This is a genomic window from Actinomadura nitritigenes, assembly GCF_017573545.1.
Classification (GTDB): domain Bacteria; phylum Actinomycetota; class Actinomycetes; order Streptosporangiales; family Streptosporangiaceae; genus Spirillospora; species Spirillospora nitritigenes.
This window is the reverse complement of record NZ_JAGEOK010000008.1, coordinates 112512-223190: the sequence shown is the minus strand read 5'-3', so window position 1 is coordinate 223190 and position 110679 is coordinate 112512. Positions and strand designations below refer to the sequence as shown.

The window sequence follows — 110679 nt, the reverse complement described above, 5'->3', positions numbered from 1 at the left end:
CGCGATCGACGTGGACGGCCGCTGCCGCACGTCCGTCCCGCACATCTACGCGATCGGCGACGTCACCGCCAAGCTGATGCTCGCGCACGCCGCCGAGGCCATGGGCGTCGTCGCCGCCGAGACCATCGCGGACGCCGAGACGATGGAGCTCGACTACGTGATGATCCCGCGCGCCACCTACTGCCAGCCGCAGGTCGCCTCGTTCGGCTGGACGGAGGCGCAGGCGCGGGAGCAGGGCTTCGACGTCAAGGTCGCCAAGTTCCCCTTCAGCGCCAACGGCAAGGCGCTCGGCCTCGGCGAGGGCGACGGCTTCGTCAAGCTGGTCAGCGACGCCAAGTACGGCGAGATCCTCGGCGCCCACATGGTCGGCCCGGAGGTGACGGAACTGCTGCCCGAGCTGACCCTCGCGCAGAAGTGGGACCTCACCGCCTACGAGGTCGCCCGCAACGTGCACGCGCACCCGTCGCTGGGCGAGGCCATCCAGGAGGCCGTCCACGGCCTCGCCGGCCACATGATCAACCTCTGATCCGCTCCGGCGTGCCCGCCCGCCGCGGACGGGCACGCCGCGCCGCGTCCCGCCGCCCGGTCACCGCAGCACGGACCGGGCGAGCCGGGCGCTCCCCTCCCTGACGCGCTCCTCGCCCAGTTGCGGCAGGAGCGCCGCCACGTGCTCGGCGGACAGCGCCGCGAGCACGGCGTGCGCGGCGTACTCGGGGTCCGGCGCGCCGTGCGCGAGGACCGCGATGTGGCGGTGCCAGAACCGGTACGCGCCGATCCGGTATCGCGCGCCCGGTGACGCGGTCTCCGACATCCGCACGAGAGCCAGGTGCTCCAGCAGGTAGTCGAGGTACGCCCCGGTGAACGCGACCAGGCGCTCCTCCTCCCCCGCCCCCGGCCCGAGCGGCGGCGGCCCGTGCAGGATCGCCTCCTGCAGCACGCGTTCCCGCGCGTCCAGGAGCGCGGCGGCCAGCCCCGCCTTGTCGCCGAAGCGCCGGAACAGCGTCCCCTTGCCGACGCCGGCCTCCGCCGCCACCTGGTCCATCGACACCGCCTCCACGCCCCGCTCGGCGAACAGCCGGCCGGCCGCCTCCAGCACGGCGGCGCGGTTGCGCGCGGCGTCCGCGCGCTCCTTGGGCGGCGGGGTGCGAAGCAGTTCCAGGGGCGTCGCAGAATCGGACTGCGGGCCGGTGTCGTCGCGAGCCATAACCGGACTATAGTCCGTCTCACCCGGAGGCGTCGCCATGACCGCCCCCCTCTGTCGTCACGAGCGCGTCACCTAGAGTGATGACCATGGGGGGAACCGAAGAGGACCGGCTGATCGAGACCGCGACGCGGATCTTCGCGGAACTCGGGTACGACGGGACGTCGCTGCAGCTGATCGCCGACGCGGCGGGCGTCGACCTCGACGCCGTCCACCGCGTGGCCGCGACCAAGGCCGACCTGTACCGCGCCGTGATGCGCGACGCCGACGAGGCCGAGGAGAGGGCGCTGCGCGAGGCGCTGGCCGGCTTCACCGCCGACCGGCGCGGCATCTTGCTGCTCGCGGACGCCTACCTGGACTTCTACGTCTCCCACCCGCAGGTCCTGGCGCTCTGGCAGCACCGGTGGATGGGCGACGCCGCCGACCTGCCCGACCTCGAGGAGATCTACACCCAGCCCCTGTCCCGCGACATCGCCGACACGGTGCGCGGCCTCGTCCCGCCCGACGTCGACCCGGACTACCTCATCTGGAGCGTGGTCTGGTGCGTCTACGGCTTCCTCACGGGCGGCGTCGTCCGCACCGGTCAGGACGAGCGGCCCCTCCGTCACACGCCGAGCAGCGCCCCCCGCCCCCATGACGACGTGGAGGGGTTCCGGGCCTTCCTGCACACCATGCTCGACCACATGGTCACCCCGCTCCCCCGGCCGCCGTCCTGACGCCGTCGCCCCCCGCCGGGCCCCCGCCGGGCCGCCGCCAAGGCGCCGCCGAGGCCCCGCCGAGGCGCCGCAACGAATCGCCGTCCACAGGCAGGAACACGCAACGAATCCGCAGGTCAGCGCAAGGACGGCGGATTGGAATGCGGCGCGTTCGTTTCTAGGCTTTCGCTCAGTCGAGTCGTTTTGGCAGCCTCAGGAGACGAGCATGACCGTGATGCCGGCAACGGAGCCGAGCACCCCGCAGCGGACCGCGCTGCGGCGGCACTACCTGATGTGCCGGCCCGAGCACTTCGCCGTGACCTACGCCATCAACCCGTGGATGGACCCGGCCGCCGGCGCGGACGCGGGGCGGGCCGTCGAGCAGTGGGAGGCGCTGCGCGCCGCCTACGTGTCGCTCGGCCACGAGGTCAGCCTCATCGACCCGATCGAGGGCCTCCCGGACATGGTCTTCGCCGCGAACGGCGCCCTCGTCGTCGGCGGGCGGGCCTACGGCGCGAGGTTCACCTTCCCCGAGCGGGCCGCCGAGGGCCCCGCCTACGCCGACTGGCTCCGCAAGAACGGCTTCCCGGACGTCCTCCTGCCGGAGCACACCAACGAGGGCGAGGGCGACTTCCTCACCCTGGACCACGTCATCCTCGCCGGGACGGGCTTCCGCACCGACATCGCCGCCCACCAGGAGGCGCAGGAGTTCCTCGGCCGCCCGGTGGTGACGCTGCGGCTGATCGACCCGCGCTTCTACCACCTGGACACCGCGCTGTTCCCGCTCGGCGGCGGGAACGTCGCCTACTTCCCGGGCGCCTTCTCGCCCGGCAGCCGCGCGGTGCTCGAACGGCTCTTCCCCGAAGCCGTCATCGCGGACGAGGCGGACGCGGCCGTCCTCGGCCTCAACGCGGTGTGCGACGGCCGCAACGTCGTCGTCAACGCCGAGGCCACCGGCCTGATCGGGACGCTGCGCGAGCACGGCTACGAGCCCGTGCCGGTGGATCTGTCGGAGCTCCGCAAGGCCGGCGGCGGCCCCAAGTGCTGCACGCTGGAGCTGCGTCCCTGATCGCCCGCCCGGCGGCGGCCCCCGCCGCCGGGCCCCGCCCTGTCCCGCGTGCGAGCCGGCGGCCGGTCAGGAGGCGTCCCCCTCCATCTGGCTGAAGTCGACGTCCCAGAGGACGACGTCGGCTCCGGCGAGTGCGGCGAGCTCCTCGATGCCCTCGGGGGCGCGCACCTGGACGGCCACCCAGGGCTGGTCCTCGCCGCAGCCGGCGACGAGGAGTTCGAGGGAGGAGTACATGGGCAGGACGCTGCGGCCGTCCTCGAACCGGCTCAGCGCGAATTCGGCCACGCCGTCGCCCTGCTGGAAGCGGCGGGAGGGGACGTAGACGACCTGTGTCCAGGCGGCCGTGCCGCCGTCCTGCCCGTCCGCCACCCGGTGCCCCTCGTGCAGTTGTCGGTTGAAAGCAGATCAACTCTACACATCGCCGTCCACCGAGCGTCAATACATATCTGACCGCGTTGATGACACATTACGGCCAGCCGGGGAATGGCTTTTCCGGCGCCTTTACCGGTTCTCGGAGAGGGCGAGGTGGCAGCGGGTGAGGTGGCGTGTCCGCAGCACGCCGGCGACGCCGATCGTCCAGATGAGGACCTGGACGGTCCAGGCGGCGCGGAAGGCGGACGGGGTGAAGTCCTTGCCGGGCGACAGGGCGTCCAGCACGAACCCGATCAGCAGGATGGTGACGAGGGCGGCGACGAAGCCGCCGACGTTGACGATGCCGGTGGCGGTGCCCTGCCGGGCGGGCGGGTTGAAGGTGCGCGCGTAGTCGAAGCCGATCATGGCGCCGGGCCCGCCGAGCGCGACGCAGACCACCAGCAGGACCAGCAGCCAGGTCGGCGCCGGCGGCGGCCAGGCGAGGACGGCGGCCCAGGCGGCGGCGTTGATCCCGACGATGCCGAGGACGAGCCGGGAGCGGCGCAGCGGGTAGCGGGCGACGAGCCGCCCGACGAACGGCCCGGAGACCACGTTGGCCAGCACGAACAGGGTGAGCAGGGTCGACGCGGCGGAGGGGCGCATCCCCTGGCCCGACACCAGGTACGGGAAGCCCCACATGAGCGCGAAGGTGTTGGACGAGAACTGGGTGACGAAGTGCGTCCAGAGGCCGAGGCGGGTGCCGGGGTGCCGGAAGGCGGCGCGGAGGTCGCGGCCGACCTGGCGCAGCGGCGGGGACGCGGTGCGGACGGCGCCGGGCGCCGAGTCGCGCAGGACGGCGACGGACAGCACGCCGACGAGGACGCCGAGGGCGGCGGCGGAGCCGAACGCGGCCGTCCAGCCGGGGCCGTGCAGCAGCGCGACGAGCGGGACGGCGCTGAGCACCTGGCCGAGCTGACCGAGCAGGCCGGTGAGCTGGGTGACGACGGGCGCCTGCCGGCCGGGGAACCAGGTCGCGACGATGGACAGCACGCTGATGAAGGTCATCGCGTCGCCCGCGCCGACCATGACGCGGGCGGCGACGGCGGTGCCGACGGAGGTGGAGACGGCCATCAGGGCCTGCCCGGCGGCCATCAGCAGCGCGCCGCCGGCGATCATCCAGCGGGGGCCGACGCGGTCCAGCAGCAGCCCGACGGGGATCTGGAGGCCCGCGTAGACCAGGAGCTGGAGGACGGTGAAGGAGGCGGTGAGCCGGCGGACGCGCCGAAGCGGTGGACCGCGTCGATGCCGGCGACGCCGAAGGACGTCCGGTGCAGGACCGCCACCACGTAGGCGAGGACGCCCACGCCCCACAGCGCCCAGGCGAGGGGCGGCGCGCTCCGCTTCTCCAGGGGTTCCAGGGGGTTTTCTACACGTTGAGCGGTCTGCACGTATCGCTACTTTAGGTCACGTTCTCTGGTGATCCGGACCCGGATCGGGTCGCGCGGGCGCCGCCCCCGATGGCCTACGGTCGGCGTGGTGACCCCTGACGAGGAACGGTGGCGGGCCGAGCGCGCGCTCCTGAACGCCGGCCGCGACCGCCTCGGTCGGCTCGCGAGCGACCTCTACCCCGGCGTCCCGCGCGTCGCGGGAACCCGGTTGATGTGCCGGGAGGGATGGATCCCGGACGCCCCGGTGCCGCTGGAGGACGTCCGGCTGGAATGGGATCCGGCGCCCGGCCCGCCCGCCGTCGCCGCGCCGTCCGACGGGCTCCCGGACGGGTACCGCACCTACGCCGGCGCCATGGCCGCGCTCGCGCCGCCGAGGATCTTCGACGACCGGCCGAGCTACCGCCTGCTCGACGCCGCCCCGCCCGTGCTGCGGTTCGGCCCCGGCCGGTACTTCGACGGCGTGAACGTCGGCGAGGCCGCTGCGCACGAGCTGGCCGCCGGCCGCGACGGCCTGCGCCGCCGCGTCGGCGACCCGTGCGACCTGCGCCGCCGGACGGCGCTGTGCGCGATCACGACGCTGACCGTCACGGTGTCCGGCGCGTACGTGCTGCACTGGCGGGACCCGGTGAAGGTCGCGCACGCCGGCGGCCTCCACCAGGTGATGCCGGTCGGCGTCTTCCAGCCGCTGGCGGACGAGCGCGACGACCTCGACCTGTGGCGCTGCATGGTCCGCGAATACGCCGAGGAACTGCTCGGAATGGACGAGGACTACGGCGACCGTTTCGTCCAGGAGGAATGGCCGTTCCACCGGGCGCTGACGCGGGCGCGGAAGGAGCGCCGCGTCCGCGCCCATTTCCTCGGCCTCGGCGTCGACCCGCTGACGTTCGCGCTCGACATCCTGACCGCCGTCGTGATGGACGACGCGGCGTTCGCGGACCTGTTCGGCGGGCTCGTCGCCGTCAACGACGAGGGCCGCGTGTCCATGGCGGACCTCGACGGGCCGGTCCCGGAGCCGATGCAGCCGGCCGGCGCGGCCGCGCTCGCGCTGGCGCGGCGGCACCGCGCCGCCCTCGGCATCGGCGCCTGAGCGTCAGCCCTCGCCGAGGGCCTGCCGGCTGAGCGCCCGCAGCTCGTCCAGCGCGTCGTCGAGATGGTCGATGAGCTCCGACGGGTCCGGCACCAGGTCGCGGCAGGCGACGATACCGACGTCCACCTTGCCGTCGTAGGAGAAGACCGTGATGTTCATGCCGCCGCTGACGTCCGTGACCACGGAGATCGGGTAGTAGCCGAGCACCCGCGCGCCGCACAGGTACAGCGGGAACTGCGGCCCCGGCACGTTCGACACCACGAGGTTCACCGGGCGCAGCGACACCGCCGACGCCGCCTGCAGCGAGAACCGGGTGACGGCCCCCGCGACCGGCGCGGGCAGGAGCCCGCTCATCTCCCGCACCCAGCCGCCCGACGACGCGGTGAACCGCCGCTTGACCAGGTCCATGTCGCGCCGGACGGCGGCGTACCGCTCGGCCGGGTCGGGGATGTGGGTGGCCAGCGGCGTACTCATGATCGACACCTGGTTGCCGCCGGGACCGCCCCCGCCCGCGAGCCGCAGCGACACCGGCACGCCCGCGACCAGCGGGCCGTCCGGCAGGTCGCCGCGCTTGTCCAGCCACTGCCGCAGCGCGGTCGCGCACAGCGCCATGACCACGTCGTTGACGCTGCCGCCGAGCCCCCGCCGGATCTCCTTGACGTCCGCGAGCGGCAGCTCGCCGCAGGCGACGGCGCGGCGGCGGCCCACCGGCCGGTTGAACGGGGTGGGCGGCGCGGCGACCCGCGGCACCGGGGGCGCCTCCGGACGCCCCAGCACGCCCTGCGCCAGCGACGACACGAACGCGACGCCGGGGACGGACGCGAGGCCGGGGATCTCGTCCAGGTACGGGGCGCTGCGCGCGAGCGACAGCGCCGACCGCACGGGATGCGCCGCCATCCGCAGCAGGCCCGTCCCGACCATGGCGGCCGGGCTCGGTGCGCGCGCGGGAGCGGCGTCGTCGGGCGGCAGCTCGCGGGGCTCGGGCGACAGGTCGAGCAGCGCGGCGAGCGTCTCGGCCGCCAGCACGCCGTCGATCGCGGCGTGGTGCACCTTCACGTACACGGCGACGCGGCCGCCGCGCAGCCCCTGGATCAGCGCGATCTCCCACAGCGGGCGGGACCGGTCGAGCGGCTGCTCGTGCAGCATCGCGACCGCGTCGGCGAGCTGCCGGTCGTCACCGGGCGCGGGCAGCCCGATCTCGACGATGTGCTTCTCCGGCGCGAAGTCCGGGTCGTCCTCCCAGTACGGGAAGTCCAGGCCGAGCGGCACCCGGACGAGCCGCCGCCGCAGCGGCGCCGCCAGGTGGGCGCGGTCGCGCACCAGGCCGGCCACCTGCGCGACGGTGAGCCGCCCGCCCGGGCACGACGCGGGATCGAGCACCCCGAGTCCCGCGATGTGGGCGTGCACGTTGCCCATCTCGGCGTTCAGGAATGTGGCGTCCACGCTGGTCAGCTGGGTCATCCGATCGCCCCGTCCGCTCGTCCGGCACTTGCCTGCCCTCCCAGGTTTCGGCGGCGGACGCGGAACGTCAACGCTCCACGGCGGGAAGTAACGCCGACTTAACGGGACGTTTCACCCGGTTCATCTGCCGATTAGGGCAACAGGAAACCTTTTCCCGATCGGCCGTCCCGGTGTGGCCAGGAAACGGCACAGGACTGATCAAGAAACGGTTCGGCCTCCTGCCCGGTGATCATCGCACTAGGCTGATGCGCCATGACGGCACGCCCCCTCACCGAGATCGTCGAAGCCGGCTGGGCGCAGGCCCTCGCCCCCGTCGCCGGGACGATCGCCGCCGCCGGCGACTGGCTGCGCGCCGAGGTCGCCGCCGGACGCCGCTACCTGCCCGCCGGGAACCTCATCCTGCGCGCCTTCAACCAGCCGTTCGACGACGTCCGGGTGCTGATCGTCGGCCAGGACCCCTACCCCACGCCCGGCCACCCCGTCGGCCTCAGCTTCTCCGTCGCCCCCGACGTCCGGCCGCTGCCCGCGAGCCTCGTCAACATCTTCCGCGAGTACTGCGACGACCTCGGCCACCCCGAGCCGTCCAACGGCGACCTCACGCCCTGGGCCGAGCGCGGCGTCCTGCTGCTGAACAGGGCCCTCACCGTCATGCCGCGCAAGCCCGGCTCGCATCGCGACAAGGGCTGGGAGCAGGTCACCGAGCAGGCCATCCGCGCCCTCGCCGCCCGCGACCGGCCGCTCGTCGCCATCCTGTGGGGCCGCGACGCCCGCAACCTCAAGCCGATGCTCGGCAACGTCCCCTGCATCGAGTCGCCGCACCCGAGCCCCTACTCCGCCAACAGCGGCTTCTTCGGCTCCCGTCCCTTCTCCCGCGCCAACCAGCTCCTCGAACAGCAGGGCACCCAGCCCATCGACTGGAAACTCCCGTAAGAGCCGGCTGAACACGCACCCGGAAGACCGGCCCCGGCCACCATCACGGGCAGGCACGCGGAGCGAGCGCCAGCGAGCGCAGCGGGCATGCCCGGCGGTCGGCAGGCTGTTTCACGCGGAGCTCCAGCGGAGCGTGAAACAGCCTGCCGACCGTGACGGGGGTTCCAGGGGGTCGACCCTGCGTCAAGACAGCCGGCGCAGGAGGGTGGCGAACTCGCCGGTGCCCTCGTGGGGCGCGTCGGGGGGCAGGGGGGTCAGGCGGCGCTCGCCGTGGCTCCAGTAGACGCCGGGGGCGCAGGGGTCGTCGGCGGCCGCGTGCATCTCGCGGACGACGTCGGCGAAGACGGGGAGCACCTCGCGGACGGCCGTGGACGTGATCGGGTACAGCAGCAGCGTGCTGTGGCACGGGACGCCGACCAGCGCGCCGTGCTCGTTCGGCACCGGGAGGAACTGGTCGACCTCGCTGAGCAGCGCCGACACGTACCGGCTGCCCGGTTTCGCGACCACCCGGACGTTGCGTCCGGGCAGGAGGGGCTGGTCGTGCACCGACACGTCCGACAGCTCGCGGTCATGGGTGTTCGTCATCACGTAGCCGAGCTTGTGCAGGCCCAGCAGGCCGGCCCGCGCCTTCGTCAGCGGGCCGCCGTAGCGCGGATGCTCGATCATCACCATCGCGTCGAAGTGGTCGCCGGCCGGGACGACGACGAGGCCCTCCCGGTCGCGCGGAGCGAGCTTCGGCACGATCCGCAGCCGCAGCAGCTCGCGGACGTCGCCGAACAGCTCCATCTCGCCGACGGCGAGGAACGCGCGGTCGCCGACCTCGCGGACCCACTCGTCCACCACCTGCGGCCACGACGAGCGCGGCTCGCGGGCGCAGCGCTCCAGCACCGTCCAGCTGGAGGCGCGCGCCTCGGACCGGCCGAGCGGCAGCACCACCTCGGACGTTCCGGAGTCGAACCAGGCGCTGGGCGCCAGCGCCGGGAGCACGTCGCGGATGAGCGCGTGCACGTCCGCCGCCGCGTCCAACGGTTCCATGCTCATCCCCCTTCACCATCGGCGGATCACGTGACACCCCCCACCTTCTCAGAGTTCCGGCCGCTTGTGGGATCCATCGCGATCCCGGCGCCGCACTCGCTGATCATGGCGTCGCTCAAGTACGGTGCTGACATGTCCGAACGCGTGTACCCGCCAGTGATCAAGACGGCTCTTGGCGTGTTCAAGGCCCTGAACATCAAGTTCCGTCTGGAGGGGACCGAACACATTCCCGCCACCGGCGGTGCCGTGCTCGTCAGCAACCACGTCAGCTACCTCGACTTCATCTTCGCGGGGCTGGCCGCGCACCCGGCCGGTCGGCTGGTGCGGTTCATGGCGAAGAAGGAGATCTTCGACAACCGGATCGGCGGGCCGCTGATGCGCGGGATGAAGCACATCCCGGTCGACCGGGAGGCGGGCGCCTCCTCGTACGCGGCGGCGCTGAAGGCGCTGCGCGGCGGCGAGATCGTCGGGGTGTTCGCGGAGGCGACGATCAGCCGGTCGTTCACCGTGAAGGAGATCAAGAGCGGCGCGGTGCGGATGGCGGTGGCGTCCAAGACCCCGCTGATCCCGGTCGCGCTCTGGGGCCCGCAGCGGCTGTGGACGAAGGGCCGCAAGCGGCGGCTGCTGCAGCGCAACGTGCCGGTGACGATCCTCGTCGGCGAGCCCCTGTACCCCAAGCGCGGCGACGACTACGACCAGGTCACCGAGGATCTGCGGGCCCGCATGTCCGAGCTGCTGGAGAAGGCGCAGCGCGAGTACCCCGACGTCCCGAAGGCGGGCGAGAAGTGGTGGCAGCCCGCCTACCTCGGCGGCACGGCGCCGACGCCGGAGGAGGCCGAGAAGCTCGACTTCCAGGAGGCGGAGGCCCGCCGGGCCGCCCGGCAGGAGCGCGAGGGCGGCGCCGCCTGAGCCGCGCCGGTGTCCCTAATTCGGTGGACGCGCCCGCCCGCGACGCCTGATGATCAGTGACATGACCATGTCGCGGGAGAGCGCGCAGGACGTCCTGCATCTCGTCGGACCCGGGGAGAACGCGAGCGATCCCGGGCCCGACGCGACGCTGCCCGTGGTCTTCAACCTCAGCGACAACAACTCCCCCGCCGACGTGATGGACGTGCTGTCGCTGCGCCCGTTCGCGTCCGGCGAGCAGCCCTGGTCGCGGTCGACGCGGCTGGACCACGTCCGCCCGGAGGCGCCGCTGCGCCCGGACGGGGCGCGGCTCGTGCGGGTGGCCCGCGAGAAGGGCAAGGAGTCGGTGCTGGCCGAGGGCGACGGCTGGACGCTGCTGACGAACCGGTGGAAGAACGGCAGCGCGTACCTCGCGGTGTCGGCGGTGTCGGACGCGCTGGCCAAGTCGGTCCTGGACGCGTCGGTGAAGGACGCGACGGACCCGCCGAAGACCGACGAGACCAGCGTCGAGATGGGCTTCTGGCACATGGGGATGCACGGGCCGTCCCGCGACGAGCGGGCGATCTCCGCCGACGCGTGGGAGGACATCCGCGGCAACTACACCGGTGCGGTCGCCGGCGCGCTCGACCGGGTGATGAAGCTGACGCGCGACGAGGTGGCGGGCCGGCTCCTGCTGCTGCACGGCCCGCCCGGCACCGGCAAGACGACCGCGCTGCGCGCGCTCGCGCGGGCGTGGGGCAAGTGGTGCCAGGCGGACTGCGTGCTCGACCCGGAGGCGCTGTTCGGCACGCCGAGCTACCTCATGGAGGTGGCGGTGGGCGACGACGAGGACGAGAACCGCCGCTGGCGGCTGCTCATCCTGGAGGACTGCGACGAGCTGATCCGCGGCGAGGCGAAGCAGTCGACGGGCCAGGGCCTGTCGCGGCTGCTGAACCTCACCGACGGGATGCTCGGGCAGGGCCGGGACGTGCTGGTGGCGATCACCACCAACGAGGACCTGGCGATGCTTCATCCGGCGGTGGTGCGGCCGGGTCGCTGCCTCGCGCAGATCGAGGTGGGCCGGCTGTCCCGCGAGGAGTCGGTGGCGTGGCTGGACGGCTCGGACGCCGCGTCCGAGATCGGCCCGGACGGTGCCACCCTCGCCGAGCTGGCCGCGCTCCGCAAGGGCGAGCACCGTCCCGAGACCCACGCCGCCCCCTCCACCGCGACGGGCTTCTACCTGTAGCCCTCCGTCCGGTCAGGTGGCCTTGGCGAGGGCCTGCTCGATGTCGTCCCAGAGGTCGTCGGGGTCTTCGAGGCCGACGGCCAGGCGGACGGTGCCCTCGCCGATGCCGGCGGCGGCGAGGGACGCGGCGTCCATCTGGCGGTGCGACGTGCTCGCGGGGTGCATGACGAGCGTGCCGGTGTCGCCGAGCGACGGGCTGAGCGACACCAGCCGCACCGACTCGCTGAACACCCGTCCGGCCTCGCGCCCCCCGGCCAGCTCGAACGACAGGACGCCGCCGGCGCCGTCCGGCAGCAGCCGACGCGCGATCTCGTGCTGCGGGTGGTCGATGAGCCCCGGGTAGTGGACGCGGTCGACGGACGCGTGCCCGGCGAGGCGGCGGGCGAGGTCGAGGGCGTTCGCGCTGTGCCGGGCGACGCGCATCGGCGCGGTCGCGAGCCCGCGCAGGGTCAGCCAGGCGGCGAACGGGTCGGCGGTGGAGCCGAGCTCGACGGCGTGGTCCCAGACGCGGCGGTGCAGGTCCGGGTCGGCGAACACGGCGGCGCCGCCCATGACGTCGCCGTGCCCGCTGAGGAACTTGGTGACGGAGTGGACGACGATGTCCGCGCCATGCTCCAGCGGCCTGCACAGCAGCGGCGCGAACGTGTTGTCCACCACGGTGAGCACGCCCGTCCCCCGGACGGCTTCGGTGAACGCGGGGATGTCTGTGACGTGGGTGGTCGGGTTCGCGACCGTCTCCAGGTAGAGCAGGCGCGTGTTCGGGCGCAGCGCGGCCCGGACCTCGCCGGGGTCGTCGCCGGGGATGTGGGTCAGCTCGACGCCCCACCGTTCGGCGAGGTCGTGCAGCAGCGCGTACGTGCCGCCGTACAGCGACGACTGCGCGATGACGTGGTCGCCGGACTTCAGCAGCGCCATCAGGACCCCGTTGACCGCGCCCATCCCGGCGGCGGTGGCGAGGGCCCCGGCGCCGCCCTCGATCTCGGCGAGGGCCTCTTCCAGGGAGCGGACGGTCGGGTTGCTCATCCGCCCGTACAGGAACGCCTGCCCCGGGCCGTGGAAGGCGGCGGCGAGGTCGTCGGCGGCGTCGAAGGCGAACAGGTGGCCCTGGTAGATCGGCTGGCCGAGCGGGCGGCTGCCGGACGGCGTGATCACGGGCGGGTGGACGGCTCGGGTCTGCGGATGGTGTCCGGTCATGTTCCCAGCCTGCGGTGCGGCGGCGGCGAGCGGCAGAGCCAATCGCGGGCAGTGGCCTGGAGCCGTCCCCGGGGCGCGGGATCCGATCGGGTTCGGAGCCGGTCCGCGCGGCGGAGGCTCCGGCCAGTGGCCCGGACCACGCCCCCGGCTTCCGCTCCGCGGCGCCGGACCACCGGCCCGGCCGGGGCCGCCGCCGTCCCGCCGCCCGGCACGGTTCCCGTCCGCCTGCTCACCCACCCCGCGAGGGCGAGCCGGCGGCCGGGGCGTCCCGGGCGGGCGACGGTCGGCGTCCCGCGGCCGGAGACCCGAGCATGTCCCGAGGGGGACGGTCCGCGCCATCCGGGAGATCACGGCCATATGGACGGATATTTCGGTGTTCGTCCCGTACGGACTACGGGGTCGCGTGCGCGAACAGGTGCCGGTACACCCGGCGCAGGCCGAGGAGATCACTGACCGGCTCGTCGAACGTCAGCCGCAGGTCGAACGTCCCGCCCGCGTCCGGCGACGGGGCGGAGCAGCGCAGCCACATCCCGTACCGGTCCAGCCCGAGCGGCCGGACCTCCGGCAGCCCCTCCGGAGCGCCGGACGGCGACGCCGACATCGGCAGCAGACCCTTCAGCTCGTCGCGGTGGCAGGAGTCCAGGTGCGCCAGGATGCCCGCGCCGATCGCCACGAACGGGTCCGGCGCGGCGGCCGCGTACTCCTCGGGTTCGAGGGTCGCGCCGCCCCAGGCGTCCTCGATCTCGACCTGCGCGACGTCCATCGTGAGCACCGTCCACTCCCCGTCGCGCGGCGGCTCCTCCGCGGCCAGGTCGAGCAGTTCGGGACGCGGGTGCGGGCGCGACAGCCGCAGCGCGGCGGCCCGCAGCCCGGCCGGCGGCAGCTCCGTCAGCCATCCGTGCAGCCACGCCCGGCCGCGCACCCGGTCGGCGAGCGGCACCGGCGCGACGTCGCAGATCCGCAGGGTGGCGGGCAGGTCCTCCTCCCCGTCCAGCGCCTTGACCAGCGCCGAGTCCTTCGGCAGGAGCAGCAGCGGCCGCCCGTCGAGGTCCGTCGCGTACGCGGGGACGGGCGTGTGCGGGACGCCCTGCGCCGCGAGGACGCCGTCCCCCATGCCGTAGGCGAGCGTCCGCGCCCGTTCCGCCGCCGCGGGCCCGCCCACCCGCGTCCCCGCCGTCTCCGCTCGCCCCACCGTGACCTCCTTGACGTACCAGGTTAGGCTTGCCTAACTAAGGCTTACCTAATCACTGAGGAGCGCGATGAACAACCCCCGTCCCAAGGTCCGCCTCTCCCGGGCCCTCGGCCTCCCCCTGACCCCGAAGTCCGTGAAGTACTTCGAGGCCCGCCCCTACCCGCCCGGCGTGCACGGCCGCGCCCGCAAGCAGGAGACCGACTACAAGGTGCGGCTCCGCGAGAAGCAGCGGCTGCGCGCGCAGTACAACATCCGCGAGGCCCAGCTCAGCAACGCCTTCGCCAAGGCCGCCAAGGCCGGCGGCAAGACCGGCGAGGCCCTCCTCGTCGACCTCGAACGCCGGCTGGACGCGCTCGTCCTGCGTGCCGGCCTCGCCCGCACCATCTACCAGGCCCGCCAGTTCGTCGTGCACCGCCACATCCTGGTGAACGGCCGCCGCGTCGACCGCCCGTCCTTCCGCCTCCGCCCCGGCGACGTCATCACCGTCGCCGAACGCAGCCGCGGCATGGACGCCTTCCAGGTCGCCGCCGCCGGCGGCCACACCGACTCCGTCCCGCCCTACCTCGACGTCCGCCACGACGCCCTCGCCGCCCGGCTCACCCGCCTCCCCGAACGCCACGAGATCCCCGTCATCTGCGACGAACAACTCGTCGTCGAGCACTACTCGCGGTGATTCCCGGGGGGCGACCCCCCGGAGCCCCCCGTCACGACGCAGTCGATCCTCACGCCACGGCTCGGGTTCGTCGTGACCGTGCGGCGTGCGGCTCGTGGCGCTGCGGTCGCCTGCGTCGACGGGCATGCCCGCTGCGCTCGCCGGCGCTCGCTCCGCGTGCCTGCCCGTGGGGTGGCCGGGCTTCAACCCGCCGGAGCTGGGCTTCGACCCGCCGGGCCGGGGTTCAACCCGCCGGAGTTAGGGTTCGGCCCGCCGGGCCGGGGGTTCAACCCGCCGGGGCCGGGCTTCAAGCCACCCCGGCGGGGGTTCAACCCGCCAGGGCCGGGGTTCAAGCCGCCCGGGGCCGGGCTTCAACCCGCCGGAGCTGGGCTTCGACCTGCCGGGGACGGGGGTTCGGGTTAGCGGAGGTCGCCGAGTTCCTTGCGGGCGGTGGTGCGGAGGGTGCGGAGGGCCGAGCCGAGGTCGCGGCGCTGCTCGTCGGTGAGGGGGCCGGCGAAGTGCTCGCGGAGCGTCTCGGCGTGCACCCGCATCGCCTCGTCGAGCTTGGCGCGGCCCGCGTCGGTGAGCTCGACGAGGTGGCGGCGGCGGTCGCCCGCGTGCGGCCGGCGGCGGACGAGCCCTGCCTCCTGCATCCGGTCGACCAGCCGGGTCATGCCGCCGCTGGTGAGGATCAGCTCCCCGGCCAGCCCGCCCATGTCGGGGCAGTCCGCGCCCGCGGACGACAGCCGGAGCAGCACCTCGAACACCGCGTGCCGGATGCCGCAGCGCCGTTCCAGCTCGCGGCCCGCGATGCGCTCCAGCAGGGCCGCGGCGCCGAGCAGCGCGCCGAACTCGTGGATCACCTCGTCCGGCACACGGGTGCCGCCGTCTGAGACCGTACGCTCCGTCACCATCGACATTCTGCCCGCCCCCTCCGACACACTCCCCCGCACAACGCGCCGCGCCCCGCACGGCTTCCACCGTGCGGGGCGCGGAACGCGGCGTGCGTCAGTTCTTGGGCTTGCCGCTCCCGGTCGTGCTCGGGGACGGCGACGCGGCGCTCCCCGGGACCAGGCCGCCGCCCCCCGCGTTCTGGTTGCTGTCGTTCACGCCGGACGGGTACTGCTTGGTGACCTTCCACTTGCCGTCCACCTTCGCCAGCGCGAGGCGCAGCAGCGTGGCCGGCTGGCTCACCTTGCCGTCCTTGGTCTGCAGGCCGATGTCGACCATGACGACCACGGTGGCGAACTTGCCGTTGACGCTGCCGACGAACACGTCGGTGCTCTTGGACGACATCCCGACCTGGGAGTCGCTCCTGAACGCCGCGGTCAGGCCCGGCAGCGTGGACTGCTTGAACTGGTCGAGCAGGTCGCCGGCCATCAGCTTCTCGGCCTTCGCCGCCTGCGACTGGTAGTTGGACGCGTTGTAGTTGAACGCCACGTCCCCGTACTGCAGGGCCACCTTGGAGACCTCGCCGCGGGCGTCCTTGTCCGACGCCAGGCCGCTCGCCCTCGTCCACTGCCAGATCGCGAGGCTCGCCAGCACCGCCACCACGACGACCACCGCGATGACGCGGACCGGCGAGGAGGAGTCGGCGCGCTCCTTCGGCAGGCGGGTCGGGGTGTAGGAGAACGGGCCGACCTTGCGCGGCGGGCGCGCCGCCACCGCGTCCGCCCGCTCCTCGGGCTCCTCCTCCGGAGGTTCGAGCCGCTCCGGACGGGGCTTCGCCGCGGCGGGAGACGCCTTGGCGGCCGGTTTCGCCGGTTTCGCCGCCGGCCGGGCCGCCTTCGCGGGGCGGGCCGGGCGCTCGTCCTCGTCGTCCTCGGCCTCGATCGCCTCCAGGACGTCCTCGAGGTCGTCATCGTCGTCGATGACCTCGATGACCCGGACCCGCCGCTTGCGCTTCGGCCGCGCGGCGGCGGGCCGCTCGGCGGCCTCCTCCGCGCCGTCCTCCGCGCCGTCCTCCTGCTCCGACGCCCCGGCCTTCGCGGCCTCCGCGCCCTCGACCGCCTCGTCCTGCTCGGACGCGACCGCCTCGACCTCGTCGGCCTCGCCGTCCGGGTGGCTCTCCCGGGCGGCGTCCGCGGCTTCCTTGGTGGTCTTGGCTGTCACTTCGGTACTCCTACGGGGATTGGGGTCAGTCCTTGTGCCGGCGGCGAAGCCGGGACAGGCGGGACACCACGGGCACCGAGCCCATCATGACCCTGATCAGCACCATCAATGCCAGAACCGGGGGAATGTAGATTAGCCAAGCCGGTGGCCCACCAGAAGAGTCCTTGCCGTTGTTCGCGGCGTTCCGGGCCTTCAGCGGCTTGTCGAGCGCGGGATCGTGGGTGGGGATCACGTCGCCCGGGTTCTTCGCCCGGTAGGTGTTCTGCTTGACGTCCAGGTCCGGCGTCCGGCCCCCGGCGCAGGTCGGCACGGTGGCCAGCTGCGGCTGCGGCAGCGGGTACTTGTACTCCAGCGCCGCCTGGTGCTTCAGCGTGATCTCGAAGATGACGTTCAGCACGGGCTTGCCCTGGTCCAGCCCGATCACGTTGTCGAGGACGGTCTTGAGCTGCGGCGCGACCGCGAGGGTCGTCTTCAGGTCCGACAGGTAGTTCGGGTTGTAGGCGGAGATGCCCCAGGTGCCGAGCATGTCGACCGTGCAGTCGAAGTTCGGGCCGGTCTCGTCCAGCAGCTGGTTCACGGTGGACAGCAGGCCGGGGCCGCGGTCGCGCAGCTCCGCGAGCTGGCCGCGCATCTGCGCGAGCGCCGAGGTCAGGGCGGCGACGTTGTCGATGCCCGCCCCGAGCGCCCCCCGGTTCCGGTTCAGCACGCTGGTGATCTTGCCGAGGTCCCGGGTCAGCCCGTCCAGCAGCTCGGTGTTCTGCGCGAACGTCTGGGTGAGCTGGTCGCCGCCGTTGACGATCTGGCGGATCGAGTCCTCGCGGCCCGCCAACCCCTCCGACAGCTCGTGGGTGAGCACCTTCGCGTCGTCGGGGTTGATGGCGTTCAGGGACTTGATGACCGCGCCGAACAGGTCGCTGTACTTCGGCGGGACCTTCGTCTGCGACACCGGGATGACGGTGCCGGGCCTCATCGGCGGCGCGCCCGCCTGCCCGGGGGCGGGGGTCAGCTCGACCACCGGCTCGCCGACCGCGGACTTGCGGGCCGCCGCCGCGGTGACGCCGCGCGGGATCTTCACCCCGCGCTCCATGTCGAGCCGGACGACGACCTTGTTCCCCTGCAGCTTCACCGAGTCGATCTTGCCGACCCGCAGGCCGAGGTAGTCGACCTCGAAGTTCGGGTGCAGGCCCGGCGACGACTCGAACTCGGCCGTGATGTGGTACGGCCGCTCGATGAAGTCGAAGTGCACCACGTTCCGGAACGCCCACACGATCATGATCACGGCGAGTGCGCCGAACACCGCCAGGTTGATCGTCACTCGCCTGGTCATTGCCGCCCCTGCAGGATCTTGTCGAGGTCGGGGAACGCGGTCCGGAACTGCTTCGGCAGCTCGGTGCCCCCAGCGCCGCCGCTGCCGCCGCCCGCCGCCTTGCCCTTCTTCTTCGCGGGCTTGTCGCCGCCGAGCACCGGCGTCCCGTCCGGCCACAGGATGTTCAGCAGCGGATACAGCAGCAGCTGCCCGTCGTAGCTGGCCTTCGGGAGCTTGTCGGTGAAGGTCACCAGCCCGTTGACCAGGTTCGTCAGCCGGGTGCGGTTGTTGCCGAGCTGCGCGAGGACGGGGTCGAGGTCGTCCAGCAGCTTGCGGAACCGGGCGACCCGCCCTTCGAGCACCTTGTCGTTCAGCTGCCGGGCCGCCTCGGTCAGCTTGGAGACCGTGCCGAGGATCTTCTGCTTGTCCTGGTCCAGCAGCCGGGTGGTGCGCTCGATCTGGACGGGCGCCTCGTTCAGCGCGTCGTCCCCGGCGGCCAGCGACCGCCCCAGCTTGGCGAGGTGGTCGACCGACTCGCCGAGCTGCTCGCGCTGGTCCGCGACCAGCTTCAGCAGGCTCGTCGCCTTGGCGATCGAGGTGTTGAGCCGCGTGCCGTTGCCGTCCAGCGCGGTGGCGCCGGCGTTGACGACCGTCGCCACGTCGTTGCCGGCCAGCGCCTGCACCAGCGGGCCCGCCTGCCCGACGACCTGCTCGAACGCCGGCTGCACGCTGGTCTGCGTGATCGCCGCGTGGTTCGCCAGGAACGGGCCGCGGTCCATGCTGGCGCCCGGCGGCATCTGCAGGTCCACGAAGTTCTCACCGAGCAGCGACGTCACCTTGATCTCGGCGCGGGTGCCCTGCGGGATCCTGATCCCGTCCTTGATGGACAGCGTCGCCTTGGCGCGGTAGCCGTCCAGCTCCACCTTGGTGACGCTGCCGATCGTGATGTCGGACATCTTCACGCTGTGCCCGGCGACCAGCCCCTGCACGTCGTTGAACTCGGCGGTCAGGGTGAGGTGCCCCTTCGGCGCCCCGACCGTCTTGTAGTTGCAGCCCGAGAGCGCGAGGACCGTGGCGAGGACGAGCAAGACGACCTTCCTGCCCATCAGTTGCCTCCGTTCTGCCAGGGACAGTTGGAGTTGGGCGCGGGCAGCGGGCAGGCGACCTCGTCGGAGTCCATCAGGCCCTTCAACCACGTCCGCACGAACGCGTCGGTGGCGAACCGGATGTGCAGCGACTTGTCCTTCTTGCCGTAGCCGCCGATGAGGGCGGCGCTGACGCTCGGCAGCACGTTCAGCAGCTGCGCGATCTGCTTGGCGTTGCCCTTCAGCACCAGCGCCACCCGGGTGAGGACGGCGAGGTCGTAGGGCAGCTGCCCCTTGTACCTCTTGAGGAGCTTGTCGCCGTTCTTGGACAGGTCCAGCACGGCGCCGATCAGCTCCTGCAGGTCGCCCCGCTCGGAGGCGAGCACCTGCGTCGCCTGCCCGAAGTCCTGGATCATGGTGCCGAGCACCTGCTCGCGGCCCCGCACCACCCCGGCCATCCTGCTGAGGTTCTGCGCGACCTCGATCAGGTCCTTGTCCTGCCCGGCGACGTTCTCCACCAGCCGGGCGCTCTGCTCCAGCGTGGCGTTGAACTCCTTGCCGTTGCCGTTGACCGAGTCGGCGGCCTTGCCGAGCGCGGTCTGCATCTTGGTCGGGTCGAGCGCGTTCGCCAGGTTGGTGAAGGAGTTCAGCGCGTCGTCCACCTCGACCGGCACGGTCGTCCGCTCGATCGGGATGACGTTGGAGGTCTCCTTCGGCTCGCCCGGCCGCCACGCCGGGTGCAGCACCAGGTTCCGCTCGCCGACCAGGTTCAGCGGGACGATCGAGGCCTGCACGCCCTGCGGCAGCGGGACGTCCCGGCCGATGTGGAACGTCACCTTGATCTTGTCGTCCAGCTGCTTCACCGTGTCGACCCGCCCGACGTCGACGCCCATCACCAGGACCTTCGACTGCGGGTAGAACGAGCGCGCCTTCGGCACGTAGACGGTCATCGTCCGCTCCCCGCCGGACGAGCCGACCGAGCAGCCGCCGAGCGCGGCGGCGAGCGCCAGCGCGAGCGCCGCGGCGACGGCCCGCGCCGGCCGGGCCCGTCCGCCCGGCCTCGCCCGCGAGGGGACGCCCCGCGCCTCCCCGGCCGGCTTCGTCGGAATGAGGCGGCCCATCAGTTGCCTCCCTGCCCGGCTGGGGAACGCCGCGTGGAGATCGGTCCCGGCGGCTGGATCGGACCGAGCCCGGTGAGCACGCCCTCGATCCAGGGCCCGTTCCCCTTCAGGTTCGCGACCTGCTGGAACGTCGGGCCGAGCAGCGAGAAGTCGGTGTTCAGCGCGTCCATGTTCGGCGCCAGCCGGGTGGTCAGCAGGTGCAGGTTGTCCAGCAGCGCGTCCAGCTTCTTCTGGTTCCTGGAGATGACGTTGTCGAGGGTGCGGACCGTCCGGCTGCCCTGCCCGATCGTCGCGGCGAGCTCGTTGCGCCGGTTCACCAGCGACTGCAGCAGCACCTGGCTGGAGTCGATGATCTCCCGGAGCTTGTCGTCCTTGCTCGCCAGCGTGCCGGTGATGGTCTTGCTGGCCTCGATCAGGTTCTGGATCTGCGGGTAGGAGTCGTTGAGCGTGCGCGACAGGTCCTGGATGTTCTCCAGGACCCGGTGCAGCTTCGCGGCGCCCGGCGACCTGATCGCCGCGACCTCCGACAGCAGCTTCGTCATGCTCTTCTCGTCGAGCTTCCCGACGATGTTCTGGGTGTTCTCCAGCGCCTGCGGCACGGTGAACGGGACCCCGGTGTGCTCCAGCGGGATCCGCCGCCGGGACTCCGGCAGGCTCGCCAGGTACGGCCTGGCGACCGGGCCGGACAGCTTCAGGTAGCGGCCGCCGAGCAGCGTCGTCGTCTCGATCTCCGCGCGGGTGTCGCGGCCGAGGTCGATGCCGGCGTTGACGTGCCAGGTGATGAGGACCCGGCCGTGCGCGAAGTCCGCCTCCACCCCGGTGACCCGGCCGGACTTCACGCCGGCGACGCGCACGTCGTCGCCCTTCTTGATGCCGGCCTGGTCGGAGAAGTAGCCGCTCATCGTGTAGCCCTGGTCGAACAGGTGGAGCTGGCCGATCGCGAACGCGAAGATCAGCGCGGCGGCGAGCACCGCGAGCGTCACGATCGCGACGAGCCGCTGGTTGACGTCCCGCAGGGACTTGAGCGCCATCAGCCGCCACTCCCCGTCAGCATCGCCTTCAGCTTGGTCAGGTCCTGCTTGGACGGCTGCTTCGTGCCGGGCGCCTTCGGCAGCTGCATCGGGAAGGGGCACGGCCCCTGCACGACGTTCAGGCACAGCGCGTTGGTGCGCAGGAAGTGCCCGCCGTTGGCGGAGGCGAACAGCTCGCGGAGGGTCAGCGGAAGCTGCTGCACCATCTTCTCCAGCTGGTCGACGTTCAGCCGGAACGTGTCGCTGAACTTGCCGAGGTTGTCGATGATGCGGGCGAGCTGCGCGTCGTTGCCGCCGAGCACCGCGTTCAGGTTGGTGGTGACGCCCGAGATCTGCACGACCGCGTTCTCCAGCAGCTTGCGGTTGTCGGCGAACACGCCGGTCAGCGACGCCAGGTTGTCGACGCTCGCCGCGATCTGGGTGTCCCGCTTGGCGATCGCGTCGCTGACCGTCTCGTAGTTGTCGATCATCCCCTTGATCGTGTCGCGGCGGGCCTCGAAGGTCTGCAGCAGCGCGTCGAGGTTGTCGGTCAGCAGCGCGATGTTCTGCTCGTTGCCGTCCAGCGCCTGCGAGAACGAGAAGAGGATCTTGTTGAGCTGGTTCGGGTCCAGGCTCTGGGTGAGCGGGCCGAGGTTGTTGAGGATCTCGCCGAGGTCCACCACCGACCGGGTGTGCGGTACCCGGGCGCCGTTGCCGAGCTTCGCGGGGCTGGTGCCCGGCTCCAGGTAGATGACCCGCTGGCCCATCACGTTGCGCCAGCGGACGGCGGCGGTGGAGTCGGCGGGCAGCCGGACGTCCTTGTCGACCGCCATCCCGACCACGGCCTTGCCGCGCACCACCTTGATGCTCTTCACCTGGCCGACCGGCGTCCCCGCCACCTTCACCTCGTCGCCGGTGAGCAGGCCCGTGACGTCGTCGAACGTCGCGGTCAGCTTGTAGCGGGAGCTGAAGCTGGTGCCGAGGATCTGCTGCCCGATGTAGAAGGTCAGCAGGAGGGTCACCACGAGGAACACCAGGAACTTCAGGATCGTGGTGTACTCCGGCCCGCGCGCGGCCTTGCCGCGTACCGGGCTCATGGCCGCCCTCCCGCCGTGGTCGCCGTCCCGCCCTTGGGCTGGAACGGGTCGGTGGTGCACACGTCGATGAAGACCTGGCACAGGTCGAGGCTGAGCGCCTCCTTGGCCTGCGCGATCGTGGTGCCCGACGGCCCCGGGATCCGGATGATGCGCGCCAGCAGGGCGAAGAAGCCGTTGAGGCTGTCCATCAGCACCGGCAGCTTGTCGTTCTCGGAGCGCACCGTCGCGGCGACCCCGCCGACGTTGTCGATGATCTTGCCGAGGTTGGCGCCGTGCCCGCGCATCGTCGTGCCGACGGTGTCGCCGAGCCGCCCCGCCTGGGTCAGCAGCTGGTCGATCTTGTCGGGCTTCGCGTTGATCACCTGCGACAGCGTGTTGAAGTCGCCGGTGAAGCGGATGACGTTGTCGCCGTGCGCGGCGAGCGTGCCCGACAGCCCGTTGATGTCGTTCAGCAGCGCCCGGATGTACGCGCGGTCCGCGTAGGTGGCGTCCACCACCGTCGACCCGTTCTGGATCAGCCGCCGCGCCGCCGGCCCCTCACCGGACAGCCCGGCGCCGAGGGTGTGGAGGATCGTCTCCACCTCGTCCGGGTTGATCGCCTTGGTGAGGTTGTAGGCGGGCCACGCCGTCTGCGACAGGTCCTGCGGGTCGGAGGTCTTCACGACCCTCCCGCCGTCCTTGAGGAACGGGCCGGACAGCTCGTGCGCGCCGGGGTCCAGCACCAGGTCCTTCGGCCCGAACACCGAGACCGGCTCGATCGTCGCGGTGGCCGTGTCGGGGACCCGGATCCCCTTGTCGACGCGGATCTTCACGGTCACCCGGCCGTCGCGGTCGAGCTTGATCTTGTCGACGGCGCCGACCGCGATGCCGCGGATCTTCACGTCCGACTTGCCGGGGTCGAGGCCCTGGCCGGCGGTGCCGAACGTCGCGTCGTAGTAGGTGGAGCCCGCGTACGACGGGGTCGTGGAGATCCCGACGGCGACCGCGGCGACCGCGATCACGCCGGCGCCGACCAGGCCGAAGATGGTCCGGGACCGGGAGGAGAGGCTCTCGTCGCTCATCCGGTCAGCCTCACCGTGCTGCCGTGGCCCCAGAAGATGTACGACAGGAGCAGGTTCATCAGGATCATCAGGATGGTGGACTCCCGGATCGCGCGGCCCGCGGCGACGCCGACGCCGACCGGGCCGCCCGCGGCGTAGTAGCCGCGGTAGCAGTGGATGAACATCACGATGAACGCGAAGACGGCGACCTTGATGACGCTGTAGAACACGTCGATCGGCGGCAGGTACAGGTGGAAGTAGTAGTCGTAGATGCCGGGCGACAGGCCGAAGTACTGGATCGTGATGAACCGGGTGGCGAAGAACGCCATGAACAGCGACACCAGGTAGAGCGGGACCAGGGCGATGACGCCGGCCGCGACCCTGGTGCACACCAGGTAGGCCAGCGAGTTGATGCCCATGACCTCGAGCGCGTCGATCTCCTCGGAGATGCGCATCGCGCCGATCTCCGCGGTGAAGCCGGTGCCGACCTGCGCGACCAGCGCCACGCCCGCGATGATCGGGGTGACCTCGCGGACGTTGGAGTAGCTGGCGACGAGCCCGGTGAACGCCTCCGCGCCGATGCGCTCGAGTCCGGGGTAGCCCTGCAGGCCGACCATCGCGCCGGTGGCCAGCGACATCGTCGCGATGACGAAGATCATGCCGCCGCCGATCACCAGCGCGCCGACGCCGACGGTGATGTCGCTGACCTGCTTGGCCAGCGTCTTGCCGTACTTGCGCCGGATGATGATGTCGAAGAGGAGGTGGTACAGCACCCGGCCGAGGAAGATCGGCAGGTTGGCCGAGGCCGACAGCCCGGCGGTGCGGCCCTTGACGGCCCGGCCCAGCTTGCGTACGGGGGAAATGGCGACCATCAGAACCTCGGGGGGAACAGGACCTGGTAGATCATGGTGAGGATGTAGTTGGTGGCGAACACCACGATCGAGGTGACCACCACCGCCTTGTTCACCGCCCGGCCGACGCCGACCGGTCCGAGATCGCAGTTCATGCCCATGTAGCAGGCGACCGCGGCGGCGATGAACCCGAAGATCCACGCCTTGAACAGGGTGATCACCAGGTCCGAGAACTGCAGCAGGGTCGTCGCGCCGTCGAAGAACGCGCCCGGGCTGACGCCCTGCTGGATGACGTTGAAGTAGTAGCCGCCGAGCACGCCCGCCAGGATCACGACGGAGCAGAGCAGGCCGGACACCATGCTCGCCGCCCACAGCCGGGGGGTGACCAGGCGGTGGATCGGGTTGATGCCCATGACTTCCATGGCCGCGAGTTCGTCGCGGATGTTGCGGGCGCCCATGTCCGCGGTGATGGCCGAGCCGCCGACCCCGGAGACCAGCAGCGCGGCGGCCAGCGGGGCCACCTGCTGGATCATCGCGGCGGTCAGCAGCGCGCCGGTGCCCGACTGGGCGCCGAGCTGCCGGGCGATGTCGCCGACCTGCAACGAGATGGTGGCGCCGAGCGGCACCGCGATCAGCATCACCGGCACGCTGGTCACCCGGGCGAGGAACCAGCACTGCTCGACGAACTCGCCCCACCACTGCCGCAGGTCCCAGGTGCGGCGCAGCCCCTCCAGGAGGGTCACGCACAGCAGCCCGGTCTCGTCGAGCGCGCGCTCGACCCGTCTGCGTGCCAGGTCCGGGGCCTTCGTCAGGCTCAGGGCCATCAGCCGGTGCCCTCCCCCGCGGGGGGTGCGTGAAGGGTCATCCCAGCCTCCTTCGTTCTCGGACGTCGGCGCTCATCCGATACTCCGGTTCCCTGCCCTGCCACGGGGGCGCCGCTGTCCTACGGGTGTTCCGCGCCACCTGTGGTCTCGGTCGAGACCGGTACCACTCACGGGACCACCAGGGTCACACGGACACTCTGGTCCCGCTTGTGATCTGGAGCACTCTATTGGAAGAAGTTCTAAGAAGCGAGTACTTACATCATGATTTGTCCGAAGCTACGATCTCGGGCGTGCGTATCGAGGCGCGGCGAGGCGCGGAACAAGCCCGGGAGGACGGCGTGGACCCGCTGGTCACCGGCATCAGGGACCGCTGGTCGGGGCAGGGCATGGCCGGCGGGCCGTGGCCGTTCATGGCGATCAGCTCGGTCGAACGGCTCCACCAGATGCTCAAGAAGGCGCTGGACACCGAGCTCAAACGGTTCGGGCTGAGCCGCACCGGCTACTTCCTGCTGACCACGCTGGCGCTCATCGGGCACGGCAACGCCCGGCTCAGCACCCTCGGCCGGATCCTGATGATGCATCCGACGACCGTGAAGCTGACCGTGGACCAACTGGAGGCCGCCGGGCTCGTCGAGCGCGCCCGGCACCCCCGCGACCGGCGCGCCACCCTCGTGCAGATCACCGCCGCGGGACGCGAGCGGGTCAACGCCGCGAACCTCGCGCTGGAGGACCCGGAGGGCGCGCTCGCGCCGTTCGACGGGATGCACCGCGACCTGTTCGAGGCGCTCCAGCCGGCCCGGCTCGCGGCCGGCGACCTGGAGCTCTGACCGGGCGGAGCCGGCCGGGAGGCGCGGTGAACCGGCTGTGACATCGCCTGCGTACATCGTCATCGACAACACAAGACCCGGGCGATAAGGCAGTCTTCTCCTATGCCACAGAGTCACGGCACGCGCAGACGCACCGGTTCCGCCTCCGACCGCACCCGCTCCGAGCAGCGGGGCGGCGGTCGGCGGCGGGCCCGGGAGCGGGGCGCCGGCGGTCGCCGGGAGGCCCGGGTCCCCGCGCCCCGGCCGTCCCCCGAGTCGCTCGACACGCTCGCCCCGCCGGACGCGTCCGGCCCGTACGGACCGTCCGGGGAGGACGCGCGGGCGCTGCCCGCGCGCTCCGGCCCCGGAAAGCGGCGGCGGGCCTGGAAGCTGCTCACGCACAACGTCACCATCACCGTCGCGGGCATCGCGGTGCTCGCCGGGGCCGTGGCGTTCGTCGACTGGGACAAGGTCCTCGGCGGGGCCGAGCCGCCGAAGGCCGCGTCGAGCGGCCTGTCGACCAACGACATGCTCGCCCATCTCCAGGGCTTCGACATGGACGCCGTCACCGCCGACTCCATAGCGGCCGCCAAGGAGCGCGCCTACAAGGAGCACCAGGCGTACATGAAGAAGCTCAAGGAGCAGGCCAAGAAGGACGCGGCGGCGCGCGCGAAGCTGAAGGCCGAGAAGGAGAAGGAGCGGCTCGCCAAGTCCAACCCGAGCGCCACGGAGAACAAGGCGTACGGCAAGAAGATGAACGCGGCCAAGGGCTGGGGCAACTGCTGGTCGTCGCTGCTGACGCTCTGGAACCACGAGAGCGGCTGGAACGAGCGGGCCGTCAACCCCGGCAGCGGCGCGTACGGCATCCCGCAGGCGCTGCCCGGCTCCAAGCTCGCCAGCGCGGGCCCCGACTGGCGCACCAGCTCCCCCACGCAGATCGCCTGGGGCCTCGGCTACATCAAGGCCCGCTACCACGACCCGTGCGGCGCGTGGTCCTGGTGGTCGGCGCACCACTGGTACTGAGTCGCGGTCGGCAGGCGGCGCGGCCGGCCGGTTCCGGGGCGCGGCCGGCCCGGACCGGGACGCGGCCGGCGCCGCGTGCTGGTGGCCGGGCCGCGATCCGGGCACGATGTGGGGATGACCACGAGCAGGGCGCGCCAGGCGGGCGGCGCGGGCGAGGCCGGCACCGACCGGCGGCAGTGGGCGCGCGCGGACGCCACGCGGCAGGCGCTGCTGACCGCGGCGCAGCGGGTGTTCGCCGACCGCGGCTACGCCGACGCCGGCATCGCCGAGATCGTCGAACGGTCCGGCATCAGCGTCGGCAGCCTGTACCACCACTACGGCGGCAAGGCCGGGCTGTACGTGGCGCTGTGGGAGGAGCTCACCGACGAGCAGGAGCGGAGCGCCGCGCAGGCCGTGTCCGCCGCCCGCAAGGCCGGCGAGGACGACCCGATCGCGCTGTTCATCGCGGGCGCCCGCGCCTATCTGCGGGTGTGCTGGGAGCGGCGGGAGGCGGCGCGGCTGTTCCACGGCGGCGAGGGTCCGTCCGGCTCGTCGCTGATGCGCCGCAGCCGGGCGCAGCACTGGATCGCGCAGAACACCAAGCTGCTGCACGGGACGGCCGGCACCCCGGCGGGCCGCGCCGGTGAGGTGCTCAGCCTGGTGCTGACCACCGTGATCGGCGAGGCCGGGCGGGAGATCGCGACGGCCGAGGACGAGGCGGACGCCACCGAGATCATCGACGAGGTGTGCCGCATCCTCATCCGGCTGGCCCGCTGACGCGGCGTCCCCGTCCCGGGCTCCCGGGACGGGCGGGGCCCCGCCGCGAACGCCCGGCACGGCGGTTCAGCGGGCGCGGGCGGGGAGGAGCGCCAGGCGCGGGCCGCGGCGGGCGCGCCCGCTCCGGCGCCGCCGCGCGGCGGGCTCCGGCTCCGGCTGCGGCTCCGGTCTCCGCCAGTCCAGCTTCGGTGCCGCCTCCGCGCGCAGCGCCGCCCGGGCCTCCGGGGTCGTCCACGACGCGACCGTCCACACCGCCACGGGCGGCGGGGCGGCGGGGCGCGGCCGGGGCCGCACCGGCCGCGGCGGGACGGGCCGCACCGGCGGCCCGTCGAGGCGGGGACGGGCTCGGCGGAACCGGAGGTGGACGCGGCCGGGCCGCCGGGGCGAGACTCCCTCCCGGCGGGCCAGCCGCAGTCTGAGCAGCAGCAGCGTCACCGAGGACGCCATCGCGGCGAGCACGCCGGCCTGCAGGGCGGTCAGGTCGTCGAGGTCCGAGGAGTCCCGGGGCAGCGCCCGCAGGTTCGCCACCGGCACCGGTGCGATCGGCGCGGGCGCGGTCTGCGGGCCGACGACCGGGGGCAGCACGACGTCCGGCCCGGTCAGCCCGCCCGGCACGCCCTCGGGGGTGACCGGCGGGACGCCGGGCGGCAGCGCGTCCGCGCTGATCCCGGGCGGCAGCGCGCCGGACGGTTCGGTGACGACGATCGTGTAGGTCCGGGTCTCGGCGGCCGCATGCGACGCCGACGCGCGGACGGTGAATCGGATCGTCCCCGGCTTCGCCCCGGACGGGACCTGGACGGTCACCGTCGCGGACGTCCCACCCGCACCGACTCCGCCGAGGCCCTGCTCGGACGGGGTGGCCGTGGCGCCGCCCGTCACCGACGCCCGGAGCACGGCGCCGGACGCGGTCGCGCCGGACGCCGACACCCGGACGGTGGCGGTGATCGAGCCGCCGGGGCGGACCGTCGCCGACGACACCGTGGCCGCGACCGACAGCACCGGCTTCGCCGGCCGGCCCGGATCGTGCGGGTCGCCCGGGGCGTGCGTCGGCGTGTGCGACGGCGCCGGCGAGGAGCTGTCCGGCGGCGTGGGCGTGGGCGAGCCGGTGTCCGGCGGCGGCGTGGTCGGGTCGCCCGTCGGCGAGTCCGTCGGTGTCGGCGTGGGGGTGTCGGTCGGCGACGGGCTGTCGGTCGGCGACGGCGACTCCCCGGACGGAGAGGTGGACGGCGCGGGCTCGGCGATCACCGGGGACGCGCCCGACACCGCGAGCACCGCCGCCACCCCGAGCCCCGCGAACAGCGCGCCGCCGGCCGACCGTGAACGCATCCGCACCCGCCCCCACCTCCACCCGTCGAGACCCGGTCAACAGGACGACTGAATCAGGCGGCGAATGACGTTTCAAGGCGCCCGGAAAAGGTTGTCAGCGAGCGACGAATTACCGCCCCCGGCCGCCGCCCCGGATTATCAGGTGACGCGCACCGGCCGGTCAGGACGGGGCGAGCCGCTCGACCCGGTCGAGCCGCCCGGCGAGGAGGTCGTCGTAGGCGATCGCGAAGTCGCCGTTCGGCGCGGCGCCCGAGACGTACGATCCCGCCACCGCGTCCGGAAGGTATTCGCGCAGGCTGTAGCGCATTCCCCCGGGATAGGCGACGGGCTCCCACGCCTCGCCGGACGCGCCGTCGGCGCCGAAGACGACCCAGTGGTCGGCGCGGACGGGCTCGTCCAGGCGCGGCGCACCGCCGGTGTGGCAGTCGAGCGCGGGCACGACGACGCGGTCCGGATCGTCCGGCTCGTACCACATCAGCAGCGGTTTCGCCCGGCGCGCGTCCGCATTGTCGAAGCAGCAGAGAATGACCACGTGCCGGGGGAAATGCGTCGCGTAGAAATCCATCAGTTCGGGGTCGGGTCGCGGCCTCCGGTGCGGCGGAACGCGGTCCAGCGCCGCCGGGATCAGGGCCGGGTCCTCGGCCAGCAGGACGGTGTAGACGTCGTGGTCGAACACCCGCACGCCGGGTCCGGCGGCCCCCATCCAGTCCATCGTCGCGACCGGCACCGGCGTCAGCGCGTCCACCATCAGGTTCAGCACGTCCGCCTCGTCCGGCCGGAGGGCGAGGAAGTTCTCCGGCGTCAGGGCGCGCGCGGGCACGTGCAGCAGCATCGCGTTCGGGCCGCCCGCGAGGTTCACGGCCGTGTTCTGGTACCCGAGCACCTCGATGAGGCCGTGCTCGGGATGCCGCCGCCGCCCCGCGAAGAGCGTCGTCCCGGAGAACGCGGCCCGGTCCATGGACACGCACATGCCGACGAATCTAGCCACCCGCAGAGCGAACCCGCTCGCACCCGAACCGCCACGCAAGCACGCCACCTGACCCGCAGAGCGAACCCGCTCGCACCCGAACCGCCACGCGAGCGCGCTATCTGACCGGTGGGGCGATGCCGAAGGCGAGCCCCACCGGGAAGCTCGCGAAGCGAGGTCGCGCTCGCCCGATCACGGTCAGCGGGCGAGCCGCCAGGCGAGCCCGCTGGGCCGGGATTGCATCAACACTGCGACACTGCTGACCATGACGTTGGGAAGGATCGTGTTGACGGGGGCGGCGGGCCGGGTCGGGTCCGCCGTGCGGGGGCCGCTGCGCGAGGCGGCGGGCACGCTGGTGCTCGCCGACCGGGTGCCGCTGGAGGCGGAGGCGCCGAACGAGGTGGTGCACCGCACCGACCTGTCGGACGCGGCGGACATCGTCGCGGGCGCGGACGCGATCGTCCATCTCGCCGGGGTGCGCGACGAGGCGCCGTTCCCCGAGCTGGTCGAGGGCAACATCCTCGGCACGCAGCGGATGCTGGAGGCGGCGCGGGTGACCGGCGTGCGGCGGGTGGTGCTGGCGAGCAGCAACCGGCTGACCGGCCTGTACCCGTCCACCGAGACGGTGTCGGCGGAGATGCCGCCGCGCCCGGACGGCCTGTACGGGGTCAGCAAGGTCGCGGTGGAGGCGCTCGCGCGGCTGTACGTCGACAAGTTCGGGCTGGACGTGGTGTGCCTGCGCATCGGCAGCCTCGACGCGGTGCCGGACGAGCCGCGGCACCTGGCGACCTGGCTGAGCCACCGGGACTGCGCCGGCTTCGTGCTGGCGGCGCTGACCGTCCCGGCGCCGGGGTTCCTCGCGGCGTACGCGGTGTCGGCGAACGCGCGGCGGTTCTGGGAGCTGGACGACCGGCTCGGCTACCGGCCCCTCGACGACGCCGCCGACCACGGCATTCCGGACACGTTCGTCGGGCCGGGGACCCCGCAGGGCGGCGACTTCGCCTCCGCCGAGTTCACGCTGCGGTACCTGGAGCCGGCCGCGGACGCGGAGACCGACGCGCGAGAGTGACATTTGGTTCACACGAGATGCGATGGACGGTTATCCTGACCTCAGGGTTACCGGTTCCTGACGGAAAGTCGAAGGGGTCCATGCCAACGTCCACGTGGTTCCGCCTCAACGTCGCCAAGCGGGAACGGGTGCTCGAGGTGGCGATGCGCGAGTTCGGAGAGCACGGGTACTCCACCGGCAGCCTCAACACCATCGCCCGCGAGGCCGGCATCGCCAAGGGGTCGCTGTTCCAGTACTTCAGCGACAAGCTGGAGTTCTTCGCGTTCGTCTGCGACGAGGCGTCGCGCCGGATCCGCGAGGAGATGGAGCGGCGGATCGCCCGCGTCGACTTCGACCAGTCCTTCGACGAGTGGCTGTTCGACGTCCTGTGCGACTGGACCGAGTACATGGCCGACCACCCGCTGGAGCGGGCGGTCACGGCCGCGACGAACTTCGAACTGGACAACAGCGTCCGGTCGGTGGTGCGCGACACCGCGAACCAGCACTACCTGCAGGTCATCCATCCGACGCTGGAGCTGTGGAAGGCGCAGGGCGGCATCCGCGAGGACGCCGACCTCCAGGTCCTCGCCACGATGATCCTCACGCTGCTGCCGTTCCTGGCGCTCGCGCCCTACTACGACGGCCTCGACCCGGTCCACGACCTGCGCGGCCGCACGCCCGACGAGCAGCGGCCGGTGGTCCGGCAGCTCGTCGCGGGCTTCCGGCCGATGTTCGCGCCGGAGAAGTAGCCGGGCCCCGTCCAGGCCGTCCGTTCCGGTCGTCCGGGCCGGTCGTCCAGGTCAGCCGTCCAGGTCGGCGACCAGCACGTCCATGTAGCGCGTGACGGCCCGCGCGGCGGGCGGCAGTTCGGCGGCGTCGGCGGCGGTGAGCACGCGCGGGTGGGCGATCCGCCGGACGCGGCCGAGCCGCTCCACCCCGCCGCGCCCCTCGGCGAGCAGGTTGCGCACCCAGTCGGTGTCGGCCCCGTACGGCAGGCCGACGATGAGCCGGTCGCCGCTGCGGAACGCGGTGACGGGCGTCCGGTACTCCCGTCCGGACGTCCGCCCCTTGTGGACGATGACCGCGAGCGGCGGCAGGTAGGGCGCGTAGACGCCCTGCACCCGGTTCGTGACGGCCTTGTTGATGCGGCGCAGGCGCCGCGGCATCAGTGGCTTGGGCATGCCCCCTGCCTAACACGTCCCCGGCACCCGCGCATCCGGCGGGGCCGCCGCCTAGCGTGTGAGGACGTACTCCTCCGGCTTGGCCTTGCGGTTGCCGGCCCAGAACTCGAAGGTGTGGCCGGGCCACAGCGTCCGGTTGACGCCCTGGTCGTCGAGGTACCAGCTGTTGCAGCCGCCCTCGTGCCAGACGGCGCGGCGCAGCCGCCGCTGCATCCGGTCGTTGAAGCGGCGGGACGCCTCGGGCTTCGGCTCGATCGCGACGGCGCCGGACTCCTGCAGCAGCCGCAGGCAGCTGAGCACCTGCTGGATCTGCACCTCGATCATGAAGACGACGGAGTTGTGGCCGAGGCCGGTGTTCGGGCCGAGCAGCATGAAGAAGTTCGGCATGCCGGGGATCGTGGTGCCGCGGTGCGCCTCGATGCCGTCCGCCCAGATCTCCTGGAGCTTGACGCCGTCGCGGCCGGTGACGCGCAGCTCGTTGAGCGCGTCGACCACCTTGAACCCGGTGCCGTAGACGATGCAGTCGACCTCGTACTCCTCGCCGTCCTCCGTGACGACGGAGCGCTCCCGCACCTCGGCGATGCCGGACGTCTCGACGGTCACGTTCGGGCGGGTCAGGGCCGGATAGTAGTCGTTGGAGAGCAGGATGCGCTTGCAGCCGATGGTGTAGTCCGGCGTGACCTTGGCACGCAGCTCCGGGTCGGGGATCTGCTTCTCCAGGTGCCGGCGGGCGAGCTTCTCCTGGGGGAAGGACAGCCGTGGGTCGATGGTGAAGCCGATCGCGCGGGCCTCCAGGGCCCAGTAGATGCCGTTGCGGAACGCGCGGGCGGCGCCGGGCACCTTGCCGAACGCGGTGCGGACGGGCTTGGGGAAGGTGAAGTCGGGCTTGGGCTGGATCCACGGCGGCGTCCGCTGGAACAGCACCAGCTCCTCGGCCTTCTTCGCGACCTGCGGGACGAACTGGATCGCGGACGCGCCCGTCCCGATGACGGCGACGCGCTTCCCGGTGAGGTCGTAGGAGTGGTCCCACTCGGCGGAGTGGAAGGTGGTGCCCTCGAACCTCTCGATGCCCGGCAGGTCGGGGAACGAGGGGATGTGCAGGGCGCCGATGCCGGAGACGACGGCCCGGGGGGTGAGGACGGTCCCGTCGGTGAGGGTGACGTTCCACCGGCGCGCGTCGTCCTGGTACTCCATGCTGTCGACGTGGCTGCCGAAGCGGATGTGCTCGCGGACGCGGTACTTGTCGGCGGTGCGCTCCATGTAGGAGCGGATCTCGGGCTGCGGGGCGAACATCCGGGACCAGCCCGGGTTGAGCTCGAAGGAGAAGGAGTACATGTGCGACGGGACGTCGCAGGCGCAGCCGGGATAGGTGTTGTCGTGCCAGGTCCCGCCGAGGGCCTCGCTCTTCTCCAGGATGACGAAGTCGTGGAAGCCGGACTGCTTCAGGCGGATGGCCATGCCGAGCCCGGCGAAGCCGGAGCCGATGATGACGATCGCCGGGGCGCGCTCGCTCATATCCCGTCCTCTCGCGGTAACCTACTCGGAGTAAGTTACTATGGGTAGCTTACTGACGGTAGGTCCAACAGATGGGATTCCGCTGTGAGCGCCGCCACACCGCACCGTCCGCAGCGCCGCCGCCGGATGTCGCGCGCGGAGCGCGAGCGCCAGATGCTGGACGTGGCGGAGCAGGTGTTCGGCGAGCGCGGCTACCAGGGCACCTCGATGGACGAGATCGCCGAGCGCTGCGGCGTCTCCAAGCCGATGCTCTACGAGTACTTCGGCTCCAAGGACGGGCTGCTCGTCGCGTGCGTCGGCCGCTCCAAGGCCGAGCTGCTGGACGTCACCCAGAAGGCCATGGCGGGCGCCACCGACCCGGAGGACATCCTGTGGCGCGGCATGGTCGCCTACTTCGGGTTCATCGACGCGCACAGCAAGTCGTTCGCGATGCTGCTGCGCGAGCCGGCCGCCGGGTCGCAGGAGACCGTCGAGGCGGTGGAGGCGACCCGCCGGCAGCAGAGCGAGCTGATCTCCGGGGTGCTCGCCGCCTTCGCCCCGCAGGCGGGCGAGCCCGCGATCGCCGCGTTCACCGAGATCATCATCGGCGCGTGCGAGCGGCTCGCCCAGTGGCGGACCTGGCATCCCGAGGTGACCGCCGAGGACGCGGCGCGCTACATGACCGACTTCTGCTGGAAGGGCCTCAGCCCCTACCTCGCCTGACCGGGCGCCTTACTCCGCCCCGCGCGGGAGGGCGTCGAGGGCGCCGATGAGCAGGTCGAGGCCGAACTCGAAGTCGGTCTCCGGGTCGTGGCTGGCCAGTTCCTCGGAGAGCGCGACCACGTGCGGGAACTCGGCGGCGTCGAGCTTCGCCCACGAGTCGGCCTGGGTCTCGACGAGGTTGTCCAGCGTCTTCACGACGCCGGTCTCGCGGAGCTGCGCGCCGAGGGCATAGGCCATCAGCGCCCGCATGATCCGCACCGAGGTGGGGCCGTCGAAGCCGGCGGCGTCGGCGAGCGCGAGGGCCCGCTCGGCGGGGCGCAGCCCGAGCTGGGTGTCGATCTTGTGGGTGAGGACGATCGTCATGCAGCGCGGGTAGTCGTGCGCGACCTTCCGGAACGCCCGCACGAGGGCGCGCGCCCTCGTCTGCCACGGCTCGTCGGGGTCGTCCTCCAGCTCCAGGCCGGCGATGACGTGCTCGGCGACGCCCTCGAGCAGCGCGTCCTTGTTCGGCACGTGGTTGTAGAGCGACATCACCGCGACGCCCAGCTCGCCCGCCACGCGGCGCATGGACAGCGCGCCCGTGCCCTCCCGCTCGATCAGCCCGACCGCCGCCTGCACGATCCGCGCCCTGGTCAGGACGGGTCGCGGCGCCGGCGTGTCGGACGTCACGTCGCCGTTCATCGGTCCCGTCCCTTCCCGCCGTTGACACCCGTAAGTGCACCGTGACACGGTACGTACAACGTACGTCTTACGTACATCGTACGTCGCACCTCGGGGAGGAACGCCCGTGTCGACCCATGACCTTTACACCGAGCCCGTCGACAAGTCCACCTGGAACGTGCCGCTGGCCGGCGACGCCCGGTTCACCTGGGAGTACGACGACGGCCGCGACCGCCTCCTCGCCCTGTACCAGAAGGGCAAGGACAAGCAGTGGGACTCGGTCAAGCGGATCGACTGGGACCTGGAGGTCGACCCGTACGACGTCCTCGGCGTCCCCGACCAGTCCCTCGCCATCTACGGCACCGAGTACTGGGACAAGCTGACCGAGAAGCAGCGCGGCGAGCTGCGGCAGCACTCCACGTCCTGGCAGTTCTCCCAGTTCGTGCACGGCGAGCAGGGCGCGATGATCACCGCCGCCCGGATCGTCGAGTCGGTGCCGGACCTGGACTCCAAGTTCTACTCCGCCACGCAGACGATGGACGAGGCCCGGCACGTCGAGCTGTTCACGCGGTTCCTGCACGAGAAGGTCGGGATGGTCTACCCGATCAACACCAAGCTGCAGGACCTGCTGAACGAGACCCTCACCGACTCCCGCTGGGACATGCCCTACCTCGGCATGCAGGTGCTCATCGAGGGCCTCGCGCTCGCGGCCTTCGGCGTCATCCGCGACATCACCACCAAGCCGCTGCCCAAGCAGATCCTCGCCTACGTCATGCAGGACGAGGCCCGGCACGTCGCGTTCGGGCGGCTCGCCCTGCGCGACTACTACAAGCAGCTGTCGGCGGCCGAGCTGAAGGAGCGCGAGGACTTCGTCATCGAGGGCTGCTACCTCATGCGCGACCGCATCCGCGGCCGGGAGATCTGGACCAACTTCGGCATCGACCCCAAGGAGGTCGATGAGATGGTGGAGAACTCCCCCTACATGCAGATGTTCCAGAGCCTGCTGTTCAGCCGGATCGTCCCGTGCGTCAAGGACATCGGCCTGTGGAGCGAGCGCATCCAGCGGACCTACGACGACATGGGCGTCCTCGACATGTCCAAGGCCGACCTGGAGGCGCTGATGAACCAGGACGAGGACATCGCCGAGAAGCTCGACGCCGAGCGGTTCGCGGCCGAGGAGGTCGCGCGGAAGGCGGAGGTCGACGCGGTCATCGCGGACGCCGCGGCGGGCTGAGTACGGTTGGGGATCATTCCGCTCGGGACATCTCGGAGGTCTGCATGCCACTCGCGCACTTCGATGGGGCGCTCGCCGTCGTCACCGGGGCCGGAAGCGGGTTCGGCCGCGCCATCGCGCTGGCCCTCGCCGAGCGCGGCGCGACCGTCCTGGCGGCCGACATCGACCTGCCGTCCGCCGAGCGGACCGTGACGCTCGCCAAGACCCTCGGCCCGGGCGGCGGCGCCTACGAGGTGGACGTGGCGGACGCCGCCGCGATGGAGGCGTTCGCCGCCGAGGTGCGCGAGGCCCACCGCGTCCCCGACATCGTCGTCAACAACGCCGGGATCGCCGTCAGCGGCCCGTTCCTCGACCACGGCGTCGAGGACTGGAACCGCATCCTCGGCGTGAACCTGTGGGGCGTCATCCACGGGTCGCGGCTGTTCGGCAAGCAGATGGTCGAGCGCGTCAACGCGCTGCCGAACAAGCCCGACAAGCCCAACTTCGGCGGCCACATCGTCAACATCGCGTCCGCCGCCGCGTTCGCACCGACCCGGTCGCTGCCCGCCTACTGCACCACCAAGGCCGGCGTGCTGATGCTCAGCGAGTGCCTGCGCGCCGAGCTGGCGTCCTCGCGCATCGGCGTCACCGCCGTCTGCCCCGGCTTCGCCGGCACCAACATCGTCAGGAACGCGACGTTCGTCGGCGGCGACGCGGCGCACCGCGAGCGGACCCGCGCCCGCGGCCAGAAGGCGCTCAGGCTCCGCAACTACCCGCCGGAGAAGGTCGCCGAGCGGGTCGTCGACGCCATCATCAAGAACAAGGCCGTGGTCCCGGTGAACTTCGAGGGCCACCTGCTGCACGCCCTCTCCCGCATCTCGCCGGCGTCCACCCGCCTGCTCGCCCGCATCCCCGTGCAATAGGGCCGGGCCCGCCGTGCGGCGCACGGCCCCGCGCGGCCCTCCTCGGCCTCCCCCAGGAGAGGAGAAGGATCGATGCCCCCCGAACTGCTGACCGACCGCCCCACGACCTGGACCGCGCGGATCCGCTGCAAGGACGGCGACCACACGCTGGAGCTCACCGACCGGGAGGTGGTCGCCGAGCGGCTGCTGCGGACGTCCCGCAAGCACTCCTTCGACCCGGACGCCGACGTCGACTGGGACGCGCCGCAGGACCCCGACGTCTGGTACGCGCCGCCGCAGCTGGTGTCGATCTACGAGACGCCGCTCTGGGATGGCCTGACGCACCGGCAGCGGGTGGAGCTGACCAAGCGGGAGATGTGCAGCATCGCCTCGTTCGGCATCTGGTCGGAGATGCTGCTGATGCAGTCGCTCGTCCAGCACGCCTACCGGAGCCGCTATGACAGCGAGCACGTCGCCTACGCGCTGACGGAGATCGCCGACGAGTGCCGGCACTCGAAGATGTTCGCCCGGATGGTGCGCGCCTGCGGGCTGCGCACCCACCGGCCGCGCGCGGCGGAGTACCACTTCGCGAAGCTGTTCGGGGCCGTGTACGACCCGATGCCGATGTTCGCGGGGACGCTGGTGGTGGAGGAGTTCACCGACGCGTTCCAGCGGCTGACGTTCCCGGACGAGGCCGTGCAGCCGATGATCCGGCAGGTCACCCGGATCCACGTGATCGAGGAGGCGCGGCACATCCGGTACGCGCGGGAGGAGCTGAAGCGGCTCGTCGCGCGCGCGTCGCCGGTACGGCGGCGGGCGGCGGCGTACGCGCTGGCGCAGGGCACCCGGCTGATGGCGACGCAGGTGATCCATCCGTCGTGCTACGCGGCGGTCGGGCTGGACCCGAAGGTGGCCCGCCGGGTCGCGGCGCGCAGCGAGCACCGCCGGGAGACGATGGCGTGGGCGTTCCGCAAGTGCACGGCGTTCTTCGACGAGGTCGGATTCCTGGACGGCCGGGCTCGTGACGTGTGGGTTCGTGCGGGACTCGCGAAATCGTAACCGGTTCTACTCCGCGACCATTTCCGCCGAAACCGAAACGAATTCGGTGACGGAATGGCAGCAGCCGAATACCGCACGGTTTTCCGATGGTCCGGAAGCGGGAACGCAGAGGGCCGTGGAGCGGGGTCCACTCCACGGCCCAGTCGGCGAGAACGGCTTGCTGACCTGGAGATCACCTCACCCAGGACACTCCAACCGCGGAAACGGTCACGTCGTCGACCTCCTCCTCCCCATGCGCCGCAAAGCACGCCGGCCGCCGGACACGAGTGGGAGCACGGCCGCCGCACTTCCTCCCCTTTACCGGAAACACCTTAGAAGGTCCTGACAGAAAATAAGCCATGATCGGCCGATTCAGGTCAGAAATGCGCCAAGGTGGCCAGCACTTCCCGCGCGACGCCCTCCGCCGTACCGAGGCACGCCCCCTCCCGGGCGTCCGCGCGGCCCTTCGCCGCCTGCTCGCTGTAGCTGACCGTCACGAGCACGTTCCGGAACCGCGTCGTCACCTCGCCGACCACCGTCGGCTGCCCCTCGTCCGCCTTGAACCACCGGTACGCCTCGTCGCCGATCCCCCGCTGCCGCCGCAGGCTGATCGTGCGGACGAGCGGCGCGCTGTGCGCCTCCGTCCACGACGCCCGGTAGTCGCCCTCCGCGTCCTGCACCGGCGTCGGCGTCCTCGCGGGCGCGTGCAGGTTCACCTCGACCCGCAGCCACCGGAACCTCGGCCCCTGCGCCGTGTACGTGCACGTCGTGAAGGTCGAGTTCGCGCTCTCCGCCCGCCTGGCCTTCGGGATCGTCCGGCCGACGGTCCGGTCCGAGACCATCGCGCACGGCTTCGGCAGCGACGCCACCGTCTGCTCCTGCATCGGCGTCTCCGACGGGCGCGTCGGCTCCGCCGTCCCGCCGGCCGCCCCGCCCGGCGTCCCGGTGCCGGACGGCGGCGTCCGCGGCGCCGCCGCGTCCTTCCCGTGCCCCGGCAGCAGCAGGAACACCGCCACGGCGGCTCCGCCGAACGCCACGAGCGCGACCAGCAGCACCGCCAGCCGCGGCCGCCGCTTCGGCGACGGCGGCTCCGGCGCCGAGTAGACCCGGTGGAACGGCTCGCGCTGCAGCCCCACGCCCCGCTCCTCACTCCCCCGCGCGCCATCGACCCCGCCACTGGTCAACGTAGTCAGGACCGCCTCGGCTGACCAGGGGTCCCGCCCGGGTCAATTGTCAGACCCCGTGGTCACAATGGGGAGGTGCTGATAGCGGAGATCGCGCGGACGTCCCGGGAGGTGGCCGGCACCTCCGGCCGCAAGGCCAAGATCACGGCGCTCGCGGAGTGCCTGCGCGACGCCGAGCCCGGCGAGGCCGCGACCGTGGTCGCCTACCTGTCCGGCGAGCTGCCGCAGCGGCAGATCGGCGTCGGCTACGCCGCGCTGCGCGACGTCCCGCCGCCCGCCGCCGAGCCGTCCCTGACCGTTCCCGAGGTCGACGCCGCGTTCACCGGGATCGGCGCCGTCTCCGGCGCCGGGTCCGTCGCCCGGCGCCGCGAGCTGGTCGCCGCCCTGCTCGGCCGCGCCACCCGCGACGAGCAGGGCTTCCTCATCCGGCTGCTGGCCGGCGAGCTGCGCCAAGGCGCCCTCGACGGGGTGATGGCCGAGGCGATCGCCGCGGCGGCCGGCGTGCCGTCCGCGGAGGTCCGCCGCGCCGTCATGCTGCGCGGCTCCCTCGGCCCCGTCGCCACCGCCGCGCTCGCCGACGGCACCGCCGGGCTGCACGCGTTCACCCTGGAGGTCGGGCGCCCGGTCAAGCCGATGCTCGCCGCGTCCGCGCCGTCGGTCGACGAGGCGTTCGCCAAGCTGAAGGCGGAGGCCGCCGTGGAGTGGAAGCTCGACGGCATCCGCGCCCAGATCCACGTCCGCGACGGCGACGTGCGCGTGTTCACCCGGACCCTCGACGACATCACCCCCCGCCTCCCCGAGGTCGTCGCCGCCGTCCGCGAGCTGCCCGTCCGCGACGCCGTGCTCGACGGCGAGGTCATCGCGCTGCGCCCCGACGGCGCCCCGTACCCGTTCCAGGTCACCGCCGCCCGCACCGCGACCCGCACCGCCAAGGACGCCGAGCCCGTGCCCCTCACGGTGTTCCTCTTCGACGTCGTCCACCTCGACGGCGACGACCTGCTCGACGCGCCCGGCGCCGACCGCAACGCGGCGCTCGTCCGGGCCGTCCCCGAGCACCTGCGGATCCCGCGGATCGTCACCGCCGACCCGTCCGCCGCCAAGGACTTCTTCGACGACGCCGTCGCCCGCGGCCACGAGGGCGTCCTCGTCAAGTCCCTCGACACCCCCTACACCGCCGGCCGCCGCGGCGCCGGCTGGATCAAGGTCAAGCCCCGCCACACCCTCGACCTCGTCGTCCTCGCCGTCGAATGGGGCCACGGCCGCCGCCAGGGCCTGCTGTCCAACCTGCACCTCGGCGCCCGCGACCCCGAGACCGGCGGCTTCGTCATGCTGGGCAAGACGTTCAAGGGCCTCACCGACGAGCTCCTCGCCTGGCAGACCGAGAGGCTCCGCGAGCTCGCCGTCCGCGAGGACGGCTGGACCGTCCACGTCCGGCCCGAGCTCGTCGTCGAGATCGCCTTCGACGGCGTCCAGCAGAGTCCCCGCTACCCCGGCGGCATCGCCCTCCGCTTCGCCCGCGTCCTCCGCTACCGCCCCGACAAGACCGCCGCCGAAGCCGACACTGTTCAATCTGTATTGTCCTTGGCGTCAGGCCGTTAGACGGCCTTCCTTCAACGGACAATACGTGCGATCGCCGCATCGCTCCGACTCGCCCTGGGGGCTCGCTGCGCGATCAGGTTCTCGCAAGCTCGAACCTGGCTTCGCTCGCGATCGCGACGGCTCGGGTCGCCGCGTGGCCGGGCACGAGCACTGCCGAGGGTCACGGCGAGCGGCTTCGTGCGGGCCCCTGGTCCGAGGCCGGACTCGGCGGGCTCGGGTCAGCGGCGGGTGGGGAGCTTGCGGCGGGGGCGGGGCGGCGGAGACGGCTGCGGTGGCTCGTCGACGCCCAGGCGGCGCGTCAGGCGGCGGGCGGCGGCGCTCGTGCGGCCGCGCGCGAAGGCGCGGCGCTGGAGGCGGTCGGCGACGCTCCGCCGTCCGCGGCCGGCGGCCCGGCGCTCCTCCCGCGCCGCGGCGCGGCGCTGATCCCGGGCCGCGGCCCGGCGGCGGTCCCGGGCGGCGGCCTTGCGGGCGGCGCGGGCCACCCGGCGGCGGCGGGCGCGCTCGGCGGCGTCGGCGCTGCGCTGCAGCAGCTCCGGCGGGATGAGGTCGTGGCGGCCGGCGATGAACTCCTGCACCCAGATCTTCGCCCGGATCAGCGGCCGCCGGAACCGGACCTCCCGGTGCACGGCCCGCTGGTACTTGCGCGAGTCCGGGCCGTACCGCCAGCGCGACCACGGCGAGCCCGGACGCGCCACCCGGATCGCCCCCACCACCAGCAGGACGGGCAGGAACAGCCCGATCAGGCCCGTCCAGATCTTGCCCTTCAGCAGGGTGATCACCGCGAGGACGAGGTTGGCGACGGTGGAGGCGAAGTACGCCCGCGCGAGGGCGCTGCCCGCCGGGTCGGGGACGGCGTCGGCGAACCCGAACGGGCGGATGCCGAGCAGCAGCAGCCCGGTGACGGCGATCGCGACGAAGACGGCGTCGACGGACGCGCGGCCCTTCTCCGTCCAGTAGACGTCGCTGAGGTGCAGCAGCAGCGCGAACTCGTCCAGCACGAGCGCGGAACCCGCCCCGAACACGACGGCCGCAGCGCAGTCGAGCGCGACGTAGGCGTCGGGGGTGGCGAGGCTCGCGACGCCGCCGACCAGCATCAGCACCACGCCGAACACGACGTGGTGGACGTGGGTGTCGCCGGCCCGCACGTTGCCGAACCAGCCGCTCACGTTGGCGCGGATCAGCCGGACGATCACCCGCGTCAGCACGAACGTGAGGATGAACGCGGTGAAGAAGCCGAACAGCGGCAGCCGCCCGGTCTCCACGATCCGGTGCCGGAAAAGGTCGATCATGTGCCCCCCTGCCGGCCACCATAATGCCCGGTGACATGCGCCGATATCGTGGGACCCGGCCGATCGACGAGGATCGAGGGGAACATCACCGTGAGCCGTACCGCCGACCGCTGCGACCCCGGAGGCCGGGCCTGGATCGCCGAGGCGATCCGCAAGGTCGAGGCCGACGCCAACCGCAGCGCCGACACGCACCTGCACGTGTTCCCGCTGCCCCCGGAATGGGGCATCGACCTGTACCTCAAGGACGAGTCGGTGCATCCGACGGGATCGCTGAAGCACCGGCTGGCGCGGTCGCTGTTCCTGTACGGGCTGGCGAACGGCTGGATCCGCGAGGGAACGGTGATCATCGAGGCCTCCAGCGGGTCGACGGCGGTGTCCGAGGCGTACTTCGCGCGGCTGCTCGGGCTACCGTTCGTGGCGGTGATGCCGGCGACGACGAGCCCGGAGAAGATCGGCCTCATCGAGTTCCACGGGGGCCGCTGCCATCTCGTCGACGACCCGTCCTCGATCTACGACGAGTCCCGGCGGCTCGCCGCCGAGTGCGGCGGGCACTTCATGGACCAGTTCACCTACGCCGAGCGGGCGACGGACTGGCGCGGCAACAACAACATCGCCGAGTCGATCTTCGAGCAGATGCGGCTGGAGCGGTTCCCCGAGCCGTCCTGGGTGGTGGTCGGCGCCGGGACGGGCGGGACGTCCGCGACCCTCGGCCGGTACATCCGGTACCGGCGGTTCCAGACGCGGCTCGCGGTGGTGGACCCGGAGGGCTCGGCGTTCTTCGGCTCGTTCGCCGACGGCGACCCGGAGCGGACCGCGGCGGGCTCGCGGATCGAGGGCATCGGCCGGCCGCGGGTCGAGCCGTCGTTCCTGCCGACGGTGATCGACCGGATGATCCACGTGCCGGACGCGGCGTCCGTCGCGGCGATGCGCTGGACGAGCCGGGTCAGCGGCCGGGACGTGGGCGGCTCGACGGGCACCAACATGTGGGGCGCGGCGGAGCTGATCGCGGGGATGCGGGCGCGCGGCGAGCGCGGCAGCGTGGTGACGCTGATCTGCGACGGCGGCGAGCGGTACGCGGGCACGTACGGGTCGGACGTGTGGCTGGCCGCGCAGGGCCTGCACATCGCCCCCTACGAGGCGGCGCTGGACGCGTTCCTGAAGACCGGCGAGATGCCGGTCGCCGTCTGATCGGCCCGCGCGGCCCGTCAGCCCTTGAATCTGATCGGGTTGAAGACGTCGGCGTAGATGAGCAGGCCGCCCATGACGATCAGGACGGCCGCCATCACGTAGGTCACCGGCAGGGCCTTGGCGACGTCGACATAGCCGGGGTCGGGCTTGCGGAAGACCCGGGCGAACGCCTTCTTCAGCGCCTCCAGCAGCGCGCCGGCCATGTGGCCGCCGTCCAGCGGGAGCAGCGGGACGAGGTTGAACAGCCCGACCGCCAGGTTCAGCGAGCCGAGCAGCATCACGAAGTACCAGACCTTCTCGGTCGTCGTGAGGGTCTTCGAGGCGGCGACGTCGCCGCCGATGCGGCTGACGCCGACGACGCCGACCGGGCCGTTCGGGTCGCGCTTGTCGCCGCCGAACGCGGCGTTCCAGACGCCGACCATCTTCTGCGGCATCCGGACGAGCGCGCCCACGGTGTGCTCGGTCATCGACCCCATGGCCTCGGCGACGGCGCCGGGCCCCTGCCGCTCCATGGCCTGGGTGGGCGTGATGCCGAGGAACCCCACGTTGACGATCTTGGTGTCGTCCTTGAGGTCGTACATCTGGTTGCGGGCGATCGGGACGGTCAGCGTCATCTCCTGGCCGCCGCGCCGGATCGTCACCGGGACGTTCTGCCCGCCGGAGTCGCGGATCAGCCTCCGGAGCTGCTCATAGTCCTTGATCTTGTGGCCCTGGAAGGACAGGATCCGGTCGCCGGGCCGCATCCCGGCCTGGTGGGCGGGGGTCGGGGTGGCGTTCGCGGGGCAGCTCGTCACGTTCGACTGGCTCGCCGGGACGACGCACTCGGAGACCTCCTGGATGACGGGCTGCGCGGTCTGCTGCCCGATGCCCATCAGCAGGATCGAGAAGAAGACCACCGCCAGCACCAGGTTCATCGCGGGCCCGGCGAACATGATGATCAGCTTCTGCCACCAGGGCTTGGCGTAGAACACCCGGTCGCCGTCGTCGGGCCGCACCTCCTCGAGCGCCGCGCCGCGCGCGGACTCGATGAGGCCCTGCCAGGGGCCGGTGCTGATCCGCCGGACGGTGCCGGGGGCGTCGCCCCTGCGCGGCGGCAGCATCCCGATCATGCGGATGTAGCCGCCCAGCGGGATCCACTTGACGCCGTACTCGGTCTCGCCCTTGCGCTTGGACCACATCGTGGGCCCGAACCCGACCATGAACTGGGTCGTCCGCACCCGGAACAGCTTGGCGAAGCTGAAGTGGCCGAGCTCGTGCAGCGCGATGGACGCCAGCAGGCCGAAGAAGAGGATCAGCACTCCCGCCAGCCAGCCCATGCGTCATGCCCCTCCGTCGTGCACCCCGCGCACCGAGGGGTGGCCTCCAGCAACCACCTCAGCCTACGTCAACGCGGCGCATCGCGTTCAGCGCAACGGGCGACGGGGCCCCTAGCCGAGGAAGGCGCGGAGGAGGGCGGCGGTGCCTTCCAGGTGCTCGGCGACGGCGCGGCGGGCGGCCTCGGGGTCGCCGGCGAGGATCGCCTCGACGATCGCGGCGTGCTGGACGGCGGCGTGCTCGATGTTGCGGCCGAGGACGGGGATGGCGTTGAGCAGGTCGGTGACGCGCATCCGGGCGTCGGCGCAGGCGGCCGACAGCAGCGCGGACCCGGTCATCTCGGCGATGGCGAGGTGGAAGAGGGTGTCGAGGCGGCGGTACTCGTCCGGGCCGGCGGCGTTCAGCTCGGCGAGGCGCCCGCGCAGCCCGGCCCGCTGCTCGCGCGTCAGCCGGGTGGTGGCGAGGATCTGCGCGGCGCCGGTCTCGACGGCCATCCGGAAGGTGAGGGTGTCGTTGAGGTCGTCGCCCATCTGGGCGAGGGCCCGTTTGAGGTCGGACTGCCGGGGCTTCGGCCGCTCGTAGGTGACGAACGTCCCGCCGAAGCGGCCGCGGCGGGACTCGACGTACCCCTCCTGCTGGACGGCCCGGATCGCCTCGCGGAGCGTGACGCGGCTGACGCCGAGGAGGGGCGCCAGCTCCCGTTCGGGCGGGAGCCGCTCGCCGCGGTCGACGACGCCGAGCTTGATCGCCTGGAGGAGGCGCTCGACGGTCTCCTCGAACGCGTTGCCGGTGCGGACGGGCCGGAACACCGCCGCGGCCGCCAGGTCGGCGACGCCGGAGCCGGGGGCGTCCGCGCCGGGGGCGCGGGGGTCAGGCTCGGGTGCGGGCATGACCGTCCTTCGGTCCGCGGGGGGCTTCGGGCTCCACGTTACATGTGCGTTTCGTCGTCGTTCGGGGGTTGACGCGGACCCCCTCCGCAAACCTTAATGGTCTGTCATTAGCCCATTGCGGCTGTGTCGAAACCCCCCGTGGCACGCGAGGAGGTGCTCGTGAGCATCGACGAGCACAAGGCATCCCCCGACCCCATGTCCGATGACGAGAAACGGCTGCACGAGCTGGGCTACGCCCAGGAACTCAGCCGGTCCATGTCCGGCTTCTCCAACTTCGCGGTCTCGTTCACCATCATCTCGGTGCTGTCGGGCTGCCTGACCTCCTACACCATCGGCCTCAAGGGCGGCGGCCCCGTGGTCATCACGTGGGGCTGGCTCGGCGTCGGCGCGATGACGCTGCTGGTCGCGCTGGCGATGGCCGAGGTGTGCTCCAGCTACCCGACCGCCGGCGGCCTGTACTACTGGGCGGCCAAGCTCGCCCCGTCGAACGGCCCGGCGTGGTCGTGGTTCACCGGCTGGTTCAACTTCATCGGCCAGGTCGCGGTGACCGCCGCGATCGTCTACGGGTCGGCGGCGTTCCTGAACCCGCTGCTGGACCTGCAGTTCGGCTACGGCGTGACGCTCGGCCACACCTTCCTGCTGTTCGCGGTCCTGCTGGTCGTGCACGCGCTGCTGAACCAGTTCGGCGTGAAGCTCGTGTCGATCCTGAGCAGCGTCAGCGTGTGGTGGCACGTGCTCGGCGTCGCGTTCGTGGTGGGAGTGCTGGCGATCAAGCCGTCGCACCACCAGTCCGCCGGGTTCGTGTTCACCAAGTTCGTCAACGAGACGGGCTGGCAGTACGGCGCGTACGCGGCGCTGATCGGCCTGCTGCTGTCGCAGTACACGCTGACCGGGTACGACGCGTCCGCGCACATGACCGAGGAGACGCACGACGCGGCGCGGTCCGGGCCGAAGGGCATCGTGAACTCGGTGCTGATCTCGGTCGTGGCCGGCTGGGTGCTGCTGCTCGGCGTCACGTTCGCGATCCAGGACTACGGCAAGGCGGTCGCGGGCGGCCCCGCGGAGATCTTCATCGCGGCGACCGGCGACACGATGGGCAAGCTGCTGATCCTGGTGTCGTTCGGCGCGCAGTTCTTCTGCGGGATGTCCTCGGTGACGGCGAACTCCCGGATGATCTACGCGTTCTCGCGGGACGGGGCGCTGCCCCTCTCGTCCTTCTGGCACCGGATCAACAAGCGCAGCCGGACCCCCACCAACGCGATCTGGCTGGCCGCCGGGGGCGCGTTCGTGCTGGCCCTGCCCGCGATCTGGAACCTGACCGCGTACCTGGCGGTGACGTCGGTCGCGGTGATCGGCCTCTACATCGCCTACGTGATCCCGACGTTCCTGCGGCTGCGGCAGGGCAAGGACTTCACGCCCGGCCCGTGGAGCCTCGGCAGGTGGAGCAAGCCGATCGGCGTGCTCGCCGTGATCTGGGTCGTCGTCATCTCGATCCTCTTCATCCTGCCGCCGGCGAACCCGATCACCAAGGACACCTTCAACTACTCGCCCATCGCGATCCTCGTCGTCCTCGGCGGCGCGGGCCTGTGGTGGGTGCTGTCGGCCCGCAAGTGGTTCACCGGCCCCAAGGTGCAGGGCAGCGCCGAGGAGCTGGCGGCCATCGAGCAGGAACTCCAGTCGCTGGGCTAGCACCCGTTAGGAGACCGGACACGTGACCACATCGCTCACCCTCGACGAGCTGCGCGGGGAGGCGGCGGAGGGCCGGATCGACACCGTGATCGTGGCGATCACCGACATGCAGGGGCGCCTGCAGGGCAAGCGCCTGTCGGCCCGCTACTTCCTGGAGGAGGTGGCCGGGCACGGCTCGGAGGGCTGCAACTACCTGCTGGCCGTCGACGTCGACATGAACACGGTGGACGGCTACTCCATGTCGTCCTGGGATCGGGGCTACGGCGACTTCGTCATGCGCCCCGACCTCGGGACGCTCCGCCGGATCCCCTGGCAGGAGGGCGCGGCGCTGGTCCACGCCGACATCGTGTGGGAGGACGGCTCCGACGTGGCGCCCTCGCCCCGGCAGATCCTGCGCCGCCAGCTCGACCGGCTGGCGGCGCGGGGCTGGGGCGCCTACGTCGGGACGGAGCTGGAGTTCGTCGTCTACCAGGACTCCTACGAGGACGCCTGGCGGAAGGCGTACCGGGACCTCACCCCGGCGAACCAGTACAACGTGGACTACTCGCTGCTCGGCGGCGCCCGTGTCGAGCCGCTGCTGCGCCGGATCCGCAACGGCATGACCGGCGCGGGGATGTACGTCGAGTCGGCCAAGGGCGAGTGCAACCTCGGCCAGCACGAGATCGCGTTCCGGTTCGACGAGGCGTTGCGGACGTGCGACAACCACGTCCTGTACAAGACCGGCGCGAAGGAGATCGCCGCCCAGGAGGGCATGTCGATCACCTTCATGGCGAAGCCGAACGAGCGGGAGGGCAACTCCTGCCACGTGCACATCTCGCTGCGCGACGCCGACGGGACGCCCGTCCTCGCCGGGGACGGCCCGCACGGGCTGTCGAAGACCGGCGAGCACTTCATCGCGGGCCAGCAGGCGTGCCTGCGCGACTTCACCCTGCTGTACGCGCCGAACATCAACTCCTACAAGCGCTACCAGCCGGGCTCGTTCGCGCCCACCGCGATCAAGTGGGGCGTGGACAACCGGACGTGCGCGCTGCGGCTCGTCGGGCACGGGCCGTCGCTGCGGATCGAGAACCGGGTGCCGGGCGGCGACGTCAACCCGTACCTGGCGGTGTCGGCGCTGATAGCGGCGGGTCTCCAGGGCATCGAGAACGAGCTGCCGCTGGAGGAGCCGTACGCGGGCAACGCGTACGCGACCGACGCGGAGACGGTGGTCGGGACGCTCCGCGAGGCGGCGGCCGACTGGGAGCGCAGCTCCCTGGCCGCCGAGGCGTTCGGCAAGGAGGTCGTCGAGCACTACGCCAACTACGCGCGCGTGGAGCTGGACGCCTACGACCGGGCGGTGACGGACTGGGAGATGTTCCGCGGCTTCGAGCGCCTGTAGCCGCGGAAGAACGAGGCATCGAGGGGGACATGAGCGAGTTCGAGGTTCTGAATCCGGCGACCGAGGAGGTCGTGGAGGTCGTCGCGCTGGCGTCGGCGGACGAGACCGACGCGGCGGTGGAGCGGGCCGGGCGGGCGTTCCCGGCGTGGCGGGACCTGGCGCCGGGCGACCGGGCGCGGCTGCTGCGCGCGTTCGCCGGGAAGATCGACGAGCATCTGGACGAGCTGGCCGCGCTGGAGGTCCGCAACGCCGGGCACCCGGTCGGGCAGGCCCGCTGGGAGGCCGGCAACCTGCGGGACGTCCTGCAGTACTACGCCGCCGCGCCCGAGCGCCTCACCGGACGGCAGATCCCGGTGCCGGGCGGGGTGAACGTGACGTTCGCCGAGCCGCTCGGCGTCGTCGGCGTGATCGTGCCGTGGAACTTCCCGATGCCGGTCATGGGCTGGGGCATGGCGCCCGCGCTCGCCGCGGGCAACACGGTGATCGTCAAGCCGGCGGAGCTCACCCCGCTGACCGCCCGCCGCGTCGGGGAACTGGCGCTGGAGGCGGGGCTGCCGGAGGGCGTGCTGCAGGTGCTGCCGGGCGCCGGGCCGGTGGCGGGCCGCCGGCTCGTCGACCACCCGGACGTCCGCAAGATCGTCTTCACCGGCTCGACCCGGGTCGGCAAGGAGATCATGCAGGCGTGCGCGCCCGGCGTGAAGCGGCTGACGCTGGAGCTCGGCGGCAAGTCCGCCAACATCGTCTTCGCGGACGCCGACCTGGAGAAGGCCGCCGCGACCGCCCCGTACGCGGTGTTCGAGAACGCCGGCCAGGACTGCTGCGCCCGCTCCCGCATCCTGGTGGAGCGGTCCGTCTACGACCGGTTCCTCGAACTGCTCGAACCGGCCGTGCACGGCGTCGCCGTCGGCGACCCGCGCGACGGCAAGACCGAGGTGGGGCCGCTGATCAGCGCCGCGCACCGGGACCGGGTCGCGTCCTACGTGCCCGACGGCGCGCCCGTCGTGATCCGCGGCTCGGCGCCCGAGGGCCCCGGCTTCTGGTTCCCGCCGACCGTCCTCGCCACCCCGGACTTCGCGACGCTCCCCGCCTGGCACGACGAGGTGTTCGGGCCGGTCGTCACCGTCGTCCCGTTCGAGGACGAGGCCGACGCGTACCGGATCGCCAACGACACCCCCTACGGGCTGTCCGGCTCGATCTGGACCCGCGACGTCGGCCGCGCCCTGCGCGCGTCCCGCGCCGTCGAGGCCGGGAACCTGTCGGTGAACTCCCACTCGTCCGTGCGGTACTGGACGCCGTTCGGCGGGTTCAAGCAGTCCGGCCTCGGCCGCGAGCTGGGCCCGGACGCGCTCGACGCGTTCACCGACACCAAGAACGTCTTCATCGCCGCCGACTAGCCCCGGCCGGCGCCGTCCCCGCAAGCCCCGTGAGTGACAGGAGTGAGAGCAGCATGCAGCGTCTGGAAGGCCGGGTGGCCGTCGTGACCGGCGGCGCCAGCGGCATCGGCCTGGCCACCGCGCGCCGTTTCGCCGCCGAGGGCGCGAAGGTGGTCGTCGCCGACGTCGACGAGACCGCCGGCAAGAGCGCCGCCGACGAGCTCGGCGGACTGTTCGTGCAGGTGGACGTGACCAGCGAGGACGCGGTCGAGGCCCTGTACCGGACGGTCCACGGCGCCTACGGGCGCGTCGACGTCGCGTTCAACAACGCCGGGATCTCGCCGCCCGACGACGACTCGATCCTGGAGACCGGCCTGGACGCCTGGAAACGCGTGCAGGACGTCAACCTGACCAGCGTCTACCTGTGCTGCAAGCACGTCATCCCGTACATGCTGGAGCAGGGCAAGGGATCGATCATCAACACGGCGTCGTTCGTCGCGGTGATGGGCGCGGCGACGTCGCAGATCTCCTACACCGCGTCCAAGGGCGGCGTCCTGGCGATGTCGCGGGAGCTGGGGGTGCAGTTCGCGCGGAAAGGCATCCGCGTGAACGCGCTGTGCCCCGGCCCCGTCAACACCCCGCTCCTGCAGGAGCTGTTCGCCAAGGACCCTGAGCGGGCGGCGCGGCGCCTCGTCCACGTCCCCGTGGGCCGCTTCGCCGAGGCGTCGGAGATCGCCGCGGCGGTCGCGTTCCTGGCGTCGGACGACGCGTCGTTCATCACGGCGTCGGAGTTCCTGGTGGACGGCGGCATCTCCGGGGCCTATGTGACGCCCCTGTAGGGCGCCCGCTACGCGCCGCGGTGCTAACCGGCCCGCGTTTTCTTGGCACGCCCGTCGGTAGGCGCATGCGCGGCTTTCTGCGCATCATGGCGCTTCCCACCCCCGGTCCCTGGAGAAGTGATCCTGTGAAGCGCAGTCTCGTGGCGGTCCTGGCGTTGTCGCTCGCGCTCGGCGGATGCGGCGGTTCGGACAAGAAGAGCACCGCCTCGTCGTCCACCGCCGCGTCGGCCCCCGGGGCGTCGTCCGCGCCGTCGGGGGGTTCCGGGGCGTCCGGCGCCTCGAAGGGCGCCGGGGCCGCGCCGACCGCCCCCGGCGGGAACGGGACGGCGCAGTACGCCCAGAAGTTCAACGACTGCGTGCGCAGGCACGGCATCACGATGCCCAGCCCGCACCCGAGCTCGACGCCGTCGAAGGCGGAGCTGGCCAAGATCAGGGCTGCGCTGCAGGCGTGCGTGAAGGCGATGTCCGGCACCCCCGCCGCCACGCCGAAGTGATCGGCCGCCCGGCCGGAGTGCGCAGCGCGTCCGGCCGGGCCCGCCGTGCCGCCGCCGTGCATCCGGCATGCCGCCGGCAGGGCGCGGCGGCCGCTGGTCGCACGGCGTTGCCGCTGCTAGCCTTTGCGCGACGCCGTTGATCCCGTGCGGGAGAGTTCCACGCAGCCGGCGTGGGACGCCGAAGGAGCAAATCCTCCCCGGAACCTCTCAGGCCCACGGACCGCACGGACCAGGCGACCTCTGGAAAGCGGGGACCCCGGTCCCCCGCCGAAGGTGAAAGCCCGCGCCGCGTCCCGTACGGGGCGGCGGGTGAAGCTCTCAGGCGCCGATGACAGAGGGGGAGGCACCGATACGCCCGGTGCGCGAGTGGGACGATGGACACGCGCGCCCGTGACGAAGGAGCCGAACCGATGTCCGCCGACCCGACCCCGAAGAAGACGCCGCTGCACGACGTCCACCAGGACCTCGGCGCGAACCTCGTCGATTTCGCCGGCTACCTGATGCCGCTGCGCTACCGGAGCGAGACCGCCGAGCACCAGGCCGTCCGCACCGGCGCGGGGCTGTTCGACCTGTCCCACATGGGAGAGATCTTCCTGTCCGGCCCCGGCGCCGCCGGCGCCCTGGACCACGCGCTGGTCGGGAACCTGTCGCCGATGGCGGTGGGCAAGGCCCGGTACACGATGATCTGCGACCCGGACGGCGGCGTCCTCGACGATCTGATCGTCTACCGGCTCGCCGACGAGACGTGGATGGTGGTCGCGAACGCCGCGAACGTCGCGGTGGTCCGGGACGCGCTGACCGAGCGGGCCGCGGGCTTCGAGGCCGCCGTCGACGACCGCTCCGACGCCTACGCGCTGATCGCGCTCCAGGGCCCGCGCGCGCAGGAGATCCTCGAAGGGTTCACCGGCGCGCCGCTCGCCGACCTGCGCTACTACGCGATCCTCGCCGACCGCGTCGCCGGCGTGGACGCCCTGATCGCCCGCACCGGCTACACCGGCGAGGACGGCTTCGAGCTGTTCGTGGACGCCGCCGACGCCGTCGCGCTGTGGAAGGCGCTCGCGGCGGTCGACGGGGTCGTGCCCGCCGGGCTCTCCGCGCGCGACACGCTCCGCCTGGAGGCCGGGATGCCGCTGTACGGCAACGAGCTGACCCGGGAGACGACCCCGTTCGAGGCCGGCCTCGGCCGTGTGGTCAAACTGGACAAGGCGGTCGACTTCGTCGGGAAGGCGGCCCTGGCGGCGCAGGCGCAGACCCCCGCGGGCCGTAGGCTCGTGGGACTGGTGGCGCGCGGGCGTCGCGCGCCCCGGAAGGGGTACCAGGTCGTCGCGCCGGACGGCACGCCGTGCGGCGTGGTGACCAGCGGCGCCCCGTCGCCCACACTGGGCACGCCGATCGCCATGGCCTACCTCGACAGCGGCGTCGAGGAGGCCGGCCTCGCGGTGGACGTGCGCGGCAGGCAGGAGCCGGTCGACGTGGTCGCCCTGCCGTTCTACAAGCGTTCCTGAAACACAGTCGTCCGGGGGTGTGGGGGCCCGGCCCCCACATGGGAAGAGAGAGAAAAAGATCGTGAGCGTTCCGGAGCAGCTCCGCTACAGCGAAGAGCACGAGTGGGTGGCCGGCCTGGGTGGCGAGGACGGCATCGTCACGGTCGGCATCACCGCGCACGCCGCCGACGCGCTCGGCGAGATCGTCTACCTCGAGCTGCAGCCCTCGGAGGGCGACGCCGTCGAGGCCGGCGAGCCGTGCGGGGAGATCGAGTCGACCAAGTCGGTCAGCGACCTGTACTCGCCGGTCAGCGGCGAGATCACCGCGATCAACAGCGCGGTGGTGGACGAACCCAAGGTGATCAACGACGACCCGTACGGCGAAGGCTGGATCTTCAAGGTGCGGATCTCCGACGAGCCGGGCGACCTGCTCGACGCCGAGTCCTACGACAAGCTGATCGAGGAGAGCTGACGTGGAATCGGGGAGAGCTCAGGTGAACCTGTACGACTCCCTCGCCACGGCCGACCCGGAGGTCGCCGAGGCGGTGGACGCCGAGCTGCGCCGCCAGCAGTCCACCCTCGAGATGATCGCGTCGGAGAACTTCGCGCCGGTGTCGGTGCTGGAGGCGCAGGGCTCCGTCCTGACCAACAAGTACGCCGAGGGGTACCCGGACAAGCGGTACTACGGCGGCTGCGAGTTCGTCGACGTCACCGAGCAGCTGGCGATCGACCGTGCCAAGTCGCTGTTCGGCGCCGAGCACGCCAACGTGCAGCCGCACAGCGGCGCGCAGGCCAACACCGCGGTCTACTTCGCGCTGCTGCAGCCCGGCGACACGATCCTCGGCCTCGACCTCGCGCACGGCGGGCACCTCACCCACGGGATGCGGCTGAACTACTCCGGCAAGGTGCTGAACGTGGTGCCCTACCACGTCCGCGCGGAGGACGGCCTGGTCGACATGGACGAGGTCGCCTCCCTCGCCGCCGAGCACCGGCCGAAGATGATCGTGGCGGGCTGGTCGGCGTACCCGCGCCGGCTCGACTTCGCCGCGTTCCGGGAGATCGCCGACTCGGTCGGCGCGCTGCTCATGGTGGACATGGCGCACTTCGCCGGGCTCGTCGCGGCGGGGCTGCACCCGTCGCCCGTCCCGTACGCGGACATCGTCACCACCACGACGCACAAGACGCTCGGCGGCCCGCGCGGCGGCCTGATCCTCGCCCGCGAGGAGTTCGGCAAGAAGATCAACTCGGCGGTGTTCCCGGGCATGCAGGGCGGCCCGCTGGAGCACGTGATCGCCGCCAAGGCGGTCGCGCTGAAGATCGCCGCGTCGGACGGGTTCAAGGCCCGGCAGGCCGTCACCGTCGAGGGCGCGAAGATCCTCGCGGAGCGGCTCCTCGCCGAGGACTCGGCGAAGGCCGGCGTGAAGGTGCTCACCGGCGGCACGGACGTGCACCTCGTCCTGGTCGACCTGGTGGACTCCGAGCTCACCGGGCGCGACGCCGAGGACCGGCTGCACGAGATCGGCATCACCGTCAACCGGAACGCGGTCCCGAACGACCCGCGCCCGCCGATGGTGACGTCCGGCCTGCGGATCGGCACGCCGGCCCTCGCGACCCGCGGCTTCACCGCCGAGGACTTCGCCGAGGTCGCCGACGTCATCGCGCTGGCGCTGCAGCCGTCCTTCGACGCCGTGGCGCTGTCGGCGCGGGTGAAGGCCCTCGCCGACAAGCACCCGTTGTACCCCGACCTGTAACTCCTTCGCGCCCCCTTCCCCCTCAGGGCGGGAAGGGGGCGCGCGCTACGACGAGGTAGCACCCATGGCCATCAGCGTTTTCGACCTCTTCAAGATCGGTATCGGCCCGTCGTCCTCGCACACGGGCGGCCCCATGGCGGCGGCCCACCGCTTCGCCCGCGGCCTGCACCGGGACGGCCTGCTGGGGCGGACCGCGTCGGTCCAGGCGGTCCTCTACGGCTCCCTCGGCCTCACCGGCAAGGGGCACGGGTCCGACAAGGCCGTCATCCTCGGCCTCGAAGGCGACAAGCCGGAGACCGTCGACGTCGACACGGTGGACGGGCGGCTCGCCGCGATCCGCGAGCGCAAGTCCCTCCGCCTGTTCGGCTCGCACGACGTCCCCTTCGCCGTCGGCGAGCACCTGGTCTTCGAGCGCAAGGAGTCGCTGCCCGGCCACCCCAACGGGATGCGGTTCACCGCGTTCGACGCGTCCGGCGAGGAACTGCGCTCCAAGGTGTACTACTCGGTGGGCGGCGGCTTCATCGTGGACGAGAACGCCACCGGCGCCGACCGCATCAAGCCGGACGACACCGTCCTGCCGCACCGGTTCGACACCGCCGCCGAGCTCCTCGACCGCTGCCGCGAGACGGGCCTGTCCGTCTCGGCGCTCATGCTGGAGAACGAGAAGGCGTTCGGCCGCACCGAGGAGGAGATCCGCGACGGGCTCCTCGCGCTGTGGCACGTCATGCGGGCCTGCGTCACCCGCGGCTGCACCCGCGAGGGCCTCCTGCCGGGCGGCCTGAAGGTGCGGCGGCGCGCCCCGCAGCTGCACCGCCAGCTGTCGGCGGAGCAGGCGTCCGACCCGCTGCACGCGATGGACTGGGTCACGCTCTTCGCGCTCGCCGTCAACGAGGAGAACGCCGCGGGCGGGCGCATCGTCACCGCCCCGACCAACGGCGCCGCGGGCATCATCCCCGCGGTCCTGCACTACCACGACCGGTTCGTGCAGAGCGGCGACGACCAGAGCGCCGTCCGGTTCCTGCTCACCGCCGGCGCGATCGGCGTGCTGTTCAAGCAGAACGCCTCGATCTCCGGCGCCGAGGTCGGCTGCCAGGGCGAGGTCGGCTCCGCCTGCTCGATGGCCGCCGCCGGGCTCACCGAGGTCCTCGGCGGCACCCCCGAGCAGGTCGAGAACGCCGCGGAGATCGGTATCGAGCACAACCTCGGCCTGACCTGCGACCCCGTCGGCGGCCTCGTCCAGGTCCCGTGCATCGAGCGCAACGCGGTCGGCGCCATCAAGGCCATCAGCGCCGCCCGCATCTCCCTGCGCGGCGACGGCCGCCACTTCGTCTCCCTCGACAAGGCGATCAAGACGATGCGCGACACCGGCCGCGACATGCTCGACAAGTACAAGGAGACCTCGCGCGGCGGTCTCGCCGTCAACGTCATCGAGTGCTGAGGGGCGGCCGCCCCGTGAGCTGCAGGGCCGTGAGCTGCAGGGCCGTGAGCTACAGGGCCGTGAGCTACAGGGCCGTGAGCTACAGGGCCGTGAGCTACAGGGCCGTGAGCTACAGGGCCGTGAGCTACAGGGCCTTGTCGAGGGCCAGGTCGGCGGCGCGGCGCAGGGCCTTGCGGTAGCGGTCGTCGATGGTCGGCGCGGAGCAGGAGGCCATCGCGATGATGTTGCCCTTGCGCGCCACGACCTCGGCCCACGAACTGCTGGTGACTCCCTCGCAGCTCTCCTCGCCCACGCCTCCGCCGGCGGCGGGCGGCGCGGTACAACCGAAGTTCGTGCCGCCGCGCAACGCCTTGCGCGCGTCATCGACCCCCTGGTGCGGGTCGTCGCGGTTGTAGAGGTTCAGCTGGATCTGGAAGGTGTCCGTCGGCGGGAAGAGGTCCGTGCCGAACGCGCAGAGCTTCCACTCCCCGTACTGGTCGGTGCTGTTCCGCGGGATGCGCTTGCCCTTCGCGGCGCCCATGTCGCTCAGGACCCGCTTCCCCGCGCTCGAGTCGTAGATCGAGCACATGTCCGACGGAAGGGACGCCACGGCGGCGGGGCTCTCGTGGCGCAGCACCTGCCGCACCACGATGACGCCGCCCGCCACCATGGCCGCGACGACCGGCAGCGTGATGGCGACCGTCAGCCAGGGCCAGACCCGGCGGCGGCGCGCTTCGCCCGGGGGAAGGGCCGGCTGCGACCACCCCGGCGGTGCCGTCCACTGCGCCTGCTGCGGCACGGTGCCGGCGAGCCCGGCCGCGGGAGGCGGTGACGTGGGAGGCGGTGACGTGGGAGGCGGTGACGTGGGAGGCGGTGACGTGGGAGGCGGTGCCTCGGGCGGAAGAGGCACGGACGCCGGAGGCGGCGACGCGAACGCGGGCGCGGGCGACGCGGCGGCGGGAAGCGTGTCGACGGGCTGCCACGCGGTCCGCGCCGTCAGGCGGGAGATCACCTCCGCCGCCGTCGGCCGCTCGGCGGGGTCCTTGGCGAGGCAGGACGCGACCAGGTCGCGCAGCCACCCGTCCAGGCCGGACAGGTCCGCGTCCTCGCTGAGGATCTGGTGGAACAGCGCCTGCACGCCGTCCCGCGCGAACGCCGGATGCCCGGTCGCGGCGAACACCATGGTCGCGCCCCAGGAGAACACGTCCGCCGCGGCGGTGGCGGGGCGACCCTCGATCTGCTCGGGCGCCATGTACGCCGGCGTCCCGATCGGGCCCCTGGTCAGCGAGGACGTGACGTCCAGCTCCCGCGCGATCCCGAAGTCGATGATCCGCGGGCCGTCCGGGCCGAGCAGCACGTTGTGCGGCTTGAAGTCCCGGTGCACGACCCCCGCGGAGTGGACGGCGGCGAGCGCGGTCGCCGTGTCGATGGCCAGCCGTTCCAGCGCCGCGCCCCGCCGCGGCCCGTCGGTCTTCACCGCGTCCTGCAGGGACGGGCCGTCCACGTACTCGCTGACCACGTAGGCGGAGGCGGGATCCAGCCGGACGTCGAGGACGCGCACCGTGCAGAAGGGCGCGACCCGCCGGGCCGTCTCGACCTCGCGGCTCAGCCGCCGCAGCGCTTCCTCGTCCAGCCCGCGCAGCACCTTGACCGCGACCCGCTCGCCGCCGGCCCCGCGCCCGAGGTAGACGACGCCCTGCCCGCCCTCGCCGAGCCGCCCCTCGATCTCCCAGGAGCCGACGTGCGCGGGATCATCGGCCCTCAACGGCATCGCGGACATCTCGCACCTTCCTGCAGATGTCCCTCTTCTATCGCATTTCGCCGTCTCTCCGGGGTCAGGAGGTGAGGGCGCCGCGGCCCGTCGGCGAGTGGGCCCCGGGACGCGCCTCGTCGCCGCAGTGCCGGCAGACCACCATCGGGCTGAGGGTCTCGCCGCAGGAGTGCTGCCAGCGGACCGGCGGGTCGTCCGGGTGCAGGTGCCGGTCGCCCCACGCCATCAGGACGATCAGCACGTCGCACAGCTCCCGCCCCGCCGCCGTGAGGTGGTACTCGTAGCGGACGGGGTGGTCGCTGTAGCGCTCGCGGTGGACGATCCCGTTCGCCTCGAGCTTGCGGAGCCGGGTCGTGAGGATGTCGCGGGCCGCCCCGGTGTTGCGGGCGATCCGGTCGAACCGGCGGACGCCGTAGCTGAGCTCCCGGATCGCGAGCAGCGTCCACCGCTCGCCGACGATGTCCAGGGTGTCGGCGATGGAGCACTCGCGGGGGTGGGCGTCCTTCGGCATACCGGGAAGCCTAGCCGCCGGTTCCGGACGGCCCGCCCGCCACGACCGGCCCGCCCGTCACAGCCGCTCGACGATCGTCGCGTTGGCGAGGCCGCCGGCCTCGCACATCGTCTGCAGCCCGTAGCGCCCGCCGCGGTCCTCCAGGGCGTGCAGCAGCGTCGTCATGATGCGGGCGCCGCTCGCGCCGAGCGGGTGCCCGATGGCGATCGCGCCGCCGCGGACGTTCACGCGCGCGAGGTCGGCGCCGGTCTCGCGCTGCCAGGCGAGCACGACCGGGGAGAACGCCTCGTTCACCTCGAACAGGTCGATGTCGCCGAGGGTCAGGCCGCCCCTGGCCAGCACCTTCTCCGTCGCCGGGATGATCGCCGTCAGCATGAGCAGCGGGTCGTCGCCGGTGACCGCGAACGCGTGGAACCGGGCGCGGGGGCGCAGGCCGAGCCGCTCCGCCACGTCCGCGCCCATGACCAGGACGGCGGCGGCGCCGTCATTGATCGGGGACGCGTTCCCGGCGGTGACCTTCCACCCGATCTCGGGGAACCGCGCCGCCGTCCGCTCGTCGTGGTAGGCGGGCCTGAGGCCGGCGAGGATCTCCGGTGACGTGCCGGGCCGCACGGTCTCGTCGCGCTGCCCGGTCCAGGCGACCTCCCGGTCGAACTCGCCGTTCTTCCACGCCTCGGCGGCGCGGCGGTGCGACTCGTAGGCGTAGGCGTCGAGCTCCTCGCGGGACAGGTCCCACTTCGCGGCGATCAGCTCCGCGCTGATGCCCTGCCCGACGAGGCCGTCCGGGTACCGCTCGCCGAGCATCGGGCCGAACGGGTCGCTGCCGGGCAGCACGCTCGACCCCATCGGCACCCGCGACATCGACTCCACGCCGCACGCGATCGCGATGTCGTACGCGCCGCTCTGCACGCCCTGCGCGGCGATGTGCAGCGCCTGCTGGGACGAGCCGCACTGCCGGTCGACGGTCATGGCCGGCACGGTCTCGGGGAACCCGGCCGCCAGGACGGCGGTCCGGGTGATGTTGAGGGCCTGGTCGCCGACCTGGGTGACGACCCCGCCGATCACGTCGTCCACCTGCCCGGGGTCGATCCCGGACCGTTCGACGAGCGTCCTCAGCGTCCGCGCCAGCAGGTCGGCCGGATGGTCGGCGTGCAGCGCGCCGCCCGGCTTGCCCTTGCCGACCGGCGTGCGCACCGCTTCCACGATCACCGCGTCCCGCATGACCACCTCCGTTGTGTTCTCCAACTTACTGCCCAGTATCCGCCCGGCGGGTTGGAAAACACAACCCACCGGCGAGCGTGCCGCCCCTCACACTTCCTCCCGCCTAGACGGACCCGGCGGAGTCGCCGGGCGGGGCGGCGGCCGGGGCGGCGGCCGTGGGGCGGGGGCGGCGGATCAGGAGGCAGGCGGCGGCCGTCGCGAGGGTCGCGAGGAGCACCAGGCGCCAGCCGTCGTCGAACGCGCCCGCCCCGCCCGGCGCGGCGTCCGGGCCCAGCGCGGCGATCAGCATCGCGACGCCGAGGACGGTGCCGATCTGCCGCGCCATCGTGACCATGCCGGAGCCGGTCGAGAAGTCCCGGGGCGGCAGCGCGGACACCGCGGCGCCGACGAGGGTGGGCAGGGCCAGCCCGACACCCACGCCGGTGAGCAGCATCCCGGGCAGCATGCCGGCCGCGTATCCGTCGTCCGGGCTCATCATCCACGTCCACCACGCGATGCCGGCCGCGAAGGCCGCGCAGCCGGCGATCGCGATGGGGGCCGCGCCGGTGCGCCGGGCCAGCGGGCCCGCGCCGACGGCGAGGCCCGGGACCATCAGCGGGCCGGGCGCGATCGCGAGTCCCGTCCGCAGCGCGGACCAGTGCCAGACCTGCCGGCACCACAGGACCGCCGAGAGCAGCATCGCGGCGAACGCGACCGCGAAGAGCAGGTTCGCCACGGACGCCGGGGCGAAGCCGGGGACCCTGAGCAGCGGCAGCGGCAGCACGGGCTCGGGGTGGCGGGCCGACCGGCGCACGAACAGCACCAGCAGGACCGCCGCCGCCACCAGCGTCCCGATGACGCCTCCGGAGTCCCACCCCCAGTCGTTGCTCTTGACCAGCGCGAGCGCGAGCGCGGCGATGCCCGCCGTCAGCAGGCCCGCTCCGGCGAGATCGGGCCGCGCCGTCCGCCCGGCCGGCGCAGCGCCCCGGCCCGGCGAGCGGACGACGCGCGGGCCGGCCAGCAGCACGGCGATGCCGGCGGGGACGTTGACGAGGAACACCCAGCGCCAGTCGAGCTGGGTGAGCAGGCCGCCGGCGACCGGGCCGAGCGCTGCGGCGAGGCCGCTCATCGCGGTCCAGGCGCGGACGGCGGCGAGCCGGCGCGCGGGGGGCGCGGCGGCGACGAGCAGCGCGAGCGAGGACGGGGTCAGGAACGCGGCGCCCGCCGCCTGGACGGCGCGCGCCCCGACCAGCGACCAGACACCGGGCGCCACCGCGCACGCCGCGGACGCGACGGTGAAGACGGCGATGCCGCCGAGGTAGGCGCGCTTGGGCCCGGTGCGGTCGGCGAACCGGCCGGCGGGGACGAGCAGGGCGGCGAAGACGACGGCGTAGGCGTTGAGGATCCAGGACAGGGACGACAGCGACGCCCCGGTGAAGTGCCGGCCGACGTCGGGGAGCGCGACGTTGACGATGAAGACGTCCAGGTTGGCCATGGCGACACCGGCCGCCACCACGGCGAAGACGACACCGAACCGCGCCGCGGCAGGCTCGTCCGCCGGACGGGTGGCCGCCGACGCCGCCGGACCAGGAGCCGCACCGGCCTCCGGTGAAGGCGATGCGCCGTCCGGCCGGGTCGAGGGCGTGGTCGAGGTCGGGCGGGGGGGAGGTGAGGGGGTGGCGGGCGGCATGGCTCTCCCAGTGAGTTGCGTTTTCCAACCATCAAAGCGAAGTCGGTTGGAGAACACAACCCGCATCGGACGCCGAGTGCGGCGGCCGACCCCTCACATGAAGAACCCGGGGGCGCGGCGTCGCCGCCGCACCCCCGGGTCTTCGGGCCGCTCTAGCGGGAGGGGCCCATGCCGTGGTCCGTCTGTTCCTTCCATGCGTCGAAAGACCCCTCGACGGAGCCACCCGGAACTGGCAGGTCCAAGCGAGCCTCCTCATCCCTCTCGACGTCATGTTCACTGAACACGCTAATCAGATAAACCGCCGTTCATGCCCAACAAGCCCCAAAGGTGTCGCCAAAGGTCAGAGCAGCGTGTCCCCGCGGTCGCCCTTCACCAGCCGCAGCCGCACCACCGCCGGCACCGACTCGCGGCCGAGCGCCGCCGCCAGCCGCGGCATCCCCTCCTCCTCGATGCGGCTCCGCAGCTCCGCCGGATCCGCGCGCCGCCCGTACGCGACGCTCAGCCGCAGCTCCGGCCGCCGCGACGAACCGATCAGCCGGGCCCGCGCCGTCCGCACCCCCGGGTACTCGCCGACCTCGGACTCCAGCGCGTCCGTCACCGCCTTCCCCGACAGGCGCGTCCGCCCGCCGGCGGCGTCCGGCTCCATCGCCAGCCCCGGCAGCCGTCCCGGCCGGCCCTGCGCGAACAGCCAGGCCAGCCCGAGCAGCGCCAGCACGATCACCGCCGCCGCGACCGCCGGCCAGAACCAGCCGTGATCCGCGGCGTACCGCCGGACGGCGCCGCTGAACACCCGGCCGGTGGCCCGGTCCTGGCCGAACACCCCGGCCCCCCGCGCCAGCCCCGCGCCGCCCGCGGCGGCCATGATCGCCCCGACCAGGACAAGTCCGGTCCGATTGAGGGGAGCGGGCCACCGGTTCATCCGGGCCCCCTCGCGGTCCGGTCCGCCATCTAGCCCTCCCTGCGCTTCATCCGCACCTTCACGGTCCGGGGCCGCAGCGGCCGTATCCGCTCCAGGCACGCGCGCACCGCGTCCGCGACGCCGTCCTCCAGCCCCCGCGCGTCGCGCACCGGCGTCTCCGCGACCACCGTCACGCGCCTGGGCCGCAGCCGGACGCGCCGGACCCGCGACACCCCGGTCGCGTCCTCCGCCACCGCCGCGATGGCCCGGCACAGCCCGCGTCTGCTGACGCCCATCACCACGTCCGGCACGCGGCCGTGCAGCGGGACGACCCGCGACCGCCCGGGCAACAGCCCCGCCAGCAGGAACACCAGCCCGACCAGCACCAGCCCCCCGCTGATCGCCCGGGCGACCCACCCGTCCCACCGGACGTCCAGCAGCTCCCGGTAGGCGATGACGTGCAGCGACGTCCCGAACATCGCGGAGAGCACGTCGATCGCGGCGATCACCGACGCCGCGGTGAGCAGCAGCGCCGCGAGCGAGCCGATCCGGACCCGCCGCGACCGGAACGCGTGCCGCGCCGCCCGGTCCGCCCGGCGCTCATCCGGCGTCCGCGTCCCGTGCGCCGACACCCGCCGCTGCCCGGCATGCGTGGTCATGAGACGGTCCTCCCGCCGGGCCGCTCCAGCTCGGCCACGTCGATGTCCACCTGCCGCACGGTGAGCCCGGTCAGCGCCTCGACCCGCGCGCGGACGCCGTCACGCACCCTCTGCGCCACGTCCCGCACCGGCATCGGGTACGCCACCGACAGCGCCACCTTCGCCGTGACGATCTGCCCGTGCACGCGCACGTCGGTCCGGGCGGCGCGGCGCCCCGGCAGGCCGACGCCGAGCACCGACCGGTCGAGGCCGCCCGACCCCGCCGTCTCCTCGGCGGCCTTCGCCACGATGCGCGCCACGACCCGGTCGCTGATCGCCGTCCGCCCCCGCTCCCCCGGCGGACGCGCCGTGCGGCCGCCCTCGTCCTGCGCGCGCCCCTCGCCCTCCGCGCGCTCCCCCATCTGGAGGTCGTTCGCCGTCATCGCGGCCGCCTGCCGGTGTTGATCGAGAACAGCTGGCGGATGTCGAGGTTCCCCTCGATCGCCCGTCCCGTCAGGAATCCGAGGCAGCCCAGGAACAGCACGATGAAGAACGGGCCGAACCCGCCGAACGCGCCCGCGAACCCGAGCGCCACTCCGAAACCCAGCCCCACCAGGGGCCATACCGGAATCACGTCGCTCCCCCTTCGGCGATGTCGCCGATCAGGACGTGCACCGGGCGGTCCCCGGCGAGCGGGCGCACCGCCCGCCGCACGTCCTCCGCCGTCTCCGGCAGCGGCCGCTCCACCAGGGCCACCACCCCGACCTCGATCTCCGCATCCCGGACGGCGACGCCGGCGAACGGCCGTCCCGCCCGGTACGTCATGATCCGCGCCCGCGGTCCGGCGGTCAGCCCGGCCACCGACCGGCAGCCGGCCACCGCCTCCGCGACCCGCTCCACGAGCCGTCCCTCGCCGTCCGAACCCTCACGGGCCCGCTCGGGACCCTGCCGCGCCGCCGCGGCGCCGGTCGCCGCGCGGGGCTTCGGACTCTGCGGGACGGGCGAGGTCCGGGCACGAGCCGGGTGGCCCGCGCCCTCCGCCGCGGCCGGCCGCGTCCTCCGGGTCCGGGCCGTCATAGCACCCGGGGCCCCGTCGGCTGCTCGGGCTGCTCGCGGTCGTCCTCCGGCAGGTGGATGTCGTCGACCGTGATGTCGACCTCCACGACCTCCAGCCCGCACATGTGCTCGACCTGCCCGATCACGTTGGAGCGGACCGCGTTGGCGAGATCGGGGATCGAGGCGCCGTAGTCGACCACGAGGTCGATGTCGATCGCCGCCTGCCGCTCGCCGACCTGCACCCCGACGCCCTGCGTCGGATCGGCGGCGACGCCGGGCAGCCGCTCCTTCACCGAGCCGATCGTGCGGCTCATCCCCGCGCCCATCTCGTGCACGCCGCCCACCTCGCGGGCCGCCATGCTGGCGATCTTGGCCACCACCACGTCGGCGATCTCGGTGCGGCCGCCGGACGTCACCAGCTCGCTCGCCCCGCCGGAACGGGCGCGGCGCAAGCCCTCGTCGGGCCGGTCCTGCGTGGCGACCGCGCCCTCCCTGCGTCCCTCATCCTGGCTCACGGTGTCCCCCCGATGCGTCGGCAATATGCGATTGATGCTCAGCGCGGATCCCACCAAACCAGCACGGCGCGGACGAATGGCCAGGTCAAGAGGGTTTTACATGCGAAACGGGGGCCGGCGGCGGCACGCCGCCGCCGGCCCCCGCCGCGAAGGGCGGCTAGCCCTTGAACATCGCGCGCATCTTCCGGGCGGCGTCGCCCGGCTTGACCTTGCGCGGCTTGTCGCCCGCACGTCCGGCGTCGTCGGCGGCCTCCCCGGTGCGGGCCGGACGCGCCGTGCGGGCCTCGCCCGGCTCGTTCCTCCGCTCCGGTTCGGCGGTCCTGCGGTCCACCTTGTCGTTCAGGTCACCCACGACAACTCCCCCGATGTCGCTGACGGATCGTTCGTCCCGTAGGTACCCCGCGCCGCGCCCGTCTACCCCGGGTAGAAGCGGACCTCCGGCCGGCCCACCTGCCCGTAGTGGGGACGGCGCGTGGCCAGGCCGTTCTCGGCGAGGTACTCCAGGTAGCGGCGCGCGGTGACGCGGGACACCCCGGTGAGGTCCGCGGCGGCCGCCGCCGACAGCCCCTCCGGCGCGCCCGTCAGCACCTCGGTGATCGCGTCGAGCGTCTCGCCGCTCATCCCCTTCGGCAGCGACCGGTGGTCGGGCGTCCGCAGCGTCGCCAGCATGCCGTCCACATCGGCCTGCCCCGACACCTCCCCCGACCCCACCAGCTGCTCCCGGTACCGCGCGTACCGGACGAGCTTGTCGCGCAGCGACGCGAACGTGAACGGCTTCAGCAGGTACTGGACGACCCCGACCGACACCGCCGAACGGATCACCGCGAGGTCCCGCGCGGACGTCACCGCGATGACGTCGACCTCGCTGCCCCCGGCCCGCAGCGCCCGGCAGACCGTCAGGCCGTGGGTGTCGGGGAGGTAGAAGTCCAGCAGGACGACGTCGACCCGCGTCCCCTGGCAGAACCGCAGCGCGTCCGCGCCCGAGTGCACCACGCCCGCGACCACGAACCCCGCGACCTGCTCGACGTACGAGCGGTGCGCCTCCGCCGCGACGGGGTCGTCCTCGACCACCAGCACCGAGATCATCGGGCGCCCACGGGCAGCCGCACGGTGAACACCGCGCCGTCGTCACCGCCGTCATCCCCGCCGCCACCGGAGACCTCCACGGTGCCCCCATGCCGCCGGACCGCCTGGCCGACCAGCGCCAGGCCGAGCCCGTGCCCCACCGGACCGCCCGACGACTTCGTCGTCCAGCCCCGGCGGAACATCTCCGGGACGTCCGCCGGATCCACCCCCGGGCCGCTGTCGGCGACCCGCAGGACGAGCCGCCCGCCCTCGCGGCGGACGCTCACCCGGACCCGCGGCGGACGCACCCCCGCGTTCTCCACCGCCGCGTCCACCGCGTTGTCGATCAGGTTCCCGAGGATCGTGACCAGGTCGCGCGGCTCCACCACCCCGTCGATCGCGGTGTCGTCGGCGATCTCCAGCTCGACGCCGCGCTCCGCCGCCTCCGCGGACTTGCCGAGCAGCAGCGCCGCCAGCACCGGCTCCCGCACCGACCCGACGACCCGGTCCGTCAGCCGCTGCGCCGCCGCAAGGTCCGCCGTCGCGAACTCCACCGCCTGCTCCGGCCGGCCGAGCTCCACCAGCGACACCACCGTGTGCAACCGGTTCGCCGCCTCGTGCGCCTGCGACCGCAGCGACTCCGCGAACCCCCGCACCGTGTCCAGCTCGCCCGTCAGCCCCTGCAGCTCCGTGTGGTCCCGCAGCGTCACCACGTTGCCCATCGCCCGGTCCCCCGACCGCACCGGCGACGTGCTGACGACCAGGACCCGGGTGTCACCGACATGGATCTCGTCCGCGCGCGGCTCCGGCGACGTCATCGACGCCACCAGCTCCTCCGGCAGCCCCAGCTCACCGACATGCCGCCCGCCCGGAGCGTCCGGCTGCAGATCGAGCAGCTCGCGCGCCGCGTCGTTGCACAGCACGACGCCCCCCGCGCGGTCCAGCAGCACCAGCCCCTCCCGCACGGAGTGCAGGATCGCCTCGTAGTACTCGAACATCCCCCGCAGCTCGCCCGGCGCCACCCCGCGGGTCTGGCGCCGCAGCCGCGCCGCCACCAGCCAGCTCCCGCCGATCCCGATCGCCAGCACCATCGCCGCGATCCCCATCACCACCAGCAGGCGCCGCCGCAGCTCCGCCGAGATCGCCCGGATCGTGATCCCGACCGCGACCAGCGCCACCACCCGGTGCCCGTCCCCGAACACCGGCACCACCGTCCGCACCGACGGCCCCAGCGTCCCCGTGTAGGTCTCCGTCAGCTCGTGCCCCGCCAGCGCCCGCGCCGTGTTCCCGACGAACCGCCCGCCGATCCGCGCCGGATTCGGATGCGTGTACCGGATCCCCGCCGGGCTCATGATCGTGATGAAGTCCACGCCGGTGTCGTGCCGGATCCGCTCCGCGTACGGCTGCAGGATCAGGCTCGGCGACGGCGCGGCCACCGCCGCCCGCACGTCCGGCGCGTCCGCGATGCTCTCCGCCAGCGCCGTCACCGTGTGCGCCGCCCGCTCGTCCGTGGCCCGCCGCGCGTCCAGGTACGCGAGCGTCGCCCCGACCGCCACCAGCAGCGCGACGATCGCCGCCTGCAACGCCAGCAACTGCCGGGCCAGGCTCCAGCGTCCGGGCGCCGCCCAACCGGGACGCCGCATCCCACCCGTACCTTTCGTCTCGGCAATGCCGTGAACGAAATGTACACAACCGTGACCGTTACCAGAAGATCGCGCATAGTGACGGGTGCATGCCCTGCGACCTGCACTGCTTCCGTGTGCGCGGGCGCCCATCGTGTGCATGCGCCCGCTCCGCGGCGCATGGGCGCCTGCCCGAGCGCGGGCACCCGTCCGGGGCCGGACGCCGCCCCCCGCCCGGCGCCGCCCCGGACGGGTGTCGCGTGTTTTCTTTGCATTGCCCTTGGCGGTCGGGCCCTGGGGGCCCTCCCTTCAACGGGCAATGCGTGCGATCGCTGCATCGCTCCGACTCGGCCCTGGGGGCCTCGCTGCGCGATCAAGTTCTCGCAGGCTCGAACTTGGCTTCGCACGCGATCGCGACGGTTCGGTTGCCGCGTGGCTGGGGCCTTAACCGCTGCGCCTGTTGCGGTTAGCGATTCCGCTCAGGCTCACCCCTGGCCAGCGGCTCCCGTCGACTCCGGCACGCCCCGACACGACCTGGCACGTTCCCGGCACCCCTCGGGGCCGGAGCGCGGTCCTGGGCAGGGTGCTTTCGCGTGTTGCAGTGGGGCTTGCCTACGCGCGGGTCAGGCGGTTTCCGGGTGAGGCGTTCTCGGGCGCTTCTGCTGTTGCGGGAAGGCCAGGCGGAAGCGGACGACCGCCTTCAGGTCGGGCATGCCCAGGGCGCGGCGGTAGCGCTCGACCGGGCCGGCGCCGAGCTCCCCGTAGACCTCGCTGAGCAGCGCGTCCCCGGCGCAGGTCACGTGCATGACCATGCGCGGCCGGTTGACGGTGCCGGTGAGGCGGACGCGGACGTCCTGGACGTCCGGCAGCTCCTTGGTGGTCTTGACCAGGATGTCCGCGGCGGCGCGGGCGTGCGCCCGGGTCTGCGGGTCCAGGTCGGGCCACCGCTGGTGGACGACGGTGCGCCCCTGCACGACCAGCCACAGTTGCCCGGCGAGCGCCAGGATCTCGGCGACGCCTGCTGCGACGGCCAGGAACCACGGGCTGCCGGAGGCGAAGCGCACCAGCGCCGGGTCGAGCGGCGGGTGACCGGCCACACCGGACACCCCCAGGGCGAGGGCGGATGCGCCGCACAGCAGCAGCAGGGCGCCGGTCGCCGCGATCGGGATCCTCATCGTCAGTCCTTCCGCCAGGCGAGCCGGACGTCGACCAGGGGACGGTGCATCGGCTCGATCCCGTCGAGGCGCGCCGTCACCGCGGTGTGCACCAGTTCCTCGAGGTTCGCCGGGTTGCGGTACTGCGTGACGGCCCGGACGACCAGCCGGCGGCGCAGCATGCCGAGGCCGCGGGCGCGGGCGCGCTCGATGCCGGGGACGGTCAGCGCGGCGTCGGCGGCGGCGCGGCGCAGCGCGGAGCGGCGGACGACGCCCGCGAGGCGCGGGTCGGCGCCGTCCAGCGGGACGCCGCGCAGCCGCCCGGGCGCCGCGGCGAGCAGGAACAGCAGCCCGCAGCCGGCGATCGCGGCGGCGGCCTCGCGGACGCCGGCGTCGCGCCACGGGCGGTGCCGCATGGCGTGCACCAGGGCGCCCATGCCGGGGACCGGGTGGACGCCGGAGTGCAGCGCCGCGGCGAGCAGTTCGATGGCGGCGATCCCGCCCGCGGCGGTGACCACCAGCGCGGCCGCCAGCCCGGCGAACGCGCGCCGCGGACGGAACTCGCGGACCGCCAGGCGCCGCGCCTGACGCCTGCTCCGCTCTTCCTCGATCAGGTCCTTGACCAGAGCCTCGGCCATAGCCACCCCCGTGAGCCACCGGCACGTCCGGACAATCACTCACTGCTCATAGTGAGGGAATGTCACGTGGAGTGAAACACGCCATGCCGACATCTCACGCTTTCACCTGCGCGAACGGTCAGCGGAAGACGACGGTGCGGTCCCCGTTGAGCAGCACGCGGTGCTCGGCGTGCCAGCGGACGGCGCGCGCGAGCGCGAGGCATTCGACGTCCCGGCCGACCGCCACCAGGTCCTCCGGGCTGTGGGTGTGGTCGACCCGGGCGACCTCCTGCTCGATGATCGGGCCCTCGTCCAGGTCGGCGGTGACGTAGTGCGCGGTGGCGCCGATCAGCTTGACGCCGCGCTCGTGCGCCCGGTGGTAGGGGCGGGCGCCCTTGAAGCTCGGCAGGAAGGAGTGGTGGATGTTGATGATCGCGCCGGGGAGCTTGGCGCAGAAGTCGTCCGAGAGGATCTGCATGTAGCGGGCGAGGACGACGAGGTCGGCGCGGTAGTGCTCGACCAGGGCGAGGATCTCGGCCTCCTGCGCGGCCTTGCCGCCGGGGCCGGCCGGGAGGTGGTGGTAGTCGATGCCGTACGACTGGGTGAGCGGCCGCAGGTCGGGGTGGTTGGACGCGACGGCGACGACGTCGATGTCGAGGAGCCCGGAGCGCTGCCGGTAGAGCAGGTCGTTCAGGCAGTGCCCGCCCTTGGACACCATGATCAGCACGCGGGGGCGTTCGGAAAGGTCGTGCAGCCGCCACTCGAGCCCGAGGTCGGGGGCGAGGGACGCGAACGCGCCGCGCAGCTCGTCGGCGTCGGTGCCGGGCCGGGCGGTGAACTGGACGCGCATGAAGAAGGTGCCGGAGTCGGGGTCGCCGAACTGCTGGCTCTCCACGATGTTGCATCCGCGGTCGGCGAGCACCCCGGAGACGGCGGCGACGATGCCCGGCCGGTCGGGGCACGACAGGGTCAGCACGTATGGGTCCACGTCTCGGTCTCACTCTCGCCGCGTAGCACCAGCTCAAAGGGGGTCCGGGTGTACGAGCTTACGCGCCGCGGACCCGTCGCGCGGCCATGCCGCGCCCGGCAGGACGGCAGGGCGCCCGGCGGCATCGGGCCGCCGGGCGCACAGCACCGGAGGGCGGGTCAGGAGAGCGGTGTTCGAAGCATTCCGTTCCGAGTCGGGAGCGAGTAGGCCGCGCCTTTCAACCCGCGCGGCGGAGCGGGTTGGAGAACACAACCCGACAGGTGGCCCCGGCTGTCTACTCATGAGTAGTTTGAGGGGAGCCGTTGGGGTTACTTTTGCACGCATGCGCCGGATCCTGGTTGCCGCAGTGGCCCTGTCCCTCGTCCTCGCGGGTTGCACGAGCAAGGGCGGCGGCGGGAAGGGCGGCGGCGAGGGCGGGAAGCGGCCCGCGACGGTCGACGGCATCGCGACCGGCGCGGGCACCCACAAGGAGAAGATCGACGTGGGCACCCCCGGGCACCGGGAGTACCTGCTGCACATCCCGGCCAAGGTGGCGGACGGGAAGTGGAAGGACGGCAAGCCCGCGGACAAGCCGGCGCTGGTGCTCGCCCTGCACGGCGGGCTGGCCGACATGAACAAGATGGAGTCGCTGACCGGCTTCGACAAGATCTCCGACGACAAGGGGTTCGTCGTCGCCTACCCGGACGGGTTCATGACGACCTGGAACGCCGGGGGCTGCTGCGGCGCCGCGAAGATCGGGCACATCGACGACGTCGGCTTCCTCGGCAAGCTGATCGACAAGCTGACCGGCGCCGGGCTGGCCGATCCGGACCGGGTGTTCGTCACCGGCTTCTCCAACGGCGCCGGCATGGCGTACAAGCTGGCCTGCGAGAAGGCCGACAAGGTCGCGGCGATCGGAGTGGTCGAGGGGTCCCTGGTCACCGAGTGCGATCCGGACCGTCCGGTGTCGGCGATGATCTTCCACGGGACGGCGGACCGGAACGTCCCGTTCAACGGCGGCGGGAACCGCGACTTCAACGACAAGCGGCCGTTCCCGCCCGTCTCGCAGGCGGTGGACTTCTGGCGGAAGGTCGGGAAGCTGCCGAAGCCGCACGAGGGCGTCAAGGCGCTCGGCGGCAACACCGACTGCCAGGGGACGGGCAAGGGCGCGCAGGGCGTCGAGGTGACGTTCTGCAAGGTCGAGGGCGGGACGCACGCGTGGCCGCCCGAGGCGGGTGAGATGCTGTGGACGTTCTTCGACGCGCATCCCCGCAAGGGCTGACCGCTCGCGGAGAGGCCCCTCACCACACGGCCGACGGTATGTGAGAGGTTTTCACATTTACCGTTATTGTGGCAGTGTGGCACACATGAACCTCCGGGACCGCTACGACACCGCGACCGCCGGACTCGAGGCGCCGTTCGCCGTCGTCGACCTCGCGGCCTTCCGCGCCAACGCCGCCGACCTGGTGCGCCGCGCCGCCGGCAAGCCCATCCGGATCGCCAGCAAGTCGGTGCGCTGCCGCGCCCTCCTGGAGGAGACGCTCGCCATGGACGGCTTCGCCGGCGTCATGGCGTTCACCCTGCCCGAGGCCCTCTGGCTCGCCCGGGAGGGCGTGAGCGACGACATCCTCGTCGCCTACCCCACCGCCGACCGCACCGCGATCGCCGAGCTGGCCGCCGACCCCGCCGCCCGCGCGATCACCCTGATGGTCGACTGCCCCGAGCACCTCGACCTGATCGAGGACGCCGCCGGCGACGCCCGCGTCCGCGTCTGTATCGACATCGACGCCTCCTACCGGCCCCTCGGCGGCCGGGTCCGGATCGGCGCCCTGCGGTCCCCGCTGCGCACCCCCGCCGACGTCGCCGCGTTCGCCGAGCGCATCCTCAAGCGCCCCGGCCTGCACCTGGCCGGGCTGATGGCCTACGAGTCGCAGATCGCCGGCGTCGGCGACCTGCCGCCCGGACGGCCCGCGCGGGCCCGCGTCATCCGCGCGATGCAGCAGCGGTCCCGGATGGAGCTGGCCCGGCGGCGCGCCGCGATCGTCCGGGCCGTCCGCGACCTGACCGACCTGGAGTTCGTCAACGGCGGCGGCACCGGCAGCGTGGAGAAGACCGCCGCCGAGCGCGCCGTCACCGAGATCGCCGCGGGCTCCGGGCTGTACCAGCCGCACCTGTTCGACTACTACTCCAACTTCACCGGACGGCCCGCCGCGCTGTTCGCGCTGCCCGTGGTCCGCCGCCCCGCCCCCGGCGTCGCGACCTGCCTCGGCGGCGGCTACCTCGCCTCCGGGCCCGCCGACGACGTCCGGCTCCCCCGGCCCTACCTGCCCACCGGCCTGTCCTTCGACCCGAACGAGGGCGCGGGCGAGGTGCAGACGCCGCTGCTCGGCCGCGCGGCCGACGAGCTGCGGATCGGCGACCGGGTCTGGTTCCGGCACACCAAGGCCGGTGAGCTGTGCGAGCGGTTCGCCGACCTGCACCTCATCGACGACGACCGGTTCGTCCGGACCGTCCCGACCTACCGGGGCGAGGGGAAGACCTTCCTCTAGCCTCCGCCGCCGTCCCGGGAGCGGTTAGGTTGGCGGTATGAGCGACGCTCCCTTGATCAGTGTGCGCGGCGAGGCGGTACTGGAGGTCGAACCGGAGATCGCCCGGCTGTCGGTGCACGTCCAGTCGCAGGAACCGGACCGGCGGAGGGCGCTGGACCGGCTCACCGAGCGCAACCGGGCCGCGCTCGACCTGATCGGCTCCTACGGCGACGCGGTCGAGAAGGTCGAGACCGGCGGGCTGGTCATCACCCCGCTGGTGAAGTACCGGCGCCGCGAGGGCGACATCCGCGCCTACCAGGGCACCGTGCTGATCAGGGTGACGGTCGCCGACTTCACCGTGCTCGGCGAGCTCGTCACCCGGCTCGGCGACCTGGAGCGCACCCGCGTGGACGGCCCCGACTGGGACCTGCGCCGCGACAGCGACGTCTTCCGGCGGGCCGCCGAGCAGGCCGCGCAGGAGGCCGTCGCGCGCGCCCGCCGGTACGCGGAGGCGCTCGGCGCCCGGCTCACCGGCCTGGTCGAGCTGTCCGACGAGGGCCTCGGACGCGACGAGAGCATGGCGTCGCCGGTCGCGCTGGCGGGCGCGTTCGGCCCCGCCCCCGGCGACGCGGGCGAGCCCGAGCCGATCGCCCTGGAGCCGGAGGCGCAGACCGTCCGCGCCGCCGTGGAGGCCCGCTTCACCGCCACCGCCCCCGACCTCGGCTGACCGCCCCGCGCACCGAACGCGGCGCGCTGGGGGCGGGTCGCTGAACGGGTTCGTGCTCGCCGCCGTACTGCTGGGCGTGGAGGCATCCGGCTGCGGCGAGTACCGGCCCGGCCTCGGCGTCTACGCTCTCGGGCGGCTCGCCGGGGCGGAGGCCGAGGCGCTGTCGGCGCACCTGCGCGGCTGCCCGTCCTGCCGCGCCGAACTGGCCGAACTGCGCGACGTCGCCGACCTCCTCGCCCGGACGGGCCGCGCCGCCGGCCGTCCCCGCACGGCGGGCCGAGCCCGCGCCACCGGCTCCCGGGCCGGCCGGGCCGGAAAACGCGAAGGCGCCGGCCGCGGGTCGCGGTCCGGCGCCTTCGTGACGGGCGGGTTCAGCGGCGCTTGCGCTTACGGCGCCACAGGACGAGGGCGGTCAGGGTGACCGCGGCGGCGGCGCCCGCGTAGACGACGCGCTTGTCGAGCCGGCCGGGCTCGCCGTCCTCGCCCTCGGGCCGCACGATCGCGTTCACGGCCTGGACGAGCTGCCCGGCCTCCTCTTTGATCCGCTCGGTGCCCTTGTGCGCGAGGTTCCTCGGATTGACCCGCTCGGCGAGCTCGTCGATCGTGCGTGCGAGTTCCTGGCGGGTGCGCTCGATCTCCCGCTCCAGCGCCTCCGGGTCGCGGTCAGCCATGCCGTTGTCCTTGTCGTGTCGAGCGAAGCATGATGATCCGAACAGTGTTGCAGGTCTTCCCGCCGGACGCCCGCCGGACCCCGAGCGGTACCGTTGGAGCCACCATCCGAGCGAAAGGCGGCACAGGGTGTCAGAGCGGCTGCAGCCGGGCGACGTCGCCCCCGATTTCGAGCTCCCGGACGCCGACGCGTCCCCGGTCTCGCTGGCTTCGTTCCGCGGCAGGCGGGTGATCCTGTACTTCTACCCGGCGGCCATGACCCCCGGCTGCACCAAGGAATCGGTCGACTTCCAGAGCAGCCTCGGCGAGCTGGAGGCGGCGGGCGTCGCCGTCGTCGGCGTCTCTCCCGACAAGCCCGCCAAGCTCGCGAAGTTCCGCGAGAAGGAGGGCCTGACCTTCCCGCTGCTGTCCGACCCGGACGCCGAGACCCTGCAGGCGTACGGCGCCTACGGCGAGAAGAAGCTGTACGGCAAGGTCGTCGTCGGCGTGATCCGCTCGACCTTCATCATCGACGCCGACGGGAAGATCGAGAAGGCCTACTACAACGTGAAGGCCACCGGCCACGTCGAGCGCCTCCGCCGCGACCTGGGCCTCTGACCCGACCGACCATGTCGAGCCGTGGCGTGTCACCCTTTCCGAGCCGTCATAGGAGCGGCACGCCACCACTCAACGAGCCGTCCGGTCGAGCGCGCCCCGCTTGCTCCGGGGCCCACCGACATCGTCGCGGCGCGTGCTGGCGAGTGCGGCCATACGCCGGACCCGTCCGGCGGCACCTGGGTCCGGGCCCGTCTCAAGCCCTGACCCCGCTCTGGTGGGGTGCGGGCGGGGGGACTCGAACCCCCACGGTGTCTCCACCAACAGGACCTAAACCTGCCGCGTATGCCTACTTCGCCACGCCCGCGCGCTCCGTGCAGGAGTGCGCCCAGCTTAGCGTCCTGGCTGGTCGGCATGTCGGCGGATTACCGGCGGCCGGGCCCATCGGCGGCGTTGCCGGGCGCAACTCGGCGAATCGCCGCGCCGTCCGCGCGTCTCCGCAGGCGGGGGCGCGAGGACGGCGGCGGGATGCGGCGTAACCTGGCGCAACGGCGGCGACACGCTCCCGCAACGGCTCCTGCCTAGCGTCCTGGGACGTCGGCAGGGCCGGACGCGGGAGGTGCGATGGCGGTCGTGGAACGTAACACACCGGCAACTGCCGGAACATGCGGGCGCAACGGCGTCCGCCTACCGTCCCGGCACATGGCGGGGACCAGGCCCCGGGACGCGGGCGCGCCGGGGGCACCGGGCGGCCGCACGGGCGCGGACGTGCGGCGGCTGCGCGACCTGCTGCGGTCGGCGATCCTGCGCGGCGCCTACCCCGGCGGCCAGCTGCCCGGCGAGCCCGAGCTGATGGCCGCGCACGGCATGACGCGGGCGGCGGTGCGCGAGGCGCTGGCGCTGCTGCGCGCCGAGGGGCTCGTCGACCGCCGGCAGGGCGTCGGCACCCATGCGGTCGGGGAGGCCGTGCTCGCCCCGCTCGCGGAGGCGCACGGCGCGGCCGACCCCGGCGCGGGCAGCGTCTTCGACCGGCGGATGCGGCCGCGCGTGCTGGACCGTTCCGTGATCCCGCTGCCGGAGGTCGCCGCCGACCGGCTCGGCGCCCGCCCCGGAGACCCGTGCCTGCGCCTGGAGTACGTGGCGCTGCTCGGCGACGAGCCGGTGGCCGTGGCGACCAACTACGTGCTCTTCCCCGAGGCGGAGCGGCTGCGCGACGTCCCGTTCGTCTCGGACTGGTACGCGCTGCTCGCCGAGGCGGGCGTGGCGTTGGGCGAGTCGGAGTTCGTCCTCGGCTGCCTGCCCGCCGACGCCGGCACGGCCGGGCTGCTCGGTCTCGCCGTGGGGGCGCCGGTCGTCACCATGGAGCAGGTCATCCGGGCTCCGGGCGGCCGCCCCTTCGACCTGGCGCACATCCACCACCGGGGAGACCGGTTCCTGCTGGTCTCCCGGCTCCCGCGCGCGTCCGCGCGCGACTGAACCCCCTTCCCCCGCACCGATCCAGGCGTCCGGAGCCCTCGCGGCACGGACGGCGCCCTCGCGCATGCCCTCAAGGAGAACCATGGAGACACCTTTCACCCTGACCGAGGCCGCCGAGGCGCTGCGCGCCGGCGCGGTGACGAGCGTCCGGCTGACCGAGGAGGCCCTCGCCGCCGCCGACCGGCACGACGGCGAACTCGGCACCTACCTGGCGCGCTTCGACGACTACGCCCTCGAGCAGGCCGAACGCGCCGACCGTGAGCTGGCCGACGGGATCGACCGGGGTCCGCTGCAGGGCGTCCCGTTCGGCGTCAAGGACATCATCGCGATGGCGGAGGGCCCGACGACGGCGCAGAGCCTGGTCCTCGACCGGGCCTGGGCGGAGGGACGGGACGCGCCGGTGGTGACCCGGCTGAAGGAGGCGGGCGCGGTGATCACCGGCAAGGTCACCACGATGGAGTTCGCGTGCGGGATGCCGGACCCGTCCAAGCCGTTCCCGATGCCGCGCAACCCCTGGGACACCGCGACGTGGCCGGGCGGTTCCAGTTCCGGGACGGGCAACGGCGTCGCCGCCGGGCTGTTCTTCGCCGGGCTCGGCACGGACACGGCGGGCAGCATCCGCATCCCGTCGGCGTTCTGCGGGGTCACCGGGCTGATGCCGACGTTCGGCCGGGTGCCGAAGTCGGGCGTGGCGCCGCTCGGCTACAGCCTCGACCACGTCGGCCCGCTGGCGCGCAGCGCCCGCGACTGCGCCGCCGTCCTCGACGTCATCGCCGGGCCGCACGCGAGCGACCCCGACTGCGTCGGCCTGCCGTACGACGGGCCGGTGCTCGACGGGTCGCTGGAGGGGGTGCGGATCGGGGTCGTCCGGGCCGGGCACTTCCCGGACGAGGCCGACCCGGCGCTCGGCCCCGCCTTCGACGCGGCGCTCGGCGCGCTGTCCGGGCTCGGCGCGACGCTCGTGGACGCCGAGCTGCCGTTCTGGACGGAGATGCTCACCGCCAACCTCGTCACGATGTGCGCCGAGGCGTTCGCCTACCACCGCAACGACCTCGTGGAACGCTGGGGCGACTACTTCGCGGCGACCCGGCTGATGCTGGCGCGCGGCGCGACGGTCACCGGCGCCGACTACGTGCAGGCGCAGCGGGTGCGGCGTGTCGCGCAGGACGCGGTGGCGCGGATGTTCGACGGCCTCGACGTGATCGTCTGCCCGACCGCCGCGGTCGGCGCGCCGCGCTACGACGAGCTGACCGACGGCGCGGGCCGGATCGACGTCGAGGGCCTGTTCCGCACGATCTTCACCCAGTACTGGGACTGCGTCGGCAACCCCGTCCTGGCCGCCCCGATGGGCGCCACCGCCGCCGGGCTGCCGCTGTCGATCCAGTTCGCCGGCCCCGCGTTCGGGGAGGCCGGCGTGCTGCGGGCGGCGGACGCCTTCCAGCGGGTCACGGACTGGCACCGCCGCGTCCCCGCCCTCGTCGCCGCCTGACCGTCCCGGCGACGGCCGCACCGCCCGAGCCCGGGCCGACCGGGCATCGCGAACCCTGGAGGAACCGTGACCGAGAACGTCCTGCGCCCCGCGCCGCCCGCGGACGACCCGCGCGTGATCGCGGAGGTGGGTCTGCTGGTGTCCCGTGCCGGCCTGCCGCTGTCGGCGGCCGAGCTGGCGGAGCTCGCCGCCTCCTACCCGCTCCAGCAGGCGGGTGTGGACGCCCTTTACGCCGTCCCTGAGGCCCGGTACGCCGATCCGGCCCTGCGGTTCCGGGCCGACGCCCGCATGGCCGACTGGGCCGCCTGAGCCCCGGCGGGCGGGAAGCGGAACGGGCCCCCGCGTCCTGCGGGGGCCCGTTCGCGCGCCGTCGTGATCGCCGGGTGGCGGGCGGTCAACCCGCCGCCTCCGCCGCGGCCTCGCGGTCGGCCCGCTCGCCGGCGGCGACCGGGTCGGGACTGCGGTAGAGGGCGCCCACCACCACGGCGGTGACGGCCAGGACGATCGCGGCGGACAGCAGCGCGGTGTGCAGGCCGTCCGCGAACGCCGCCTGCGCCTGCCGCATGACCTGCGGTCCCGCGTGCGCCGCCATCGCCAGGGACGTCCTGGCGTGCTCGGCGACCGGTCCGGGCAGGCCGGTGGTGTCCAGGTTCGAGCGGTAGCCGGACTGCAGGACGCTGCCGAGGACGGCGATGCCGAGGGCGCCGCCGAGCTCGCGGGCCAGGTCGTTCATCGCCGACCCGACGCCCTGCTTCTCGGGCGGGAGTGCGTCGGTGATGGACGCGGTGGCGGGCGTCATCGCGAGGCCCATCCCGGCGCCGAGCGGGACGAGGCCGCCCAGCATCACCCAGTAGCTGCTGCCGGTGTCCAGCAGGGACAGCACCAGCAGCCCGACGCTGACCAGGATGAGGCCGGCGACGATGACGCGGCGCGGCCCGACCTTCGCGGCGGCGCGGGGCGCGATGCCGCGGGCGGACGGCATCATCGAGGCGGCCATCGGCAGCAGGCAGGTGGCGGCGAGCAGCGGGCCGTGGTCCTTCACGAGCTGCAGGTACTGCAGGACGATGAAGACGAACCCGAAGAAGGCGAAGAACTGCACGGTGATCGACAGGGTGCCGGCGGCGAAGGCGCGGTGCCGGAACAGCCGGGGGTCGAGCAGCGGGTTCCGCCGGGTCAGCTCCCAGCCGACGAACCCGGCGAGGACGGCGAGGCCGGCGCCGAGGCCGATCAGCGTGCGGGCGCTCGTCCAGCCCTCGGTGGGCGCCTCGATGATCGAGTAGACGCCGGCGCCGAGGCCGACGACGGTGATCAGCGCGCCGGTGAGGTCGAGCTTCGGCGCGCCCGGGTCGGCGGACTCGGGGACGACCGCGAGGGTAGCGGCGAAGGCGATCACCGCGAGCACGATGTTCAGCAGGAACACCGACCGCCACGACCACTGCTCCAGCAGGCTGCCGGAGACCAGCAGCCCGAAGATCGCGCTGGCGCCGGCGACCCCCGCCCAGGCGCCGACCGCGCGGGTCCGCTGCCGGGGCGGGAACGTCGAGGTGATCGTGGACAGCGTCGCGGGCATCACCAGCGCCGCGCCGACGCCGAGGACGCCGCGCATCGCGATCAGCCAGCCGGGGTCGCTGGCGAACATCGCGGCCGCCGAGCCCGCCCCGAAGATCGCGAGGCCGGCGGCGAGCGCGCGGCGCCGCCCGTAGCGGTCGCCGATCGCGCCGCCGAGGAGCAGCAGCGCCGCGAACACCAGCGCGTAGGCGTCGATGATCCAGGACAGCTGGGTCTGGGTGGCGCGGGTGTCGCGGGCGATGGACGGGATGGCGGTGTTGAGGGACGCGACCGCCGACACGACGGTGGCGAGGGCGAGCATGACGGCCGGCAGCACGGCCCGGTGGACCTGCCCTCCGGGCGCCGTTCCGGTGGTGGCCATCGCAGCCTCCTGGTTGCGGGATCTCTTCGCTGTGACACCTCGAATCTGGCCCTCGCGCCCACTACATTTCAACCATGATGAATAAATCCGGGAGCCCGACCCCGGCCCCGGCGACGACGGCGGCGGCCGGGCGGGCCTCGCGCGGCCGGCGGCGCGGCAGCCCCGACACCCGCGCGCAGATCCTCGCGGTGGCCCGCGGCCGGTTCCTCGCCGACGGGTACGCCAAGGTCACCCTGCGCTCGATCGCCGCCGAGGCGGACGTCGACGCCGCGCTGATCAGCTACTTCTTCGGCTCCAAGAAGGGCCTGTTCGGCGCCGTGCTCGGGCTGATGGCCAACCCCCCGGACGTGCTGGCCTCCGCGCTCCCCGGCGACCCCGCCACGCTGCCCGAACGCGTCCTGCGCGCGATGCTCGGCACCTGGGACGACCCCGAGCGCGGCCCGCAGCTGATCTTCATGGTGCGCGCCGCGACACAGGACGCCGAGCTCACCCGGCTGCTGCGCGACGTCATCGGCCGCGAGATGATCGACCGGATCGCCGAGCACGTCGGCGGCCCCGGGGCGGGCCACCGCGCCGCCGCGTTCGGCGCCCAGCTCGCCGGGGTGATCTTCAGCCGCTACATCCTGGCCGTGGAACCGCTCGCCTCGATGACGGCCGATGAATTAGTCGAGGCCCTCGCGCCGGGCATGCGCGCCGTCCTGTACCGGCGGCCGCGCCCCCCATTCCGTCGCACTATGTGAAAAACCGGTCGCCCGATTTGCGGTTCGGCCCGGTGCGCGGCCGGGCGATCGGCCTACCCTTGATGGGTCTGCCGGCGCCCCGGCAGGCATGGGGAACGCCGGTACGAAGACGCAGCCTGGGGCCGCCGTGAGCGAAACCTTCACCCATTGCGTTCTGCCGTACGACCGGGTCGACGACCTCCTCGACGGCGCCCTTCCGTTCCTGCGGGACGGCGCCGAGGCCGGCGACCGCGTCCTGGCCGTCTGCGGGATCGCCCGCGAGATGCTGCTGCGCGACGCGCTCGGCCCGACCGCCGAGGCCGTCGAGTTCGTCGAACCGGGGACCTGGTACTCCCACCCCGCGCGGACCCTCGCCGACTGCCTCAGCGACGCCGACGACGTCGCCTGGCGCGGCCGGCGGCTGCGCGTTCTCGGCGAGCCGGTCGTGTGGGCGTCGCGCCCGCCGCTCGAGGTCCTGGAATGGCAGCGCGTCGAGGCCATGCTGAACATCGCCTTCCGCGGCACCGGCGCCGCCATCATGTGCCCCTACTCCTCGTCGCTGCCCGCCGGCGTCGTCGCCGCCGGGCGCCGCACCCACCCCGAGACGGTGCGCGGCGCCACGTCCATGGCCAACCCCCTCTACATGGACCCCTGGGCCTACAGCGCGAAGTGCGACGGCGAGCCCCTTCCCCCGCCGCCCGGCGACGCCGACGAGCTCGAGGTCGTCCGGCCCGACCTGTACTGGCTGCGCGCCTACGTCACCGAGTACGCGCACCGCACCCCGCTGCCCGACGAGGACCTGCAGCGCCTGCTGGTCGCGGTCACCGAGGTCGTCACCAACGCGCTCCACCACGGCGCGCCCCCGATCGTCCTGCGGATGTGGACCGAGGCGTCCGGCGCCGACCCGGCCATCGTCTGCGAGGTCACCGACGAGGGCACCTGGGATCCCGGCTCCGGCTACGGGCTCGTCCCGCCCCGCACGTCCGGCACCGCGACCGGCGGCCGGTTCGGGCTGTGGGCGGTGCGGCTGCTCTGCTCGATCGTCCAGATACGCACCGGCCGCGGCGGGAGCACGGTGCGCATGCGGCTGCGCCTGCCCGCCGTCCCGGCCGCCGTGAACGGAGTGTGAGGAACTCGATGCATTGGGCTCCGAGGAACCTCCATGAGGCGTACGCTGAACGCATCCGAACCGACCTCGATGGGCAGGCCATGGAGACACCCTGGTTCGCCAAGCGACCCGTCAAAGACATCCGGCCCGGCGATCACAGCTGGCTGGCCTACAGCGGCCACGAGGAGCGCGACAGGGTCATCGGCCGCTTCGTCCGGGAGGGTCTCGAGACCAACGAGAAGGTCGTCTACGTGACCGACGCGCCCGCCGAGCGGCTGCCCGGCATCGGCCCACGGCACCGCGTGGACGTGCAGGCCTACAGCAGGACGGGCCAGCTCCGGGTGATCGCCCGGCGCGACGCCTGCCTCGACCGGCGCGGCGCCTTCCGGCCCGGGCGGATGGCGGAGACGATCGGCCGGGAGGTGGACGCGGCGTTCGGCCAGGGCTTCCGCGCCGTCCGGCTGACCACCGACTACAGCTGGCTGCTCAGCGAGGCGGGCCGCTCCGACATCGGCGAGATGCTGGGCTGCGAGCACCGGGTCGGCGACGCCGTCTCGCCCAGCACGATGGCGATGGCGATCTGCCAGATCGACCGGCACGCGTGCCCGCCCGACGAGCTCGTCGCCCTGCGGGACATGCACGAGGTGCTCGTGGAAGTGAACCCCGAGTTCGACGACGGGATCCTGAAGATCGTCCGCACGTTCGAGCCGAACGGGCTGCGCGTCGAGGGCGAGCTCGACGCCGCCCGGCACCAGGTGTTCGCCGAGCACCTCGCGCAGGTGTGCATGACGCGGCGGCGCGTCCACCTCGACTTCACCGACCTCGGCTTCATCGACCTCGGCGGCCTGAACCTGCTGGCGCAGCAGGCGACCGTGCTGCCGGCCGACGAGGCGCTGGTACTCGACCACCTGCCGCCCGACGTGGAGAACGTCATCGAGATGGTCGGCTGGCACCGGCTGCCCGGTCTCGAGCGCGGCCGCGAACGCGCGTTCACGGAGACGGAAGGCATCGCCTGATGAGCTTGGAGCACAGGGCGTTCGTGTACGACGGCACGGACCACTTCCTGGCGGTGACCGAGAGGTTCCTGCGATCCGGGCTGGAGGCGGGCCAGGCCGTCGTCGCGGTCGCCCAGGAGCCCAACCTGTCGGCGCTGCGCGACCTGTTCGGCGACGGCGCCGAGATCGAGTGGGTCGACGCGGCCGGCTTCTACCTGCACCCCGTCCGCACCCTGCGCGACTACCAGGCCCTGGTGAACAAGTTCGCCCCGCGCACCGTGTGCGCGCTGGCCGAACCCGTCTGGCGGGGCTGGGACGAGCGGCAGACCCTGGAGTGGATCCGCTACGAGTCGCTGATCAACGAGGTGTTCAAGAACTCCGGGGCGCGCGCGCTGTGCCCCTACGACCGCGAGGCGCTGCCGCCCCGGATCCTGGAGGAGGCGCGGCGCACCCACCCGATGGTGGTGACCGACGGCCCCACGCTGCCCACCGGCACCTACGTCGACCCGGTGACGTTCGGCGCCGCCTGCGACCGCGGCCTCCGCTTCGTCCGCCCCTCCGACGCCGAGTACTTCCCGGTCGAGCACGACGACCTGCACGCGCTGCGCTCGTTCGTCGCCGAGCGGGCGCTGCTGCACGGCCTCGCCAAGCGGCCCGCGCAGAACCTCGTCACCGCGGTGAACGAGGTGGCGGCGAACGCGCTGCAGCACGGCCTGCCCCCGGTCGGGATGTGGATCTGGCGGGACGGCCCGGAACTGCTCTGCGAGATCGGCGACAACGGGCTGTGGCGCCCCGCGCCGACCCCGCTGACCGGCTTCATCCCGCCCGACTCGGCGCTGCAGCGCGGCTTCGGGCTGTGGACGGTCCGGCTCCTCGTCGACCTGATGGAGCTGCGGGCCGGCTGGGACGGCACGTTCGTCCGGCTGCACATCAGGTAGCCGGCGTGGAACCGCTGAAGATCGTCCGCACGGACGAGCCCGCCGGTCTCGCGCTGATCGGCGAGCTGGACTCCGCCCGGCACGCGATGCTCGTCCGGGCGCTGGAGTCGGCGCTGGCGGACCTGCCGCCCGACCGCGAGTTCCACCTCGACCTCGGCGAACTCGACTTCATCGACCTCGGCGGGATCGCCCTGCTCGGCGACGCCGCGTGGAGCCGCGCGTGCGGGGCGCCCGTGGTGCTCGACCGGACGCCGCCGCAGATGCGCGCCGTCCTGGAGACCGTCGGCTGGGGCACGCTCCCCGGCCTGTGCTTCGGCGACGCCGGCTAGCCCCGCTCCCGCCGGCGGCGCCCCGACGGCGGGCTCAGGGTGTGGGGGTGGGGCCGGCCGTCGGACGCTTCGATGTCGGCTCGAGCGGCGTCGACGACGGGTGCGGCGAGGCGACGCCGTACGTCGGCGGCATCATCCGCGGGGTGTGCGTGGCGGTCGGGTGCGGCGACGCGCCGCGACGTCCCCGGGGCGGGGCGCCCGGCTCCGGGTTCCGCGTCGGCGACGCCGACGGCCGCGCCGGCGGCGTCGCGGCGGGCATCTCCGGGACGGACGGGGAGGCGGGCGGCGCCATCGGGTGCGGCTTCGCCGCCGGGCCGCCGCCCGGCCACAGGAACAGCGCGATCGTCACCAGCACCGCCGCGGTCACCGCGGCCGCCAGGGTCGGGAACGCCCACCGCCAGCGGGTGCGCCGCTCCGGCGCCGCCGCCCGGCCCGCGTCCTGGAACCGGCGCACCGTACCGGGGTCCGCGGTGATGTGGTCGGCGGCCGCGCGGTAGTGGTCGCGCAGCAGGGCTTCGAGCTCGTCGTTCACGCCCGGCCCTCCTTCATGTGCTCCCGCAGCGCCGCCATGGCCCGCGCGGTGTGGCTCTTCACCGTCCCCCGGGAGATACCGAGCGTCTCGGCGATCTCCTGCTCCCCGAGGTCGCACCAGTAGCGCAGCACGACCACCGCGCGCTGCTTGGCGGGCAGCGCGCGGAGCACCTCGTCCAGCTCTCCCCCGGCGACGCCCGCGACCGGGGGCGGCCCGGCGAGGCGCTCCACGTCCGCCACCGATCCGACCGGAGTGTCCCGGCGGCGCGCCCGCCGCTTGTTCTCGTCGATGGCGAGGTTGACCAGTACCCGGCGGGCGTACGCCTCGGGGTTGCCGCCCGACACCCGCTTCCACTTGCGCGCGACCCGCTCGTAGGCGGTCTGCAGCAGGTCCTCGGCGAGATGCCGGTCGTAGACGAGGAACACGGCGGTGCGCAGCAGCCGACCCGCGGTGGCGGTCACGAACTCGTCGAACGTGATCTCCGCCCCGCGGATCTCCTGGGCGCTCATGGTGGACAGTCGGCTACCTCCGGGGCGCCGAGGGGGCGGGCGACGGCGTCATCGTCTGCCCGGGAGGCGCCGGCCGCGACGTCGGGGACGTGGACGGCACCGGCATCGGCGCCGCCGTCCGGGTCGGGCGCGGGGCGCCCGGCCGGGTACCGCAGTACGTGGGGGTCGGGTGCGGGTGCGCCCTCGTGGGAACGGGGTGCGGGTGCGCCTTCGTGGGCGTCGGGTGCGGGCGCGCCTTGGTCGGCGACGGCACGGGCCGCGGCGCCCTCTGCGGCGGGAGGTGACGCGGGTTCGCGGACGCGACCGGCGGCGCCCCCTTCGGCCGCGCGTTCTTCGGCGGGACCGGCTCCGGGGTGCGGGTGGACGGCCGTGCCGACGCGCACGGCCGCACGGGCGGCACCGGCGCCGGCGTCGCGCTGTGCGCCAGGGCGTTCCGCTCCGCGACCTGCCTGACCTGCGGAGACGAGCCGGAGTCGGCCGCCGCCCAGATCCCGGCGGCGAGCGCGCCCGCGCCCACCACGCCGGCCAGCGCGAGCATCGGCCCGCGGCGGATGCGACCCTTGTCGATCATGTTGCTCCTCGGGGGACGGTGTCCGTACACCCTTGAGAACCCCCGCCGGGGGCCTGCGGGTTGTCATGGAGCCCGAAGAATTTCTCCACGGATTCCGCCGCGAACCGCACGGCGCGCGGGGACCGGGGTCACGGCAGTCCCGTGGAAACGGACGCCACGTACTTGGACGCGTCGGCGCCGCGCCGTGGACGGAAGTCGAAGGCCGACCCGTCGGCGAAGTCGACGCGGACGAACCGCTCGGGGACGTTGCAGCGTCCCAGGGCGACGGCGCGCAGCCCGCGCACCGCCGCATAGGGGACCTGCCAGCACGTCGTCAGCGGCGCGTCGGGAGCGGGCGCGGGCCCGTGTTCGCCGCCGGCCGGCCGATCACCCCCGGACGCCCGATCATCGCCGGAAGCGCGGTCGCCGCCGGGCGCCCGATCACCGAGGAGGACGCGGGCGCGTCCCCGCAGACCGCCGCCGGACGGTCCGGCGGGCCGCGCGAACCTGGACTCGACGGTCACCGCGAGCCGGCGGTCGGTCAGCAGCAGCCACGCCTCGTCGCCGTAGCCGGCCATGTGCCCGGCCAGCCCGGCCGCCGCCGCGCCCGCGTCCGGCGCGTGCGCCCACCCCCAGATGACCGGGTCGTCGGCCCATTCGTCGTTCCAGATCCGTCCGGTGCCGACGGGCTCGGTCGGCAGCGGCCAGCCGGGGTCGGGGACCGGCCCGCCCGCCCCCGGGGCCGGCGGGTACGGCGCGACGATCCGCCCCCCGACCGCCCCGCCGATGTGCCCGGCCGCGCGGTCGCCCATCGCGAGGCGCTCGCCGGGGGCGCACCAGTGCGCGCGGGCCATCTCGTACAGCTTCTGCTCGTTGCGCGGCATGCGGTCGCTTTCGTCGGGCGGTCGCTCTCGTCAGGGGGCGCTCGTCAGGGGGTCCGCGCGGTCATGCGGGCGAGGCGCCCGGCCGCCTCGTCGTCCGGCGCCACCACGTCGAAGCCGGAGCCGTCGCGCAGCGCGACCCGCAGCACCGGCACCCTGCGCGGGTGGTAGCCGGGCGGGAGCCTGCGCCGGTCGAGGCCGATCCCGGCGATCTCCGCCGCGGGGATCTCCGCCACCGCCGCGACGCCCGCCAGCGGGACCGGCTCGCCCGGCGGGTAGGGGTGGTCGCGTCCGAGCGACCGGCCGATCTCCGCCGCCCCGGACGCGATCCTGCGCGCCCTGGACAGCAGCCCGCCGCCGGCCTCGCGCTCGGCGGCGGCACGGGCCTCCGCGGCGGGGCCCGGGACGATGTCGACGACACCGATCCGGTACGGGGTGAGCACCCAGGCGCGCGGCCCGGACGGGACGGGCAGGACCGCCCGCCCGGCCAGGGTGCCGGGCTCCGCGCCGTGGACCACCAGGACCGGGTGCGTCATCGTCTGCCCCAGGTCGCGGTCCACGAAGTCGACGCCGCGCCCCACCACGTCCATGACGGCGCGCGCGCCCTTCTTCGGCAGGCCGCGCCAGTCGAGCCCGCCCATGTCGAACCGGACACCGGTGGGATGGCACCGGACGCACAGCAGGACGGGCTCGTCCGGCCGGCACCAGTGGCGCCGCAGCGCCAGCGTCCCGCCGAGCTCGTCCACGCCCCGTCCTAGACGTGGCCGGCGGCGGCGAGCGCGTCGGGCAGCAGCCCGGCCAGCGCCCGGAACGCCTTGCCCCGGTGGCTGATCGCGTCCTTCTCCTCCGGCGCCATCTCCGCGGTGGTGCGGGTCTCGCCGTCCGGCAGGAAGACCGGGTCGTAGCCGAAGCCGCCGGTGCCGCGCGGCGCCCGGAGGACGGTGCCGCGCATCCGGCCCTCGACGGTGTGCTCGACCGCGCCGCGGACGCCGTTCGCCGGGACGACCAGCGCCGCCGCGCACACGAACGCGGCGCCGCGCCGGCCGTCGGCGACGTCGCCGAGCTGGTCGAGGACGAGCCGCAGGTTCGCGGTGTCCTTGTCGCCGGTGGCGTCGCCGAACCGTCCCGACCAGCGGGCCGACAGCACGCCCGGCATGCCGTTCAGCGCGTCCACGCAGAGCCCCGAGTCGTCGGCGACGGACGGCAGCCCGGTGTGCGCGGCGATCGCGCGGGCCTTCAGCAGCGCGTTGCCCTCGAAGGTCGGCTCGGTCTCGGGGACGTCGGGGGCGTCCGGGAACGCGGCGAGGCCCACCACGTCGATGCCGTCGAGGATCCGCTCCAGTTCGGCGATCTTGCCCGGGTTCCGGGTCGCCAGCACGATCCTCGTCACCGGGCCTGCGTCCCCTTCTGCAGGGCCTCGTTCTGCATGCGGGTCAGCTCGGCGCAGCCGCCCGCGGCGAGGTCGAGCAGCGCGTCCAGCTCGGCGCGGTCGAACGGGGCGCCCTCGGCGGTGCCCTGCACCTCGACGAACTTCCCGTCGCCGGTGCACACCACGTTCATGTCGGTGCCGGCGACCGAGTCCTCCTCGTAGCACAGGTCGAGCCGGGCCTCCCCCGCGACGACGCCGACGCTGACCGCCGACACCGAGGTGACCAGCGGGTTCCCGCGCAGCAGCTTGCGCTCGCGCATCCAGGACACCGCGTCGGCGAGCGCGACGTACGCGCCGGTGATCGCGGCGGTGCGGGTGCCGCCGTCGGCCTGCAGCACGTCGCAGTCCAGCTGGACGGTGTTCTCGCCGAGCGCCTTGAAGTCCAGGCAGGCCCGGACGGACCGGCCGATCAGCCGGGAGATCTCGTGGGTGCGGCCGCCGACCCGGCCCTTGATGGACTCGCGGTCGTTGCGGGTGTTGGTGGCGCGCGGCAGCATCGCGTACTCGGCGGTGACCCAGCCGAGCCCGGAGTCGCGCCGCCAGCGCGGCACCGATTCCTGCACCGACGCCGCGCACAGCACCCGGGTCCGGCCGAACTCGACGAGCACCGACCCCTCCGCGTGGTCGAGCCACCCGCGCTGGATGCGGACGGGACGGAGCTGGTCGGGTGCGCGATCATCGGGGCGTGCCATGCGCACCACCCTAGTGCCCGCCGGAGGCGGTCAGAGCTCGTAGGAGGCGCCCACCCGGGCGAGCTCGATGTCGCCGCCGTACCCGCTCGTCCTGGCCTCCTTCAGGGAGGTGTCCTGGTCGTTCCACGGCACCAGATGGGTGAGGACGAGGCGGCCGACGTCGGCGCGGGCGGCGTGCTCGCCCGCCTCCCGCGCGGTCAGGTGCAGCTCCGACGGCAGGTTCGGGCCCTCCAGGAACGACGCCTCGCACAGGAACAGGTCGGCGCCGCGCGCCAGCTCGACGAGCGTGTCGGACACGCCGGTGTCGCCGGAGTACACCAGGGCCCGCCCGCCGTGCTCGATGCGGAACGCGTACGCCTCCACCGGATGGGGCATCAGCGCGGTCGTCACCCGGAACGGGCCGATCTCGTACGGGCCGCGGCGCAGCACGTGGAAGTCGAACGTCTCGCACATCCCGGGCTCGGGCTCCAGGTCGTACGCCTTGGCCATCCGCACCGCGGTGCCCTCGGGGCCGTGCACGGGCAGCCGCGGTTGCGGACCGTCCGGATGGTACGTGCGGGCCACCCAGAAACCGCACAGGTCGAGGCAGTGATCGGCGTGCAGGTGGGAGATGCACACCGCGTCGATCTCCTGCAACGAGCGGAAGCGCTGCAGCGACCCGAGCGCGCCGTTGCCGAGATCGAGCACGAGCGCGAAGCCGTCCGCCTCGATCAGGTAGCTGGACGCGGGGCTGTCCGGCCCCGGGAAACTGCCGGAGCAGCCGATCACTGTGACCCGCACGCTCACTCCTCCTCTTGTGTCCCCGAGGAATCAGGTGGTCAGAGCCTTGTTCAGGACGGACTCTGTGGTGCCCGAGGGGGGACGACCCCCCGCACCCCCCGAGCCGGCTCCGCCGGTGTCGGGAGCGGTCTCCACCGCGTCGATCTCCGGCCCGAGGAAGCGCCGGCCGAGCTCGGCGAACACGCCGGGGTCACCGGTCGCGCGGAACCGGTGCCGTGGCCGGGGCATCCCCTCGTCGCGGGCCAGCCCCTGGTCGTGCAGCACTCGATACACGTCCTTGGCGGTCTCGTCGGCGCTTGACACCAGTGTGACCCCGTCGCCGACGACATACGAGATGACGCCGGTCAGCAGTGGGTAATGGGTGCAGCCGAGGATGAGGGTGTCGCAGCCAGCGTCCACAATCGGCCGCAGGTAGCCGCGCGCGGCGTCCAGCAGGTCCGGCCCCATCGTCACGCCCGCCTCGACGAACTCGACGAAGCGCGGGCACGCCGCGCTCACCAGCTCGATGTGCGGGGCGGCGGCGAACGCGTCGTCGTAGGCGCGGCTGGTGACGGTGGCGTTCGTGGCGATCAGCCCGACCCGCCCGTTGGACGTGGCGCGCGCCGCGCGCCGGGTCGCCGGGTTGATCACCTCGACGACCGGGACGTCGTAGCGCTCGCGGGCGTCGCGCAGCATCGCCGAGCTGGCGCTGTTGCAGGCGATCACCAGCATCTTCACGCCCTCGTCGACGAGCTGGTCGAGCATCTCCAGGGCGAACGCGCGGACCTCGGCGATGGGGCGCGGCCCGTACGGCTGGCGGGCCGAGTCGCCGAGGTAGACGATCGGCTCGTTCGGCAGCTGGTCGAGGATGGCGCGGGCCACGGTGAGGCCCCCGAACCCGCTGTCGAAGATCCCGATCGGAAGGTCCGACCGGCCACCGGAAGAGAGGTCCATCGCGTCGAGGTCACCGGTCGCTGACATGGTCCTACAGGCTAGGCGACTTACCCCCGCCGAGGTGCGTCATGCGTTGGACATCACACCGTCATCCGCCGGAAAAGACGCCAGTTCACGGGATGCGCGCGTGATCCCGTCGCCGGGCGCGCGAAACGCCGGTGAACCGCGTCGCGCCGCGCCTCACTTCCGGACGCCGATGCCGACCCGGGCGATCTGCCGGCTCTGCGCGACGAGCCGTCCGGTGGAGTCCCAGACCTCGACCTCCTCGTCGAACCAGCCGTCCGACAGCAGCCGGCCGGTGCCGTGCACGGCGAGCCAGCCGGGCGCCGGGACGGCCCGCATGTGCCAGGTGAGCTCGACGGTCGGCGCCCAGCCCTTGGAGCCGAGGTTCAGCGCGACGGGCGGCAGCGCGTCGACGGTCAGCGCGAGCGTGAACGCGTCGGGCCCGTGGCCGTCGCGGAGCCGGAACCAGGCGCGGATCTCGGGGAGGCCGCTCGGCCGACCGTCCAGCCAGCCCATCGTGGAACGGTCGAAGCGCATGTCCACCTGGCCCGCGAAGCCCTCGGTGCCGCCCTCCGGCACCATGCTGGTGCACTCCTCCAGCGGCGGGACGGGGACGGCGGGCGCGGGGCCGGCGAACGCGGGCTCGGCGGCGCCGAGCGTGCCGGTGGTGATCAGCGCCTCCACCACGGGGCGGCCGTCCTGGACGAGGCTGACCAGCGAGGTCGCGGCGGTGCGGCCGGCCTTGCGGGTGTCGACGACGAGTTCGGCGCGGCCGGGCTTGGCGGGCCGCAGGAACGTCGTCGCGGTGGAGATGGGGTGCTCGTGCGGGGAGGCGTCGACGGCGGCCCGGTCGAGGACCGCCATCAGGTAGCCGCCGTTCAGCGCCTCGGCGAAGCCGAAGTCGCCGTCCAGGTCGACCTCGTACCGGCCGTCACCGACCCTCTCGACCGCGGTGGCCGCCTCGAACCCGCTCATCAGTTCTCCCGGTCCGGCCGGCGGGCGTCCACCCGGCCGGCACGGTTCTAGAATCACGTTCGAGAATGAACTGTACCGTGCCGGCCGGGAGCGGCGCCGTGGCCGGGATCACGCCGGAATGTCCGGGCCCCGGGAGCGGGCCCGCGGGGAGTCAGGCCCAGAGCTGGCCTTCGAGGCGCGCCTCGGCCTCCTCCAGGGTGCCGCCGTACGCGCCGGTGGAGAGGTACTTCCAGCCGCCGTCGGCGACGACGAACACGATGTCGGCGCGCTCGCCCGCCTTCACCGCCTTGGTCGCCATGCCGATCGCGGCGTGCAGCGCGCCGCCGGTGGAGATCCCGGCGAAGATGCCCTCCTGCTCCAGCAGCTCGCGGGTGCGGCGCAGCGCGTCCCGCGACCCGACCGAGAAGCGGGTCGTCAGGACCGAGTCGTCGTACAGCTCGGGGATGAAGCCCTCGTCGATGTTGCGCAGCCCGTACACCAGCTCGCCGTACCGCGGCTCCGCCGCGACGATCTTGACGCCGGGCACCTGCTCGCGCAGGTACCGCCCCACGCCCATCAGCGTGCCGGTGGTGCCGAGGCCCGCGACGAAGTGCGTCACCGACGGCAGGTCCGCGAGGATCTCCGGACCCGTCGTCTCGTAGTGCGCCAGCGCGTTGGCCTCGTTCCCGTACTGGTACAGCATCACCCAGTCGGGGTTCTCGGCCGCCAGGCCCTTCGCCACCCGGACGGCCTCGTTCGACCCGCCCGCGGCGGGCGAGGGGATGATCTCCGCGCCCCACATCTCCAGCAACTGGCGGCGCTCCGCCGAGGTGTTCTCGGGCATCACGCACACCATCCGGTAGCCGCGCAGCTTGGCGACCATGGCGAGGGAGATGCCGGTGTTCCCGGACGTCGGCTCCAGGATCGTGCAGCCCGGCGTCAGCACCCCGTCCTTCTCCGCCTTCTCGATCATGCGGAAGGCGGGACGGTCCTTCACCGACCCGGTCGGGTTGCGGTCCTCGAGCTTCGCCCAGAGCCGGACGTCCTCGCTCGGCGACAGCCGCGGCAGCCCGACCAGCGGGGTGCCGCCGAGCGAGTCCAGCAGCGAGTCGAATCGCATGTGCGCTCGTCCAGCCCGGCTCAGCCGCCCGCGACGGCGGGCAGGATCGTCACACCGTCGCCGTCGGCGACCTGCGTCTCCAGGCCGCCGAGGAAGCGGACGTCCTCGTCGTTGAGGTAGACGTTGACGAACTTGCGCAGGCCCTTGTCGTCCACCAGCCGGGCGCGCAGCCCGGGGTGGCGGGAGTCCAGGTCGGTGAACAGCTCGTCGAGCGTGCCGCCCTTGCCCTCGACGGCCTTGGCGCCGTCGGTGAGGTTGCGCAGGATCGTCGGGATCCGGACCTCGATCGCCATCGCGATGATCTCCTTTGGTCGTACGGGGCTCCCCGCCCTCTGCGTCACAACCGGGCGGGCAGCGGGGGAATTCCGGGCTGGATCAGCGCGTCGGCGAACAGTCGTAGACGACCTCGGCGCGCGAATGCCCGAACAGGAAGCTCTGTACGGGTGGCACCGCGAGGGCCGGGACGCGGCGCCGCGCGCCCGTCACATCCCCGCTCGTCCACATGTCGCCCAGTTTACCGGCCGCGTTCCGGCCGCTCCCCGCCGCCATCCGGCTCCGCACCCCGCGATCAGGCCCGGCGATCAGGCGTCGTAGGAGTCGACGATCCGGACCTCTTCCTCGGTCACCTCGCCGTCCACGATCCGGTACGACCGGAACTCCTCGGTGCTCTCGTCGCGGGTGGACACGAGCACGTAGTGCGCGTTCGGCTCGGACGCGTAGGAGACGTCGGTGCGGGACGGGTACGCCTCGGTCGCGGTGTGCGAGTGGTAGATCACCACCGGCTCCTCGTCCCGGTCGTCCATCTCCCGCCACAGCTTCAGCTGCTCCTGCGAGTCGAACCGGTAGAACGTCGGGGACCGCTCGGCGTTGGTCATCGCGACGTACCGGACGGGCCGGTCCGACCCGATCGGGCCGGCGATGATGCCGCACGCCTCGTCCGGATGGTCGGCGCGCGCATGCGCGACGATCTTCTCGACCAGGGCACGCTCGATCGTCAGCATGCCCGAAGGCTACCGTCCCCGCCTGCGCGCACCCCACCCGCGCCCGGCCCGGACCGGGTCGGGCGCGGGTGCGGCTCAGCCGTGGTCCAGCCGGATGTGCATCCGGATGCGGGTGCCGTCGGCGCCGGACCTGATCTGCACGATGTGGCAGAGCCGGCGCACCGCCCACATCGCACCGTCCACGCCCTGCCCGCCCTGCCCGACCTGCGCACCCGGCGCACCCGGCGCACCCGGCGGCGCCGGTACGGCGGCCGGGGGCGGGCCGGGCGGCGGCGGGGCGTAGCCGAGGAAGCGGTCGGCGAGGGCGCGGCCGGGGTCGGCCACCTCGCAGACCAGCTCGCCCGCCCGACCCCACAGCCGCGCCGAGCCGTGCCCGCCGCCGAACTGGATGATCATGGTGGCGACCTCGTTCACCGCCAGCACGAACGGCAGCGTCCGGGCCTCCGGCAGCCCGAGCCGCGCGGCCTCGGCGGCGAGGAAGGCGCGCAGCGGCGGCAGCCCGCCCGCGCCGAACATCCGGTGCGCGGCGGAGGCCGGGGGCGGCGGGAGCGCGCCCGCGTTGCACTCGGCGTAGTACTCGGCCGGGTCGGTGTACTCGGGGCTGGGCCGCGGGCCGTCCGGGCCGGCCAGCTCCGGGTGCGTGCGGGCCATCGCGGCCAGCACCTCGGGCGGCAGTGCCACCGTGTCGTACGCGCACATGATCGAGGTGGGGGTGCCGGCGAACACCACGTTCAGCAGCGACTCGTGCCGCTGCCACTCGCGGGTCTCCAGCGGCGACAGCCCGTCCCAGACCGGCTCGGCGAGCAGCCGCAGCCGCCCGCGCGGCCACCAGTCGGCGCGCATCCGGTCGTGGTAGCCGGCCAGCGCCCGCATCGGGCCGCCGAACCAGTCGGCGGAGTCGATGAACTCGATCCCCGCGCCGGCCTCCGGGCCGAGCCGCTCCCGCAGCGACACCCGGACCGGCTCGGAGGCGATCACCACCACCGCGTCGCCCGTGCTCCACCCGGCCTTCAGGTACGGGACGGCGGTCAGCGCCAGCTCGCGCGGCCACCCGTACGGGACGGCCCGGTGCACCAGCACGTCCCAGCCTCCGGCCGGCGGCCGGGCCTTCGCCGCGGCGTCCCGGGCCCGCGGCGCACCCGCCTGACGAGCGATCATCGGACCCCCTCGTGGACGACCCCGGGCGCGCCCTCCCAGCCGGACGCCCGCATCATCATCTCCACGCAGCGCGGCGCCGACCGCAGGACGACCAGCCGGTCGGGCACGATGCTCCACTCGTTCACGCCGACCAGCGCGCGCAGCCCGGCCAGGTCGCAGAACTCCACCCCGGCGAGGTCAAGGCAGACGTGCGCGGCGCGGCCGTCCAGCCCGCGCAGCGCCGCCAGCAGCCCCGGCAGCGTCGACTCGTCGATCGAGCCGGACAGGCGGAGGCCGGGCGGCGCGAACAGCGGATCGATCCTCAGCACGCCGTCGTCGAAGACCGCGTCGGCGCCCGCGCGCCCGCCGTGGCACGCCTCCAGCGCGCCCAGCCCGCCCGGCGCGAACCAGTTCCCGTCGAACTGGCACAGCGCCATCGCGTTCCCGGCCCGGGCGACGGCCCGGCTCACGGCGTCCTCGAACGCCGCGAACCCGGCGGTGCCGGGCCAGCCGCGCGACGCGGGCGACGCCTCCACGCTCACCCGGACTCCCGCGCGCCGGTCCGCGCCGCGGGCCGCCGCGATCACCTCGCCGGCCGGGCGGCCCGCGGCCTCGGGCACGGCCAGCCGGCCGTCGTTGACCGCGGCGAGCAGGTCGGGGGCGTCCGCCGCGAACATCGCCCGCAGCCGGTCCCGCACGGCCCGCGCGGGCTCGCCGTCCGCCAGGTGGACCAGGGCGTGCCCGGCCCGCAGCCCGGCGCGCAGGTAGGCGGACAGGACGGCGTGCCGTTCCGCGCCGCTGCCGTAGGCGAGGAAGAGGTGGTCACCGAAGCGCATCCCGCCGACCACCGAGCCGTCCCCGCCGGACCTGTCGTGCCCGCCCGACCTGTCGTGCCCGCCGGACCTGCCGTGCCCGCCCGCCATGCGCGACACGTCCCTCCGCTCAGCCGGTCCGTTCCTCGATCGACACTCCCGACCGCGTGAGCAGCCCCGACCCGCGCAGCCGGCCCGCCAGGTCGGGGGCGGCGCCGCGCAGCAGCAGGCCGCGGCCGGTGCCGGAGCCCGGCCGGTCCGCGTCGGCCAGCAGCCGCAGCCCGGCCTCGTCGCAGCCGGTCAGCCCGTGCAGGTCCAGGCAGAGCAGCCCCGCGGTGGACGCGACGGACGCCAGCACCTTCTCCGCCGCCGGGACGTTCGCGGCGTCCAGCGTCCCGGCCAGCGCCGCGCCGGGCGGCGTGAACGTCGGCGAGACGCGCAGCGCGCCGTCGTCGTAGTGGTCGTTCGCCCGCACCCGGCCCATGTGCCCGGCCTCCAGCTCCGCCAGCCGCGCCTCGTCGAACCAGCGGCGGTCGAACTGGCAGATCGCCATCGCCTTCAGGTCGGTGGTCATGAAGACCTGGTCGAGCATGCGCTCGAAGTCGCCGTGCCGCTCGGTCCCGGGCCAGCGGCGCAGCGAGAACCGCGCCTCTCCGGCGATCCGGACCCCCGAGTAGCCCTGCACGAGCGCCAGGTCGATCTCCGTGGCCATCAGCTCCAGGCTCTCGTCCGGGTCGAACCGGCCGCTGGCGAGGAACGTCTCCTCGGCGGTGCGGACGGCGAAGTGCCCGGCGTCCGCCGCGGCGGCGAAGTCGAAGCCGGTGCCGTCCTGCGCCGGGCGGACCGTGTCGGGCCCGCCGTCCCGGCCGCCGAGCCAGGCGGCGACGTCCCGCGCGGGGACGGCGTCGGAGATGTAGATCACCTTCTGGCCCGCGCGCACCCCGTCGCGGACGTAGGCGGCCATGACGGACCGCCGTTCGGCGTCGCTGTCGAAGAGAAGGCACAGGTGGTCGCCCAGCTCCATGGAGCCGACGGGCTTGCTGTGACCGTCCGTTGCCGGCATCGCGGCCTCCGGTTGGCGTAAGGCCCGCCTTCCGCGGCGGGACTGGCGGCGTCCCCTCGCCTCTCAGTGGACACCACTCAGGGCGCCCGCGTCCCGACAATCGGTGATGTCGGCGATGGCCGGGTACGGACGGCGAACCGTCCGGTGCCGCCGGCCGCGCGGGCGGGCGACGCCCCGCCCGCGGGCGCGCCGCGGCCTACCAGAGGGCGCGGACGAGCCCTTCCTGCAGCATCGTCAGCCAGTCGTAGGCGGCGAACATCGGCGCCCGCGGGTCGCGCGGGTCGAGCTGCTCGGCCTCCTCGTACCACTCCTCGCTGATGTCCAGCCGGGTGCCGAGCGCCAGCCGGACGTCGTTCAGCGCGCGCAGCCAGATCTGCGCCTTCTCCTGGTCGAGGACGATGTCGGAGCCCGGGTCCTTCAGCGCGTCCAGCACCGTCCGGGCCGCCTCGCGCTTGCCGTCCCGCAGCCCCATCTCGGTGTAGCGGCGGAACTCCCCGGCCGCCTCGCCGTCCTCGCGGTAGGCGTCGGGGAACAGCCGCGCCAGCACCGGGTCGTCCGGCTTGACGGCGTTCTCGGCGATGCCCATGGAGGCCAGCTCGCCGTCGTCGCCCGGGGCGTCCCCGAGGAGCGAGACCAGCTGCTCCATCAGTGCCCGCACCAGCGCCGCCTCCTCCGGCTCCAGCCGTACGACGACGCCCTTGCGGGTCTTCTTCACGTTGCTCATCAGTCGTCCCGCTTGACGGTGGCCCACAGCCCGTAGGAGTGCAGGATCTCCACGTCCCGCTCCATCTCCTCGCGGGTGCCCTTGGCCACGACGGCGCGCCCCTTGCGGTGGACGTCCAGCATCAGCTTCTCGGCCTTGCTCTTGGGGTAGCCGAAAACGGCCTGGAACACGTACGTGACGTACGACATCAGGTTGATCGGGTCGTTCCAGACGATCGCCAGCCAAGGCCGGTCGGCGCGCACGTCCTCCTCGGAGTCGGGCCGCTCCAGCTCGACGGGTGCGGGCGTGCTCATGAGCCCGCCCCGCTCGCCCTGCTCGTGACGCTCATCGGCCGCGTCTCCCCCTTCCCCGCGTTGTCGGTCCGCCCACGGCACCCGATGCTATGCGCCCCCGCGCCGTCCGGTGCGATCTTCGCCGCCCCCGGTTCGGGTCTCCACCGGGCGCGCGGCGCGGTCTCCGCCGGGCGCCGCGCGGTCCCACCGGGCTCGGTGTGATCTCCGCCGGGCCCGGCGGCCCGCCCCTCCATGGTGCCCGCACCTGGCCTTAGGGTTCCACCTGTGGACGTTGACGACGGAACCGCCCTGCTCACCGACCAGTACGAGCTGACGATGCTGCAGGCCGCGCTGCGCAGCGGCACGGCCGGCCGGCGCGCGGTCTTCGAGGTGTTCGCGCGCAGCCTGCCCGCCGGGCGCCGGTACGGCGTGGTCGCGGGGATCGGGCGGCTGCTGGACGCGATCGAGGCGTTCCGGTTCGACGGCGCGGAACTGGAGTTCCTCACCGCCAACGGGATCGTGGACGAGCCCACGGCGCAGTGGCTGGAGAAGTACCGCTTCTCCGGGAACGTCTGGGGCTACGCCGAAGGCGACTGCTACTTCCCGGAATCGCCGATCCTGGTGGTCGAGGGGACGTTCGCCGAGGCCGTCCTGCTGGAGACCGTCGTCCTGTCGATCCTCAACCACGACTGCGCGATCGCCTCGGCCGCGTCCCGGATGGTGCAGGCCGCACAGGGCCGGCCGATCATCGAGATGGGGTCGCGCCGCACCCACGAGCGCGCCGCCGTCGCCGCCGCCCGCGCCGCCTACATCGCGGGGTTCACCACCACGTCGAACCTGGAGGCGGGCCGCCGCTACGGCGTCCCCACCGCCGGGACGAGCGCGCACTCGTTCACGCTGCTGCACGACAGCGAGCGGCACGCGTTCGAGGCGCAGCTCGCGTCGCTGGGCGACGCGACGACGCTGCTGGTCGACACCTACGACGTCGAACGGGCCGTCCGGACGGCCGTGGAGCTCGCCGGGCCGTCGCTCGGCGCCGTCCGCATCGACAGCGGCGACCTCGGCGTGGTGGCCCGCCGCGTCCGCGAGCAGCTCGACTCGCTGGGCGCGCACTCCACGCGCATCGTGGTCACCGGCGACCTCGACGAGTACGGCATCGCCGCGCTCGCCGCCGCGCCCGTCGACGGGTACGGCGTCGGGACGTCCCTGGTGACGGGGTCCGGCGCCCCGACCGCCTCGCTCGTCTACAAGCTCGTCGCCCGCTCCGACTCCGGCGACGAGGACGCGGCGATGCGCCCGGTCGCGAAGCGCTCCACCGGCAAGCCCAGCCGCGGCGGCCGCAAGAGCGCCGTGCGGTGCATCGACGGGCACGGCACCGCCTACGCCGAGACGGTGTCGGTCGGCGAGCCGACGCCGGGGCCGCGCGACCGCGTCCTGCACGTCCCGCTCATCCGCGACGGGGAGATCGTCGGGCGGGAGACGCTGCGCGACGCCCGGGACCGGCACGTCCGGTCCGTCGCGGAGCTCCCCGCGACCGCGCTCCAGCTGTCCAAGGGCGAGCCCGCCGTGCCCACCGAGCTGGTCGAGGGCGGCCCGCGCGGCTGACCGGCCTGGAAGGGCACGGCCGCCGCTGGGGTAGCGTCGACGGCGGGGAGACATCGGCAGAGGAGCGGTCGTGGGCAAGAAGGCTCTGATCATCGTGGACGTGCAGAACGACTTCTGCGAGGGCGGGTCGCTCGCCGTCGCGGGCGGCGCGGGCGTGGCCACGGCCATCTCCCGCCACGTCGCCGCGCGGGGCGGCGACTACGCGCACATCGTCGCGACCCGCGACTTCCACCTCGACCCCGGCGGCCACTTCTCCGACCGGCCCGACTTCGTCGACACCTGGCCCCCGCACTGCCTGATCGGCACCCCCGGCGCCGACTTCCACCCGAACCTGGCGCTCGCCCCCATCGAGACGGTGTTCAGCAAGGGCCGCGAGGCCGCCGCCTACAGCGGTTTCGAGGGCGTGTCCGACGACGACGTCCCGCTCGGCGACTGGCTCGCCTCCCTCGGCGTCGACGCCGTCGACGTCGTCGGCATCGCCACCGACCACTGCGTCCGCGCCACCGCCGTCGACGCGGCCCGGGCCGGCCTGCGCACCACGGTCCTGCTCGACCTGACGGCGGGCGTCGGCAAGGCCACCGTCGACCGCGCCCTGGACGAGCTCGGGCGCGAGGGCGTCGCCCTCTCCGGCGACCCGGTCGTGAGCGGCGACTGAACGTGAGCACTCCCCCCGACATCGAAGTGATCCTGGTCGCCGGCGTGTCCGGCAGCGGCAAGACCACCGTCGGCGGCCTGCTCGCCGAGCGGCTCGGCTGGGACTACGCCGAGGCCGACGCGTTCCACTCCCCCGCGAACATCGCCAAGATGCGGGCCGGGCATCCGCTGACCGACGCCGACCGCGCCCCCTGGCTGCGCGCGATCGCCGCGTGGATCGACGACCGGCTCGAGACCGGGCGGCCCGGCGTCGTCAGCTGCTCGGCGCTGAAGCGCGCCTACCGCGACCGGCTCACCGGCGGGCGGCCCGCCGTCCGCACCGTGATGCTCGACGGCGACCGCGACGTCATCGCCGAGCGGATGCGCAGGCGGCACGGCCACTTCTTCGGCGCCGGGCTGCTGGACAGCCAGTTCGCCGACCTGGAACGGCCCGGCCCGGACGAGCACGTCCTGACCGTCCCCATCACCGACTCCCCCGAGGAGACGGTCGACCGCATCATCAAGGCCCTGGACCTCGCGCCGCCGCACTGATCCGCGGCGCCCCGGCGTCAGGCGCGCTTGGCGGCCCACTCGCGGATCTTGCTGATCCGCTGGCGGATCTCCTCCGCGCTGGCCTGCGGGACGGCGGGCCCGCCGCACGCCGTGCGGAGCTGGCTGTGGATCACGCCCTGCGGCTGGCCGGTGCGGTGGTTCCACGCGTTGACCAGGCCGTTCAGCTCCTTGCGCAGGGCGTGCAGGTCCTCGGCGGCGGTGCGGTCGGCGCGCGGGTCGCCGGTCTTGCGGCGGCGCTCGTTGGCGATCTGGTCGGCCTGCCGCTTGCGCAGCAGCTGCGTCACCTGCTCGGGCTCCAGCAGGCCGGGGATGCCGAGGAACTCCTCCTCCTCGGCGGACCCCGGCTGGGCCTGCATGCCGAACTCGCCGCCGTCGTACAGGACGCGGTCGAACGTCGCGGACGCCTCGACCGTCTCGAACGCCAGCTCCTCGCCGACGTCCGGGTTGTCCTGCCTGCGGTTCGCCTCGGCGAGCAGGTCGTCGTCGAGGCCGTCCTCCCGGACCGGCCGGTCGAGGACGTGGTCCCGCTCCTCCTCCAGCTCGGCGGCGTGCCCCATCAGCGTCGGCACCGACGGCAGGAACACCGACGCGGTCTCGCCGCGCTTGCGGGCGCGGACGAAACGGCCGATCGCCTGCGCGAAGAACAGCGGCGTGCTCGTGGACGTGGCGTAGACGCCGACGGCGAGGCGCGGGATGTCGACGCCCTCCGACACCATCCGGACCGCGACCATCCACCGGTCTTCGGTCTCGCTGAACGCCTTGATCTTCTTGGACGCGGTCGGGTCGTCCGACAGCACGATCGTCGCGCCCTGCCCGGTGACCGCGCGCAGCATCTTGGCGTAGGCGCGGGCGGCCTCGTGGTCGGTGGCGATGACCAGCCCGCCCGCGTCCGGGATGGCGCGGCGCAGCTCGGTGAGGCGGCGGTCGGCGGCGGCGATGACCTGCTTGATCCAGTCGCCCTTGGGGTCGAGCGCGGCCCGCCACGCCTGTGCGGTCTGGTCCTGGGTGAGCGGCTCGCCGAGCGTCGCGGTGATCTCGTCGCCGGCGCGGGTGCGCCAGCGCATCTCGCCCGCGTACGCCAGGAAGATCACCGGCCGGACGACGCCGTCGGCGAGCGCCGGGCCGTAGCCGTAGGTGTAGTCGGCCTGGCTGCGCTTGATCCCGTCCGGGCCCTCCTCGTAGCGGACGAACGGGATCGGGTTGATGTCGGTGCGGAACGGGGTGCCCGACAGCGCGAGCCGCCGCGTCGCCGGCTCGAACGCCTCCCGGACGGCGTCGCCCCAGGACAGGCCGTCGCCCGCGTGGTGCACCTCGTCGAAGATCACCAGGGACTTGCGCGACTCGGTGCGGTTGCGGTGCAGCGCCGGGCGCGCCGCGACGGTCGCGTAGGTGACGGCGACGCCGTGGAAGTCCTTGCCGACCGGCCCGTCGCCGTTCTGGTACTCCGGGTTGATCCTGATGCCGACGCGGGCGGCGGACTCCGCCCACTGCCGCTTCAGGTGCTCGGTCGGGCAGACGATCGTGATCGCGGCGACGATCCTTCGCTCGATCAGCTCCCGGGCCAGTCGCAGCGCGAACGTCGTCTTGCCGGCGCCGGGCGTCGCGACGGTGAGGAAGTCGCGCGGGCCCGGCTGCTGCCCGTCCGTGCCGAAGTAAGCCTCCAGCGCCTGCTGCTGCCAGGCGCGCAGGGATTGCGCGGTCCCCCAGGCGGCCCGCTCGGGGAACGCGGGGGGCATGCTCGATGCGGCGAAGGTGCTCACGGTCATAGCAGGCTACCGAGCCCCACCGACAGATCGCGCCGCCCCGGCCCCTCCTGTGCCGCGATCCACACTCCCGCGCTCGCGCGCGCGGCCCCGCCCGTGCCCGTGCCCCGCCGCCCGGTACGCGGCCCACGCGGCGCGGATGCGACGGCCCTGACCTGGGGTGAACTCCCGCATGCAGGAGTCGAACCCGTAGTTCATGAAGTTGTGCACCGGGTCGTCGCCGCGCTGCGGGCAGCTGTCCTTATAGTCAGGGCACCCTTGCGCCGGGGAAGCCTCGTACGGGGTGTCGGACACCCCGTCGCCGGGCGGCGTGCACCCGCCCTGGAACGTGTGCAGCAGCCCCAGCCAGTGCCCGATCTCGTGGACGGCCGTGTAGCCGCGGTTGAAGCGCCGGTAGGAGCCGTGCGGGAGGCTGCGGTAGTCGATGACGACACCGTCCATGCGCGGGCTCCTGCGGTACCACTGCGGGAAGGTCGAGAACCCGAGGACGTCGCTGCCCACGGCCGCCGTGTACAGGTTGAGCGTGCCGCGCCCGCCCCTGCGCAGCTTGCGCTTGATGACGCCCTGGTACTTCCGCGGGTGGGAGAACCAGGCGGCCTTGTTCGTCACGTCGTAGCCGGCGAGGCGGAACCGCACGCCGGTGTCGGCACCGCCCGTCCGCCCGCTGTACGCCGCGTTCAGCGTGGCGATCTGGCTCCGGACGGCCGCCCTGGACAGCCGCCCCGCCCGCCCGGCGGCGAGGACGTGGAAGCGCACCGGGACCACCAGCGCCCGCCGCCGCGCCTCGTCCGACCGCCCCGCGTCGAACCGTGCCTCGTCAGCCGTGCCGTACCGCTCGCGGAGCGTCCTGCGCAGGTCCCCGAGCATCGCGACGACCTGGCCGCGGCTCAGCTCCCCGCCCGCGTCGCGCGGGTGCGCCGCCCGGGCCGCGGCGCCCTGCCCGCACCCGTCCTTCCCCTCCGCGTCGGCCTTCCCCTCCGCGCCGGCGGTCCCCATCGCGCCGGTCTCGCCCGCCGGGAGGGGCTGGCCCGCCCGGACGATCCTGGCCCGCGCGCGCGGGCCGTCACTCATCGAACTCGACACCGCACACACCGTGACCGTCAGTGCGCACAGCGAAACCCCGGCGAACCGCCGCATCTGTCCCCCGTATGTCCCCGTTTGGAAAGCTGATCTGGAAAAGCAGGTGTGGAAAGGCGAAAGCCCCGCGGTGGCGCGTCCGCCCTTCCGGCGAACCTGACCGCGGGACCGTCACGGGGGCGCGCGGGCCGGTCGGCCCGGCGCCCTCATCCGGCTCTCAGCCGGCCGTCAGTCGTCGCCCTTGCCCCCGCCCGACTGCATGGACTCGTAGATCTCCTTGCACTCCGGGCAGACCGGGTACTTCTTCGGATCCCGGTTCGGCACCCAGACCTTGCCGCACAGCGCGATCACCGGCGTGCCGGTCACCGCGCTCTCGGTGATCTTGGCCTTCTTCACGTAGTGGGCGAACCGCTCGTGGTCGCCGTCACCGTGCGAGAGGTCCGGCCGGACGTCCTGCTGGGTGTCGCTGTCGGGAAGGATCTTCGTACTCACGTCATCACCTTAGTTCAGCGTCGGGTCCTCGGGGAAAGTGGAGACGAACGCCAGGTCACCGCCCTGCCGGCGGAGCACCTCCTGCCACAGCCGGTCCGGGTTCCCGGCGAACACGTCGCCCGCCTCGGCCGGCACCAGGTACCAGGCGCCGTCCTCGATCTCGCCGCGCAGCTGCCCGGCCGACCAGCCGGCGTACCCGGCGAACACCCGCAGCTGCAGCAGCTCCGGCGCCAGCAGCCCCGGCGGCGCCTCCAGGTCGACCAGGCCGACCCGGGCGACCTCCGAGCCGCCCTCCAGCGCCCGCCAGCCGAGCGGCTCGTCCTCGCCCGGCAGGCGGGCCAGGGCGAGCGCGTTGTCCAGCGCGACCGGGCCGCCCTGGAACACCACCGACGGGCCCGTCACCAGCTCGGCCCACGGCGGCAGCACCCGGTCGACCGGGATCTCGGTCGGCCGGTTCAGGACAACCCCCAGTGTGCCCCCGTCCATGTCGTGCTCGACCAGCAGGACGACGCTGCGCCTGAAGTTGGGATCCTCCAGTTGAGGCGTCGCGACCAGCAGAAGGCCCACCCTGATGCCGTCTTCCATGGGTTCCATCATGCGTTGCGCGGACCTCCCACGGCACGTCCCCCCGCTCGTTAGCCTGTTAGGCATTCCTAGCGATGGGGATATCGGCACCACAACCGCCTAGGTTAAGAATGATCCAGGATCACCCGGCCGCCCGCTCAGCCCGGACCCCCCGAGACCCCCGGGGCGACCGCCCGAAGGGCGGATGAGGAGGACAGCGATGCAGTTGCCCAGGGTCATCATCGCCGCAGTGTTTCTCGTCATCGGCGCACTGATCGCCGTACCGGCCCTCATGAAGTCGTCGGGCTCCGGCGCGCGGGCGTCCTCCACCACCTCCACGTCGGCGAGCCCGAGCCCCAGCGGCACGGGGACGTCCCCCTCGCCGACGAAGACGACGCACAAGCCGTCCAAGACGCCGTCGAAGACGCCGAGCAGCACGGCCGTGCCGCAGCCCGTCACCGCCACCATCGGGTCGGTGTCCTGCCCGTCGCGGTCCGTCCGCGTGACCGTCCGCAACACCGGCACGCAGCGCGAGGACTTCACCGTCCTCAAGAACGACGACAGCGCGACCGTCCCCGCGACCGTCGCCCCTCACGACAGCAAGACCGTGACGGTCGAGCTGAAGGAGGACCGGCGGACGCTCGTGCAGGTCGACTGGGCCAACAAGCAGATCGAGACCCGCTCGCTCACGGCGAACTGCAAGCACGCGGGCGCCGCGCCGCACAAGACCGCGCCGACCAAGCTGCCGCACACCGGCCCGGACACCGTCCTGTGGGCCCGGGCCGCGACCGGCGTCGGCGTGATGCTCACCGGCGTGGTCATCTTCTGGTACGGCGGGATCTGGCCCCGCCGCCGCGACCAGGTGTTCGCGAAGAAGACCGACTGAACCGGCCGCACGACTGAAGCGGCCGAACCGCCCGGTCCGGCGGGGCCCGCCCCGGACCGGGCCGCGGAGGCGAGGCGGCGGCTACGCCTCGGTGCGGGGGCGGCCGCCGGCGGCCTCGCGGACGGCGCCCGCGACGCGGGACGCCACCTCCGGGTGGAACACGCTCGGCACGATGTAGTTCGGGCCCAGCTCGCCCGGCGTGACGACCTCGGCCAGCGCCTGCGCCGCCGCCGCCAGCATCGCCTCGGTGACCCCGTCGGCCTGCGCGTCCAGCAGCCCGCGGAAGACGCCCGGGAACGCCAGCACGTTGTTGATCTGGTTCGGGTAGTCGCTGCGGCCCGTCGCGACGACGGCGGCGTGCTCGCGCGCCTCGTCCGGCGACACCTCCGGCTCCGGGTTCGCCAGCGCGAACACGATCGCGTCCTCGTTCATCGTCGCGATGTCGTCGCCGTTGAGGATGCCGGGCGCGGACACGCCGATGAACACGTCCGCGTCCTTCACCGCGCCGCGCAGGTCGCCGGAGTAGCCGGCGGTGTTGGTGTGCTCGGCGATCCAGCGCAGCGAGTCGTCCAGGTCGGCGCGGCCCTTGTGCACCGCGCCCCGGTAGTCGCAGACGATCAGGTCGCGCGCGCCGGCGTGCATGAGCAGCTTCAGGATGGCGGTGCCGGCCGCGCCCGCGCCCGCCATCGTGATCCGGACCGAGCCGATGTCCTTGCCGACGACCCGCAGCGCGTTGGTCAGCGCGGCCAGCACGCAGATCGCGGTGCCGTGCTGGTCGTCGTGGAAGACCGGGATGTCCAGCAGCTCGCGGAGCCGCCGCTCGACCTCGAAGCAGCGCGGCGCGGAGATGTCCTCCAGGTTGATGCCGCCGAACGCGGGCGCGAGGATCTGCACCGTCCGGACGATCTCGTCGGTGTCCTGGGTGTCCAGGCAGATCGGCCACGCGTCGATCCCGGCGAACCGCTTGAACAGCGCCGCCTTGCCCTCCATCACCGGCAGCGCCGCCTCCGGGCCGATGTTGCCGAGGCCCAGCACCGCCGACCCGTCGGTGACGACCGCGACGCTGTTGCGCTTGATCGTCAGCCGGCGGACGTCCTCGGGGTTGCGGGCGATGGCGAGCGACACCCGGGCGACGCCGGGCGTGTAGGCCATCGAGAGCTCGTCGCGGTTGCGCAGCGGCACCTTCGACTGCATCTCGATCTTGCCGCCGAGGTGCATGAGGAAGGTCCGGTCGCTGACCTTGTGGATCTTGATGGAGTCGATCTTCTCGAGCGCGCTCGCGATCGCCTCGGCGTGCTGGGTGTCGCGGGTGGCGATCGTCACGTCGATGCGCAGCGTCTCGTGCCCCGCCGTGTTGACGTCGAGGGCCGTGACGATGCCGCCGGCGTTCTCGACCACGTGCGTGATCTGGCTGACCGCCTTGCCGCCGGCCGGGACCTCCAGCCGGACGGTGATGGAGTACGAAACGCTGGGCACGCTCGCCACGACAACCTGCTCCCTCTTGCTACCGGGTACGTCCTCGTCCCGGCCGCCACGTCCCATGGGGGCTCGGGACGCCCGGGGGCCGTCGCCCTCTCCGCCTGCGGCTCACAGCGCCCGCGCCGCGGCCGCGATCAGGTCGACGGCGGCGGATACGGGCAGCCTCGTGGTGTCGATCACGAGATGGTAGAGCCGCGGATCGGCGGGGTCGGCCCCGTAAAAGTGCTTCACGTAGGCCGTGCGGGCGCGGTCGTTGTCATCGAGCATACGCTCAACATCGCGGTCCGGCGTCCCGGTCGCCCCACCCGGACCGCGCGTCCCGCCCCCGGCCCGGCCCCGGCGGGCGCCCGGGACCGCCGCCGCCCGCCCCTCGGCGGCCTTCGCCAGCTCGTGCGCGGCGACCGCGAGACGGCGCTCCCGCGGGCCGTCCAGCCGGACGTGCAGCACGCCCGGGAGGCCGGCCAGCACCAGGGCGGCGGCGCGGCCGAGCAGCACGCCGCCGCCGCGCTCCGCCGTCCGGTGGATGACGCTCTCGGTGTGCTCGACGAACTCCTCGGGACGGATGACCGCCTGCTCGGGGAGGTAGACGTCCATGGCGCCGAGCGCGACGTTCGGCAGCCGCGCGGCGCCCGCGAGGATGCGGCCGATGCCGCTCTCGGCGCGGCCGTCGTGCGCGAGCGCCTCCTCCAGCGTGCATCCGATCTCGCCGGCGACCCGCACGGGGATGGCCCGGTCGAGGAACGGCAGCCCGAGGCGCTCGGCGACCGCGGGGCCGACCACGTCGCCCCGCGCGCCGAACGCGGCGGAGATGGTCACGACACGAGCGCTCACACCGGCTACATGCCCGATTCCGGGCGTCCCAAGGCCGCCGGCCCGCCGCAATCGCACGCGGGCAGGGCGATTCGGCGCCCGGCCGTCACGCGAGCGCGCCACCTGACCGGCGGGGCCCAAGCCGAAGGCGAGCCCCACCCGGGAAGCTCGCGAAGCGAGGTCGCGCTCGCCCGATCACGGTCAAGGGGCGAGCCCCTTGACCGTGATCGCTAGAACAACGCGGCCTGGAGGGAGCGGCGGGCCTTGGCGACGCGGGGGTCGTCCGGCGGGAGCAGCTCGAACAGCGACAGCAGGTGCGTGCGGGCCGCGTCGCGGTCGTCGCCCGCGCTGCCGCGCACCGCGGTGAGCAGCCGCCCGAACGCGTCGTCGATCCGGCCGGACACCATCTCGACGTCCGCGGCGCGGAGCTGCGCCTGCACGTCGCCGGGCTTGTCCGCCGCCTCCTGGACGGTGCGCTCGGGGTCCAGCCGCTCCACCCGCAGGCTCAGCTCGACCAGCGCGAGGCCCTGCTTGGCCTGGCCGTCCCTCGGGTTCCCGGCGAGGATCCGCTCGAAGGCGGCCTTCGCGCCGTCGAGGTCGCCGCGCTGCAGCGCGTCCTCGGCCTCGGAGTACACCGACCCGGCCGGCGCCGCCTCCTCGCCGGCGGCCGCGGCCTCGCCCGGCGGGGGCTCCGGCAGGATGCCCTCCTGCCGCAGCGCCTCGAAGAGCTGGTCGATCGCCTGCCGGACCTGCGGCTCGGGGGCCGCGCCGTTCAGGAACGGCAGCAGCTGCCCGGCCACGACCGCCGCGACGAACGGGATGCCGCGCACGCCCATCTGCTGCATGTACGCGCCGAGCTGCGGGTTGGCGTCGATGTCGACCTTGGCGAGGATCCACTTGCCGGCGGCCTCGGTGGCGAGCTTCTCCAGGATCGGGCTGAGCTGCTTGCACGGCCCGCACCAGTCGGCCCAGAAGTCGACGAGCACCGGGACGGTCTGCGACCGCTCCACGACCTCGGTGTTGAAGGTCTGGTCGGTGACGTCCACGACGTACTGTCCGGCGGCGGGCGCGCCGCCGGCCGGGCCGCCCGCGGGCGCCGCACCGGCCTGCGCCCGGCGCTCCTGCTGCTTCCTGGCGGCCGCCTGGCGAGCCCCCAGGTCGATGGCCCCGTGCAACGAAAAGTCCCGAGAAGGCATGGGTCCATCCTGCCCCATGACCGGCCCGGTCGGTGCGCCCGTCCGCTCGGAGAGGACCGCGCCGCGCGCCGGGCGCCGCCGGCGCCGGCGCGGCGCCGCCGACACGACGCCCCTTTCCGTGGGATGCCAACGCAATTGTCCGCCTTTTTTGAATTCTCACCTTCGGTCGGAAGGCAAAGAATCCAGGCGTCCTGCCGTAAAGGCAAAAAGATTGCTGACAGCCATCACCAAGCCCGGTTATAGTCGCGATGTCGATGCATCGTGCGACGGCAAAAGAGATCCGGTCCCCCGGACCCCGCCGATTCGGCCGGTCCGGGCGGACGGGCGCCGTGGGGCGCCGGGAGCGGCCACCGGCCCGGCTCGGACGACCGTCGCGCTCGCATGACGAGCAACGGGGGGAAACAAGTGATCGCGGAGCATTCCGCGATCGTGGCCCGAGGAATGGGTGTCCGCCGCGGGGGGCGGTGGCTCCTGCGCCCGGTGACCTTCGGCGTGACCGAAGGCGTGGTCGGCTTCGCCGGTCCACCTGGTGTCGGTAAATCCACTCTGCTGGCCACGTTCGCGACCTTGCGCCGGCCTAATTCCGGCGTGCTGCACATTCTCGGGCATGACATAACGAACGCCGCGGACCTGCGCGCCGCGCGGGCCCGGATCGGCTACCTGCCGGCCCGGTTCTCCCGCGCGGAGAGCATGACGGCGGGCGAGTTCGTCGCCTATGCCGCGTACTACAAGCGCACGAGCACCTCAGTGGCACGGTCCATCATGAAGCGGCTGGACCTCGCCGAGGCCGCCGGGACGGCGCTGTCGCTGCTGCCGCCGGACGTCCGGCTGCGCGCCGGGCTGGCCGCCGCCTGCGTGCACGGGCCCGACCTGCTGGTGCTGGACGACCCGTTCGGCGACCTGCGGGCCGCCGCCGAGCCGTGGCCGACCGGCGCGGCGGGACCGGGCGGGACCGCGTACTCGGCCGCGATGGCCGAGCTGGTCCCGGTGCTGCGGTCGCTGGCGCCGACCGTCCTGGTCAGCGCGGACGACACCGAGACGCTCACCGGCTGGTGCGACCGGTTGCTCACGCTGGCCCGCGGCAGGCTCAGCGAGCAGCCCACCCATTCCGCGGCGGCCCGGCGGGGCCGCACCGCCGCGGACCGGCGCGTCGCGGCGGACGTCCCGGGCGCGGCCCGGCCCGTCACCGACGAGCCCGTCGCCGGGCCCGCCGACCGGCCGGCCGGAGCCGGCCTCGGCACGGAGGCGGGCCGCTCCGCCGACCTCGCCGTGCGCGAGCCGGACGCGGCGGCGCACGCCCCGAAGGAGCACGCCCGGCGCCGGACGGGCCGGCAGCGGCGGGCCGCCGCCGTGAGGAGGCGGCCGGCGCGGCTCGCGCTGCCGCGCGTCGATCTGCGGCCCGCCGTGCTGCGGCAGGCCGTGCTGCGGCAGGCCGTGCTGCGGCAGGCCGTGCTGCGGCAGGCCGTGCTGCGGCAGGCCGCCGCGCTGCGCGGTACGGCACTGCGTCCCGCGGCACTGCGGCAGGTGGCGGTGCCGAGGCTGCGGCCGAGGCGGGCGGCCGCGGGGAGCGGCGCCGGTGTCTGACCTCGGTCGGGTGCTCCGGCTGGACGCCCGCCGCTCGGCGCTGCTGGTCGCGGTGCCGATCCTCTCCGCGGTCGGGACGGCGGCGGCGGGCCCGCCGCTGCTGCCCTCGGTCGCGTACTGGGACAACTCCGTCGTCGCGCTGCTCGACGCGGTGCGGTTCCTCGGCCCGGCCGCGGCCGGGCTGGCCGCGTGGACGGCCGTGCGGGAGCGCCCGCTCGACTACCTGCGCGACCTGACGGCGCGCTCGCCCGCCACGGGCGCCCTGCTCGACCTGCTGCTGCTCTCCGCGGCGGCGCTCGCGTCCTACCTGGTGGTGGCCGCGCTGGTGGTCGCGGTCACGCTGCTGCGGCAGGAGGCCGGGCACCCGCATCCGCTCGGCGTGGTGGCCGGGGCGGGCGCGCTGGTGCTGCACGTCGCGGTCGGCTACCTGGCCGGACGGGTCGTCCCGCACCGGGCGACGGCGGCCGTGGTGCTCGCCGTCACGGCGCTGTGGGCCGCCCTCCGCGTGCCGGGGACGTCGTGGCTGAGCCTGCTCCCCCCTGCGGCGTTCAACCGCATCCCCCTGTTCACCACGCTGCGCGCGGGCGTGCTCGGCTACCAGGTGCTGTGGGCGTCGGGGCTGACGGCCGCGCTCGTCCTCGGGTACGTGCTGTGGGCGACGCGGCGGCTGCTGCTCGTCCTTCCGCTGGCCCTGGCGCTGGCGGCGACCGGCGGCGCGACGCTCGGGCTGCGCGACGCCGGCGGGACGGTGGCGCCCGCGCCGGCGGAGCGGGTGTGCCGGGAATGGCCGCTGACCGTCTGCGTGCATCCGGCACTGCGCGCGGCGCTGCCCTCGCTGATGACGGCCGTGACGCCGCTCGCGGCGCGCCTGCGCGGCACGCCGGGCGCGTTCACCCGCGTGGAGCAGCTCCCGGGCTGGGCGCCCGCCGGGGTCGCGAACGGCGTCGCCGGCATCCACCTGGACGAGAACCTGTCGCCCGGCTACCAGGAGCGGGCCGTCCGCCAGATCAGGGACGGCCTGCTGGACGCGGGCGCGTGCGCGGTCACCGGCCGGCCGGGCGGCTACGGCTCCCTGGTGGACGCGTGGCTGCTCGGCGAGCAGCCGCCGGCGATCCGCGACGCGGGGGCGGCGCGCCGGTTCGGCTCATGGGGCGACGACCGGCGGCGCACCTGGCTGCGCCGCCATTTCGCGGGCTACCGCTCGTGCGCGCTGGGTCCGTCGGACTTCCGGCCGGCGCTCCGGCGCGTCCACCGCGGCGCGGGACAGGTGGTGCGGGACGCCCACCGGGCCGTCCCGATGCGACCGCGGGAGCTGGGGAGCACGCGGTCTCCCGCGTGACCGCGGCGGAACCCCCATCCCGGCCGCGGCCACGCGGAAGTCTTCGGTCAGGCCCGTCCGGCGGGCTGCGGCTCGGGACGGGCGGCGGTGGCGGGCTTGGCCCAGTGCCGCTCGACGAAGAACGGCGCGACGGGCAGCACCGCGGCGATGAGCGCGAGGACGGTGCGCTTGAGGCCCCAGCCGAGCTTCTCGCCGGCGGCGTACGCCAGCCCGACGTAGCCG

At 73.3% G+C, this 110679-nt stretch carries 119 protein-coding genes, 1 tRNA gene and 2 riboswitches (2 of these 122 running past the window's edge); of the genes, 48 read left to right on the top strand and 72 right to left on the bottom strand.

The window, feature by feature from the left end; all coding sequences use genetic code 11:
* A protein-coding gene (lpdA, locus tag J4557_RS14520) for a dihydrolipoyl dehydrogenase (protein ID WP_208267032.1) crosses the window boundary here: on the top strand, positions 1-526 show its final stretch. Its footprint begins 878 nt before the window's first position; only the last 526 of its 1404 coding nucleotides appear in the window; its start codon lies off the left edge, out of view; its stop codon occupies positions 524-526.
* Between the two features lie 60 nt (positions 527-586).
* On the opposite strand, the gene J4557_RS14515 is transcribed toward lpdA, so the two are convergent.
* Positions 587-1204, bottom strand: a complete 618-nt coding sequence (locus J4557_RS14515) for a TetR/AcrR family transcriptional regulator (protein ID WP_208267031.1) — start codon at positions 1202-1204, stop codon at positions 587-589.
* Between the two features lie 86 nt (positions 1205-1290).
* On the opposite strand from J4557_RS14515, the gene J4557_RS14510 reads away from it, so the two are divergent.
* Both J4557_RS14510 and ddaH read left to right on the top strand, forming a co-directional pair.
* On the top strand, positions 1291-1917 hold the full coding sequence (locus J4557_RS14510; protein ID WP_208267030.1) for a TetR/AcrR family transcriptional regulator: 627 nt from the start codon (positions 1291-1293) through the stop codon (positions 1915-1917).
* Positions 1918-2122: 205 nt separating this feature from the next.
* On the top strand, positions 2123-2965 hold the full coding sequence (gene ddaH, locus J4557_RS14505; protein ID WP_208267029.1) for a dimethylargininase: 843 nt from the start codon (positions 2123-2125) through the stop codon (positions 2963-2965).
* Between the two features lie 66 nt (positions 2966-3031).
* On the opposite strand, the gene J4557_RS14500 is transcribed toward ddaH, so the two are convergent.
* On the bottom strand, positions 3032-3334 hold the full coding sequence (locus J4557_RS14500) for an SAV_915 family protein (protein WP_208267028.1): 303 nt from the start codon (positions 3332-3334) through the stop codon (positions 3032-3034).
* A gap of 132 nt (positions 3335-3466) precedes the next feature.
* The gene (locus tag J4557_RS14495) at positions 3467-4687 is read right to left on the bottom strand and encodes an MFS transporter (protein WP_307799782.1); all 1221 of its coding nucleotides are present in this window, start codon (positions 4685-4687) and stop codon (positions 3467-3469) included.
* A gap of 165 nt (positions 4688-4852) precedes the next feature.
* Between J4557_RS14495 and J4557_RS14490 the strand changes: the two genes are divergently transcribed.
* Positions 4853-5851, top strand: coding sequence for a hypothetical protein (locus J4557_RS14490; protein ID WP_208267027.1), 999 nt, complete (start codon positions 4853-4855; stop codon positions 5849-5851).
* Positions 5852-5854: 3 nt separating this feature from the next.
* On the opposite strand, the gene J4557_RS14485 is transcribed toward J4557_RS14490, so the two are convergent.
* Positions 5855-7312 (bottom strand): WS/DGAT/MGAT family O-acyltransferase, encoded by a 1458-nt coding sequence (locus J4557_RS14485; RefSeq protein WP_208267026.1) that lies wholly within the window; start codon positions 7310-7312, stop codon positions 5855-5857.
* A gap of 252 nt (positions 7313-7564) precedes the next feature.
* Between J4557_RS14485 and J4557_RS14480 the strand changes: the two genes are divergently transcribed.
* Positions 7565-8242 (top strand): uracil-DNA glycosylase, encoded by a 678-nt coding sequence (locus J4557_RS14480; RefSeq protein WP_208267025.1) that lies wholly within the window; start codon positions 7565-7567, stop codon positions 8240-8242.
* 183 nt (positions 8243-8425) lie between these two features.
* Here J4557_RS14480 and J4557_RS14475 read toward each other — a convergent pair whose 3' ends face one another.
* Positions 8426-9277 (bottom strand): hypothetical protein, encoded by an 852-nt coding sequence (locus tag J4557_RS14475; protein WP_243775730.1) that lies wholly within the window; start codon positions 9275-9277, stop codon positions 8426-8428.
* A gap of 132 nt (positions 9278-9409) precedes the next feature.
* Here J4557_RS14475 and J4557_RS14470 point away from each other — a divergent pair, with 132 nt between their 5' ends.
* On the top strand, positions 9410-10186 hold the full coding sequence (locus J4557_RS14470; RefSeq protein ID WP_208267023.1) for a lysophospholipid acyltransferase family protein: 777 nt from the start codon (positions 9410-9412) through the stop codon (positions 10184-10186).
* A 61-nt stretch (positions 10187-10247) separates the two neighbouring features.
* Positions 10248-11408, top strand: coding sequence for a DUF5925 domain-containing protein (locus J4557_RS14465; RefSeq protein WP_243775729.1), 1161 nt, complete (start codon positions 10248-10250; stop codon positions 11406-11408).
* Positions 11409-11420: 12 nt separating this feature from the next.
* On the opposite strand, the gene J4557_RS14460 is transcribed toward J4557_RS14465, so the two are convergent.
* Both J4557_RS14460 and J4557_RS51655 read right to left on the bottom strand, forming a co-directional pair.
* Positions 11421-12602, bottom strand: coding sequence for a trans-sulfuration enzyme family protein (locus J4557_RS14460; protein WP_208267022.1), 1182 nt, complete (start codon positions 12600-12602; stop codon positions 11421-11423).
* 391 nt (positions 12603-12993) lie between these two features.
* A complete protein-coding gene (locus J4557_RS51655) occupies positions 12994-13794 on the bottom strand; it encodes a DUF2470 domain-containing protein (protein ID WP_307799781.1) in 801 nt (266 codons plus the stop codon).
* Between the two features lie 67 nt (positions 13795-13861).
* Here J4557_RS51655 and rpsD point away from each other — a divergent pair, with 67 nt between their 5' ends.
* A complete protein-coding gene (rpsD, locus tag J4557_RS14450) occupies positions 13862-14467 on the top strand; it encodes a 30S ribosomal protein S4 (RefSeq protein ID WP_208267021.1) in 606 nt (201 codons plus the stop codon).
* 398 nt (positions 14468-14865) lie between these two features.
* On the opposite strand, the gene J4557_RS14445 is transcribed toward rpsD, so the two are convergent.
* The 10 genes from J4557_RS14445 to J4557_RS14400 all read right to left on the bottom strand — a co-directional run bounded on the left by J4557_RS14445 (position 14866) and on the right by J4557_RS14400 (position 24892).
* Entirely contained in the window at positions 14866-15357 is a 492-nt protein-coding gene (locus J4557_RS14445) for a MarR family winged helix-turn-helix transcriptional regulator (protein ID WP_307799780.1), read from the bottom strand.
* A 97-nt stretch (positions 15358-15454) separates the two neighbouring features.
* Positions 15455-16558: a hypothetical protein gene (locus tag J4557_RS14440; protein ID WP_208267019.1), complete on the bottom strand. Its 1104-nt coding sequence runs from the start codon at positions 16556-16558 to the stop codon at positions 15455-15457.
* 25 nt (positions 16559-16583) lie between these two features.
* Positions 16584-17885 (bottom strand): MCE family protein, encoded by a 1302-nt coding sequence (locus tag J4557_RS14435; RefSeq protein ID WP_208267018.1) that lies wholly within the window; start codon positions 17883-17885, stop codon positions 16584-16586.
* The gene (locus tag J4557_RS14430; RefSeq protein ID WP_208267017.1) at positions 17882-18970 is read right to left on the bottom strand and encodes an MCE family protein; all 1089 of its coding nucleotides are present in this window, start codon (positions 18968-18970) and stop codon (positions 17882-17884) included. Before J4557_RS14430 ends, J4557_RS14435 begins: the two co-directional genes overlap by 4 nt.
* On the bottom strand, positions 18970-20070 hold the full coding sequence (locus J4557_RS14425; protein WP_208267016.1) for an MCE family protein: 1101 nt from the start codon (positions 20068-20070) through the stop codon (positions 18970-18972). The genes J4557_RS14430 and J4557_RS14425 overlap by 1 nt, the downstream gene beginning before the upstream one ends.
* The gene (locus tag J4557_RS14420; RefSeq protein ID WP_208267015.1) at positions 20070-21101 is read right to left on the bottom strand and encodes an MCE family protein; all 1032 of its coding nucleotides are present in this window, start codon (positions 21099-21101) and stop codon (positions 20070-20072) included. Before J4557_RS14420 ends, J4557_RS14425 begins: the two co-directional genes overlap by 1 nt.
* A complete protein-coding gene (locus J4557_RS14415; RefSeq protein WP_208267014.1) occupies positions 21101-22177 on the bottom strand; it encodes an MCE family protein in 1077 nt (358 codons plus the stop codon). The genes J4557_RS14420 and J4557_RS14415 overlap by 1 nt, the downstream gene beginning before the upstream one ends.
* A complete protein-coding gene (locus J4557_RS14410; protein ID WP_208267013.1) occupies positions 22174-23238 on the bottom strand; it encodes an MCE family protein in 1065 nt (354 codons plus the stop codon). The genes J4557_RS14415 and J4557_RS14410 overlap by 4 nt, the downstream gene beginning before the upstream one ends.
* Positions 23235-24089 (bottom strand): ABC transporter permease, encoded by an 855-nt coding sequence (locus J4557_RS14405; RefSeq protein ID WP_190865920.1) that lies wholly within the window; start codon positions 24087-24089, stop codon positions 23235-23237. Before J4557_RS14405 ends, J4557_RS14410 begins: the two co-directional genes overlap by 4 nt.
* Positions 24089-24892, bottom strand: a complete 804-nt coding sequence (locus tag J4557_RS14400; RefSeq protein WP_151543100.1) for an MlaE family ABC transporter permease — start codon at positions 24890-24892, stop codon at positions 24089-24091. The genes J4557_RS14405 and J4557_RS14400 overlap by 1 nt, the downstream gene beginning before the upstream one ends.
* 290 nt (positions 24893-25182) lie before the next feature.
* Here J4557_RS14400 and J4557_RS14395 point away from each other — a divergent pair, with 290 nt between their 5' ends.
* The 3 genes from J4557_RS14395 to J4557_RS14385 all read left to right on the top strand — a co-directional run bounded on the left by J4557_RS14395 (position 25183) and on the right by J4557_RS14385 (position 27477).
* Entirely contained in the window at positions 25183-25719 is a 537-nt protein-coding gene (locus J4557_RS14395) for a MarR family winged helix-turn-helix transcriptional regulator (protein ID WP_307799776.1), read from the top strand.
* A gap of 102 nt (positions 25720-25821) precedes the next feature.
* The gene (locus tag J4557_RS14390; RefSeq protein WP_208267012.1) at positions 25822-26721 is read left to right on the top strand and encodes an aggregation-promoting factor C-terminal-like domain-containing protein; all 900 of its coding nucleotides are present in this window, start codon (positions 25822-25824) and stop codon (positions 26719-26721) included.
* Positions 26722-26835: 114 nt separating this feature from the next.
* Complete coding sequence (locus J4557_RS14385) at positions 26836-27477, top strand: TetR/AcrR family transcriptional regulator (RefSeq protein WP_208267011.1); 642 nt, start codon at positions 26836-26838, stop codon at positions 27475-27477.
* 66 nt (positions 27478-27543) lie between these two features.
* Here the strand turns inward: J4557_RS14385 and J4557_RS14380 are convergent, their stop codons facing one another.
* Complete coding sequence (locus tag J4557_RS14380; protein ID WP_208267010.1) at positions 27544-28281, bottom strand: hypothetical protein; 738 nt, start codon at positions 28279-28281, stop codon at positions 27544-27546.
* A 58-nt stretch (positions 28282-28339) separates the two neighbouring features.
* Between J4557_RS14380 and J4557_RS14375 the strand changes: the two genes are divergently transcribed.
* On the top strand, positions 28340-28855 hold the full coding sequence (locus J4557_RS14375; protein ID WP_208267009.1) for a hypothetical protein: 516 nt from the start codon (positions 28340-28342) through the stop codon (positions 28853-28855).
* A 108-nt stretch (positions 28856-28963) separates the two neighbouring features.
* On the opposite strand, the gene J4557_RS14370 is transcribed toward J4557_RS14375, so the two are convergent.
* Positions 28964-29773, bottom strand: a complete 810-nt coding sequence (locus J4557_RS14370) for a hypothetical protein (RefSeq protein WP_208267008.1) — start codon at positions 29771-29773, stop codon at positions 28964-28966.
* 262 nt (positions 29774-30035) lie between these two features.
* Here J4557_RS14370 and J4557_RS14365 point away from each other — a divergent pair, with 262 nt between their 5' ends.
* Positions 30036-30839 (top strand): NAD-dependent epimerase/dehydratase family protein, encoded by an 804-nt coding sequence (locus J4557_RS14365; RefSeq protein WP_208267007.1) that lies wholly within the window; start codon positions 30036-30038, stop codon positions 30837-30839.
* Positions 30840-30919: 80 nt separating this feature from the next.
* Positions 30920-31567, top strand: coding sequence for a TetR/AcrR family transcriptional regulator (locus J4557_RS14360; RefSeq protein WP_208267006.1), 648 nt, complete (start codon positions 30920-30922; stop codon positions 31565-31567).
* A 51-nt stretch (positions 31568-31618) separates the two neighbouring features.
* On the opposite strand, the gene J4557_RS14355 is transcribed toward J4557_RS14360, so the two are convergent.
* Entirely contained in the window at positions 31619-31999 is a 381-nt protein-coding gene (locus tag J4557_RS14355; protein ID WP_208267005.1) for a nitroreductase family deazaflavin-dependent oxidoreductase, read from the bottom strand.
* Between the two features lie 51 nt (positions 32000-32050).
* Positions 32051-33514, bottom strand: a complete 1464-nt coding sequence (locus tag J4557_RS14350) for a flavin-containing monooxygenase (protein ID WP_208267004.1) — start codon at positions 33512-33514, stop codon at positions 32051-32053.
* Between the two features lie 84 nt (positions 33515-33598).
* Here J4557_RS14350 and J4557_RS14345 point away from each other — a divergent pair, with 84 nt between their 5' ends.
* Positions 33599-34216, top strand: a complete 618-nt coding sequence (locus J4557_RS14345; RefSeq protein WP_307799775.1) for a TetR/AcrR family transcriptional regulator — start codon at positions 33599-33601, stop codon at positions 34214-34216.
* Between the two features lie 9 nt (positions 34217-34225).
* On the opposite strand, the gene J4557_RS14340 is transcribed toward J4557_RS14345, so the two are convergent.
* Entirely contained in the window at positions 34226-34897 is a 672-nt protein-coding gene (locus tag J4557_RS14340) for a TetR/AcrR family transcriptional regulator (RefSeq protein WP_208267003.1), read from the bottom strand.
* Positions 34898-35003: 106 nt separating this feature from the next.
* On the opposite strand from J4557_RS14340, the gene J4557_RS14335 reads away from it, so the two are divergent.
* The 3 genes from J4557_RS14335 (at position 35004) to J4557_RS14325 (ending at position 38050) form a co-directional block, all read left to right on the top strand.
* Positions 35004-36110, top strand: coding sequence for a ferritin-like domain-containing protein (locus tag J4557_RS14335; protein ID WP_208267002.1), 1107 nt, complete (start codon positions 35004-35006; stop codon positions 36108-36110).
* Positions 36111-36154: 44 nt separating this feature from the next.
* Positions 36155-37012 (top strand): SDR family NAD(P)-dependent oxidoreductase, encoded by an 858-nt coding sequence (locus J4557_RS14330; RefSeq protein ID WP_208267001.1) that lies wholly within the window; start codon positions 36155-36157, stop codon positions 37010-37012.
* 72 nt (positions 37013-37084) lie between these two features.
* Positions 37085-38050 (top strand): AurF N-oxygenase family protein, encoded by a 966-nt coding sequence (locus tag J4557_RS14325; RefSeq protein WP_208267000.1) that lies wholly within the window; start codon positions 37085-37087, stop codon positions 38048-38050.
* Positions 38051-38406: 356 nt separating this feature from the next.
* Here J4557_RS14325 and J4557_RS14320 read toward each other — a convergent pair whose 3' ends face one another.
* A complete protein-coding gene (locus J4557_RS14320) occupies positions 38407-39165 on the bottom strand; it encodes a hypothetical protein (RefSeq protein WP_208266999.1) in 759 nt (252 codons plus the stop codon).
* Between the two features lie 123 nt (positions 39166-39288).
* On the opposite strand from J4557_RS14320, the gene J4557_RS14315 reads away from it, so the two are divergent.
* Positions 39289-40812 carry an ATP-dependent DNA ligase gene (locus J4557_RS14315; RefSeq protein ID WP_208266998.1) on the top strand — a complete coding sequence of 508 codons (1524 nt, stop codon included), beginning with the start codon at positions 39289-39291 and terminating at the stop codon, positions 40810-40812.
* Between the two features lie 218 nt (positions 40813-41030).
* Here J4557_RS14315 and J4557_RS14310 read toward each other — a convergent pair whose 3' ends face one another.
* Positions 41031-42101 (bottom strand): hypothetical protein, encoded by a 1071-nt coding sequence (locus J4557_RS14310; protein ID WP_243775728.1) that lies wholly within the window; start codon positions 42099-42101, stop codon positions 41031-41033.
* A 90-nt stretch (positions 42102-42191) separates the two neighbouring features.
* Here J4557_RS14310 and cds1 point away from each other — a divergent pair, with 90 nt between their 5' ends.
* Entirely contained in the window at positions 42192-43289 is a 1098-nt protein-coding gene (cds1, locus tag J4557_RS14305; RefSeq protein WP_208266997.1) for an L-cysteine desulfhydrase Cds1, read from the top strand.
* 17 nt (positions 43290-43306) lie between these two features.
* Here the strand turns inward: cds1 and J4557_RS14300 are convergent, their stop codons facing one another.
* Complete coding sequence (locus tag J4557_RS14300) at positions 43307-44605, bottom strand: M50 family metallopeptidase (RefSeq protein ID WP_208266996.1); 1299 nt, start codon at positions 44603-44605, stop codon at positions 43307-43309.
* Between the two features lie 111 nt (positions 44606-44716).
* On the bottom strand, positions 44717-45493 hold the full coding sequence (locus J4557_RS14295) for a FadR/GntR family transcriptional regulator (RefSeq protein WP_208266995.1): 777 nt from the start codon (positions 45491-45493) through the stop codon (positions 44717-44719).
* A gap of 159 nt (positions 45494-45652) precedes the next feature.
* Here J4557_RS14295 and J4557_RS14290 point away from each other — a divergent pair, with 159 nt between their 5' ends.
* The 9 genes from J4557_RS14290 to J4557_RS14250 all read left to right on the top strand — a co-directional run bounded on the left by J4557_RS14290 (position 45653) and on the right by J4557_RS14250 (position 55939).
* Complete coding sequence (locus J4557_RS14290; RefSeq protein WP_307799772.1) at positions 45653-47182, top strand: amino acid permease; 1530 nt, start codon at positions 45653-45655, stop codon at positions 47180-47182.
* Positions 47183-47204: 22 nt separating this feature from the next.
* Entirely contained in the window at positions 47205-48560 is a 1356-nt protein-coding gene (locus J4557_RS14285) for a glutamine synthetase family protein (RefSeq protein WP_307799771.1), read from the top strand.
* A 29-nt stretch (positions 48561-48589) separates the two neighbouring features.
* Positions 48590-49954, top strand: coding sequence for an aldehyde dehydrogenase family protein (locus J4557_RS14280; protein ID WP_208266994.1), 1365 nt, complete (start codon positions 48590-48592; stop codon positions 49952-49954).
* 53 nt (positions 49955-50007) lie between these two features.
* Entirely contained in the window at positions 50008-50772 is a 765-nt protein-coding gene (locus J4557_RS14275) for a 3-oxoacyl-ACP reductase (protein ID WP_208266993.1), read from the top strand.
* 125 nt (positions 50773-50897) lie between these two features.
* Positions 50898-51266, top strand: a complete 369-nt coding sequence (locus J4557_RS14270) for a hypothetical protein (protein WP_208266992.1) — start codon at positions 50898-50900, stop codon at positions 51264-51266.
* Positions 51267-51403: 137 nt separating this feature from the next.
* Positions 51404-51499: riboswitch (glycine riboswitch) on the top strand.
* A 4-nt stretch (positions 51500-51503) separates the two neighbouring features.
* A riboswitch (glycine riboswitch) is annotated at positions 51504-51604 on the top strand.
* Between the two features lie 72 nt (positions 51605-51676).
* The gene (gcvT, locus tag J4557_RS14265) at positions 51677-52771 is read left to right on the top strand and encodes a glycine cleavage system aminomethyltransferase GcvT (RefSeq protein ID WP_208266991.1); all 1095 of its coding nucleotides are present in this window, start codon (positions 51677-51679) and stop codon (positions 52769-52771) included.
* Positions 52772-52832: 61 nt separating this feature from the next.
* Complete coding sequence (gene gcvH, locus J4557_RS14260; protein ID WP_173099099.1) at positions 52833-53222, top strand: glycine cleavage system protein GcvH; 390 nt, start codon at positions 52833-52835, stop codon at positions 53220-53222.
* A 22-nt stretch (positions 53223-53244) separates the two neighbouring features.
* The gene (gene glyA / locus J4557_RS14255) at positions 53245-54501 is read left to right on the top strand and encodes a serine hydroxymethyltransferase (RefSeq protein ID WP_307799807.1); all 1257 of its coding nucleotides are present in this window, start codon (positions 53245-53247) and stop codon (positions 54499-54501) included.
* A 64-nt stretch (positions 54502-54565) separates the two neighbouring features.
* Complete coding sequence (locus J4557_RS14250) at positions 54566-55939, top strand: L-serine ammonia-lyase (RefSeq protein WP_208266990.1); 1374 nt, start codon at positions 54566-54568, stop codon at positions 55937-55939.
* A 124-nt stretch (positions 55940-56063) separates the two neighbouring features.
* On the opposite strand, the gene J4557_RS14245 is transcribed toward J4557_RS14250, so the two are convergent.
* The 16 genes from J4557_RS14245 to purU all read right to left on the bottom strand — a co-directional run bounded on the left by J4557_RS14245 (position 56064) and on the right by purU (position 69643).
* Complete coding sequence (locus J4557_RS14245) at positions 56064-57698, bottom strand: serine/threonine-protein kinase (protein ID WP_208266989.1); 1635 nt, start codon at positions 57696-57698, stop codon at positions 56064-56066.
* 55 nt (positions 57699-57753) lie between these two features.
* Entirely contained in the window at positions 57754-58200 is a 447-nt protein-coding gene (locus J4557_RS14240; RefSeq protein WP_208266988.1) for a winged helix-turn-helix transcriptional regulator, read from the bottom strand.
* Between the two features lie 57 nt (positions 58201-58257).
* Positions 58258-59421: a thiolase family protein gene (locus J4557_RS14235; RefSeq protein ID WP_208266987.1), complete on the bottom strand. Its 1164-nt coding sequence runs from the start codon at positions 59419-59421 to the stop codon at positions 58258-58260.
* A gap of 103 nt (positions 59422-59524) precedes the next feature.
* Complete coding sequence (locus J4557_RS14230) at positions 59525-60916, bottom strand: MFS transporter (RefSeq protein ID WP_307799769.1); 1392 nt, start codon at positions 60914-60916, stop codon at positions 59525-59527.
* 514 nt (positions 60917-61430) lie between these two features.
* Positions 61431-62009, bottom strand: coding sequence for an Asp23/Gls24 family envelope stress response protein (locus J4557_RS14225; protein WP_208266986.1), 579 nt, complete (start codon positions 62007-62009; stop codon positions 61431-61433).
* A 29-nt stretch (positions 62010-62038) separates the two neighbouring features.
* Positions 62039-62647: a DUF6286 domain-containing protein gene (locus J4557_RS14220; protein ID WP_208266985.1), complete on the bottom strand. Its 609-nt coding sequence runs from the start codon at positions 62645-62647 to the stop codon at positions 62039-62041.
* On the bottom strand, positions 62644-63069 hold the full coding sequence (locus J4557_RS14215; protein WP_243775727.1) for an Asp23/Gls24 family envelope stress response protein: 426 nt from the start codon (positions 63067-63069) through the stop codon (positions 62644-62646). The genes J4557_RS14220 and J4557_RS14215 overlap by 4 nt, the downstream gene beginning before the upstream one ends.
* Positions 63066-63260: a hypothetical protein gene (locus tag J4557_RS14210; RefSeq protein ID WP_243775811.1), complete on the bottom strand. Its 195-nt coding sequence runs from the start codon at positions 63258-63260 to the stop codon at positions 63066-63068. The genes J4557_RS14215 and J4557_RS14210 overlap by 4 nt, the downstream gene beginning before the upstream one ends.
* Positions 63257-63703, bottom strand: a complete 447-nt coding sequence (locus J4557_RS49585) for a hypothetical protein (RefSeq protein ID WP_243775726.1) — start codon at positions 63701-63703, stop codon at positions 63257-63259. Before J4557_RS49585 ends, J4557_RS14210 begins: the two co-directional genes overlap by 4 nt.
* A complete protein-coding gene (locus J4557_RS14200) occupies positions 63700-64197 on the bottom strand; it encodes an Asp23/Gls24 family envelope stress response protein (RefSeq protein ID WP_208266984.1) in 498 nt (165 codons plus the stop codon). The genes J4557_RS49585 and J4557_RS14200 overlap by 4 nt, the downstream gene beginning before the upstream one ends.
* 157 nt (positions 64198-64354) lie before the next feature.
* Complete coding sequence (locus tag J4557_RS14195; protein ID WP_208266983.1) at positions 64355-64549, bottom strand: hypothetical protein; 195 nt, start codon at positions 64547-64549, stop codon at positions 64355-64357.
* Between the two features lie 62 nt (positions 64550-64611).
* A complete protein-coding gene (locus J4557_RS14190; protein WP_208266982.1) occupies positions 64612-65283 on the bottom strand; it encodes a response regulator in 672 nt (223 codons plus the stop codon).
* The gene (locus tag J4557_RS50900) at positions 65280-66905 is read right to left on the bottom strand and encodes a sensor histidine kinase (RefSeq protein ID WP_208266981.1); all 1626 of its coding nucleotides are present in this window, start codon (positions 66903-66905) and stop codon (positions 65280-65282) included. The genes J4557_RS14190 and J4557_RS50900 overlap by 4 nt, the downstream gene beginning before the upstream one ends.
* Before the next feature lie 602 nt (positions 66906-67507).
* Positions 67508-68059 carry a zinc-binding metallopeptidase family protein gene (locus tag J4557_RS14180; RefSeq protein WP_208266980.1) on the bottom strand — a complete coding sequence of 184 codons (552 nt, stop codon included), beginning with the start codon at positions 68057-68059 and terminating at the stop codon, positions 67508-67510.
* Positions 68060-68061: 2 nt separating this feature from the next.
* Entirely contained in the window at positions 68062-68676 is a 615-nt protein-coding gene (locus J4557_RS14175) for a DUF6286 domain-containing protein (RefSeq protein WP_208266979.1), read from the bottom strand.
* A 118-nt stretch (positions 68677-68794) separates the two neighbouring features.
* Positions 68795-69643, bottom strand: a complete 849-nt coding sequence (gene purU, locus J4557_RS14170; RefSeq protein ID WP_190868384.1) for a formyltetrahydrofolate deformylase — start codon at positions 69641-69643, stop codon at positions 68795-68797.
* 322 nt (positions 69644-69965) lie between these two features.
* On the opposite strand from purU, the gene J4557_RS14165 reads away from it, so the two are divergent.
* From J4557_RS14165 to J4557_RS14150, 4 genes are all read left to right on the top strand, one after another.
* Positions 69966-70904, top strand: coding sequence for a CE1 family esterase (locus tag J4557_RS14165; RefSeq protein WP_208266978.1), 939 nt, complete (start codon positions 69966-69968; stop codon positions 70902-70904).
* A gap of 85 nt (positions 70905-70989) precedes the next feature.
* Entirely contained in the window at positions 70990-72171 is a 1182-nt protein-coding gene (locus J4557_RS14160; RefSeq protein WP_208266977.1) for an amino acid deaminase/aldolase, read from the top strand.
* A 37-nt stretch (positions 72172-72208) separates the two neighbouring features.
* Positions 72209-72877 carry an SIMPL domain-containing protein gene (locus J4557_RS14155; RefSeq protein WP_208266976.1) on the top strand — a complete coding sequence of 223 codons (669 nt, stop codon included), beginning with the start codon at positions 72209-72211 and terminating at the stop codon, positions 72875-72877.
* 52 nt (positions 72878-72929) lie between these two features.
* Positions 72930-73298, top strand: a complete 369-nt coding sequence (locus J4557_RS14150) for an anti-sigma factor family protein (RefSeq protein ID WP_208266975.1) — start codon at positions 72930-72932, stop codon at positions 73296-73298.
* Here the strand turns inward: J4557_RS14150 and J4557_RS14145 are convergent.
* Positions 73249-73548, bottom strand: coding sequence for a DUF3618 domain-containing protein (locus J4557_RS14145; protein WP_190868391.1), 300 nt, complete (start codon positions 73546-73548; stop codon positions 73249-73251). The two genes, J4557_RS14150 and J4557_RS14145, sit on opposite strands and share 50 nt — an antisense overlap.
* 127 nt (positions 73549-73675) lie before the next feature.
* Between J4557_RS14145 and bcp the strand changes: the two genes are divergently transcribed.
* A complete protein-coding gene (gene bcp / locus J4557_RS14140) occupies positions 73676-74143 on the top strand; it encodes a thioredoxin-dependent thiol peroxidase (RefSeq protein ID WP_190868392.1) in 468 nt (155 codons plus the stop codon).
* Positions 74144-74363: 220 nt separating this feature from the next.
* Here bcp and J4557_RS14135 read toward each other — a convergent pair.
* Positions 74364-74447, bottom strand: a tRNA-Leu gene (locus J4557_RS14135).
* A gap of 335 nt (positions 74448-74782) precedes the next feature.
* On the opposite strand from J4557_RS14135, the gene J4557_RS14130 reads away from it, so the two are divergent.
* The 3 genes from J4557_RS14130 (at position 74783) to J4557_RS14120 (ending at position 77354) form a co-directional block, all read left to right on the top strand.
* Positions 74783-75556 carry a GntR family transcriptional regulator gene (locus J4557_RS14130; RefSeq protein WP_208266974.1) on the top strand — a complete coding sequence of 258 codons (774 nt, stop codon included), beginning with the start codon at positions 74783-74785 and terminating at the stop codon, positions 75554-75556.
* Between the two features lie 82 nt (positions 75557-75638).
* Entirely contained in the window at positions 75639-77045 is a 1407-nt protein-coding gene (locus J4557_RS14125) for an amidase (RefSeq protein WP_208266973.1), read from the top strand.
* 66 nt (positions 77046-77111) lie between these two features.
* Entirely contained in the window at positions 77112-77354 is a 243-nt protein-coding gene (locus tag J4557_RS14120; RefSeq protein ID WP_208266972.1) for a hypothetical protein, read from the top strand.
* Between the two features lie 85 nt (positions 77355-77439).
* Here the strand turns inward: J4557_RS14120 and J4557_RS14115 are convergent, their stop codons facing one another.
* Complete coding sequence (locus J4557_RS14115; protein WP_208266971.1) at positions 77440-78975, bottom strand: MFS transporter; 1536 nt, start codon at positions 78973-78975, stop codon at positions 77440-77442.
* A 74-nt stretch (positions 78976-79049) separates the two neighbouring features.
* Between J4557_RS14115 and J4557_RS14110 the strand changes: the two genes are divergently transcribed.
* The 5 genes from J4557_RS14110 (at position 79050) to J4557_RS14090 (ending at position 83064) form a co-directional block, all read left to right on the top strand.
* A complete protein-coding gene (locus tag J4557_RS14110; RefSeq protein ID WP_243775725.1) occupies positions 79050-79715 on the top strand; it encodes a TetR/AcrR family transcriptional regulator in 666 nt (221 codons plus the stop codon).
* Between the two features lie 127 nt (positions 79716-79842).
* The gene (locus J4557_RS14105; protein WP_208266970.1) at positions 79843-80823 is read left to right on the top strand and encodes an anti-sigma factor RsbA family regulatory protein; all 981 of its coding nucleotides are present in this window, start codon (positions 79843-79845) and stop codon (positions 80821-80823) included.
* An 80-nt stretch (positions 80824-80903) separates the two neighbouring features.
* On the top strand, positions 80904-81818 hold the full coding sequence (locus tag J4557_RS14100) for an MEDS and STAS domain-containing protein (RefSeq protein WP_208266969.1): 915 nt from the start codon (positions 80904-80906) through the stop codon (positions 81816-81818).
* Positions 81818-82735, top strand: coding sequence for an anti-sigma factor RsbA family regulatory protein (locus J4557_RS14095; protein ID WP_208266968.1), 918 nt, complete (start codon positions 81818-81820; stop codon positions 82733-82735). Before J4557_RS14100 ends, J4557_RS14095 begins: the two co-directional genes overlap by 1 nt.
* 5 nt (positions 82736-82740) lie before the next feature.
* A complete protein-coding gene (locus tag J4557_RS14090; RefSeq protein WP_190868398.1) occupies positions 82741-83064 on the top strand; it encodes an STAS domain-containing protein in 324 nt (107 codons plus the stop codon).
* A gap of 34 nt (positions 83065-83098) precedes the next feature.
* Here the strand turns inward: J4557_RS14090 and J4557_RS14085 are convergent, their stop codons facing one another.
* The 19 genes from J4557_RS14085 to clpS all read right to left on the bottom strand — a co-directional run bounded on the left by J4557_RS14085 (position 83099) and on the right by clpS (position 96477).
* Positions 83099-83596: a hypothetical protein gene (locus J4557_RS14085; protein ID WP_208266967.1), complete on the bottom strand. Its 498-nt coding sequence runs from the start codon at positions 83594-83596 to the stop codon at positions 83099-83101.
* Positions 83593-84105, bottom strand: a complete 513-nt coding sequence (locus J4557_RS14080; RefSeq protein ID WP_208266966.1) for a SigE family RNA polymerase sigma factor — start codon at positions 84103-84105, stop codon at positions 83593-83595. The genes J4557_RS14085 and J4557_RS14080 overlap by 4 nt, the downstream gene beginning before the upstream one ends.
* A 13-nt stretch (positions 84106-84118) precedes the next feature.
* Complete coding sequence (locus J4557_RS14075; RefSeq protein WP_208266965.1) at positions 84119-84676, bottom strand: hypothetical protein; 558 nt, start codon at positions 84674-84676, stop codon at positions 84119-84121.
* Positions 84677-84804: 128 nt separating this feature from the next.
* Positions 84805-85539, bottom strand: a complete 735-nt coding sequence (locus J4557_RS14070; RefSeq protein ID WP_208266964.1) for a hypothetical protein — start codon at positions 85537-85539, stop codon at positions 84805-84807.
* A gap of 44 nt (positions 85540-85583) precedes the next feature.
* Complete coding sequence (locus tag J4557_RS14065) at positions 85584-86282, bottom strand: hypothetical protein (RefSeq protein WP_208266963.1); 699 nt, start codon at positions 86280-86282, stop codon at positions 85584-85586.
* A gap of 8 nt (positions 86283-86290) precedes the next feature.
* Positions 86291-86926 carry an RdgB/HAM1 family non-canonical purine NTP pyrophosphatase gene (gene rdgB / locus J4557_RS14060; RefSeq protein ID WP_208266962.1) on the bottom strand — a complete coding sequence of 212 codons (636 nt, stop codon included), beginning with the start codon at positions 86924-86926 and terminating at the stop codon, positions 86291-86293.
* Entirely contained in the window at positions 86923-87657 is a 735-nt protein-coding gene (gene rph / locus J4557_RS14055; protein ID WP_208266961.1) for a ribonuclease PH, read from the bottom strand. The genes rdgB and rph overlap by 4 nt, the downstream gene beginning before the upstream one ends.
* A 30-nt stretch (positions 87658-87687) precedes the next feature.
* Entirely contained in the window at positions 87688-88437 is a 750-nt protein-coding gene (locus tag J4557_RS14050) for an MBL fold metallo-hydrolase (protein ID WP_208266960.1), read from the bottom strand.
* A gap of 30 nt (positions 88438-88467) precedes the next feature.
* A complete protein-coding gene (gene murI, locus J4557_RS14045) occupies positions 88468-89397 on the bottom strand; it encodes a glutamate racemase (protein ID WP_243775724.1) in 930 nt (309 codons plus the stop codon).
* Positions 89398-89550: 153 nt separating this feature from the next.
* Positions 89551-90348, bottom strand: coding sequence for a thioesterase family protein (locus J4557_RS14040; RefSeq protein ID WP_208266959.1), 798 nt, complete (start codon positions 90346-90348; stop codon positions 89551-89553).
* A gap of 151 nt (positions 90349-90499) precedes the next feature.
* Entirely contained in the window at positions 90500-91447 is a 948-nt protein-coding gene (locus J4557_RS14035; RefSeq protein WP_208266958.1) for a PLP-dependent cysteine synthase family protein, read from the bottom strand.
* Positions 91448-91467: 20 nt separating this feature from the next.
* On the bottom strand, positions 91468-91740 hold the full coding sequence (locus J4557_RS14030; protein WP_208266957.1) for a MoaD/ThiS family protein: 273 nt from the start codon (positions 91738-91740) through the stop codon (positions 91468-91470).
* Between the two features lie 82 nt (positions 91741-91822).
* On the bottom strand, positions 91823-91951 hold the full coding sequence (locus J4557_RS50895; RefSeq protein ID WP_279576063.1) for a hypothetical protein: 129 nt from the start codon (positions 91949-91951) through the stop codon (positions 91823-91825).
* Between the two features lie 77 nt (positions 91952-92028).
* Complete coding sequence (locus tag J4557_RS14025) at positions 92029-92448, bottom strand: M67 family metallopeptidase (protein WP_208266956.1); 420 nt, start codon at positions 92446-92448, stop codon at positions 92029-92031.
* A gap of 75 nt (positions 92449-92523) precedes the next feature.
* Entirely contained in the window at positions 92524-93606 is a 1083-nt protein-coding gene (locus tag J4557_RS14020; protein ID WP_208266955.1) for an anti-sigma factor RsbA family regulatory protein, read from the bottom strand.
* Positions 93603-94508, bottom strand: coding sequence for an MEDS domain-containing protein (locus J4557_RS14015; RefSeq protein WP_243775766.1), 906 nt, complete (start codon positions 94506-94508; stop codon positions 93603-93605). The genes J4557_RS14020 and J4557_RS14015 overlap by 4 nt, the downstream gene beginning before the upstream one ends.
* Before the next feature lie 19 nt (positions 94509-94527).
* Positions 94528-95460: an MEDS domain-containing protein gene (locus tag J4557_RS14010; protein WP_208266953.1), complete on the bottom strand. Its 933-nt coding sequence runs from the start codon at positions 95458-95460 to the stop codon at positions 94528-94530.
* Between the two features lie 196 nt (positions 95461-95656).
* Positions 95657-96184, bottom strand: a complete 528-nt coding sequence (locus tag J4557_RS14005; protein WP_208266952.1) for a DUF2017 domain-containing protein — start codon at positions 96182-96184, stop codon at positions 95657-95659.
* The gene (clpS, locus tag J4557_RS14000) at positions 96184-96477 is read right to left on the bottom strand and encodes an ATP-dependent Clp protease adapter ClpS (RefSeq protein WP_208266951.1); all 294 of its coding nucleotides are present in this window, start codon (positions 96475-96477) and stop codon (positions 96184-96186) included. The genes J4557_RS14005 and clpS overlap by 1 nt, the downstream gene beginning before the upstream one ends.
* 264 nt (positions 96478-96741) lie before the next feature.
* Between clpS and J4557_RS13995 the strand changes: the two genes are divergently transcribed.
* From J4557_RS13995 to J4557_RS13985, 3 genes are all read left to right on the top strand, one after another.
* Complete coding sequence (locus tag J4557_RS13995; protein WP_307799762.1) at positions 96742-98061, top strand: nicotinate phosphoribosyltransferase; 1320 nt, start codon at positions 96742-96744, stop codon at positions 98059-98061.
* A gap of 70 nt (positions 98062-98131) precedes the next feature.
* Positions 98132-98716: an isochorismatase family protein gene (locus J4557_RS13990; RefSeq protein ID WP_208266949.1), complete on the top strand. Its 585-nt coding sequence runs from the start codon at positions 98132-98134 to the stop codon at positions 98714-98716.
* A gap of 2 nt (positions 98717-98718) precedes the next feature.
* Complete coding sequence (locus tag J4557_RS13985) at positions 98719-99246, top strand: gluconokinase (RefSeq protein ID WP_208266948.1); 528 nt, start codon at positions 98719-98721, stop codon at positions 99244-99246.
* A 17-nt stretch (positions 99247-99263) separates the two neighbouring features.
* Here J4557_RS13985 and J4557_RS13980 read toward each other — a convergent pair whose 3' ends face one another.
* The 4 genes from J4557_RS13980 to J4557_RS13965 form a co-directional block, all read right to left on the bottom strand.
* On the bottom strand, positions 99264-101003 hold the full coding sequence (locus J4557_RS13980) for a DEAD/DEAH box helicase (protein ID WP_208267116.1): 1740 nt from the start codon (positions 101001-101003) through the stop codon (positions 99264-99266).
* Positions 101004-101039: 36 nt separating this feature from the next.
* Positions 101040-102101, bottom strand: coding sequence for a zinc metalloprotease (locus tag J4557_RS13975; RefSeq protein ID WP_243775723.1), 1062 nt, complete (start codon positions 102099-102101; stop codon positions 101040-101042).
* Between the two features lie 234 nt (positions 102102-102335).
* A complete protein-coding gene (locus tag J4557_RS13970; protein WP_208266947.1) occupies positions 102336-102599 on the bottom strand; it encodes a DUF3039 domain-containing protein in 264 nt (87 codons plus the stop codon).
* A 9-nt stretch (positions 102600-102608) separates the two neighbouring features.
* Entirely contained in the window at positions 102609-103184 is a 576-nt protein-coding gene (locus J4557_RS13965) for a YqgE/AlgH family protein (protein WP_208266946.1), read from the bottom strand.
* Positions 103185-103383: 199 nt separating this feature from the next.
* On the opposite strand from J4557_RS13965, the gene J4557_RS13960 reads away from it, so the two are divergent.
* Complete coding sequence (locus J4557_RS13960) at positions 103384-104049, top strand: hypothetical protein (protein WP_208266945.1); 666 nt, start codon at positions 103384-103386, stop codon at positions 104047-104049.
* Positions 104050-104130: 81 nt separating this feature from the next.
* Here the strand turns inward: J4557_RS13960 and J4557_RS13955 are convergent, their stop codons facing one another.
* From J4557_RS13955 to J4557_RS13945, 3 genes are all read right to left on the bottom strand, one after another.
* Positions 104131-105534 (bottom strand): NAD-dependent malic enzyme, encoded by a 1404-nt coding sequence (locus J4557_RS13955; protein WP_208266944.1) that lies wholly within the window; start codon positions 105532-105534, stop codon positions 104131-104133.
* A 102-nt stretch (positions 105535-105636) separates the two neighbouring features.
* Positions 105637-106359 (bottom strand): cytidylate kinase-like family protein, encoded by a 723-nt coding sequence (locus tag J4557_RS13950; protein WP_208266943.1) that lies wholly within the window; start codon positions 106357-106359, stop codon positions 105637-105639.
* Positions 106360-106568: 209 nt separating this feature from the next.
* Positions 106569-107534, bottom strand: coding sequence for a tetratricopeptide repeat protein (locus J4557_RS13945; RefSeq protein WP_243775721.1), 966 nt, complete (start codon positions 107532-107534; stop codon positions 106569-106571).
* 381 nt (positions 107535-107915) lie between these two features.
* Here J4557_RS13945 and J4557_RS13940 point away from each other — a divergent pair, with 381 nt between their 5' ends.
* Positions 107916-109118: an ATP-binding cassette domain-containing protein gene (locus J4557_RS13940; protein ID WP_307799759.1), complete on the top strand. Its 1203-nt coding sequence runs from the start codon at positions 107916-107918 to the stop codon at positions 109116-109118.
* Positions 109111-110457, top strand: coding sequence for a hypothetical protein (locus tag J4557_RS13935; RefSeq protein WP_208266942.1), 1347 nt, complete (start codon positions 109111-109113; stop codon positions 110455-110457). The genes J4557_RS13940 and J4557_RS13935 overlap by 8 nt, the downstream gene beginning before the upstream one ends.
* 47 nt (positions 110458-110504) lie before the next feature.
* Here J4557_RS13935 and J4557_RS13930 read toward each other — a convergent pair whose 3' ends face one another.
* Positions 110505-110679 carry the 3' portion of a DUF3817 domain-containing protein gene (locus J4557_RS13930; RefSeq protein ID WP_208266941.1) on the bottom strand. 149 nt of this gene lie beyond the right edge of the window, so the window shows 175 of its 324 coding nt (coding positions 150-324); the start codon falls outside the window, past its right edge; its stop codon occupies positions 110505-110507.

Coding starts and splice junctions, on each gene's coding strand:
- J4557_RS14005 (WP_208266952.1), bottom strand. CDS start 96,184: ATGAGCAACGTGAAGAAGACCCGCAAGGGCGTCGTCGTACGGCTGGAG.
- J4557_RS14385 (WP_208267011.1), top strand. CDS start 26,836: ATGACCACGAGCAGGGCGCGCCAGGCGGGCGGCGCGGGCGAGGCCGGC.
- rpsD (WP_208267021.1), top strand. CDS start 13,862: ATGAACAACCCCCGTCCCAAGGTCCGCCTCTCCCGGGCCCTCGGCCTC.
- J4557_RS14420 (WP_208267015.1), bottom strand. CDS start 21,101: ATGGCGCTCAAGTCCCTGCGGGACGTCAACCAGCGGCTCGTCGCGATC.
- J4557_RS13940 (WP_307799759.1), top strand. CDS start 107,916: ATGACGAGCAACGGGGGGAAACAAGTGATCGCGGAGCATTCCGCGATC.
- J4557_RS14425 (WP_208267016.1), bottom strand. CDS start 20,070: ATGGGCCGCCTCATTCCGACGAAGCCGGCCGGGGAGGCGCGGGGCGTC.
- ddaH (WP_208267029.1), top strand. CDS start 2,123: ATGACCGTGATGCCGGCAACGGAGCCGAGCACCCCGCAGCGGACCGCG.
- J4557_RS14340 (WP_208267003.1), bottom strand. CDS start 34,897: ATGAACGGCGACGTGACGTCCGACACGCCGGCGCCGCGACCCGTCCTG.
- J4557_RS14220 (WP_208266985.1), bottom strand. CDS start 62,647: ATGACCACGCATGCCGGGCAGCGGCGGGTGTCGGCGCACGGGACGCGG.
- J4557_RS14365 (WP_208267007.1), top strand. CDS start 30,036: ATGACGTTGGGAAGGATCGTGTTGACGGGGGCGGCGGGCCGGGTCGGG.
- J4557_RS14310 (WP_243775728.1), bottom strand. CDS start 42,101: ATGATCGACCTTTTCCGGCACCGGATCGTGGAGACCGGGCGGCTGCCG.
- J4557_RS14115 (WP_208266971.1), bottom strand. CDS start 78,975: ATGGCCACCACCGGAACGGCGCCCGGAGGGCAGGTCCACCGGGCCGTG.
- J4557_RS14010 (WP_208266953.1), bottom strand. CDS start 95,460: ATGCCGGCAACGGACGGTCACAGCAAGCCCGTCGGCTCCATGGAGCTG.
- J4557_RS14235 (WP_208266987.1), bottom strand. CDS start 59,421: ATGCGGGACGCGGTGATCGTGGAAGCGGTGCGCACGCCGGTCGGCAAG.
- clpS (WP_208266951.1), bottom strand. CDS start 96,477: ATGAGCACGCCCGCACCCGTCGAGCTGGAGCGGCCCGACTCCGAGGAG.
- J4557_RS14430 (WP_208267017.1), bottom strand. CDS start 18,970: ATGGGCAGGAAGGTCGTCTTGCTCGTCCTCGCCACGGTCCTCGCGCTC.
- J4557_RS14410 (WP_208267013.1), bottom strand. CDS start 23,238: ATGAGCGACGAGAGCCTCTCCTCCCGGTCCCGGACCATCTTCGGCCTG.
- J4557_RS14180 (WP_208266980.1), bottom strand. CDS start 68,059: ATGAGGATCCCGATCGCGGCGACCGGCGCCCTGCTGCTGCTGTGCGGC.
- J4557_RS14035 (WP_208266958.1), bottom strand. CDS start 91,447: ATGCGATTCGACTCGCTGCTGGACTCGCTCGGCGGCACCCCGCTGGTC.
- J4557_RS14160 (WP_208266977.1), top strand. CDS start 70,990: ATGAACCTCCGGGACCGCTACGACACCGCGACCGCCGGACTCGAGGCG.
- J4557_RS14110 (WP_243775725.1), top strand. CDS start 79,050: ATGATGAATAAATCCGGGAGCCCGACCCCGGCCCCGGCGACGACGGCG.
- J4557_RS14510 (WP_208267030.1), top strand. CDS start 1,291: ATGGGGGGAACCGAAGAGGACCGGCTGATCGAGACCGCGACGCGGATC.
- J4557_RS14095 (WP_208266968.1), top strand. CDS start 81,818: ATGAGCTTGGAGCACAGGGCGTTCGTGTACGACGGCACGGACCACTTC.
- J4557_RS14480 (WP_208267025.1), top strand. CDS start 7,565: ATGACGGCACGCCCCCTCACCGAGATCGTCGAAGCCGGCTGGGCGCAG.
- murI (WP_243775724.1), bottom strand. CDS start 89,397: ATGTCAGCGACCGGTGACCTCGACGCGATGGACCTCTCTTCCGGTGGC.
- J4557_RS13975 (WP_243775723.1), bottom strand. CDS start 102,101: ATGAGTGACGGCCCGCGCGCGCGGGCCAGGATCGTCCGGGCGGGCCAG.
- J4557_RS14075 (WP_208266965.1), bottom strand. CDS start 84,676: ATGATCGACAAGGGTCGCATCCGCCGCGGGCCGATGCTCGCGCTGGCC.
- J4557_RS14370 (WP_208267008.1), bottom strand. CDS start 29,773: ATGTGCGTGTCCATGGACCGGGCCGCGTTCTCCGGGACGACGCTCTTC.
- J4557_RS14300 (WP_208266996.1), bottom strand. CDS start 44,605: ATGGGCTGGCTGGCGGGAGTGCTGATCCTCTTCTTCGGCCTGCTGGCG.
- J4557_RS14020 (WP_208266955.1), bottom strand. CDS start 93,606: ATGATCGCTCGTCAGGCGGGTGCGCCGCGGGCCCGGGACGCCGCGGCG.
- J4557_RS14280 (WP_208266994.1), top strand. CDS start 48,590: ATGAGCGAGTTCGAGGTTCTGAATCCGGCGACCGAGGAGGTCGTGGAG.
- J4557_RS13945 (WP_243775721.1), bottom strand. CDS start 107,534: ATGCCTTCTCGGGACTTTTCGTTGCACGGGGCCATCGACCTGGGGGCT.
- J4557_RS14465 (WP_243775729.1), top strand. CDS start 10,248: ATGACCATGTCGCGGGAGAGCGCGCAGGACGTCCTGCATCTCGTCGGA.
- J4557_RS14245 (WP_208266989.1), bottom strand. CDS start 57,698: ATGTCCGCGATGCCGTTGAGGGCCGATGATCCCGCGCACGTCGGCTCC.
- J4557_RS14435 (WP_208267018.1), bottom strand. CDS start 17,885: ATGACCAGGCGAGTGACGATCAACCTGGCGGTGTTCGGCGCACTCGCC.
- J4557_RS13980 (WP_208267116.1), bottom strand. CDS start 101,003: ATGCCCCCCGCGTTCCCCGAGCGGGCCGCCTGGGGGACCGCGCAATCC.
- J4557_RS14040 (WP_208266959.1), bottom strand. CDS start 90,348: ATGAGCGGGTTCGAGGCGGCCACCGCGGTCGAGAGGGTCGGTGACGGC.
- J4557_RS13960 (WP_208266945.1), top strand. CDS start 103,384: ATGCAGTTGCCCAGGGTCATCATCGCCGCAGTGTTTCTCGTCATCGGC.
- J4557_RS14330 (WP_208267001.1), top strand. CDS start 36,155: ATGCCACTCGCGCACTTCGATGGGGCGCTCGCCGTCGTCACCGGGGCC.
- J4557_RS14215 (WP_243775727.1), bottom strand. CDS start 63,069: ATGACGGCGAACGACCTCCAGATGGGGGAGCGCGCGGAGGGCGAGGGG.
- J4557_RS14015 (WP_243775766.1), bottom strand. CDS start 94,508: ATGGCGGGCGGGCACGGCAGGTCCGGCGGGCACGACAGGTCGGGCGGG.
- J4557_RS14100 (WP_208266969.1), top strand. CDS start 80,904: ATGGAGACACCCTGGTTCGCCAAGCGACCCGTCAAAGACATCCGGCCC.
- J4557_RS50900 (WP_208266981.1), bottom strand. CDS start 66,905: ATGCGGCGTCCCGGTTGGGCGGCGCCCGGACGCTGGAGCCTGGCCCGG.
- J4557_RS14400 (WP_151543100.1), bottom strand. CDS start 24,892: ATGGCCCTGAGCCTGACGAAGGCCCCGGACCTGGCACGCAGACGGGTC.
- J4557_RS14475 (WP_243775730.1), bottom strand. CDS start 9,277: ATGGAACCGTTGGACGCGGCGGCGGACGTGCACGCGCTCATCCGCGAC.
- J4557_RS14030 (WP_208266957.1), bottom strand. CDS start 91,740: ATGGCGATCGAGGTCCGGATCCCGACGATCCTGCGCAACCTCACCGAC.
- J4557_RS50895 (WP_279576063.1), bottom strand. CDS start 91,951: ATGTGGACGAGCGGGGATGTGACGGGCGCGCGGCGCCGCGTCCCGGCC.
- J4557_RS49585 (WP_243775726.1), bottom strand. CDS start 63,703: ATGACGGCCCGGACCCGGAGGACGCGGCCGGCCGCGGCGGAGGGCGCG.
- gcvT (WP_208266991.1), top strand. CDS start 51,677: ATGTCCGCCGACCCGACCCCGAAGAAGACGCCGCTGCACGACGTCCAC.
- J4557_RS14405 (WP_190865920.1), bottom strand. CDS start 24,089: ATGGTCGCCATTTCCCCCGTACGCAAGCTGGGCCGGGCCGTCAAGGGC.
- J4557_RS13965 (WP_208266946.1), bottom strand. CDS start 103,184: ATGGAAGACGGCATCAGGGTGGGCCTTCTGCTGGTCGCGACGCCTCAA.
- J4557_RS14130 (WP_208266974.1), top strand. CDS start 74,783: ATGGCGGGGACCAGGCCCCGGGACGCGGGCGCGCCGGGGGCACCGGGC.
- J4557_RS14025 (WP_208266956.1), bottom strand. CDS start 92,448: ATGCTGACGATCGAGCGTGCCCTGGTCGAGAAGATCGTCGCGCATGCG.
- J4557_RS14355 (WP_208267005.1), bottom strand. CDS start 31,999: ATGCCCAAGCCACTGATGCCGCGGCGCCTGCGCCGCATCAACAAGGCC.
- J4557_RS14240 (WP_208266988.1), bottom strand. CDS start 58,200: ATGCCGAAGGACGCCCACCCCCGCGAGTGCTCCATCGCCGACACCCTG.
- rph (WP_208266961.1), bottom strand. CDS start 87,657: ATGGCACGCCCCGATGATCGCGCACCCGACCAGCTCCGTCCCGTCCGC.
- J4557_RS14360 (WP_208267006.1), top strand. CDS start 30,920: ATGCCAACGTCCACGTGGTTCCGCCTCAACGTCGCCAAGCGGGAACGG.
- J4557_RS14125 (WP_208266973.1), top strand. CDS start 75,639: ATGGAGACACCTTTCACCCTGACCGAGGCCGCCGAGGCGCTGCGCGCC.
- J4557_RS14470 (WP_208267023.1), top strand. CDS start 9,410: ATGTCCGAACGCGTGTACCCGCCAGTGATCAAGACGGCTCTTGGCGTG.
- J4557_RS14225 (WP_208266986.1), bottom strand. CDS start 62,009: ATGAACCGGTGGCCCGCTCCCCTCAATCGGACCGGACTTGTCCTGGTC.
- J4557_RS14325 (WP_208267000.1), top strand. CDS start 37,085: ATGCCCCCCGAACTGCTGACCGACCGCCCCACGACCTGGACCGCGCGG.
- J4557_RS14080 (WP_208266966.1), bottom strand. CDS start 84,105: ATGAGCGCCCAGGAGATCCGCGGGGCGGAGATCACGTTCGACGAGTTC.
- J4557_RS14415 (WP_208267014.1), bottom strand. CDS start 22,177: ATGAGCCCGGTACGCGGCAAGGCCGCGCGCGGGCCGGAGTACACCACG.
- J4557_RS14165 (WP_208266978.1), top strand. CDS start 69,966: ATGCGCCGGATCCTGGTTGCCGCAGTGGCCCTGTCCCTCGTCCTCGCG.
- J4557_RS14190 (WP_208266982.1), bottom strand. CDS start 65,283: ATGATCTCGGTGCTGGTGGTCGAGGACGACCCCGTCGCGGCGGAGGCG.
- J4557_RS14295 (WP_208266995.1), bottom strand. CDS start 45,493: ATGCCCGCACCCGAGCCTGACCCCCGCGCCCCCGGCGCGGACGCCCCC.
- J4557_RS14175 (WP_208266979.1), bottom strand. CDS start 68,676: ATGGCCGAGGCTCTGGTCAAGGACCTGATCGAGGAAGAGCGGAGCAGG.
- J4557_RS14250 (WP_208266990.1), top strand. CDS start 54,566: ATGGCCATCAGCGTTTTCGACCTCTTCAAGATCGGTATCGGCCCGTCG.
- J4557_RS14070 (WP_208266964.1), bottom strand. CDS start 85,539: ATGCCGCGCAACGAGCAGAAGCTGTACGAGATGGCCCGCGCGCACTGG.
- J4557_RS14515 (WP_208267031.1), bottom strand. CDS start 1,204: ATGGCTCGCGACGACACCGGCCCGCAGTCCGATTCTGCGACGCCCCTG.
- J4557_RS14155 (WP_208266976.1), top strand. CDS start 72,209: ATGAGCGACGCTCCCTTGATCAGTGTGCGCGGCGAGGCGGTACTGGAG.
- J4557_RS14145 (WP_190868391.1), bottom strand. CDS start 73,548: ATGGCTGACCGCGACCCGGAGGCGCTGGAGCGGGAGATCGAGCGCACC.
- J4557_RS14350 (WP_208267004.1), bottom strand. CDS start 33,514: ATGAGCGAGCGCGCCCCGGCGATCGTCATCATCGGCTCCGGCTTCGCC.
- J4557_RS14485 (WP_208267026.1), bottom strand. CDS start 7,312: ATGACCCAGCTGACCAGCGTGGACGCCACATTCCTGAACGCCGAGATG.
- J4557_RS14390 (WP_208267012.1), top strand. CDS start 25,822: ATGCCACAGAGTCACGGCACGCGCAGACGCACCGGTTCCGCCTCCGAC.
- J4557_RS14460 (WP_208267022.1), bottom strand. CDS start 12,602: ATGACCGGACACCATCCGCAGACCCGAGCCGTCCACCCGCCCGTGATC.
- J4557_RS14275 (WP_208266993.1), top strand. CDS start 50,008: ATGCAGCGTCTGGAAGGCCGGGTGGCCGTCGTGACCGGCGGCGCCAGC.